The sequence below is a fragment of the Bradyrhizobium sp. SZCCHNGR1005 genome (assembly GCF_032489995.1).
GTDB lineage: Bacteria > Pseudomonadota > Alphaproteobacteria > Rhizobiales > Xanthobacteraceae > Bradyrhizobium.
In genome coordinates, this window is record NZ_JAUEZC010000002.1 from 115,344 (window position 1) to 230,686 (window position 115,343).

Annotated in this window: 95 protein-coding genes and 2 tRNA genes (1 of these 97 only partly in view); 44 read left to right on the plus strand and 53 right to left on the minus strand. The window is 63.8% G+C overall.

Annotated elements, in window-relative coordinates; translation table 11 throughout:
* The first annotated feature begins 88 nt into the window (after nt 1–88).
* The 4 genes from QXZ85_RS06735 (at nt 89) to QXZ85_RS06750 (ending at nt 4,750) form a co-directional block, all read left to right on the plus strand.
* Nucleotides 89–253, plus strand: coding sequence for a DUF3309 family protein (locus QXZ85_RS06735; RefSeq protein WP_315702622.1), 165 nt, complete (start codon nt 89–91; stop codon nt 251–253).
* A gap of 255 nt (nt 254–508) precedes the next feature.
* A complete protein-coding gene (locus QXZ85_RS06740; protein ID WP_316173807.1) occupies nt 509–1,138 on the plus strand; it encodes an exopolysaccharide biosynthesis protein in 630 nt (209 codons plus the stop codon).
* 209 nt (nt 1,139–1,347) lie between these two features.
* Nucleotides 1,348–2,619, plus strand: coding sequence for an efflux RND transporter periplasmic adaptor subunit (locus QXZ85_RS06745; protein ID WP_316173809.1), 1,272 nt, complete (start codon nt 1,348–1,350; stop codon nt 2,617–2,619).
* A gap of 58 nt (nt 2,620–2,677) precedes the next feature.
* Nucleotides 2,678–4,750: an ABC transporter permease gene (locus tag QXZ85_RS06750; protein WP_315702620.1), complete on the plus strand. Its 2,073-nt coding sequence runs from the start codon at nt 2,678–2,680 to the stop codon at nt 4,748–4,750.
* Between the two features lie 172 nt (nt 4,751–4,922).
* Here QXZ85_RS06750 and groL read toward each other — a convergent pair whose 3' ends face one another.
* Together groL and QXZ85_RS06760 are read right to left on the minus strand one after the other, a co-directional pair.
* On the minus strand, nt 4,923–6,563 hold the full coding sequence (gene groL, locus QXZ85_RS06755) for a chaperonin GroEL (protein ID WP_315702619.1): 1,641 nt from the start codon (nt 6,561–6,563) through the stop codon (nt 4,923–4,925).
* A 198-nt stretch (nt 6,564–6,761) separates the two neighbouring features.
* Nucleotides 6,762–7,025 (minus strand): hypothetical protein, encoded by a 264-nt coding sequence (locus QXZ85_RS06760; RefSeq protein ID WP_315702618.1) that lies wholly within the window; start codon nt 7,023–7,025, stop codon nt 6,762–6,764.
* 274 nt (nt 7,026–7,299) lie between these two features.
* Here QXZ85_RS06760 and QXZ85_RS33730 point away from each other — a divergent pair, with 274 nt between their 5' ends.
* The 4 genes from QXZ85_RS33730 (at nt 7,300) to QXZ85_RS06785 (ending at nt 11,391) form a co-directional block, all read left to right on the plus strand.
* Complete coding sequence (locus QXZ85_RS33730; protein WP_409998246.1) at nt 7,300–7,728, plus strand: hypothetical protein; 429 nt, start codon at nt 7,300–7,302, stop codon at nt 7,726–7,728.
* Between the two features lie 946 nt (nt 7,729–8,674).
* Complete coding sequence (gene otsA, locus QXZ85_RS06775) at nt 8,675–10,039, plus strand: alpha,alpha-trehalose-phosphate synthase (UDP-forming) (RefSeq protein WP_315762470.1); 1,365 nt, start codon at nt 8,675–8,677, stop codon at nt 10,037–10,039.
* 443 nt (nt 10,040–10,482) lie between these two features.
* Nucleotides 10,483–11,001: an Hsp20/alpha crystallin family protein gene (locus QXZ85_RS06780; RefSeq protein ID WP_315702615.1), complete on the plus strand. Its 519-nt coding sequence runs from the start codon at nt 10,483–10,485 to the stop codon at nt 10,999–11,001.
* Nucleotides 11,002–11,166: 165 nt separating this feature from the next.
* A complete protein-coding gene (locus tag QXZ85_RS06785; protein WP_315702614.1) occupies nt 11,167–11,391 on the plus strand; it encodes a hypothetical protein in 225 nt (74 codons plus the stop codon).
* Between the two features lie 94 nt (nt 11,392–11,485).
* Here QXZ85_RS06785 and QXZ85_RS06790 read toward each other — a convergent pair whose 3' ends face one another.
* Nucleotides 11,486–11,710, minus strand: coding sequence for a hypothetical protein (locus tag QXZ85_RS06790; RefSeq protein ID WP_315702613.1), 225 nt, complete (start codon nt 11,708–11,710; stop codon nt 11,486–11,488).
* A gap of 291 nt (nt 11,711–12,001) precedes the next feature.
* Nucleotides 12,002–14,656, minus strand: a complete 2,655-nt coding sequence (gene mgtA, locus QXZ85_RS06795) for a magnesium-translocating P-type ATPase (protein WP_409977705.1) — start codon at nt 14,654–14,656, stop codon at nt 12,002–12,004.
* 467 nt (nt 14,657–15,123) lie between these two features.
* Between mgtA and QXZ85_RS06800 the strand changes: the two genes are divergently transcribed.
* The gene (locus tag QXZ85_RS06800; RefSeq protein WP_315702611.1) at nt 15,124–15,819 is read left to right on the plus strand and encodes a VIT family protein; all 696 of its coding nucleotides are present in this window, start codon (nt 15,124–15,126) and stop codon (nt 15,817–15,819) included.
* A 267-nt stretch (nt 15,820–16,086) separates the two neighbouring features.
* On the opposite strand, the gene QXZ85_RS06805 is transcribed toward QXZ85_RS06800, so the two are convergent.
* Nucleotides 16,087–16,176 (minus strand) — tRNA-Ser (locus QXZ85_RS06805).
* A gap of 201 nt (nt 16,177–16,377) precedes the next feature.
* Between QXZ85_RS06805 and QXZ85_RS06810 the strand changes: the two genes are divergently transcribed.
* A complete protein-coding gene (locus QXZ85_RS06810) occupies nt 16,378–16,725 on the plus strand; it encodes a hypothetical protein (protein ID WP_315702610.1) in 348 nt (115 codons plus the stop codon).
* A gap of 102 nt (nt 16,726–16,827) precedes the next feature.
* Here the strand turns inward: QXZ85_RS06810 and QXZ85_RS06815 are convergent, their stop codons facing one another.
* The 4 genes from QXZ85_RS06815 to QXZ85_RS06830 all read right to left on the minus strand — a co-directional run bounded on the left by QXZ85_RS06815 (nt 16,828) and on the right by QXZ85_RS06830 (nt 23,483).
* Nucleotides 16,828–18,288: a trehalose-6-phosphate synthase gene (locus tag QXZ85_RS06815; RefSeq protein WP_315702609.1), complete on the minus strand. Its 1,461-nt coding sequence runs from the start codon at nt 18,286–18,288 to the stop codon at nt 16,828–16,830.
* A 433-nt stretch (nt 18,289–18,721) separates the two neighbouring features.
* Complete coding sequence (gene otsB / locus QXZ85_RS06820) at nt 18,722–19,546, minus strand: trehalose-phosphatase (protein WP_315744140.1); 825 nt, start codon at nt 19,544–19,546, stop codon at nt 18,722–18,724.
* Nucleotide 19,547: 1 nt separating this feature from the next.
* Entirely contained in the window at nt 19,548–21,074 is a 1,527-nt protein-coding gene (locus tag QXZ85_RS06825; RefSeq protein WP_316173812.1) for an MFS transporter, read from the minus strand.
* Nucleotides 21,075–21,443: 369 nt separating this feature from the next.
* A complete protein-coding gene (locus QXZ85_RS06830) occupies nt 21,444–23,483 on the minus strand; it encodes a HAMP domain-containing methyl-accepting chemotaxis protein (RefSeq protein WP_315744138.1) in 2,040 nt (679 codons plus the stop codon).
* Between the two features lie 289 nt (nt 23,484–23,772).
* Between QXZ85_RS06830 and QXZ85_RS06835 the strand changes: the two genes are divergently transcribed.
* From QXZ85_RS06835 to QXZ85_RS06860, 6 genes are all read left to right on the plus strand, one after another.
* Entirely contained in the window at nt 23,773–24,258 is a 486-nt protein-coding gene (locus QXZ85_RS06835) for a (2Fe-2S)-binding protein (RefSeq protein WP_315744136.1), read from the plus strand.
* Between the two features lie 82 nt (nt 24,259–24,340).
* A complete protein-coding gene (locus tag QXZ85_RS06840) occupies nt 24,341–26,686 on the plus strand; it encodes a xanthine dehydrogenase family protein molybdopterin-binding subunit (protein ID WP_315769390.1) in 2,346 nt (781 codons plus the stop codon).
* 19 nt (nt 26,687–26,705) lie between these two features.
* Nucleotides 26,706–27,509, plus strand: a complete 804-nt coding sequence (locus QXZ85_RS06845; protein ID WP_315769392.1) for a xanthine dehydrogenase family protein subunit M — start codon at nt 26,706–26,708, stop codon at nt 27,507–27,509.
* Between the two features lie 294 nt (nt 27,510–27,803).
* Nucleotides 27,804–28,916 carry a CaiB/BaiF CoA-transferase family protein gene (locus QXZ85_RS06850; RefSeq protein ID WP_315769394.1) on the plus strand — a complete coding sequence of 371 codons (1,113 nt, stop codon included), beginning with the start codon at nt 27,804–27,806 and terminating at the stop codon, nt 28,914–28,916.
* A gap of 304 nt (nt 28,917–29,220) precedes the next feature.
* Nucleotides 29,221–30,954 carry an ABC transporter permease subunit gene (locus QXZ85_RS06855; RefSeq protein WP_315769396.1) on the plus strand — a complete coding sequence of 578 codons (1,734 nt, stop codon included), beginning with the start codon at nt 29,221–29,223 and terminating at the stop codon, nt 30,952–30,954.
* 14 nt (nt 30,955–30,968) lie between these two features.
* Nucleotides 30,969–32,279, plus strand: a complete 1,311-nt coding sequence (locus QXZ85_RS06860; RefSeq protein ID WP_315702600.1) for a nitrate/sulfonate/bicarbonate ABC transporter ATP-binding protein — start codon at nt 30,969–30,971, stop codon at nt 32,277–32,279.
* A gap of 11 nt (nt 32,280–32,290) precedes the next feature.
* Here the strand turns inward: QXZ85_RS06860 and QXZ85_RS06865 are convergent, their stop codons facing one another.
* The 6 genes from QXZ85_RS06865 to QXZ85_RS06890 all read right to left on the minus strand — a co-directional run bounded on the left by QXZ85_RS06865 (nt 32,291) and on the right by QXZ85_RS06890 (nt 38,434).
* Nucleotides 32,291–32,608, minus strand: a complete 318-nt coding sequence (locus QXZ85_RS06865) for a cupredoxin family copper-binding protein (RefSeq protein ID WP_315769398.1) — start codon at nt 32,606–32,608, stop codon at nt 32,291–32,293.
* A gap of 9 nt (nt 32,609–32,617) precedes the next feature.
* On the minus strand, nt 32,618–33,139 hold the full coding sequence (locus tag QXZ85_RS06870; RefSeq protein ID WP_315702598.1) for a DUF4142 domain-containing protein: 522 nt from the start codon (nt 33,137–33,139) through the stop codon (nt 32,618–32,620).
* Nucleotides 33,140–33,235: 96 nt separating this feature from the next.
* Nucleotides 33,236–33,934 (minus strand): RNA polymerase sigma factor, encoded by a 699-nt coding sequence (locus tag QXZ85_RS06875; RefSeq protein WP_315769400.1) that lies wholly within the window; start codon nt 33,932–33,934, stop codon nt 33,236–33,238.
* Between the two features lie 87 nt (nt 33,935–34,021).
* Nucleotides 34,022–35,647: an FMN-binding glutamate synthase family protein gene (locus tag QXZ85_RS06880; RefSeq protein WP_315702596.1), complete on the minus strand. Its 1,626-nt coding sequence runs from the start codon at nt 35,645–35,647 to the stop codon at nt 34,022–34,024.
* A gap of 256 nt (nt 35,648–35,903) precedes the next feature.
* Complete coding sequence (locus QXZ85_RS06885; protein ID WP_315728166.1) at nt 35,904–37,472, minus strand: acyl-CoA synthetase; 1,569 nt, start codon at nt 37,470–37,472, stop codon at nt 35,904–35,906.
* Nucleotides 37,473–37,660: 188 nt separating this feature from the next.
* Entirely contained in the window at nt 37,661–38,434 is a 774-nt protein-coding gene (locus QXZ85_RS06890) for a ferredoxin--NADP reductase (RefSeq protein WP_315702594.1), read from the minus strand.
* A gap of 285 nt (nt 38,435–38,719) precedes the next feature.
* On the opposite strand from QXZ85_RS06890, the gene QXZ85_RS06895 reads away from it, so the two are divergent.
* The 4 genes from QXZ85_RS06895 to QXZ85_RS06910 all read left to right on the plus strand — a co-directional run bounded on the left by QXZ85_RS06895 (nt 38,720) and on the right by QXZ85_RS06910 (nt 43,663).
* The gene (locus QXZ85_RS06895) at nt 38,720–39,661 is read left to right on the plus strand and encodes a RimK-like protein (protein ID WP_315764544.1); all 942 of its coding nucleotides are present in this window, start codon (nt 38,720–38,722) and stop codon (nt 39,659–39,661) included.
* Between the two features lie 145 nt (nt 39,662–39,806).
* Complete coding sequence (locus QXZ85_RS06900; RefSeq protein WP_315764547.1) at nt 39,807–40,808, plus strand: NADP-dependent oxidoreductase; 1,002 nt, start codon at nt 39,807–39,809, stop codon at nt 40,806–40,808.
* A 105-nt stretch (nt 40,809–40,913) separates the two neighbouring features.
* Nucleotides 40,914–42,053: an FAD-dependent monooxygenase gene (locus QXZ85_RS06905; RefSeq protein ID WP_315744124.1), complete on the plus strand. Its 1,140-nt coding sequence runs from the start codon at nt 40,914–40,916 to the stop codon at nt 42,051–42,053.
* Nucleotides 42,050–43,663, plus strand: a complete 1,614-nt coding sequence (locus QXZ85_RS06910) for a benzoate-CoA ligase family protein (RefSeq protein WP_315728160.1) — start codon at nt 42,050–42,052, stop codon at nt 43,661–43,663. The genes QXZ85_RS06905 and QXZ85_RS06910 overlap by 4 nt, the downstream gene beginning before the upstream one ends.
* A 290-nt stretch (nt 43,664–43,953) precedes the next feature.
* On the opposite strand, the gene QXZ85_RS06915 is transcribed toward QXZ85_RS06910, so the two are convergent.
* Together QXZ85_RS06915 and maiA are read right to left on the minus strand one after the other, a co-directional pair.
* Nucleotides 43,954–44,463: a MarR family transcriptional regulator gene (locus QXZ85_RS06915; protein ID WP_315702589.1), complete on the minus strand. Its 510-nt coding sequence runs from the start codon at nt 44,461–44,463 to the stop codon at nt 43,954–43,956.
* Nucleotides 44,453–45,085 carry a maleylacetoacetate isomerase gene (maiA, locus tag QXZ85_RS06920; protein WP_316173819.1) on the minus strand — a complete coding sequence of 211 codons (633 nt, stop codon included), beginning with the start codon at nt 45,083–45,085 and terminating at the stop codon, nt 44,453–44,455. Before maiA ends, QXZ85_RS06915 begins: the two co-directional genes overlap by 11 nt.
* Nucleotides 45,086–45,182: 97 nt before the next feature.
* Here maiA and gtdA point away from each other — a divergent pair, with 97 nt between their 5' ends.
* Nucleotides 45,183–46,220, plus strand: a complete 1,038-nt coding sequence (gtdA, locus tag QXZ85_RS06925) for a gentisate 1,2-dioxygenase (protein ID WP_315702587.1) — start codon at nt 45,183–45,185, stop codon at nt 46,218–46,220.
* Between the two features lie 75 nt (nt 46,221–46,295).
* Here the strand turns inward: gtdA and QXZ85_RS06930 are convergent, their stop codons facing one another.
* The 11 genes from QXZ85_RS06930 to QXZ85_RS06980 all read right to left on the minus strand — a co-directional run bounded on the left by QXZ85_RS06930 (nt 46,296) and on the right by QXZ85_RS06980 (nt 61,030).
* Nucleotides 46,296–47,129, minus strand: coding sequence for an ABC transporter permease (locus QXZ85_RS06930; protein ID WP_315744117.1), 834 nt, complete (start codon nt 47,127–47,129; stop codon nt 46,296–46,298).
* Nucleotides 47,122–47,895, minus strand: coding sequence for an ABC transporter ATP-binding protein (locus tag QXZ85_RS06935; protein WP_315764550.1), 774 nt, complete (start codon nt 47,893–47,895; stop codon nt 47,122–47,124). Before QXZ85_RS06935 ends, QXZ85_RS06930 begins: the two co-directional genes overlap by 8 nt.
* A gap of 44 nt (nt 47,896–47,939) precedes the next feature.
* Nucleotides 47,940–48,944: an ABC transporter substrate-binding protein gene (locus tag QXZ85_RS06940; RefSeq protein ID WP_315744116.1), complete on the minus strand. Its 1,005-nt coding sequence runs from the start codon at nt 48,942–48,944 to the stop codon at nt 47,940–47,942.
* A 32-nt stretch (nt 48,945–48,976) separates the two neighbouring features.
* Nucleotides 48,977–50,341 carry an FAD-dependent oxidoreductase gene (locus QXZ85_RS06945; protein WP_315764556.1) on the minus strand — a complete coding sequence of 455 codons (1,365 nt, stop codon included), beginning with the start codon at nt 50,339–50,341 and terminating at the stop codon, nt 48,977–48,979.
* A 117-nt stretch (nt 50,342–50,458) separates the two neighbouring features.
* Nucleotides 50,459–52,474, minus strand: coding sequence for a HAMP domain-containing methyl-accepting chemotaxis protein (locus QXZ85_RS06950; RefSeq protein WP_316173823.1), 2,016 nt, complete (start codon nt 52,472–52,474; stop codon nt 50,459–50,461).
* 33 nt (nt 52,475–52,507) lie between these two features.
* Complete coding sequence (locus tag QXZ85_RS06955; RefSeq protein ID WP_315702581.1) at nt 52,508–53,452, minus strand: TRAP transporter substrate-binding protein; 945 nt, start codon at nt 53,450–53,452, stop codon at nt 52,508–52,510.
* A 228-nt stretch (nt 53,453–53,680) separates the two neighbouring features.
* Nucleotides 53,681–55,714: a HAMP domain-containing methyl-accepting chemotaxis protein gene (locus tag QXZ85_RS06960; protein ID WP_315702580.1), complete on the minus strand. Its 2,034-nt coding sequence runs from the start codon at nt 55,712–55,714 to the stop codon at nt 53,681–53,683.
* 13 nt (nt 55,715–55,727) lie between these two features.
* Nucleotides 55,728–56,717, minus strand: coding sequence for a TRAP transporter substrate-binding protein (locus QXZ85_RS06965; RefSeq protein ID WP_315806747.1), 990 nt, complete (start codon nt 56,715–56,717; stop codon nt 55,728–55,730).
* A gap of 213 nt (nt 56,718–56,930) precedes the next feature.
* A complete protein-coding gene (bioB, locus tag QXZ85_RS06970) occupies nt 56,931–57,911 on the minus strand; it encodes a biotin synthase BioB (RefSeq protein WP_315702578.1) in 981 nt (326 codons plus the stop codon).
* Nucleotides 57,912–57,988: 77 nt separating this feature from the next.
* Nucleotides 57,989–58,675, minus strand: a complete 687-nt coding sequence (locus tag QXZ85_RS06975) for an alpha/beta family hydrolase (protein WP_316173825.1) — start codon at nt 58,673–58,675, stop codon at nt 57,989–57,991.
* Between the two features lie 39 nt (nt 58,676–58,714).
* Nucleotides 58,715–61,030: a Tex family protein gene (locus tag QXZ85_RS06980; RefSeq protein ID WP_315763320.1), complete on the minus strand. Its 2,316-nt coding sequence runs from the start codon at nt 61,028–61,030 to the stop codon at nt 58,715–58,717.
* A 197-nt stretch (nt 61,031–61,227) separates the two neighbouring features.
* On the opposite strand from QXZ85_RS06980, the gene QXZ85_RS06985 reads away from it, so the two are divergent.
* Entirely contained in the window at nt 61,228–63,288 is a 2,061-nt protein-coding gene (locus QXZ85_RS06985; RefSeq protein WP_315763317.1) for an ATP-dependent helicase, read from the plus strand.
* Nucleotides 63,289–63,412: 124 nt separating this feature from the next.
* On the plus strand, nt 63,413–64,450 hold the full coding sequence (locus QXZ85_RS06990) for an LLM class flavin-dependent oxidoreductase (RefSeq protein WP_315702574.1): 1,038 nt from the start codon (nt 63,413–63,415) through the stop codon (nt 64,448–64,450).
* Here the strand turns inward: QXZ85_RS06990 and QXZ85_RS06995 are convergent.
* A complete protein-coding gene (locus QXZ85_RS06995; protein ID WP_315769315.1) occupies nt 64,399–66,552 on the minus strand; it encodes a tetratricopeptide repeat protein in 2,154 nt (717 codons plus the stop codon). The two genes, QXZ85_RS06990 and QXZ85_RS06995, sit on opposite strands and share 52 nt — an antisense overlap.
* A gap of 191 nt (nt 66,553–66,743) precedes the next feature.
* Here QXZ85_RS06995 and QXZ85_RS07000 point away from each other — a divergent pair, with 191 nt between their 5' ends.
* Nucleotides 66,744–67,349, plus strand: a complete 606-nt coding sequence (locus QXZ85_RS07000; RefSeq protein ID WP_315702572.1) for a TetR/AcrR family transcriptional regulator — start codon at nt 66,744–66,746, stop codon at nt 67,347–67,349.
* Nucleotides 67,350–67,352: 3 nt separating this feature from the next.
* On the opposite strand, the gene QXZ85_RS07005 is transcribed toward QXZ85_RS07000, so the two are convergent.
* Nucleotides 67,353–68,306: a fatty acid desaturase gene (locus QXZ85_RS07005; RefSeq protein WP_315763309.1), complete on the minus strand. Its 954-nt coding sequence runs from the start codon at nt 68,304–68,306 to the stop codon at nt 67,353–67,355.
* Between the two features lie 20 nt (nt 68,307–68,326).
* Nucleotides 68,327–69,358 carry an alpha/beta fold hydrolase gene (locus tag QXZ85_RS07010; RefSeq protein WP_316173829.1) on the minus strand — a complete coding sequence of 344 codons (1,032 nt, stop codon included), beginning with the start codon at nt 69,356–69,358 and terminating at the stop codon, nt 68,327–68,329.
* 274 nt (nt 69,359–69,632) lie between these two features.
* On the opposite strand from QXZ85_RS07010, the gene QXZ85_RS07015 reads away from it, so the two are divergent.
* Nucleotides 69,633–71,351, plus strand: coding sequence for a jacalin-like lectin (locus QXZ85_RS07015; RefSeq protein ID WP_316173831.1), 1,719 nt, complete (start codon nt 69,633–69,635; stop codon nt 71,349–71,351).
* Nucleotides 71,352–71,822: 471 nt separating this feature from the next.
* Entirely contained in the window at nt 71,823–72,569 is a 747-nt protein-coding gene (locus QXZ85_RS07020; protein ID WP_316173833.1) for a TIGR02391 family protein, read from the plus strand.
* Nucleotides 72,570–72,667: 98 nt separating this feature from the next.
* Here QXZ85_RS07020 and QXZ85_RS07025 read toward each other — a convergent pair whose 3' ends face one another.
* The 3 genes from QXZ85_RS07025 to QXZ85_RS07035 form a co-directional block, all read right to left on the minus strand.
* Nucleotides 72,668–73,426: a hypothetical protein gene (locus QXZ85_RS07025; RefSeq protein WP_316173835.1), complete on the minus strand. Its 759-nt coding sequence runs from the start codon at nt 73,424–73,426 to the stop codon at nt 72,668–72,670.
* 244 nt (nt 73,427–73,670) lie between these two features.
* Nucleotides 73,671–73,747 (minus strand) — tRNA-Arg (locus tag QXZ85_RS07030).
* 115 nt (nt 73,748–73,862) lie between these two features.
* Nucleotides 73,863–74,900 (minus strand): alpha/beta hydrolase, encoded by a 1,038-nt coding sequence (locus QXZ85_RS07035; RefSeq protein WP_315702568.1) that lies wholly within the window; start codon nt 74,898–74,900, stop codon nt 73,863–73,865.
* A 331-nt stretch (nt 74,901–75,231) separates the two neighbouring features.
* On the opposite strand from QXZ85_RS07035, the gene QXZ85_RS07040 reads away from it, so the two are divergent.
* The 3 genes from QXZ85_RS07040 to QXZ85_RS07050 are packed head-to-tail and all read left to right on the plus strand — an operon-like array spanning nt 75,232 to nt 77,727.
* Entirely contained in the window at nt 75,232–76,155 is a 924-nt protein-coding gene (locus QXZ85_RS07040; RefSeq protein WP_315702567.1) for a fused MFS/spermidine synthase, read from the plus strand.
* Nucleotides 76,152–76,769, plus strand: coding sequence for a fused MFS/spermidine synthase (locus tag QXZ85_RS07045; RefSeq protein WP_315702566.1), 618 nt, complete (start codon nt 76,152–76,154; stop codon nt 76,767–76,769). Before QXZ85_RS07040 ends, QXZ85_RS07045 begins: the two co-directional genes overlap by 4 nt.
* 22 nt (nt 76,770–76,791) lie before the next feature.
* Entirely contained in the window at nt 76,792–77,727 is a 936-nt protein-coding gene (locus QXZ85_RS07050) for a M28 family peptidase (protein ID WP_315744586.1), read from the plus strand.
* Nucleotides 77,728–77,766: 39 nt separating this feature from the next.
* On the opposite strand, the gene QXZ85_RS07055 is transcribed toward QXZ85_RS07050, so the two are convergent.
* Complete coding sequence (locus QXZ85_RS07055; RefSeq protein ID WP_315702564.1) at nt 77,767–79,896, minus strand: NAD(P)/FAD-dependent oxidoreductase; 2,130 nt, start codon at nt 79,894–79,896, stop codon at nt 77,767–77,769.
* A gap of 407 nt (nt 79,897–80,303) precedes the next feature.
* Between QXZ85_RS07055 and QXZ85_RS07060 the strand changes: the two genes are divergently transcribed.
* A complete protein-coding gene (locus QXZ85_RS07060) occupies nt 80,304–80,903 on the plus strand; it encodes a hypothetical protein (RefSeq protein WP_315702563.1) in 600 nt (199 codons plus the stop codon).
* 34 nt (nt 80,904–80,937) lie between these two features.
* On the opposite strand, the gene QXZ85_RS07065 is transcribed toward QXZ85_RS07060, so the two are convergent.
* Nucleotides 80,938–81,177: a hypothetical protein gene (locus QXZ85_RS07065; RefSeq protein ID WP_315702562.1), complete on the minus strand. Its 240-nt coding sequence runs from the start codon at nt 81,175–81,177 to the stop codon at nt 80,938–80,940.
* A 200-nt stretch (nt 81,178–81,377) separates the two neighbouring features.
* Between QXZ85_RS07065 and QXZ85_RS07070 the strand changes: the two genes are divergently transcribed.
* Nucleotides 81,378–81,941, plus strand: a complete 564-nt coding sequence (locus QXZ85_RS07070) for a YidB family protein (RefSeq protein ID WP_315702561.1) — start codon at nt 81,378–81,380, stop codon at nt 81,939–81,941.
* A 38-nt stretch (nt 81,942–81,979) separates the two neighbouring features.
* Nucleotides 81,980–82,246, plus strand: coding sequence for a GlsB/YeaQ/YmgE family stress response membrane protein (locus tag QXZ85_RS07075; protein WP_315702560.1), 267 nt, complete (start codon nt 81,980–81,982; stop codon nt 82,244–82,246).
* Nucleotides 82,247–82,386: 140 nt separating this feature from the next.
* On the opposite strand, the gene QXZ85_RS07080 is transcribed toward QXZ85_RS07075, so the two are convergent.
* The gene (locus tag QXZ85_RS07080) at nt 82,387–83,169 is read right to left on the minus strand and encodes an SDR family oxidoreductase (protein WP_315702559.1); all 783 of its coding nucleotides are present in this window, start codon (nt 83,167–83,169) and stop codon (nt 82,387–82,389) included.
* 208 nt (nt 83,170–83,377) lie between these two features.
* On the opposite strand from QXZ85_RS07080, the gene QXZ85_RS07085 reads away from it, so the two are divergent.
* The 3 genes from QXZ85_RS07085 (at nt 83,378) to QXZ85_RS07095 (ending at nt 86,569) form a co-directional block, all read left to right on the plus strand.
* A complete protein-coding gene (locus tag QXZ85_RS07085; RefSeq protein WP_315702558.1) occupies nt 83,378–84,442 on the plus strand; it encodes an acyl-CoA dehydrogenase family protein in 1,065 nt (354 codons plus the stop codon).
* A 27-nt stretch (nt 84,443–84,469) separates the two neighbouring features.
* A complete protein-coding gene (locus QXZ85_RS07090) occupies nt 84,470–85,627 on the plus strand; it encodes an acyl-CoA dehydrogenase family protein (protein WP_315769321.1) in 1,158 nt (385 codons plus the stop codon).
* A 135-nt stretch (nt 85,628–85,762) separates the two neighbouring features.
* Nucleotides 85,763–86,569: an enoyl-CoA hydratase/isomerase family protein gene (locus tag QXZ85_RS07095; RefSeq protein ID WP_315702556.1), complete on the plus strand. Its 807-nt coding sequence runs from the start codon at nt 85,763–85,765 to the stop codon at nt 86,567–86,569.
* Nucleotides 86,570–86,605: 36 nt separating this feature from the next.
* Here QXZ85_RS07095 and QXZ85_RS07100 read toward each other — a convergent pair whose 3' ends face one another.
* The 11 genes from QXZ85_RS07100 to cobS form a co-directional block, all read right to left on the minus strand.
* On the minus strand, nt 86,606–88,216 hold the full coding sequence (locus tag QXZ85_RS07100; protein ID WP_315764571.1) for an ABC transporter ATP-binding protein: 1,611 nt from the start codon (nt 88,214–88,216) through the stop codon (nt 86,606–86,608).
* A 210-nt stretch (nt 88,217–88,426) separates the two neighbouring features.
* Nucleotides 88,427–89,266, minus strand: coding sequence for an ABC transporter permease (locus QXZ85_RS07105; protein WP_315702554.1), 840 nt, complete (start codon nt 89,264–89,266; stop codon nt 88,427–88,429).
* Entirely contained in the window at nt 89,263–90,234 is a 972-nt protein-coding gene (locus tag QXZ85_RS07110; RefSeq protein WP_315702553.1) for an ABC transporter permease, read from the minus strand. The genes QXZ85_RS07105 and QXZ85_RS07110 overlap by 4 nt, the downstream gene beginning before the upstream one ends.
* Nucleotides 90,235–90,315: 81 nt before the next feature.
* Complete coding sequence (locus tag QXZ85_RS07115; protein WP_315769360.1) at nt 90,316–91,881, minus strand: ABC transporter substrate-binding protein; 1,566 nt, start codon at nt 91,879–91,881, stop codon at nt 90,316–90,318.
* 353 nt (nt 91,882–92,234) lie between these two features.
* Complete coding sequence (locus tag QXZ85_RS07120; RefSeq protein WP_315702552.1) at nt 92,235–92,678, minus strand: hypothetical protein; 444 nt, start codon at nt 92,676–92,678, stop codon at nt 92,235–92,237.
* Between the two features lie 69 nt (nt 92,679–92,747).
* Nucleotides 92,748–93,848 carry an LLM class flavin-dependent oxidoreductase gene (locus QXZ85_RS07125; RefSeq protein ID WP_315769323.1) on the minus strand — a complete coding sequence of 367 codons (1,101 nt, stop codon included), beginning with the start codon at nt 93,846–93,848 and terminating at the stop codon, nt 92,748–92,750.
* A gap of 181 nt (nt 93,849–94,029) precedes the next feature.
* Nucleotides 94,030–96,000, minus strand: a complete 1,971-nt coding sequence (locus tag QXZ85_RS07130) for an RDD family protein (protein ID WP_315769324.1) — start codon at nt 95,998–96,000, stop codon at nt 94,030–94,032.
* A gap of 167 nt (nt 96,001–96,167) precedes the next feature.
* Complete coding sequence (locus QXZ85_RS07135) at nt 96,168–97,280, minus strand: NADH:flavin oxidoreductase/NADH oxidase (RefSeq protein WP_315744581.1); 1,113 nt, start codon at nt 97,278–97,280, stop codon at nt 96,168–96,170.
* Between the two features lie 126 nt (nt 97,281–97,406).
* Nucleotides 97,407–98,483, minus strand: a complete 1,077-nt coding sequence (locus QXZ85_RS07140; RefSeq protein WP_316173839.1) for an esterase-like activity of phytase family protein — start codon at nt 98,481–98,483, stop codon at nt 97,407–97,409.
* A 75-nt stretch (nt 98,484–98,558) separates the two neighbouring features.
* Entirely contained in the window at nt 98,559–100,460 is a 1,902-nt protein-coding gene (cobT, locus tag QXZ85_RS07145) for a cobaltochelatase subunit CobT (RefSeq protein WP_409977465.1), read from the minus strand.
* A 163-nt stretch (nt 100,461–100,623) separates the two neighbouring features.
* Nucleotides 100,624–101,622 carry a cobaltochelatase subunit CobS gene (gene cobS / locus QXZ85_RS07150; protein WP_315702547.1) on the minus strand — a complete coding sequence of 333 codons (999 nt, stop codon included), beginning with the start codon at nt 101,620–101,622 and terminating at the stop codon, nt 100,624–100,626.
* Between the two features lie 285 nt (nt 101,623–101,907).
* On the opposite strand from cobS, the gene QXZ85_RS07155 reads away from it, so the two are divergent.
* Nucleotides 101,908–102,564: a DedA family protein gene (locus QXZ85_RS07155; RefSeq protein ID WP_315702546.1), complete on the plus strand. Its 657-nt coding sequence runs from the start codon at nt 101,908–101,910 to the stop codon at nt 102,562–102,564.
* Nucleotides 102,565–102,576: 12 nt separating this feature from the next.
* On the opposite strand, the gene QXZ85_RS07160 is transcribed toward QXZ85_RS07155, so the two are convergent.
* The gene (locus QXZ85_RS07160; protein ID WP_315702545.1) at nt 102,577–103,800 is read right to left on the minus strand and encodes a citrate synthase family protein; all 1,224 of its coding nucleotides are present in this window, start codon (nt 103,798–103,800) and stop codon (nt 102,577–102,579) included.
* A gap of 87 nt (nt 103,801–103,887) precedes the next feature.
* On the opposite strand from QXZ85_RS07160, the gene QXZ85_RS07165 reads away from it, so the two are divergent.
* Nucleotides 103,888–104,991 (plus strand): citrate synthase/methylcitrate synthase, encoded by a 1,104-nt coding sequence (locus QXZ85_RS07165; protein ID WP_315702544.1) that lies wholly within the window; start codon nt 103,888–103,890, stop codon nt 104,989–104,991.
* 69 nt (nt 104,992–105,060) lie between these two features.
* Here QXZ85_RS07165 and QXZ85_RS07170 read toward each other — a convergent pair whose 3' ends face one another.
* Entirely contained in the window at nt 105,061–105,705 is a 645-nt protein-coding gene (locus tag QXZ85_RS07170; RefSeq protein ID WP_315702543.1) for a J domain-containing protein, read from the minus strand.
* Between the two features lie 109 nt (nt 105,706–105,814).
* Here QXZ85_RS07170 and QXZ85_RS07175 point away from each other — a divergent pair, with 109 nt between their 5' ends.
* Nucleotides 105,815–106,084, plus strand: coding sequence for a BolA family protein (locus QXZ85_RS07175; RefSeq protein WP_315763284.1), 270 nt, complete (start codon nt 105,815–105,817; stop codon nt 106,082–106,084).
* A gap of 136 nt (nt 106,085–106,220) precedes the next feature.
* On the opposite strand, the gene QXZ85_RS07180 is transcribed toward QXZ85_RS07175, so the two are convergent.
* The 3 genes from QXZ85_RS07180 to QXZ85_RS07190 form a co-directional block, all read right to left on the minus strand.
* A complete protein-coding gene (locus tag QXZ85_RS07180; protein WP_315702541.1) occupies nt 106,221–107,525 on the minus strand; it encodes an HlyC/CorC family transporter in 1,305 nt (434 codons plus the stop codon).
* Nucleotides 107,526–107,590: 65 nt separating this feature from the next.
* Nucleotides 107,591–108,739: a 3-dehydroquinate synthase gene (gene aroB, locus QXZ85_RS07185; protein ID WP_315702540.1), complete on the minus strand. Its 1,149-nt coding sequence runs from the start codon at nt 108,737–108,739 to the stop codon at nt 107,591–107,593.
* Nucleotides 108,736–109,416, minus strand: a complete 681-nt coding sequence (locus tag QXZ85_RS07190) for a shikimate kinase (protein WP_315702539.1) — start codon at nt 109,414–109,416, stop codon at nt 108,736–108,738. Before QXZ85_RS07190 ends, aroB begins: the two co-directional genes overlap by 4 nt.
* A gap of 151 nt (nt 109,417–109,567) precedes the next feature.
* Here QXZ85_RS07190 and QXZ85_RS07195 point away from each other — a divergent pair, with 151 nt between their 5' ends.
* The 6 genes from QXZ85_RS07195 to QXZ85_RS07220 all read left to right on the plus strand — a co-directional run.
* Complete coding sequence (locus QXZ85_RS07195; RefSeq protein WP_315703159.1) at nt 109,568–109,714, plus strand: histidine kinase; 147 nt, start codon at nt 109,568–109,570, stop codon at nt 109,712–109,714.
* A gap of 173 nt (nt 109,715–109,887) precedes the next feature.
* Entirely contained in the window at nt 109,888–110,844 is a 957-nt protein-coding gene (xerD, locus tag QXZ85_RS07200; RefSeq protein ID WP_316173841.1) for a site-specific tyrosine recombinase XerD, read from the plus strand.
* Between the two features lie 219 nt (nt 110,845–111,063).
* Nucleotides 111,064–112,026: an acetyl-CoA carboxylase carboxyltransferase subunit alpha gene (locus tag QXZ85_RS07205; RefSeq protein WP_316173843.1), complete on the plus strand. Its 963-nt coding sequence runs from the start codon at nt 111,064–111,066 to the stop codon at nt 112,024–112,026.
* A 303-nt stretch (nt 112,027–112,329) separates the two neighbouring features.
* Nucleotides 112,330–113,787 (plus strand): murein L,D-transpeptidase family protein, encoded by a 1,458-nt coding sequence (locus QXZ85_RS07210; RefSeq protein ID WP_315702536.1) that lies wholly within the window; start codon nt 112,330–112,332, stop codon nt 113,785–113,787.
* Nucleotides 113,788–114,692: 905 nt separating this feature from the next.
* Nucleotides 114,693–115,157, plus strand: a complete 465-nt coding sequence (locus tag QXZ85_RS07215; RefSeq protein WP_315702535.1) for an Rrf2 family transcriptional regulator — start codon at nt 114,693–114,695, stop codon at nt 115,155–115,157.
* A protein-coding gene (locus tag QXZ85_RS07220) for a class I SAM-dependent methyltransferase (protein ID WP_316173845.1) crosses the window boundary here: on the plus strand, nt 115,147–115,343 show its 5' end (the start). Its footprint extends 565 nt past the window's final position; only the first 197 of its 762 coding nucleotides appear in the window; its start codon is at nt 115,147–115,149; its stop codon lies off the right edge, out of view. The genes QXZ85_RS07215 and QXZ85_RS07220 overlap by 11 nt, the downstream gene beginning before the upstream one ends.

Consider the following 115,343-nt stretch of genomic DNA (forward strand, 5'->3'; position numbering starts at 1 on the left):
GCGACAGTCGTCGCCGGAAGCTCGAAAGCACTAAGCTCGATCCACCGAAAGTTCCTATATCACCAAGACCCAGCAAAGGAATCAGACAATGTCGATCGGACTTATCCTCATCATTATCCTCATCATTTTCCTGCTTGGGGGCTTCAGCGGCCGATTTGGCGGCTACGGTTACGGCTACGGCCACGGCGGCATGGGTGTCATCGGGATCATCCTGGTTATCCTTGTCGTATTGCTGCTGCTGGGCCGGCTCTGATCCCGTCGCGGCCGACTGCGTCGACCAGACACGCCGTCCCAAAAGGTCCTATCACCAGCGTGCCGGATCCCCGACCCGGCACGCTGTCGTGGCCTTCCAGTTTGCAATTACTTCGTGTGAGGGCTCGGCGTAGAGCGCTGATTTGATTTTCTGAGCAGCCGCGAGCTGCGAGCACGGCATTCTCGCCGTGGCATCGCTAATCGGCCAAAAGGGAGCCGCTCGAAGAGATAGCCGTTCGATCAACTGGAGATCCGGATGCGCCATCCGAAGCCGACACCAGCCGCGGATGAAGAGGTGTTTGCGCCGGCGTCGGTCCTGCTGCAGCGGCTGTACGACGAGGCGCCGACAGATCACTTTACTTTGGGCTGGCTGATGGGCCGCCTGCACGAGCGCTCCTTCGGCCTCATCATGCTGCTGCTCGCTGTGGTCGCCATCACGCCGGGCGTCTCGATCGTAGCCGGCCTGCTACTTATGATTCCCGCGCTCCAGATGATCGCGGGCCAGGACATGCCGGTGTTCCCACGCCGCATCGCCGTCCGTCCGTTACCGACTCGGCACCTTGCCGCTCTGGTGCAGCGAGCTGTGCCCGTGCTGAGGTATCTCGAGAAACTCATCCATCCGCGCTGGCCGACTCCGTTCGATGCGACCAAGCGTGTCGTTGGCGCCGTTGTCGTGCTGCTGAACATCACCCTGGTCTTCACTCCGGTGCCTCTGAGCAACGTCGTGCCCGCCCTCGTCATCGCGCTGATCGCGCTGACCTATCTCGAAGAAGATGGGCTCCTGCTCTCGATAGCGCTGCTGGTCGGCGTCGTCGTGGTGGCGGTCGAGTTGGCGGCTGTCTGGGAGACCATCCTCGGTGCGAAATGGATCTTCGGCCTGTGGTAAATCACGGGGACGACCGGCTAAGGGGGCGGAGCTATGCCCTTCCCAATACCCAGCAACGGAAAGGTGCGTCCCGCAGCGGCGACCGGAGGCAGCAGAAGCGCGGCCCCGGGCAGGCTCCGAACCGAATAGCTTGATCCCAATCAACAATTCGGCCCCGTGGCAGCCTATGGTGGCAACAGCTCTAATCCGACGCCTGGAGCCGAAGCGAAATGAACACGCAGCGCGGCACTGGTGCTGCGGCCGAAAGCAGGGAAGCTCTGCCCTATGTACCGCTTCCATCGGCTGGACGCGCGGTCAGCGAGCCGGCCGTACAGCCGCGATTTGCGACGCGGCGCTGGGTTCTCGTCGGGGTCGTAACGCTGCTTCTCGCGACATCCTTGGGCATCTGGTGGTCGTTCAGCGGCAACGCTACGGTTGGTTACGAGACGGCGCCTGTCACCATCGGCAACGTTGCACGCGACATCAACGCCACGGGCTCGGTCAACCCGGAATTGACGATCATTGTCGGAACCTACGTATCCGGCGTCATCCAGGAATTGACCTGCGATTACAATACAGAGGTCAAGCGAGGACAGACCTGCGCCAAGATCGATCCACGCCCTTATCAGAGCGTCGTCGATCAAGCGAAGGCCAGTCTCGCCATTGCAAAAGCGCAGCTGGAAAAGGACAAGGCATCGCTCACCTATGCCAAGGCCAACGTCGGGCGCCTCGCCATTCTCGTCAAGACAAGGGCCGCGTCGGAGGACGCCTACGACAATGCGAGGAACGTGTACGATCAGGCTCTGGCGCAAATCACATTCGACGAAGCCACCATCCAGCAGCGCCAGGCCGTGCTCGACGCGGCACAGGTCAATCTCGACTACACCAACATCATCTCGCCAGTCGATGGCACGGTCGTTTCGCGCGCCGTCACCATGGGACAGACCGTCGCAGCAAGTTTCCAGACTCCCACCTTGTTCCTGATCGCGACCGACCTCACCAGGATGCAGGTGGACGCCAATGTCAGCGAAAGCGATATTGGCGGCATCAAGAACGGCGACAAGGCGACGTTCACCGTCGACGCATATCCCAAACGGTTGTTCGACGGAACCGTAACTCAGGTCCGCCAATCCCCGCAAACCGTGCAGAATGTCATCACGTACGATGTCGTCGTCAGCGTCAACAATCCTGATCTGGCGCTCAAGCCGGGCCTGACGGCGGCGACGCGGATCATCGTCGATCAGCGGAGCAACGTACTCCGTGTTCCGAACCAGGCATTACGCTATGTCCCGACCGGCACAGTCCTTGGCGACACGAAGCAAGCGCGCGTTTGGGTGCTCCGGGACGGATCGCCGGTGCCGGTGCCGGTTACGGTCGGGCTCGACGACGACGAGTTCACGGAGATCGTGCACGGCGACCTGAAAGTCGAAGACAGGGTGATTGTCGCGGACCAGCGGAATTCGGCGAAAGCGCGCTCCCGCGTGCCACCACCACGACTCTAGTTGCAACAGCCGCAACGATTGAAGGCACATGGCGGAGCCGGTCATCAGGATTGAAGGGGTGTCGCGGACATATCATGTCGGCGACATAGATGTTCGCGCGCTTTCGGGCGTAAGCCTGACTGTCGAACGCGGCGAGTTCATCGCCATCATGGGCGCGTCCGGATCGGGCAAGTCGACGCTGATGTCGATCCTTGGATGCCTCGACCGGCCTACGGGCGGTCATTACTGGTTCGACGGCATCGACGTCGCACAGCTTGCGGAACCGGATCTTGCCGGCCTTCGCAGCGAGCGGCTTGGGTTCGTATTCCAGAGCTTCAATCTCTTGCCACGCACCAGCGCCATCGACAATGTCGCCTTGCCGCTCTTGTATGCGATGTCGGGCCAGAGCCATGCGCGCGCACGCTTCGAGCGGGCTCGCGCAGTTCTGGACAAGCTTGGGCTGCGCGATCGGGAACGCAACACGCCAGGCCAGCTGTCAGGCGGCCAGCAGCAGCGGGTTGCAATCGCCCGGGCCCTCATCAATCAGCCGAGCCTGCTGCTGGCGGACGAGCCGACCGGCAATCTCGATACACGCAACTCCAACGAGATTATGCAGACGCTCAGCTCGCTCAACCGCGAACAGGGCGTCACCATCATCGTGGTGACCCACGAGCCTGATGTCGCGGCCTTTGCGGATCGCGTGCTGACCATGCGCGACGGCCAGATCATCTCGGATGTGAAGAAGACGGAGCTCGCCAAGGCACCCGAGCCGGCGGGAGAGGCCGCGGGCAAATTGGTCCAGTTCAGAGAACCGCCGATCTATGTTGGAATGTCGGGCGCGTCATGGCCCTTTGCCTGGATGGTGATGACGGCGGCCGCCGAGGCGATCTGGCGCAACAAAATGCGTTCAGCGCTGACGATGCTCGGGGTCTTCATCGGCGTCGCCGCATTGATCGTCATGGTGTCGGTCGGCCAGGGAGCGAACGAGGCGGTCCGAAAAGAGATCGCAAGGCTCGGGACCAACCTCGTGGTTATCCTGCCGGGCGCCGCCACGAGCGGGGGTGCTCGGGGCGGCTCCGGAAGCGCTTCGACACTTACCGTTGCCGACGTGCGAGCAATCCGACAGGAAGCGCCTGCTGCCGGGGCTGTAAGCTATCTCATCCGCCAGTCGGGGCTGATCCGCTTTGCGAACCAGAACTGGACCACCGGCATCCAGGGCGTGAGCCCCAATTATCCTCCGATGACGAACTGGCAGATCGCCGCAGGGCGGGCAATCACTCCGGAGGATGAGCGAAGCTCGGCGCTGGTTGCGGTCCTCGGCGAGACCGTGCGCCGGCAACTCTTCGGCACCTTTCAGAACCCGATTGGCGCCATGGTGCAGGTGAAAGGTGTGTCGTTGCGGGTGGTCGGAATTCTCGACTCCAAGGGACAGACATCCTTTGGACAGGACCAGGACGATCTAATCATGGTTCCGTTCACGACGGCCGAGCGCAAGATTATCGGCGTTGCGTCGCCAAGCCAGCAGCAAACCGCGATCAACTGGATTTATCCGACGCCGCCGAATCCGTACGGGCTTCAACCGCGCATGACCGGGTTCGTAAATCAGATTTACGTGCAGGCGTTGGATCCGACCGGCGTCAAGGCGGCGATCGACCAGGCCACTGAAATCCTGGCGCGGCGTCACCACATCAGGCCAGGCACCATCAACGATTTTTCCGTGAGAAACCTCAGTCAGATCGCAGAGACCGCCGAAGGCAGCAGCCGCATCATGGCGCTGCTCCTGGCCGCGGTGGCGTCCATCTCGCTTGTGGTCGGCGGCATCGGCATCATGAATATCCTGCTGGTCTCGGTGACGGAACGAACGCGGGAGATCGGACTACGGATGGCGATTGGCGCCCGAAGATTGCACGTCCTGCTGCAGTTCCTTGCCGAGGCGATCTTCATCAGCGTCAGCGGCGGCATCGTGGGAATTGTCATCGGCGCGGCGTTGTCCGTCGCCATCTCCGCCCTCACGGGCTGGCCGGCGCCGATATCTCTGGCCGCGATTGCCGGCGGGTTCCTGTTCTCGGCAGCCGTTGGCATATTCTTCGGCTACTACCCCGCGCGAAAGGCCGCTCGGCTCGATCCTATCGAAGCGCTGCGCTACGAGTAGGCCGCTCAACTTTGACGCAACCTTCGTAAGACGGGATCCGCTTGAGCCGCTTACCCGCGCGGAAACGACGAGAGTTCATCACGCGTCCCAGCGTTCGCCTTTTTTGCCGGCTCCTGCAAAAAAGACCCGGCATTTCTGCGGGCCTTCTTGTTGAGCGTTAAACGGGTTGGACTTAAAAATCCATACCACCCATGCCGCCGCCTTGAGGCATCGCGGCTCCACCGGCGTTCTTCTTCGGCAGCTCGGCGACCATCGCTTCGGTCGTGATCAGCAGAGCCGCAACAGAAGCCGCGTTCTGAATCGCCACACGAACGACCTTGGTCGGGTCGATGATGCCCTTGGTGACGAGGTTGCCGTACTCGCCGGACTGGGAATCAAAGCCGTAGCCGTACTGGTCCTTCTCCAGGACCTTGCCGACGATGACGGAGCCATCCTCGCCCGCGTTGATCGCGATCTGGCGCGCCGGATAGGATAGCGCCTTGCGCACGATCTCGACGCCGGTCTTCTGGTCATCGTTCTTGGTGCGAAGTCCCTTGAGATGCTCGGAAGCACGCAGCAGGGCGACGCCGCCGCCCGGCAGGATGCCTTCCTCAACGGCCGCGCGGGTTGCATGCATCGCGTCGTCAACGCGATCCTTGCGCTCCTTCACCTCGACCTCGGTCGCGCCGCCGACGCGGATCACCGCGACGCCGCCCGCGAGCTTGGCCAGACGCTCCTGCAACTTCTCACGGTCGTAGTCCGAGGTGGTCTCCTCGATCTGCGCCTTGATCTGCTGAACGCGCGCCTCGATGTCGGCCTTCTTGCCGCCGCCGCTGACGATGGTGGTGTTCTCCTTGTCGATCATCACCTTCTTGGCGCGGCCAAGCATGTTCAGCGTCACGTTTTCGAGCTTGATGCCGAGATCTTCCGAGATCGCCTGGCCGCCGGTCAGGATCGCGATGTCCTGCAGCATGGCCTTGCGGCGATCGCCGAAGCCCGGAGCCTTGACGGCCGCGACCTTCAGACCGCCGCGTAGGCGGTTGACGACCAGGGTGGCCAGCGCCTCGCCCTCGACGTCCTCGGCGACGATCACGAGCGGCTTGCCGCTCTGGACCACGGCCTCGAGCAGCGGCAGCAGTTCGTTCAGCGACGACAGCTTCTTCTCGTTGATCAGGATGTAGGCATCGTCCATCTCGACGCGCATCTTGTCGGCGTTGGTGACGAAGTAGGGCGAGATGTAGCCGCGGTCGAACTGCATCCCTTCGACGATCTCGAGTTCGGTCTCGAGCGATTTGGCTTCCTCGACGGTGATGACACCCTCGTTGCCGACCTTCTTCATGGCGTCGGCGAGGAACTTACCGATCTCAGCGTCGCCATTGGCCGAGATGGTGCCGACCTGGGCGATCTCCTCATTCGAGGTGACCTTCTTGGAGTTCTTCACGAGATCGGCCACCACGGCTTCCACCGCGAGGTCGATGCCTCGCTTCAGGTCCATCGGGTTCATGCCGGCGGCAACCGCCTTGGCGCCCTCGCGCACGATCGCAGCGGCGAGCACGGTCGCCGTGGTGGTGCCGTCGCCGGCTGCATCCGCCGACTTGGAGGCAACTTCCCGCACCATCTGGGCGCCCATGTTCTCGAACTTGTCGTCGAGCTCGATCTCCTTGGCGACGGTGACGCCGTCCTTGGTGATGCGGGGAGCGCCGAACGACTTGTCGAGGACGACGTTGCGGCCCTTCGGACCGAGCGTGACTTTGACCGCATTGTTGAGAATTTCGACACCGCGCAACAGCCTGTCGCGCGCATCGACGCCGAACTTGACTTCCTTGGCCGACATAATGATCTCCGTTTTCAACCGTAAAATCCGAAAGACCGCGCGACTTAGCCAGCTCCCTAGGCACGTGATTTCAACTTGCGCGCCTTATCCTTCTTCGAGATGCCGGCTGCTTAGGATAAGGAAAACAGGCAGACCGGCGCTTAGGCGACCTTCTTCTTGGCGACGGGCAGCTCAGCGGAGCTTGTCGAGATCGAGTGGTCACTCACGAGCTGCGTCAATGCGCTGAGCGTCAGCCAAATCGGCCGGGCTGATCGAAATCATCTCCATCGTTGAAGTTCGCGGCGGCGCCGCCGGCACCATGATCATAGTGGCAACCCGGCGAAACGACGCGAACGACAATCCTTCGATCATCTCCTCATCGGTGATGATCTCGTAGGTACCCGGAGGCAGGAGGCGGTCGATTCCCTTGATCCGAAAGGGATGTTTGAAGGTTACTACTTCGCGTCGGGAGCGCATGGTCATGACCGGCTATCCTTCAGAAACAGCCTTGCATCGGCGCTATCGTGAAGCAATCCGTTTACCGTGCTCTTTGTGCCCAGCTTGGCTATCCCTTTATCAGGAGATGGCTGCGAAGTCACCAAATTCAGGGCAATCGCGGATTTGTTGTCGATGCCGGCGCACGAGATGCTTGCTAGCGCCAAATGGAGAAATGCGAACTGGCGATCGGCGAGCGCCGCGACTGTGGAAGACGAAATGTTATCTCGCAAATCTACCAGTAGAGATAGACCTGTGGCGGTTGGCTGCAACCGTCAAGGCGAGATGGATCTGCGGGCAAGCACGTCTCCAGTTGAAAGAGAAATTGGGTCTCGATCCCTTCAAGGGACTGTCCTGGCACGGGACTGTCCTGGCACGGTCTTCGCCGTCACGCTGTTATGACGATCATTGCTTGCACCTTCTTGCAGCACTGCCGTGTTGCCAAGACGGGGCGGAAAAGCGCATCGACAGCCCCCCCTCGAGCCGCAGCCTGCCGGTGCGGCCCGCCGCCATCGCGCGCTCATTCTTCGGCTATCAGGTTCGCGATACCCATACTGCAGAAGACGGGTCAGCAAAAAGCAACGGCGTGAACAACTCTGCCAAGCTCGTGTTAGCGCGAGGCACCTTTATGATCGTGCAGGAAACGGGCGATCTGCGTCTTCAACACGGCGGCATCACGCGATTTGCCTGAGGCCGCGTGCTCAAAAAGTCTGCGCTGGACATCAGTAGGCAGATCATTCCATTCGCTGACAAGGGCAGTACCCAGACATTCCAGGACTCTGCGCTCCACGTCCCGCAACTCGCCGGCTTCATAGGGTAACGGCCACGCCACCTCCTGCGCTCCGCCTTCCTCGTCCCAACGGTCGAGCGCGGTTGCCATTGCTTCCCCTGACGTTGGCCTTCGACCTTTTTTGACCATTCTATATAATCGCACATATCGGTATTAAGCGCCATACGCTCGATCGCGGGTCGATCCGAGGCCCGATCGTTCCAGTACGAGAATGCCGCGGCCGCGGAACTCGGTAGTTCGCCGGTCGGCTATTGCAACGCGGCGTAAAGGCTCAAGGCTCATAATGGATGTAATCGTTACACCTGCAAAAGGAGACACGGTTTGGCAGCTGACGGACCTGCTCGGCCGCTCGATGGGCCGCATCACGACAAGCGCTCCCGGTCAGTTCATGATCCATCCGGAGGGCCACGCTTTGGAAACTATGGCCGGCATACAGCAAGGGCCGCACGCCTCGCTCGATGCCGCACTGGCTGAGATCGAAAGGCACACCCGGGGCCCCTGCCGTCGAAATCCTGGTGAAGAAGATCCGTCTTAGACGGCGCCTAACAATCCAGCTTGGTCGGCAGAGTATCCTATACTTACTGCGAGAAGATCTATATGTCTTACAGGTAACGCCTTGATCTTGCCGCTCAATATCCATGCGTTCCGTCCGACCTCAAGCACCCGGATTGCCTGATGACGGGCCCTTCGGTTCCAATAGAGGGACGTGCGGATATTCGCGTGAGGACCGAGGCGAATATGGGCTCCGGCGGATGTCACCGCTCGATCATTTGCGTTGCCGTGTTCGCCGAGATCCTTTGGCGACGGCTCGGCTCGACGCAACCATGACAGTGCGGAGGGAACCGGCTTGAGCCGCTTGGTCATCGTCTCCAACCGTGTCGCCTTGCCGGGAGAAGGTGCGCAGCGCAGCGGCGGGCTCGTGACCGGCCTCGTCGACGCTCTGCATCAGGCTGGAGGCTTATGGTTTGGGTGGAGTGGCAAGCTAGGAGAAACAACGAAAGAGCCGAACGTTTTTGAGACCGAGGGGGTGACGTACGCCACCGTCGATCTTACCCGCGCGGACCATGACGGCTACTACAGCGGCTTCTCCAACGCGGCGCTGTGGCCCTTATTCCACTATCGGCTTGACCTCATGAACTTTACCCGCCGGGACTTGGCCGCCTATCGGCGGGTGAATGCCCTGCTCGCCGATATCCTCGCACCCTTGCTCAGGCCGAGTGACCTCATCTGGGTTCATGACTACCACCTGATCCCCATGGCCGAGGAGCTTCGCCGCGCCGGGGCCACACAGCGGATCGGGTTTTTCTTGCATACGCCGTTTCCGTCCTTGGGCGTGTTGGCGGCCCTTCCCCACTATGGCGACCTGCTGAAATCACTGTGCGCTTACGATCTCGTCGGCTTCCAGACGGTGGAGGATTTGACCGCCTTCCATGACGCCATTGTTCGCTGCGCAGGAGGCAAGGTTTCGTCCGATGGCCGCGTTCAGGCTTTCGATCGCGTTCTCCGCGCCGGCGCGTTCCCGATTGGCATCGATACCGAAGCCATCGCCGAAATGGCCAGCCGCGCTGCGAAATCCCGCACGGCACACCGGCTGCAGGAGAGTCTCCGGGGACGCCAGCTCATCATCGGGGTGGACCGGCTCGACTACAGTAAGGGACTGGAACACCGGTTCAAAGCATTCGCCGGGTTTCTCGACGCCTATCCCGAGTACCGCAACCACGTCCGATTCCTGCAGATCGCCACCGCGACACGCAGCGACGTTCCTGAATACCGTGAGCTGCGGCAGAGGCTCGGTGCGCTGGCGGGCGACGTGGCCGGTCGCTTCGCGGAACTCGATTGGGCACCGATCCAGTATTTGAACAGGAGCTTTTCCCAGCGCTCGCTCGCTGGCTTCTTTCGGCTCAGCCGCGTTGGTCTTGTCACTCCATTGCGCGACGGAATGAACCTGGTTGCCAAGGAGTACGTCGCTGCACAGGACCCTGACGACCCCGGCGTGCTCATTCTCTCGCCCTTCGCGGGCGCCGCCTATGAACTCGACACTGCCGTGATCGCCAACCCGTACGACCCCGACGCCGTCGCCGAAGCATTGCAGACAGCGCTGGGGATGCCACTTGAGGAGCGGCGTGAGCGTTGGGGAGCCATGATGGCGGTACTGCGCCGCAATAGCATTACGGCGTGGCGCGAGAGTTTCCTGGGGGCACTCGGCCGCTAACTCCGATGCCATTCGACAGGAAAGGGGCATCTGTGTAGCGGCCGCGACCGGTCTGCTTCGAGCATCGTATTCCTTCTCGTAGCGTCTATCAGGCGCGCGATTTTCTCTCCTGCTCTATCGTCAAGCTTGTCAATCGTCGCCCCTCCGCGACCGCTCTTGGCGAGATTGGGATCGGCAACCGTTACGGTTGAATATGCGCGGCGTCTGCGCTCAATCGTCACAAACAATGCGCTCGGCCCACCAGCTTTCGGCGAGCGATGCAAGCTCATCGAGCATGCTCGCTCCTTAGGTCAGCCTCGCTGACATGCTCTCTGCGCTTGCGGCTTCGGCATCGTGACCGGCGTTCCGCCTTCAAATAACTCAGCCATTTCTTGCGCTACATCAACGCCGGCGCGATCGCGTAGAGCACCATTTTCGCGTTCTTCAATCAGTGGAGAGAGCAGATGAGCGTTCCGAGATTGTGGACCACCAGCCAGGAGCCTGCATTCGCCCCCTTCCGGGCCATGCGGCGTGAGGTAGAAAACGCCCTTCGCGCTTTCGATCAGGGTTCGTCCTCTCCCAGTATTGGGGCAGGCGCGCCGCCAATCAATGTGGCTGAAACCAAGGATGCGTTCGAAGTGACCGCCGAACTTCCCGGCGTGGACGAGAAAGATATCAAGGTCAGCCTGGACGGCAACCAGCTGGTCATCTCCGGCGAGAAGAAGGCGGAGAGCATGAGGGATGAAAAGGACTGGCATGTCGAGGAGCGCAGCTACGGTTCCTTCTATCGATCGATGTCTCTGCCTTTCGAGCCGGAAGAGGGAGCCGTCGAAGCTCATTTCGACAAGGGCGTGCTGCATCTCGCTATCAAGAAGCCAGCCAAAGCCGTGAAGACCACCAAGACGATCGACATCAAGACAGGCGCTCCACCGAGCGCGAGTCCAGTATCGAATAAGGCCGCTGCGCCGGGCAAGGCTGCCTAGTCCTGCACCGCAGTCGTAACAAGCCGGAGATCCGAACCGAGAAAGCCGGTTGCGGTCTCCGGGCTTTGTGATCCCACTTTCCTGCCGTGACGAGATGTCGCCGCCGATGAACTGTCGCCCCGAAAGAGCCGCCCGTTACGGTTCTGCGATACGATGAGGGTTCCGATGAAGAAGCCAGTTCACTCAGTTGACGAACCTGAGCAGAAAGTACGACGTGCCGACAGGCCGCCGACGGAAGGATTCGTGGTCATTGTCGACGGGCACTTCAAGTCGGAGTTTGGCACAGTCGAAGCTGCGGAATCATCGGCCCGCAAACTTAAATCGAGCTATCCGATGCTCAAGATCGAGATTTATGACACCGTCACGAAGGCCAGAACCTTATTGGACTAAGATACCCAACTGTCGCACCGTTCTGATCGGGAGCGGCAAGTGGCTTAGAAAATAGTTGTATTCCCTCTGCGAGACCGGCTGCAGCTGTGAGGCGTCACGTCAGGCTTTGCTTCTCCCTAACAATTTCCGCCAACAGCTTGTGTACTCGCTCATCGTGAAATGCGATTCCGAAAAGAGCCAGAACAACTTGACCGGGCGGAAGCTCCTCATCGCCCCTTGCCTGGCGGATGAACATTTCCATTTCACCATTCTCGCGAACGACGATAGCCGCGTCGTTGGCGCGGAGATCAATGCGGGTTGGCCGCTTTAGTCCGAACATTTTCAACTCCTGTTGCGCTTTCGCGAGATAACACAACTCACAATTCGTGGAAAGAATACCGGAGAAGTCACTCCTGATTGATCCCCGGCCGGGCCTACACCCAGTCAACGCAAACACGCTCCTAGCGGGCGACTCCGTGGCGATATCGATGCTTTCGAAAGAGAGGCTTCATGATGGGGAGGATTGAACCGCGCCAACTTACGGGTTCACCGGATGGGTTGCATATCGTCCGGCAACGTCTTTCGCGAGGCGGGCGAAGGGTGCGTCTTGAGATTACGAAGCCAGCCGAATTCAACTCAACCCGAACCGTCGAACGAACCACGTCTTCACGACGTGCGTCAGGATGACATAGCTTGGAAGAATAAGCCCGAGCGCGATCCAGTAGGTCGGTGGTAGCGGGACGAAACCCAAAAAGCTTGCAAGCCAGGAGTATGGGAGAGCGACCCCAATGACGGCAATGATCAGTGTTGTCGTAATGAGCGCCGTGCTGGCTCGACTCTGGAAAAACGGAATCTTGGCCGTGCGAATAATGTGGATGATCAAGGTCTGCGTAAGCAGGGATTCGACGAACCAGCCCGTCTGGAACAATGCCGGGTTATTCCACGCATTGAAGACGTAGAGCATCGTAAAATAAGTGACATAATCGAAGATCGAGCTGATCGGACCGATGAACAGCACGAACTTCGTGATGTTGCCGATGTCCCATCGCCGCGGCACCGCCACAAATTCCGGATCGACGTTGTCCGTTGGGATCGCGGTCTGCGAAACGTCGTAAAGCAGGTTGTTGGTAAGCACCTGAATCGCCGTCATCGGCAGAAACGACAGGAAGATACTGGCTCCTAGCACGCTGAACATATTACCAAAATTTGAGCTCGCCCCCATCTTGATATACTTGGTAATGTTGCCGAACACCTTACGTCCCTCGATGACGCCGTCGCCGAGCACCGCCAGGCTCTTCTCGAGCAATATGATATCCGCGGATTCCTTGGCGATGTCGACGGCGCTGTCGACGGATATGCCGACGTCTGCAGTCTTCAGCGCAGGCCCATCGTTGATGCCGTCCCCCAGGAAGCCGACGACGTGCCCCTTGCGGTGAAGTGCATCGATGATGGCGGCCTTCTGCGACGGCGACACCTTGGCGAACACCGTCGTGGTCTCCGCCAGGTTCGCCAACTCTTCCGGCGACAGCGCCGACATCTCGCTGCCGAGAACGATCCGGTCCACGGAAAGACCAACATCATGACAGATCTTGCGCGTGACGATGTCGTTGTCCCCTGTCAGGATCTTCACTTGCACACCGCCAGCCTGTAGCGCAGCAATTGCGGGGGCGCATGTCTCCTTCGGAGGGTCAAGGAATGCGATGTAACCGAGCAAGGTGAGATCGGCCTCATCAGCGACAGAGTACGCCGCCTGAGTTGCCGGCATCTCCTTGGTGGCGACGGCGATGACCCGAAATCCGTCCGCGTTGAGCTTTGCAGTCGTTTCTTTCGCGGAGGCCAGATGGCTCTCATCGAGGAGGCCGGTCTCGTCGCCAATCACGTAGTGCCTGCAAACCGCGACGACTTCTTCGACGGCACCTTTACAGATAAGGACATGAACCCCGTCGTCGCGCCCAAGAACGACGGACATCCTCCGCCTCTCGAAGTCGAATGGTATTTCGTCGATTTCGCGGAACCGCTCCCGAACCTTTAGGCCACCTTCGAGATCGCCGTGCTTCAGGACCGCGACGTCGAGCAGATTCTTGAGGCCGGATTGGTAATAACTATTCAGATAGGCGTACTCAAGCACGCTGTCCGAATCGGCGCCCCTGATATCAAGATGACGCTTGAGGATAATCAGGTCCTGAGTGAGTGTGCCGGTCTTGTCCGTGCACAAGACGTCCATGGCCCCGAAATTCTGGATTGCATTGAGACGCTTAACAATGACCTTCTTTCGGGACATTGCCATCGCACCCTTTGCCAGATTGACCGTCACGATCATCGGCAGCATTTCAGGCGTTAGACCTACCGCTACGGCGACCGCAAACAACAGCGCTTCGAGCCAATTGCCCTTGGTCACGCCATTGATCACAAAGACAAGCGGCGCCATCACGAGAATGAACCCCAGCATCAACCAGGTAAATCGACTGATGCCCTTGTCGAAGCTTGTCAGCTCCCGCGTCTCGGCGATTGCCTTTGCTACGATGCCGAAAGCAGTTCGCGGGCCGGTCAGCACCACGACGCCGCAGCCGATTCCGCTGACCACAGCGCTACCCATAAAGCAGATATTGGGGAGATCAAATGGCGTCTCAGCCGTGCCTTCATGAGCCGCCGCAAATTTCTCAAGCGGCATCGCCTCGCCAGTGAGGGTCGATTGGTTGATGAAGAGATCCTTGGCCGAAATCAGCCTGAGGTCGGCGGGGATCATGTCGCCAGCAGACAGCAGAACGATGTCGCCAGGCACAAGTTGATCGATCGGAACATCGACGTGGTCAGCACTCCCCTGTCGGCGCACAGAAGTGGTTATCGACACCATCTTCTGTAATTCGTCGGCAGCATTGTTCGACCGATACTCTTGAAGGAAGCCTAGGGCGATGCTCAGGACAACCATGATAGCGATCATCACCGCTGCATGCTGATCGCCGAGGAAATAGGACGCCGTCGCCAACGATAACAGAAGGATATTCAACGGATTGATCGAGCGCACAGCAAGCTCGCCGAGAACCGTATGACGCGCTTGTCGAGCGATCCGATTGAGCCCGACCGCGCGGAGCTGCTCCTCGACCTGGCCAGGCGCGAGGCCCGCCGTCGTGCTGGACAACCGCTGCAAGGCCTCGTCGGGCGAAAGACGAGCGACTTCGGCCAGAGCTTTTCCGCTCTGGGCAGATCCTTCGGGCGTGCTCGACGGCGACGGCACAGGGACCAAGGCAGTCGCAATCGCTATGGGATCCCGCTCGTTCAAGAACATATCTCCTGCACCGAAGGGATCCGCTTGGACCAATGAAAGGATCTGCTCGGGCGAGTACGCGCATTCTCCCGAGTGCATCGGACCAATGTTCGCTACGACAAGAAGCGACTAATTACGAAGGATATCGGCTGACGATGAGTGAACTTTGATGAGGATCAAAGGCTTCTCGTTCCGCACATCGAAGGCGGCTGCCGCGTCTGGATATTCTTCAAGAAGCCGCAAACGTTTGCCACCGCGCCGTCGGAACAATCAAGAACCGGGTGAGCCGCGCTCACTCCCGGCTTTCGCAACTCTTGCGGCTCGGCAACACCCCGCTTCAGCACACCGATCAGTAGCGGGACGAGCGGTGCGTGCTTGATCCTTATCAACATGAACATGTACTGTGATGCCAATCATTTTGTGCAACTATCGGCACCCGCGCGAAATGGACGCCAAATACCTTCTGCTCGTCTTCCGGGAGCGACATAATGAGCCGCCTGCACTTGGAGAGTCACGCCGTCGAACGCATTGGCTGGCTCAGAGCCGCGGTTCTCGGCGCGAACGATGGAATCATCTCAACGGCCAGTTTGGTGTTGGGCGTCGCATCGGCCGCTGCTTCGCGAAGCGACATACTGCTGACGGGGATCGCCGGCCTGGTCGCCGGCGCGATGTCGATGGCCGCCGGCGAATACGTATCGGTGAGTTCGCAATTGGATACGGAGCACGCCGACATCGCGCGGGAAACCCGGGAGCTTTCGACCGATCAAGCCTTCGAGATGGAGGAACTCGCGCAGATTTACGTCTCGCGCGGACTCGAGATCGATCTTGCGCGGGAAGTTGCGAAGCAGTTGATGGCAAAAGATGCGCTGGGCGCGCATGCGCGGGACGAACTCGGGATTTCGGCGATCACGACGGCGCGCCCCATTCAGGCCGCGCTTGCCTCCGCCAGCACGTTTTCGGTGGGGGCCGCGGCGCCTCTGCTCCTGGTCACGGCCTCGCCAGTGAACGCACTCATTCCCGTCGTTTCGGTGGGCTCGCTGATGTTCCTTGCGGTTCTTGGTGCTATCGGTGCAAAGGCCGGTGGCGCAGGTTTGCTCAAACCGACGCTGCGGGTGACGTTCTGGGGCGCATTTGCAATGGGTCTAACCGCTGGTATCGGCGCAATGTTTGGCAAGGCCATCTGATCGGCCCACATCGACCGAGCGGCTATTGGATAGCTCCGGCTGCCAGCACTCTGATCGCGCAGGTTGTTCGATTCGCTCGCCGCAATAGCCAATTCTGCGACACGCACGGAGTTCGACCTGGACCAACCAACGATTCTATGCGGGCCATCTCGTTGGCGCGAAGGGCAAGCTCGGCTCCCGACCGAATTTCAGAATGTCACACTCGGCTCCCGACACGTCCAGCCCGGGGACCGAAAAGCGAAATTTGCAATATTTTTCAATGTCAGATGGCGGAGAGAGTGGGATTCGAACCCACGGTACGGTTTCCCGCACACACGCTTTCCAAGCGTGCGCCTTAAGCCACTCGGCCATCTCTCCGGGCGCCCTCTCTTGGCGGGGCGCACGGCCTTTTGCAAGCCATCAAGCGGGTCTGCCGGCAAAAAATTCGGCAAACCTTTGGTGAATCGAGCCATTCCGGGGGCAGCGCCCGAGGGCGGAGGCGATTTCAAAGGGGGGATGAACCCCGAATCGGCCCGGCGAGACCATTGATGACGCCCCCTCACGCCCGGAGATCAACGGATGACCACTGCCCACCCGTTCCGCCCCCTCACCTTGGCCGTGCTGCTGCTGAGCCTGTCGGCCGGGCTGACCACAGCCCGCGCCGACCAATGCACCCGGCAGGGGGTGGACGTGACCTGCAACGATGGCCGCAAAGGCATCTGGCAGGGCGACGCCATCCTGTGGCCGGACGGCACCCACTCCCGGCTGAAAGGGCACGACAGCGTCATCGTCGGCAACAAGGCGTCGGTGGTGGTCGGGCCGGGCGTGTTCGTCGGCCAGGGCAAGGGCATGGTGCCGATGGAAAACCCGAGCGCGCCGAACAAGCTGCGCTGCGCCGTGCTGGACGGCGTGTCGTACTGCAATTGACTGCCATCGAGCGAAAGACGATGGAGCCTCATGGTTCTCCCGGCGATGCGAAGCATCGTCCGGAGGCGGCGCGTCCGCGCCTGCTCGCCATGACAGTCCAACTCAGTGATAGCGCGCGCCCGAGGACGACGCCCGCCGCGCCCAGAAACCGGGCGGCGTGGCCGGCAGCGGCTCGATCTCGGCCTGCTCGACATCGGTGGCCTGCAGCGCACCGAGAAAATCCGCGAGCCATTGCTGGATCGAGTGCCGATGCAGCTTCGTCATCATCGCTTCGTAGCGCGCACAGCGCTCGGCGAGCGGCATTGCGAGCGCCTTTGCGATGGTCCGCGCCATGTCGTCGATGTCGTGCGGATTGACCAGGAGCGCGGCGTCGAGCTCATTGGCGGCGCCGGCGAACTGCGACAGCACCAGCACGCCCGGGTCGTTCGGGCTTTGCGCCGCGACATATTCCTTGGCGACCAGGTTCATGCCGTCATAGAGCGGCGTCACGACGCCGACCCGGGCCGTGCGATACAGCCCCGCCAGCACGCTCTGGCCATAGCCCTTGTTGAGATAGCGGATCGGGGTCCAGTCGACCTCGCCATGGCGGCCATTGACCTCGCTGACGAGTCGCGCGACTTCGTTCTGCAGCTGGCCGTAGGCCTCGATCGATTCGCGCGAGGGCGTCGCGATCTGCAACAGCGACACCGAGCGCAACAGGTTCGGATGCAGGCTCCACATCCGATCGAATGCGCCGATGCGGTTGACGAGGCCCTTGGAATAATCGAGCCGATCGACGCCGATCGCCAGCTTCTCGCCCTGCAGGCTGCGGCGCAACCGCGAGACATCCGGGTGCGACACCGCCTTGGCGGCGGCCTGCGCGAATTTGTCGGCATCGATGCCGATCGGGAACACGGCGAGGCGCGTCCGGCCATGGCGTGACTGCACCACGCCGCTCTTCACCTTCAGGCCGAGATGTGAGCGGATGCAGGCGATGAAATTCTCGCAATCGTCTTGGGTCTGGAACCCGATCAGGTCATAAGCGAGCATCGCCTCCAGCAGCTCGGCATGGTGCGGCACGCCGTCGACGACGCTGCGCGCCGGCCACGGCGTGTGCAGGAAGAAGCCGATCGGGCTCTTCACGCCGAGCACGCGCAGCTCGGCGCCGAGCGACAGGAAGTGATAGTCCTGGATCCAGAACGCGGTATCGGGCTTATGGAAGCGCAGCAGGGAGCGCGCGACGAAGGCGTTGACCTCGCGATAGGACTCGTAATCGTCGTGGGACACGCGGATCAGGTCGCTGCGCGAATGCAGCGCCGGCCATAGCGCGGAATTGGCGAAGCCTTCGTAATAGCCGGCATAATGTGCGGCGGGCAGATCCAGTAGAGCCAACGCGCCCGCGCCCAGCGGCTCGATCTCCACAATCGGTTCCAATTGCGCCCCGTCGCGCACGCGTCCCGAAGAACCGACCCAGATAGCACCGGATTTCTCGACTACCGGCAGCAACGCTGCTGCCAGTCCGCCAGTCATCGGCTCGTTGGCTTTGCCACGTGCCACCCGATTCGAAACCACGACGAGGTTCACAGGTCCCCTCCTGTTGTCCACGGTCCAGTGCGGCGAAATGAAGTTCCGATCTGTCCACGTCGGCAAGTCAATGGAACTCCATAGTCAAGGCTGCACCAGATCCTTGGTCTGCCAGTGCCATTCACGTCCGAAGTCCGCAAACGGGCATAGCGCGATGGTCATGCGAGCCTCGGAAGCGTAGCCTTGGTTAACAGACGTTCATCAATATGGTTCCTCGACACCCTTTCAACCAAATGAAACCAAATTCAGGCGGTGGCGGGGTGTTATCGAAGCAGAGGCAAATTCAAGAGCGATTCAAAGCAATTGAAAGTCGGTCGCGTGTTCGCCGCAGAATCTGCACAGCTCCCGATGGAACCGGCGCAGGATTCCACACCGGGCTCCCGCTGCGCTCCTCACTCTTCTAATAAGATCAGCACCGACCGCCAGCCGACGTCTAGGAATCGCGACGTGCCAGTTCACCCAGGAACGTCCGGACATCATGCGGCGTGCCGAATTCACCATGGACGCCGCGCGCCGGGCGACCGACCGAGAACGACAGGCCATCGAAGTCCGGCATGATTGCGAACACGGTCTCGTCGGTGACGTCGTCGCCGATGAATAACGGCCTGCGACCCTTGAACGGCGAATGCGTCATCAGTTCGCGCACGCCGCTCGCCTTGGTGAAGCCGGCATGCTTGATCTCGCAGACGCATTTGCCCGGCAGGATCTCGATCGGCGCCTCCGGCAGATCGGCACGTATCTGAGATACGGACTCATAGATCGCCTGCTCTGCCTGCGGCGCCAGCCGATAATGCAGCGCCAGTGAATAACCCTTGTCTTCGAGCAGAATGCCGGGGCTGAGCTTGGCGATCGCGGCGAGGCGCCGCTTCAGCTCCTTGTCCAGCGGCGGCGCCTGCACCGCATCAGCCTCGCTGTCGATCGCAAGCCGCATCTCGGCGCCGTGACCGCCGACCGCCGGAAAGACCTGCGGGGCGAAGATCAGATCGATATCGTTCAACGAGCGGCCGCTGACCAGCGCGAGCGCGCCCGCCGTGCGCCGATGCAGCGTGTTCAAGGTCTCCGCAAGGCCCGGCGGCACCCAGACCTCGCGCGGCGTCGCGGCGAGGTCGAGCAGCGTGCCGTCGATATCGAGCAGGATCGCGATGTCGTCGAACCGCGGCACCAGGCTGGTCGGGGTTGATCGGGCCGTGTCGGCTGGCTTGCCAGGATCGTCTTGCAATGGCAGCTCCGGGAAATCGGTGGTGTCAGCCATGATCATATCATTCCATGACGGCCAGCGGGCGCGCCACGCTTTCCAGCGATTTCCGCTCCGCCGCCACCGCATAACGGAAGGCGACGGCCGCGGCGACCACCATCAACACAGCGCCGAACAGATAGCCGCCGAACACGGCGATGCGCGAGCCGGAATCGAGCAGCGCGCCGAACAGCGCCGGCCCCGCCACGCCGCCGATCCCGGTGCCGACGGCATAGAAGAAGGCGATCGCAAGCGCGCGCACTTCCAGCGGGAAGTTTTCCGAGACGGTGAGATAGGCCGCGCTCGCGGCCGGCGACGCAAAGAAGAAGATCACCATCCAGGCCGCGGTCTGGGTCTGCGCACTCAAGGCGCCGATCGAGAACAGATAGCCGGTCAGGGCGAGCAGGATGCCGGAGACACCATAGGTGAATGTGATCATGGTACGGCGGCCGAGCGTGTCGAAAAGCCGGCCGAGCAGCAGCGGCCCGAGCACATTGCCGGCCGCAAACGGCAGGATGTACCAGCCGACGCGATCCGGCTCGATGCCATAGAAGTCGGTCAGCACCAGCGCGAAGGTGAAGAAGATCGCGTTGTAGAAGAAGGCCTGCGCCACCATCAATGTCAGCCCGACCAGCGCGCGCTGGCGATAGGCCACGAACAGGGTGCGCGCGACTTCGCCGAGCGGCGTGTGGCCGCGCATGCGCAGCTTCATGTTCGGCAGCTCCTTCGCGCGCTGCTCGCGATTATGACCGGTGACGTCGCGCTCGATCTCGACGACGATCCTGCGCGCCTCGTCGGGATGGCCGTGGATCATCAGCCAGCGCGGGCTCTCCGGAATCCACATCCGCATCACCAATACGATCAGGCCGAGACAGGCGCCGGTGCCATAGGCCATCCGCCAGCCGAGATCGGGGCCGGTGATCGCCGGGTCGAGCAGCACGATGGCGCTGCCGGCGCCGATCGCGGCGCCGAGCCAGAAGCTGCCGTTGATCAGAAGGTCGGTCCAGCCGCGATAGTGCGCCGGCACCAGTTCCTGAATCGTCGAATTGATCGCGGTGTATTCGCCGCCGATGCCGGCGCCGGTGAGGAAACGAAACAGCGCATAGCTCGCCACGCTCCAGGACAGCGCGGTGGCCGCGGTTGCCGTGAGATAGAGCGCGAGCGTGATGAAGAACAGTTTGCGGCGGCCGATGCGGTCTGTGAGCCAACCGAAGCCGAGCGCGCCGAGCACGGCGCCGGCGAGATAGGCGCTGTTGGCAAGGCCGACGTCGAGATTGGAGAAGTGCAGGCTCGGGCTCGCCTTCAACGCCCCGGACAGCGCGCCCGCCAGCGTCACCTCCAGCCCGTCGAGCACCCAGGTGATGCCGAGCGCGAGCACGACGCGGGTATGGAAGCCGCTCCAGCGGAGATCGTCGAGCCGGGCCGGAATGTTGGTGACGATGACGCGGCCGTCATCGCCGGGCTGCACAGTTGCGGATTCGGCTGCAGATGTCCCGGATTGCGGCACAGCGGCGGCGCCATCATCGGGTGCAAATGCGTGCCGAAGAGCCATGCGGGACCATGCGAGAGCGCGGAAGCCGACCGTTCGGAGACGATGAACGGTAACGGTGAAGCAAATGCGGCAGCGCGCCGCCATGCTCCAACGCGGTGCTCGGGGACGGGTTCCAGCAGACAGGAGACGAGAAACGATCCCTGCGCATTCGCATGCAGCGGGGCCATGTTCGCAGATCACTTGTTTGAAGGCCCGCCAGCGGCCGCACGAACCGTGTCGTCCCGGCGAAAGGCAGGATCCGTGCTGCGGAATTCATCGAGGGAGCGCGGTGGCTGATGGCTTACATCGAAACCATTGCCTGGGCCATGGATCCCCGCTTTCGCGGGGATGATAGCGTGTGTGCGGCGAGCAACGTGGCAGTCAGCAGCGCTACGCCGCTCGGATATTCGCCATGAAGCGGTTGAGCTCCTCGCGCAGCCGCGCGCTTTGCGACGACAGCGATTTCGCCGAGAGCAGCACTTCTTCCGAGGCTGAACCGGTCTCGGTGGCGCCGCGATTGACCTCTGTGATATCGGCGGCCGCTTCACGCGTGCCGGCAGCGACGCCCTGCACATTGCGCGCGATCTCCTGGGTCGCCGTGCCCTGCTGCTCGACCGCGCTCGCGATGGACGAGGCGATGGTCGAGATCTGGCCGATAGTGCCGCCGATCTGCTTGATCGCGGCGACCGATTCCTTGGTCGCCTCCTGCATACCGGAAATGTGGTTCGAGATCTCGTCGGTGGCCCGCGCGGTCTGGCTGGCGAGCGACTTCACCTCGGAGGCGACCACGGCAAAGCCGCGCCCGGCATCGCCCGCCCGCGCCGCTTCGATGGTGGCATTGAGCGCGAGCAGATTGGTCTGCTCGGCGATCGCCGTGATCAGCTTGACCACGTCGCCGATCTCCTGGGCAGCCGTCGACAGCTTGCCGATGCGACCATCGGTCTCCTCGGCCTGCGCCACCGCCGATTCGGCGATGCGGTTGGATTCGCGCACCTGGCGCCCGATCTCCGCCACGGAGGTCGAGAGTTCCTCGGTCGCGGTCGCGACGGATTCGATGCCGCCGGTGGCTTGCTCCGAGCTGCCGGCGACACGGCCGGCGAGATTTTGCGTGGTCTCCGCGGTACGGGTCAGGGTGGCCGCAGCGGATTCAAGCTGATGGGCCGATTCCGAGACATTGGCGACGATCGAACCGACCGCGGTCTCGAACTCGTCGGCAAAGCGGATCAGTTCGGCGCGGCGTGCCGCACCGGCCGCCTTGTTCTGTGCATCCTGGCTCGCGGCATCGCGCTCGGCCTTGGCGATGGCCTGCACCTTGAACTCTTCGACCGCCGCCGCCATCTCGCCGATCTCGTCAGTGCGCCCGAGCCCGGGAAGCCTGACGTCGAAATTGCCGGAGGCGAGTTCGCGCATCGCCTTGCACATCGTGATCATCGGCCGCGAAATGCCGTTGCCGAGCATCAAGGCCAGGGCGGCGCAGAGCGCCAGGCCGCCGATCGCGAGCATCGCGATCAGCCGCTCGATGTCCGAAATCGTCGCGTTGGTGGCGGTCTCGATGCGCTCCTGGTCCGCCGTCAGGTCGGAGCGCAGCCCATTCGACAGTTTGAGGATCGTGACCGCGGCCTCGCCCATCTCCTTCTCGCGCTTCGCGAGCGCCTTGACGTTCTCCGCCAGCTTGGCAAAGCTGGTCCGGTACTGCTTCAGGAGCTCGCCGAGCTCGGTCACGCGCTGGGATATCTTTTCGTCGTTGGCATAGATCGTGACCAGCGAGTTCTCCAGGAAGCGGATGCGCGCGATCGCCCCATCCGCCGCACGCGGCTCGGATTTGGGGGTGAACGTACCGACCAGCGTCGAGGCGGTCAGGTACTGGCCGGTCAGGTCCTTGGCAGTGGTCTGGATGCTCGGAAGGCCCGCCAGCGCCGCGGTATCGGCAAGATCGTCGAACTTGTAGCGGATCTTGTTGCCCGTGACCGTCAATTGCTCGGTCGATATCCGCTTGTTCTCGCGTGTCAGGGTGACGATGTCGGCAAAGATCTTGCTGAAGACCTGAAACTCACTTTGCAGTTGCGAAAGCTGCGCGCGCCGCTCCGGCGCCGTCGTCGCCGCCGCCGATTTCGCCACGGCCGCCTGCAGCCGCTCCTGTGCCGCCATCGCCGCGCTCTCATCGTCCGGGCTGCCGGTCAGCGCGTAATAGCGGGCGAGCGCCTGATAGGAGACCAGCTCCCGGTCGATGATGCGCGCCGCATCCGCTTCCGCGACGCTGGCGCGATACGCAGCAACGGCCGAGGCAACCCGCTCGAACCCGAAATAGGCGAAGCCGAGGCTGGCCGCCGAGATCACCAGAACCAGGGCAAATCCGACAATGATCTTACCGCGGAAGCGAAGGGTCAGAAAACTTCCAGGCCGCTGCCCTGTCGCCGAACGCGCAGACATTCTCCAACCCCCAATTCCACCCGTCGCAAATAGCGGCCACGCCGGGCGGACGGCCCAGCCGCGATCAAAACTACGTCACAATGGATAAGGGCCGGTAAATTTGCGGAGGCTACATACAAGGTATGCCGCCAGATCCGGCTTGCCTCAGGCATAGGCAGGTAGAGCGCCTCCCGTCTCGTACTGCTCGACGCAAGACGCCGCGATGACATCCGGGACAAAAATTCGAGTTGCAAAGTGACGAGGCGCTGTTTCTAATTGGAATAAGTAAAAATCAAGCGGGAGGATCAACGTGTCGACAGTCAAACTGACGGTGAACGGCAAGCAGGTTGCGGTGGAGGTCGAGGACCGCACGCTGCTGGTCCAGCTGTTGCGCGAGAACCTAAACCTGACCGGGACCCATGTCGGCTGCGACACCAGCCAATGCGGCGCCTGTGTCGTCCATATCGACGGCCGCGCAGTGAAATCCTGCACGGTTCTGGCCGGCCAGGCCGCCGGCTGCAACGTGACCACCATCGAAGGCATCGCCAAGGGCGACGAACTGCATCCGATGCAGGCCGCCTTCCGCGACAATCACGGCTTACAATGCGGCTATTGCACGCCGGGCATGATCATGTCGGCCATCGATATTGTGCACCGCCATGGCGGCGAACTCGACGAGGCGACCGTGCGCGAGGAGCTCGAAGGCAACATCTGCCGCTGCACCGGCTATCACAACATCGTCAAAGCCGTGCTCGACGCAGCGGGCCGCATGAAGATGGCTCAGGCCGCCGAATAGGCGGGGCCACCCCACGACATCAACACTGCCGCTCTCGATGGGGAAGCGGTGGAATAACGAACTCCGGCAGGGAGAGGATCGCATGGGCATTGAAGGCATTGGCGCCAGCGTTGTGCGCAAGGAAGACAAGCGTTTCATCACCGGCAAGGGCCGCTACGTCGACGATATCAAGCTGCTGGGCATGACCTATGCCCATTTCGTCCGCAGCCCGCATGCGCATGCCAAGGTCAGGAGCATCGACATCTCCGCAGCCGAGGCGATGCCGGGCGTGGTCGCGGTGCTGACGGGCCGGCAGCTTGTCGACGACAAGATCGGCAACCTGATCTGTGGCTGGGCCGTTACTTCCAAGGACGGCTCGCCGATGAAGATGGGTGCGTGGCCGGCGATGGCGCCGGAGACCGTGCGCTTCGTCGGCCAGGCGGTGGCGGTCGTGATCGCCGAAAGCAAGAACCTCGCACGCGATGCCGCCGAGGCCGTCGTCGTCGATTACGAGGAGCTGCCGGCGGTGCCGGACATGCCCTCCGCCTTGAAGCCGGGCGCACCGCAGCTGCATCCGGAAGCGCCGGGCAATGTGGTCTACGACTGGTCGATCGGCGACGAGGCCGCCGTCAACGCCGCCTTCGCGAAGGCCGCCAATGTCGTCAAGCTCGAGCTCACCAACAACCGCTTGGCGCCGAACGCGATGGAGCCGCGCGCGGCAATCGCCGATTATGACGCCGCCGAAGAACACTTCACGCTCTACACGACCTCGCAGAACCCGCATGTCGCCCGCCTCGTGCTGTCGGCGTTCTACAACGTCGCGCCCGAACACAAGCTGCGGGTGATCGCCCCGGACGTGGGCGGCGGCTTCGGCTCGAAGATCTTCATCTATCCCGAAGAGATCGTGACGCTGTGGGCGTCCAAGAAGGTCAACCGTCCGGTCAAATGGACCGGCGACCGCAGCGAGGCGTTCCTCACCGACGCGCATGGCCGCGACCACATCTCCACCGCCGAAATGGCGTTCGACGCAGACAACAAGGTCCTGGGGCTTCGGGTCAAGACCCACGCCAATTTCGGCGCCTATATGTCGCTGTTCTCCTCCTCGGTGCCGACCTATCTCTACGCCACCCTGCTGTCGGGCCAGTACAACATCCCGGCGATCTATGCCGAGGTGATGGGCGTCTACACCAACACCACGCCCGTCGATGCCTATAGAGGTGCGGGCCGCCCGGAAGCCAGCTATCTGCTGGAGCGCATGATGGAGACGGCCGCACGGCAGCTGAAGGTCGATCCGGCCGAACTCCGGCGCAAGAACTTCATCACGCAGTTCCCGCACCAGACCCCGGTGATCATGGCCTATGACACCGGCGACTTTAATGCCTCGCTCGACGCGGCACTGAAGGCGATCGACTATGCCGGCTTCCCCGCGCGCAAGGCGCAGGCGCAAGCCCAGGGCAAGCTGCGCGGCATCGGCTTCTCCTGCTACATCGAAGCCTGCGGCATCGCGCCCTCGAAGGCAGTCGGCAGCCTCGGTGCCGGCGTCGGCCTGTGGGAATCCGCCGAGATCCGCGTCAACCCCGTCGGCACCATCGAGGTCCTCACCGGAAGCCACAGCCATGGCCAGGGCCACGAGACCACGTTCTGCCAGCTCGTCGCCGACCGGCTCGGCATACCGATCAGCCAAGTGCAGATCGTCCATGGCGACACTGACAAGGTGCAGTTCGGCATGGGCACCTACGGCTCGCGCTCTGCGGCCGTCGGCCTCACCGCGATCCTGAAGGCGATGGAGAAGGTCGAAGCCAAGGCCAAGAAGATCGCGGCGCATCAACTCGAGGCGAGCGAAGGCGACATCGTGATCGAGAACGGCGAGTTCAAGGTCGCGGGCACCGACAAAGCGATGGCGCTGCCGATGGTCGCTCTCGCCGCCTATACCGCGCACAACCTGCCCGACGGTATGGAGCCCGGACTGAAGGAGAGCGCCTTCTACGATCCGACCAACTTCACCTTCCCGGCCGGGTCCTATGTCTGCGAGCTCGAGGTTGATCCGAAGACCGGCAAGACCTCGTTCGTCAACTTCGTCGCGGCAGACGATTTCGGGCGGCTCATCAACCCGATGATCGTCGAAGGCCAGGTCCATGGCGGCCTCGTCCAAGGCATCGGCCAAGCCCTGCTCGAGCACGCGGTCTATGACGGCAATGGCCAGCCGGTCACGGCATCGTTCATGGACTACGCGATGCCGCGAGCCGACGACGTGCCCTCGTTCAAGCTGAGCCACACCACCACGCTCTGCCCGGGCAATCCGCTCGGCGTGAAGGGCTGCGGCGAGGCCGGCGCGATCGGGGCCTCGGCGGCAGTGATCAATGCCATCACGGATGCGATCAGCAACAACAAGCTCGAAATGCCGGCAACCCCGGACCGCGTCTGGCACGCGATCCACGGCAACGCCTGAAGACGACGGAGGAGCAACTATGTATCAGACCACTTATCATCGCCCCTCTTCGATCGACGAAGCAGTCGCCCTAGTGTCTTCCAAGGGCAGCGAAGCGAAGTTCTTGGCCGGCGGGCACACGCTGCTTCCTGTGATGAAGCAGCGTCTTGCCGCCCCGTCCGACGTCATCGACATCGGCAAGATCAAAGAGTTGATCGGCATCGAGGCCTCTGCCGACACGCTGACGGTCAAGGCGGCGACGCCGCATTATGACGTCGCAACCTCCGACACGGCGCAGAAAGCGATCGCGGCACTCGCTTATCTGGCTTCGCTGATCGGCGATCCTGCCGTGCGCCACCGCGGCACCATCGGCGGCTCGCTCGCCAACAACGACCCGGCGGCGGACTACCCGGCGGCCGTGCTCTCGCTCGGCGCTACCGTGAAGACGAACAAGCGGTCGATCGCGGCCGACGACTTCTTCCAGGGACTGTTCACGACCGCGCTGGAGGACGGCGAGATCATCACCGAGGTCTCGTTCCCTATCCCCGAGAAGGCCGGCTATGCCAAGCTGCGTCATCCGGCGTCGCGCTTCGCGCTCACCGGCGTCTTCGTTACCAGGACCAAGGGCGGCGATGTGCGGGTGGCCGCGACCGGCGCTTCGCAGAGCGGCGTGATGCGCGTTGCCGCGATCGAAGCCGCACTCAAGGCGAACTGGTCCCCGTCGGCGCTCGACGGTGTCACCGTCTCTCCCGACGGCCTCCTGAGCGATATCCATGGCTCGGCCGATTACCGCGCCAACCTGGTGAAGGTGATGGCGCAGCGCACCGTGCAGGCTGCGGGCTGAGGTTGCGGCGCGGCTGATTCCGCGTCACGGCACACGACATTCCATGCGGCGCGCAGCGATGCGCGCCGTTTTGCTTTGCGGGATACAGCGCGCCTGCCTTGGTGCTTGCCTTGGTTGCACTCACGCGGGACAATCGGACATCAGGAAACGCCACGTCGCGCGTGACGACGCTTGATCGAGACAGACAGCCACCACGCACTTGCAGCCTCCCGCAACGGTGAGGGGTGTAACTCGCCGCTGCCGCTTTCGTCCGATCCGCCGCCTCACGCGCTGAGACACTGCAGGAAACACAACGTGCTCGACACGACCGCACCGCAGACATCAGTTCGCGCCACCGGCCCGCTCGCCGGATATCGCATCGTCGAGTTCGCCGGCATCGGCCCCGGACCCTTCGCCTGCATGATGCTGGCCGACATGGGTGCCGATGTCGTCACGCTCGATCGCGTCGGCGCGCGCAAGGCCATGAAGTCGGTCGCCGGTCGCGGACGCAGGGTCGTCGAGATCGATCTGAAGGACAAGGCGGCGGTCGCCCAGGTGCTGGACCTGCTCGCCGGCGCCGACGCGCTGATCGAAGGTTTTCGTCCCGGCGTCATGGAGCGGCTGGGCTTAGGTCCAGACGTCGTCCTCGCACGCAACCCCAAACTGGTCTATGGCCGCATGACCGGCTGGGGCCAGGAGGGCCCGCTGGCGCAGGCCGCCGGCCACGACATCAACTACATCTCCATCACCGGCGCACTGGCCGCGATCGGCCCCAAGGAGCGGCCGGTGCCGCCGCTCAACCTGGTCGGCGATTTCGGCGGCGGCGCGCTCTATCTCGTGGTCGGCGTGCTCGCCGCCCTGCTCGAGGCCTCGAAGTCCGGCAAGGGCCAGGTGGTCGATGCCGCGATGTGCGATGGCGCGGCCTCGCTGATGTCGATGTTCTTCGACCTCACCGCAATGGGTCGCTGGACCGAAGGCCGCGAGCGCAACTTCCTCGACGGCGGGGCGCATTTCTACGGCGTTTACGAATGCGCCTGCGGCAACTTCATCTCGATCGGCTCGATCGAGCCGCAGTTCTATGCGCTGCTCCGCCAGCACGCGGAATTGTCCGACGCCTGCTATGATGCCCAGATGGACCCGAACGCTTGGCCGGACCTGCGCGAGAGGCTCGTCGCCATCTTCAAGAGCAAGACGCGCGACGAATGGTGCCAGATCATGGAAGGTACCGATATCTGCTTCGCCCCGGTGCTGACCATGTCGGAAGCGCCCAAGCATGCCCACATGGCGGCGCGCGGCGTGTTCGTCGACCGCCACGGCATCACCCAGCCCGCGCCTGCCCCGCGCTTTTCGCGCACCCGGTCCACCATCCGCGAACCCGAGGTGGCCGACATCGGGGCGGTGGTGAACGCGTGGCGGGAGGAACGGTGATTCGGCATTTCCGACCTGTCGGCGACCGACGCTAGATCAATATTCCGATGTCGTCCCGGCCCGGCGCGCCTTCGCGCGCGGAGGCGGGACGACACCTCTCAACTCGGCTTTCATCGCGCCAAGACCGGCAGACTCGGCATCACCGCTCGCCCAGCCCACCCCCGATAACAACCCATCACAAATCCCGCCTACCATGGCGGTCCGGATGACTGCCGAATCGGCCCGCTTGAACCGACCCGCGATAGTGTGGGAAGGAGGCGTCGCTGCGGCGCACAAGCACGACCGGCGGGACGAGACACGCGCGATGATACTTCAAGACATCAATACAACCGTGTTGCGAGAGGCGGTGCGGCCCAATATCTGGGACATCGTCGCGTTGATCATCGTGATCGGCGCCATGGTCCTGATCGTCTATGGCGGCGAACAGACCACGCTGCCGCTGTCCGCGCTGGACACCGCGCCGGTGTCGCTCGATCCATCGCACCTGCCGCTCTATGCGCTGCGGACCACGCTGCGCATGCTGTTCGCGATGCTGTGCTCGCTGATCTTCACCTTCGTCTACGCCGCGCTCGCCGCCAAGAGCCGGCGCGCCGAGATGGTGCTGATCCCGCTGCTGGACATCCTGCAGTCGGTGCCGATCCTGGGCTTTCTCACCTTCACGGTCGTGTTCTTCATGAACCTGTTCCCGGGCAAGGTGCTTGGGGCCGAGGCCGCTTGCGTGTTCGCGATCTTCACCAGCCAGGCCTGGAACATGACCTTCAGCATGTACCAGTCGATGCGCAACGAGCCGAAGGACCTGGACGAGGCCACGCGCAGTTTCCACCTGTCCGCCTGGCAGCGCTTCTGGCGCCTCGACGTGCCATTCGCGATGCCGGGCCTGATCTGGAATGCGATGATGTCGATGTCCGGCGGCTGGTTCTTCGTGGTGGCCTCCGAAGCCATCACGGTCGGCAACACCACGGTGACCCTGCCCGGCATCGGCTCCTATGTCGCGCTCGCGATCGCGCAGAAGAACCTCGTCGCGATCGGCTACGCGATCCTGACCATGCTCTTGGTCATCATTGCCTATGATCAGCTGCTGTTCCGGCCCATCGTGGCCTGGGCCGACAAGTTCCGCTTCGAGCAAACGGCCTCAGGCAATCCGCCGACCTCGTGGATGCTCGATCTTTTCCGGCGCACGCGCGCGTTGCGCGCGCTGACGATCCCCTTCGCCGCCGTGAACCGGTCGTTTTCCAATCTGCGGATCAACTGGCCGACGACCTTCAATGCGACGGTTCGCACCAGTCAGCCGTCGCGGCTGATCGACGCGCTGTGGCTCGCCGTGATCGTGATCGGCTGCGGCTATGCCGGCTGGAAAACCTATGCCTATCTCTCGGCAACGCTGGCCCTTGCGGATGTCGCCATATCAATCGGCTACGGCCTGATCACCCTGCTCCGCGTGGTGGTGCTGATCGCGCTGGCCTCGCTGATCTGGGTACCGGTCGGCGTCTGGATCGGGCTCCGGCCCAAACTCGCCGAACGCATGCAGCCTCTGGCGCAGTTCCTGGCGGCGTTTCCGGCCAACCTCGCTTTTCCGGTGGTGGTGGTGCTGATCGTGCGCCTCAAGCTCGATGCCAGTGTCTGGCTGAGCCCGCTGATGATCTTAGGCACTCAGTGGTACATCCTGTTCAATGTGATCGCGGGCGCCAGCGCCTTCCCGACCGATCTGCGCGAAGCCGCGTCCAGCTTTCACCTCGGCGGTTGGCGCTGGTGGACGAAGGTCATCCTGCCCGGCATCTTCCCCTATTACATCACCGGCGCCGTCACCGCGTCCGGCGGCTCCTGGAACGCCTCGATCGTGGCGGAGGTCGCAAGCTGGGGCGACACCCATCTGACGGCAACGGGGCTCGGCGCCTATATCGCGACCGCGACCGAACAGGGCGACTTCCCGCGCGTCGTGCTCGGCATCGCCGTGATGTGCATCCTGGTGACCTTGTTCAACCGGCTCTTGTGGCGGCCGCTCTACGCGTTCGGCGAGCGCCGGCTGCGCCTTGGCTGAGGAGGAGGACTCTCATGCGCGACCAGATCAACCAGGCTTCGCTGATCGACATCAAGAGTGTCAGCCGACTGTTTCCCAAAGGCAGCGGCGAGGATCTCGTCGTGCTGGAGAAGGTCGACCTGACCATTCGCGCCGGTGAGATCGTCGGCCTGCTGGGCCGCTCCGGCTCGGGCAAGTCGACGCTGTTGCGGATCATCGCGGGCCTGGTCTCGCCGTCCTCGGGCGAAGTCAAATGCCGCGGCGAGACCATCTCAGGGCCTCCCAATGGGGTCGCCATGGTGTTCCAGTCGTTCGCGCTGTTCCCCTGGCTCACGGTGCTGCAGAACGTCGAACTCGGACTCGAGGCCCTCGGTATCGACAGCGCCGAACGGCGCAAGCGCGCGCTCGCCGCGATCGACCTCATCGGTCTCGACGGTTTCGAATCGGCATACCCCAAGGAATTGTCCGGCGGCATGCGCCAGCGCGTCGGCTTCGCCCGCGCACTGGTCGTGCATCCCGACCTCTTGCTGATGGACGAGCCGTTCTCCGCGCTCGACGTGCTGACCGCCGAGACGCTGCGCACCGACCTCGTGGACCTCTGGACCGACGGAAGGCTGCCGATCAAATCGGTCTTGATGGTGACGCACAACATCGAGGAAGCGGTGCTGATGTGCGACCGCATCCTCGTCTTCTCCTCGAATCCCGGCCGTGTCGCCGCCGAGTTCAAGGTCGATCTGCCCCATCCGCGCAACCGCCTCGATGCCGCCTTCCGCCAGCTGGTCGACAGTCTCTATGCCCGTATGACGCAGCGGCCGGAGCCGAAAGCGCCAACCATCGACGGCGCGCCGGGTGCGGGCGTCGGCATGGTGCTCAGCCACGTAGGGTCGAACTCGATCTCGGGTCTGATCGAGGCGCTCGCGGGCGAGCCCTATAATGGCCACGCCGACCTGCCGGTGCTGGCCGGGCATCTGCAGCTCGAGGTCGACGAGATCTTTCCGCTCGCCGAAGCGCTGCAGCTGTTGCGCTTCGCCCAGCTCAGCGAAGGCGACCTGACGCTGACCGAAGCCGGCAAGCGCTTCGCGCATCTGGAGACCGACGAGCGCAAGAAGCTGTTCGCCCAGCATCTGACCGAGAACGTCCCGCTGATCGGCCTGATCCGGCGCGTGCTCGACGACCGGCCGTCACACACAGCGCCGGCCGCACGCTTCCGCGTCGAGCTTGAGGACTACATGTCCGAGCACTATGCCGACGAGACGTTGGAGACGATCATCTCCTGGGGACGTTATGCCGAGCTGTTCGCCTATGACGAGCAGTCCGAAGCGTTCAGCCTGGAGAACCCGCACTGAGGCCGACAACATCAGCGATCGATTTTCAGAGTCGCCTTCATGTTGGGATGATAGCGACAATAGTAATCCACCGTCCCTGCCTTCTTCAGCAGCAGGCTCCCCGTCTTGTTCGGCGGCAGGACGACGTCGAAGTCGCCGTTGCGCGCCGTGGCGGTATGGACCAGCGCATCCTTGTTGATCCATTCAATGGTGTCGCCGACCTTGGCCGAGGCCATGGCCGGCGATATCTCGAGATTCTGCATCGAGATCTGGATGGTGGCCGCGCGCGCCGGAACGCTCGCGGCCGCCAGCATGAGCGCGCTCGACAGGGCAAGTCGTCCTATCCGCATGGCACCGTCCTACTTCAGATCGGCTTCGACATGCTCGGCATGCTGCTCGTGGCCTTGAAAGATCTTCAGGCCGGTCTGCAATAGGCTCTTCAGCTCGGCATTGCTGGCGGAGGGAATCAGCTGGGTTTCAAGCGCGTTGTTCACGGTCTTGTGGAAGGCGACTTCGTTGGCGATATACGCCTTGTCGAAATTCGCGCCCTTAAGCTTGGCGAGCTCGCTGCGTTTTTCGCCGGCCTGCTTGGACAGCGTGCGGCTGGTGTCGTTGTCTTCCGGGGTGACCTTCAGCTTTTTCACGAGGTCCAGCGCCTGCTTGTTGACGGCTTCGTGGTCGCGCACCATGCCTTCCGCGAACTCCTTCACCTCCTTGTTGCTGGACTTGTCCAAGGCTTGCTTCGCAGCTTTGATGTCGATCTCGCCTGCGGTGTACGCGATATGGGCGATCTGCGGATCGGTGAGCTTGGCGCCTTGCGAGAGCGCCGCGATACTCGACAGGCAGATCACGACGGCCGCCGCGCCGATACGGTTGAACATGGCTTCAATCTCCTGTAGCGCCGGACCTCGCGGCCGGCGGTAAATGGTTGCACAGGGATTGGATGAAGAACCGAGGCCGACGTTCCCGAAAAAGAATCAGATCGGAAAGCCGAGCCGTTTGAGCACCGCGTCGGTCAGCTTCTCGCAGCGCCGGCCGGCAAACGGAAAGGCGTCGAGGACGACGGGACCGATCTCCTTCTCGACGTTGTGCCGCAACAGCGAGCGGGCGCGGTGCAGGCGCGTCTTGACGGTCTCGGGCTTCAGCTCCAGCAGTGCGGCAGTCTCCTCGATGCTCATCTCCTCGATCACGCGGGCAATGAAGACCAGACGAAACGGCTGCGGCAACTCATCGATGGCGCGTTCGACGACGCCCTGGATCTGGCGCTGTGCCATGGATTTTTCCGGATCGTTCGATGCGGCGGGAAAGGGAATGATCTCGGCCTCAGGGGTGCGTTCCGCGGGCCTTTCCAGTTGCACGGTGGGCCGGCGCCCGCGCAGCCGCCCCATCGCTTCGTTCATGGCAATGCGTGTGAGCCAGGTCGAGAGGCTGGAATCGCCGCGAAAGCTCTCCAGATACGTGAGCGCCCGGACATAGGTCTCCTGCACCACGTCCTCAGCTTCGGTATCGTTGCGCAGGATGCCGCGGGCGATCCGGAACAGGCGACGGTTGTTCGCCAGCAGGATGGCTCGGATGGCCGTCTCGTCGCGCGCCCTTGCCCGCCGGATCAGCTCATCCTCGCCGCCCGGCGCAGCGGATGGGGTCGTGGCCGTCGTCCAAGGCGTTGTCCAAGCCATTGTCGCTCACCCAAATTGAGGAACTCGTAACTTAGATGCAAGCCGGGCCCGGAAGTTCCCGAAAAAGGATGGCGCCGGCAACGCCTCTCACGATGCCGGCGCAAACGTATCCGCACGGGCCATCCGCCAGGCATCGCGATAACGCTGGTCTTCGGTGCCCCCGAGCAATTCACCCGGCTGCAATGCCGGATAGAGTTGTGCAAACGAGGAGACCTCAGTGGTCGAGGTCCGCTGCGAGAAGTGGATCGGCCGCAGGTCTTGCGGATGTTCGAGGCCGGCGGCAGCCAGCAGCTCGGCCAGCGCATGCAACGTCGCGTGGTGATAGTTGTAGACGCGCTCCAGCTTGTGCGGCACCACCAGCGCGCGGCTGCGGGTCGGATCCTGCGTGGCCACGCCGGTCGGGCAACGATCGGTGTGGCAGCTCAAGGACTGGATGCAGCCGAGCGCGAACATGAAACCGCGTGCGGAATTGCACCAGTCGGCACCGATCGACATCGCGCGCGCCATGTCGAAAGCGGTCGCAACCTTGCCGGAGGCGCCGATCTTGATGCGGTCGCGGATGTTGAGACCCACCAGCGCGTTATGGACGAAGTTGACGCCCTCGCGCATCGGCATGCCCAGATGGTCCATGAATTCGAGCGGCGCCGCACCGGTGCCGCCTTCATTGCCGTCGACTACGATGAAATCGGGATAGATGCCGGTCTCCAGCATCGCCTTGCAGATCGCCAGGAACTCCCAGGTATGACCGATGCAGAGCTTGAAGCCGGCCGGCTTGCCGCCGGACAGTTTTCGCATCTCGCCGATGAACTGCATCATGCCGATGGGCGTGGAGAAAGCGCGATGCGCTGGCGGGGAGATGCAATCCTCCCCCATCGCGACGCCGCGGATCTTGGAAATCTCCTCCGAAACCTTTGCCGCCGGCAGCACGCCACCATGACCGGGCTTGGCGCCCTGGCTGATCTTGAGCTCGACCATCTTGATCTGGTCCAGGCCGGCGACCCGCGCGAAGGCTTCCGGGTCGAACGCGCCGTCGCGACGGCGGCAGCCGAAATAGCCGGAGCCGATCTCCCAGATGATGTCGCCGCCCATCTCGGCGTGATAGGGGCTGAAGCCGCCCTCGCCCGTGTCATGGGCGAAGCCGCCCTTCTTGGCGCCACCGTTCAGCGCGCGCACCGCATTCGGGCTGAGCGCGCCGAAGCTCATCGCCGAGATGTTGAAGACAGACGCCGAATAGGGCTTGGTGCAATCCGGGCCGCCGATCTGAATCCGGAACTTCTCTTCCGCATGCGGCTTCGGCGCGACCGAATGGTGCAGCCATTCATAACCTTCGCGATAGACGTCCTCCTGGGTCCCGAACGGCCGCTTGTCGAGCGCCATCTTGGCGCGTTGATAGACCACGGCGCGGGTGTCGCGTGAGAACGGCATGCCGTCCTTCTCGCTCTCGAAGAAATACTGCCGCATCTCCGGGCGGATTTCCTCGAGCAGGAAACGCATATGGGCGGAGATCGGATAGTTGCGCAGCACTGCGTGGCTCCGCTGCACGAGATCGTGGATGCCGAGCAGGGTGAGCGCGCCGAAGATCAGGAGCGGAAGCAGGACCAGATCGAAGATCTTGCGATCGTAGAGCCCGAGCGCCAGCAGCAGCGCCGTGACCACCACGCAGATCGTCAGGACGATGAAGCGGGGCGAGAGCGGGAGCAGCAAGGTTTCCATGAAATCCCTCGGGGCCAATGTCGTCGGCAGGCGTCGGCGATGTCGCTTCTACGGGATGTAGCGGAGCAACGTTACCAAAGGACTAGGCTGGCCGGCAGCCTGTACCGACAGCGTGCCCGCAAGATTACGAGTTCCCGCAGCAATCATCTATCGCCCAACCGGCTAGTCTTTCGACTTAGCTGTTGCGGCGCAACGCCTCCAGTCACGACCTCCCGCCGCGTCTGTCGTCCTGATCACCTTCCGGTGAGCGGTGAGCTCATGGGCTTTCGGCAAACAGATCGGCATGCATTTCGCGCAATTGGCGCTTCAACAGCTTGCCGCTGGGGTTCTTCGGCAGCGCATCGACGAACACGACGCGCTTCGGGGTCTTGAACGACGCGAGCCGGCCCGAGACCTGCTTGAGGATGTCCTCCTCGGTCGGCCTGCAGCCGGACTTGGCCACGACCACCGCCACCACCGCCTCGACCCAGCGCGGATGCGGCAGGCCGACCACGGCGACCTCCGAAACCTCGGGGATCAGATACAGCGCCTCCTCGACCTCGCGACTCGCGACATTCTCGCCGCCGGTCTTGATCATGTCCTTCTTGCGGTCGACAATGGTGACGTAGCCTTCGTCGTCGATGGTGGCGAGATCGCCGGAGTGGAACCAGCCACCGGAGAAAGCTGCCGCGGTGCGCTCGTCATCGTGGAAATAGCCGAGCATCAGATGCGGCGAGCGATGCACGACCTCGCCGACCACCCCGGGGGGCACGTCATTCATCTGATCGTCGACCACCCGAGTCTCGACATTGAGCACGGCGCGCCCGCAGGAGCCGGGCTTGCGCAGCTGATCCTCTGGCCCGAGCATGGTGGCGAGCGGCGCGATCTCGGTCTGGCCGTAGAGATTCCACAGCCGCACGTCGGGCAGCCGCTGCGCGAGCTCGCGCAACACCTCGACCGGCATGATGGAGGCGCCGTAATAGCCCTTGCGCAACGACGACAGATCGGTGGTCTCGAACAGCGGCGAGCGCAGGATCGAAATCCACACCGTCGGCGGCGCGAAAAACGAGGTGATGCGATATTTCGCCATCAGCGGCAGCAGATTGTCCGGGGTCGGAAATGCGGTGATGATGTTGGTGCCGCCGACATAGATGGCCGGGCCGAAGAACACGTCGAGCTGCGCGCAGTGATAGAGCGGCAAGGCGTGCAGCGTGACGTCGTCGGCCGCGATGCCAGCGTCGACCACGCAGGAAACATACTGCCAGATCACGGCATCATGAGTCAGCATCGCGCCCTTGGGCAGCGACTCGGTGCCGGAGGTGTAGACGATCTGCGCGAGATCGCTCCCGTTGAGCTCGACATCCGGCACAGGGGCGGCAGATGCCGCGAGCGCGGCGAAATCGATCATGTCCGCCTGGCGCTCGCTTGGGCCTTCCGACGGCAGCCAGATCAACTGTTCGACCGCCGGCGCCAAATCCCTGGCAGCGCGCGCCAACGGCGCGAAGCCGCTATCGGTCGCAAGCAGGCGTGCGCCGGCATGCTTGAGGATGTAGGCGACTTCCTCCGGCTTGAGCATGAAGTTGATGGGGACCAGCACGGCACCGAGCCGAGCCAACGCAAAGCGCAGCGCGGCAAAAGCATGCGAGTTGCGGGCGAGGATGGCAATGCGTTCGCCCTTGCCGATGCCGCCTTCGGCGAGGCCAGCCGCGAGACGGTCGACGATGGCGTTGAATTCGGAATAGCTCCAGCTGACATCGCCGCAGATGACGGCCGTCTTCTGTGGCGTGCGCGCCGCGCTGCGCCGCAGGAGATCGCCGAGCGTTTGCCGCCGTATGATGGAATTCATGCATGTCCCCTGTCATCACGGGGGACGGCCGCGCGAGGCGCGATCAAATCCCCTCCCTGCTGCGCCGGGCCTTCGTGGGCCCGGTCCTTGCGGCTGAACCTCGCACAGCCGCTTCAAAACCTGCAAGGGAGGATATTGGCAGGAAAGGCGGCGCCCCGATTGCGTCGAGGCGCCGGTAAGCTGACGTATCAGCGCTCGACGAACGCCTTCTCGATCACGAAATGGCCGGGCGTGTTGCCGCTGCCTTCGACGAAGCCGCCGGACTCGAACATGCCCTTCAGCTCCTCCAGCATCGCCGGACTGCCGCACATCATGATGCGGTCCGTTTCGATGTTCAGCGGCGGCTGGCCGATATCCTTGAACAGCTGCTCGGAGGTGATCAGGTCGGTGATGCGGCCGCGATTGCGGAACGGCTCGCGGGTGACGGTCGGATAATACTGCAGCTTCTCCTCGAGCAGCGGCCCGAACAGTTCGTCCTCGCGCAGCTTGGCCACGACGGTCTCGCCATAGGCGAGCTCGGCGACTTGGCGGCAGCCATGCACCAGCACGATGTTGTCGAAGCGGTCGTAGACGTCCGGATCCTTGATCAGGCTGGCGAAGGGCGCAAGGCCGGTGCCGGTCGACAGGAGCAGCAGCCGGCTACCGGGCAAGAGATTGTCGGTGATCAGCGTGCCCGTCGCCTTGCGGCCGACCAGGATGGTGTCGCCTTCCTTGATCTTTTGCAGGCGGGAGGTCAGCGGACCGTCCTGGACCTTGATGCTGAAGAATTCGAGCTCTTCCTCGTGGTTGGCGCTGGCCATGCTGTAGGCGCGGAGCAGCGGCCTGCCCTCGACCTCGAGGCCAATCATCGCGAACTGGCCGTTCTGGAAGCGGAAACCGGAATCGCGGGTGGCTCGGAAGGAGAACAGGGTGTCCGTCCAGTGCTGGACGGAAAGAACTTTCTCTCGATAGAACGCGCTCATGATGTTTGTTTCTTCACGCAGGCTGATGTTGGAAGAAATGGGCTGCGCCGCAAAATGACTGCAACCCTCTGTAACTGCTGCAGATTTGTCGTCGCCTGATGTACACAAAACCGGCCGGAAATCAACCCGCTGCAATGCACAATCGATAGCCGGCAAATGCATGCCGGCCTATGCTCCCCAGCGGCTCCGGAGATTCATTCGTACACAAACGATCTTCGCAATTTACTTGTTGAAGCCCGATCTTCCCAGCACTTAAATTCCGCATCCTTGGCCAATCCTTGAGCAATGCTTAACCGCCCCCGGATCCTGATCGACGCTGTCAGGCGTTACTGCGCCGAGCACGGGATTGCGCTCGACATCCGGGCGGAGGGCTGGCTGCTCGTGCTCCATCGCGCCGGCCGGCGGAACCTGATCTTCGGCTACGACCTTGGCCTGAACAGTGCGGTGGCGCACCGATTGGCCAGCGACAAGGCGGCAACCGCGGACCTACTTAGCCTGTCCGGCCTGCCCGCGGTGCCTCATGCGTTCTTCATCGCACCAGCATTCGACGGGGACGCCGGGACTCCGTGGCGTTCGATGCTGGACTTGCTCGAAGCGCATCCCGCCGGGCTTGTCGTGAAACCCAACGAGGGCACGTCGGGACGCTTTGTGACGCACGTCCTGCGGCGGGACCAGCTGGTGGATGCCGTGACTGGCCTGTTTGCGGCCAACACGAACGTCGCGATCTCGCCCTTTCTCGACATCGAGGACGAGGTGCGCGTGGTGCAGCTCGATGGCTCGCCACTCCTGGTCTACCGCAAAGAGCGGCCAAGCGTGGTCGGCGACGGCGAACGAACGCTACTGGAGCTTGCGCTCGCGACGGTCGCGCCTTCAAAGGGGAAGGGGACGCTCGCGCGCTTGCGGGACGACTTCAGCGCGACCGCGCTTGCGGCCATCGTGCCGGCCGGCGAGCCGCGGCTGCTCAATTGGCGGCACAATCTCGAGGCGGGCGCCAAGCCTGTGCTCCTCGATGGCGACCCGGCGCGCGAGGCCTGTGTGATGCTGGCAGCGCAGGCCGCACAGGTGATCGGCATCCGCTTCGCCTCGATCGACGTGGTATATGCAGAAGGCCGCTGGCAGGTGCTGGAGATCAATTCCGGCGTGATGATGGAAGCCCTCGGCAGGCGATATCCCGACGCGGTCTATGCGGCGTATCGCACTGCGCTGGATAAGGTGTTTGCGAGCTGACGACGACCGATCGCGCGCTGTCCAACGGCCACTTCCGGAGGGTTTGCCAGTGCCTCCCCAATATGGGATGAGGCCTTAAACAACAGCGGCGCACGCGTTCTCAAAGACATCAAGTTGCGGCGCCGGAGCGCAGGGAGCGAAGCTTATGAGCAACACGACCAATCGCCAGATCCTTCTGGTCGAAAAGCCGAGCGGCAAACTCGGCCCTGAGCATTTCCGCTTGGTCGAGGGCGCAATACCAGAGCCGAAGGACGGCGAGGCTTTGCTCCGCGTGCGCTACATCTCGCTCGATGCCGCCAACCGCGCCTGGATGCAGGGCGCGACCTATCGGTCCGCAGTGGAGGCGAACAGCGTCATGGCGGGCGGCGCGGTCGCCGAAGTTATCGCGTCCAAGGCGCCCGGCCTTGCTGCCGGCGACATCGTATTCGGCGACACCGGTTGGCAGGATTATGCAGTCGTATCAGCGAAGCACCTCGTCAAACTGCCGAAGATCGAGCCGCTGACCCATCTGCTCAGCGTCTACGGCATCGCCGGCCTGACCGCCTATTTCGGCCTGCTGGAGATCGGCAGGCCGAAGGCCGGAGACACCGTGGTGGTCTCCGCCGCCGCCGGCTCGGTGGGTTCGATCGTCGGGCAGATCGCCAAGATCAAGGGCTGCCGCGTGATCGGCATTGCCGGCGGCAAGGACAAATGCAGTTGGCTGACATCCGAGCTCGGCTTCGATGCTGCGGTCGACTACAAAGAGGGCGCTGTGTTCAAGGCGCTGAAGGCGGCGGCACCTGACGGCGTCGACGTCTATTTCGACAATGTCGGCGGCGATATTCTCGAAGCCTGCCTGCCGCTGATGAAGAATTGCGGCCGGATCGCCTGCTGTGGGGCCGTCTCGCAATATGACCAGGCTCCCTCGGCGCACGGCCCGCGCGGCGTGCCCGGGCTGATCGTGGTGAAGCGGCTGGTGATGCAGGGCTTCATCGTGACGGACTTCATGGACCGCCGCGACCAGGCGATCGCCGACCTGCAGAGCTGGGTGGCCTCGGGCCGGCTGAAGGTGCAGGAAGACGTCATCGACGGACTGGAGAACACGCCGAAAGCGCTGATCGGCCTGTTGGCCGGCGAGAACCGCGGCAAGCGCATGGTCCGGGTCTAACTCGCCTCTCTCCTCCCCGATCGCAAATTCCGCTGGCGCGTTCCGCGCCGGCGGATTAGTCTCACCCAAAATAAACAGTATACTGTCAATTGGGAGGAGAGGCGCGTGCGTATTGCCGTGCTCGGCGGTGGCCCTGGCGGGCTCTATTTCGCTTATCTGTGGAAGAAGCGTCATCCGGACGCCGAGGTCGATCTGTTCGAGCAGAACCCGGCGGATGCGACCTGGGGCTTCGGCGTGGTGTTCTCGGAACAGGCGCTCGAATTCCTGCGCGCCGACGATCCGGACACCGTGGACGCGATCGCGCCGCGCATGGAGAGCTGGCGCAACATCACGCTGAATTTGCGCGGGCAAAGCGTCGAGATCGACGGCGTCGGCTTCTCCGCGATCGGCCGGCTGGACCTGCTCCGACTGCTGCAGGCGCGCGCGGAAAGCGTCGGCGTTGCCCCGCGCTACGGCACCCAGCTGCAGTCCTTGGATCAGCTGGCAGGCTACGACCTGATCGTCGCCGCCGACGGGCTGAACTCGCTGGCACGCCGGACCTACGAAGGCGATTTCGGCTTCTCGATCTCCCATTCCAGCAACAAGTTCGCCTGGTACGGCACCAGCAAGACCTTCCCGACACTGTCGCAGACTTTCGTCGCAACCAAGCGCGGCTTCTTCAACGCTCATCACTACCGCTATTCGCCCGAGATGAGCACGTTCCTGGTCGAATGCGACCGGGCGACATGGCAGGCCTATGGCTTCGCCGAGATGTCGATCGAGGACTCGAAGGCGATCTGCGAAGAGGTCTTCGCTGCCACGCTGGACGGCCATCCCCTGGTCTCGAACCGCTCGGTGTGGCGCAACTTTCCCTGGGTCTGGAACGAGCATTGGTGGCATCGCAATGTCGTGCTGATCGGCGATGCCTTGCACACGGCGCATTTCTCGATCGGTTCCGGCACACGGCTGGCGATCGAGGACGCGATCGCATTGCTCAAAGCGCTGGAGGCCGAACGGCGCATCCAGGACGGGCTGGCGCGCTACCAAGCGGAACGGCAGCCGATCGTGAAGAAGCTGGTGGCGGCGGCGCGCACCAGCGCCGATTGGTATGAGAAATTCCCCGGGCATATGAAACTCGATCTGCTGGATTTCGCCTACAGTTACATCACCCGCTCGGGCCGGATCGACGACGCACGTCTGCGTGCAATGTCGCCGCAGTTCATGGCGCGCTATGAGGGATCGCGCGGCAAGGGAGGACGATCATGAGCAACGAGATCGTCGATCAGGTCCCTTGCGACAGCTCGGGCGCGCGCGAGATCGGTTTCGCGATCCCTTCGCGCTACAACGCCAGCCGCATCCTGTTCGACAACCTCAGGAAGGGACGCGGCGACCATCCGGCGCTGATCGGCCCCGCAGGTTCGCGCAGCTATGCGGAGCTCTGCGCGGAGGCCTGCCGCTGGGGCAACGGCTTTGCCTCGCTCGGGCTGGCGCGCGGCGATCGCATCCTGTTGTTTCTTGACGACACGCCGGCCTATCCAGCCGCGTTCTTCGGCGCGGTGCGCGCCGGCTTCGTGCCGCTGCTGATCAACACGCTGACGCCGCCGGATCTGTTGCAGTTTTATCTTGCCGATTCCGGCGCGAAGGTCGCCGTCGCCGATGCGAAATTCGCGGCGCGGTTCGACGCCCAAGCCTGCGCGAATACGAGCCTGCGCACGCTCGTCGTGGTCAATGGCGAGGTCGGTCGCAACGCAGCGCCGGAGGCGTTGAGCGCCGCGCATTGGCTGGCCGGCTTCCCGGTCGAACTCGCCGAGGCCGAGACCGACCGCAACGAGATGGCGTTCTGGATGTATTCGTCCGGCTCGACCGGACGGCCCAAGGGAATCGTCCATCTGCAGCACGACATGGCCTATAGCGATCAGGCCTTTGCGAAGAATGTGCTGCGACTCAAGCCCGACGACATCTGCTTCTCGGTGCCGAAGATCTTCTTCGCCTATGGCTTCGGCAATTCCATCACCTTCCCGTTCTCGGCGGGGGCGACGACGTTGCTGCTGCCGGGCCAGCCGAAGCCGGCGGCGATCTTCGAGGCGATCGGGCGTTTTCGCCCGACCGTATTCTTCGGCCTGCCGACGCTCTACACCGCACTGACCAAAGCCGATGGCGCAAGAGCCACCGACTTCTCCCCGCTACGCATGGCGATCTCCGCCGCGGAGGTGCTGTCGGCCGAGGTCTTCGATGGCTGGAAGGAGCTGACGGGGCTCGAGATCATCGAGGGGCTCGGTTCGACCGAAGTGCTGCACATCTACCTTTCCAATCGCGAGGACCGCAAGAAGCTCGGCGCAGCGGGCTTGCGTGTGCCGGGTTATGAGATCGCGCTGCGCGACAGCGACGGCCGCGAGGTCGGCACCGGTGAGGAAGGCATTCTGTGGGTGCGCGGCGATTCCAATACCCCGCTCTATTGGAATCGTCCGGACAAGACAACGGAGACCATCCGCGAGGAGGGGTGGATTTACACCGGCGACCGCTTCACGCGCGACGCGGACGGTTTTCATTTCTTCCGCGGCCGCGCCGATGACCTGGTCAAGATCTCCGGCCAATGGGTCTATCCGCTCGAGGTCGAATTATGCCTGATCGAGCACCCCGAGGTGCGCGAGTGCGCCGTGTTCGCGCATGAGCTGCCGGACCGCCGCATGAGCCTGAAGGCCGTGGTGGTGATCAACGGGGCAAACTACGACGAACGGGAGACGACCAAGCGGCTACAGGATCATGTGAAGGCAACGCTGTTACCCTACAAATATCCGCGCGAGATCGTGTTCGTCGATGAGCTGCCGAAGACCGGAACCGGCAAGATCGATCGCCAGGCGGTGATGCGGATGTGAGCCTAGAGCATGATCCGGAAAAGGGGGGAACCGGCTTTCCCTCGCGACAAACGCCATAGGCGTTTGCGCGGAGATCATGCTCAATCAAAAAGATGAGCTCACGATGCGCTTCCTTCTAATCGCATCATGATCTCGGACGTCGCCGTACACTCGCCCGTCATTGCGAGCGAAGCGAAGCAATCCAGAATTACGCCAAAACTCTAGATTGCTTCGTCGCTTCGCTCCTCGCAATGACGGATTCATCGAGCTCTTTTGTGGGACCCAGACGAAAGCGAGCAGGCGTATCTCTCTCAACCCGCCTTTCCCAACCGCTCCAACGCGTCCTCGGCGCGCAGCGGCACGCGCGAGGCCTCGTTGTTGAGATCGACGAGTTGCGACAGCAGCGCCAGCAGGGTCTTGCGGTCGGCCGGCTTGAGCGGCGCCAGCATGCGCGCCTGCGCGCGGTTCACCGATGACATGACGTTGCGCAACAGCGCTGCGCCGGCCTTCGTGATGGCGAGCAGCTTGACCCGCTTGTCCCCGGGCGACGCCTCGCGCGCGATATAATCCTTCGCTTCCAGCCGCTCGATCACGCTGCCCAGCGTGGACCGATCGAAGGCGATCACGGCCGACAGCCTGGTGGCATCGATGCCGGGATGGGTCTGGATCGCGACCAGCGCGGCATACTGCACCGGCGTGAGGTCGAACGCCCTGCATTCCTCCATGAAGATCGAGACCGCGATCTGCTGCATGCGCCGAAACAGATAACCCGGCTTGCCGTAGACCGCGTCCATCGTGATGTCAGGCGGCTTACTCGGCATCGCGCTGGCGCTCCGGGGCGGTATCGGCGAAGGCCGGCTGCGCCTTTGCCGCGGCCTCCGCCTGCAACAGCCGCGGGAAAGCGGCGACATCGACGCCGAAACGCCGGGCGTTGCCGAGCTGGGGCACGAGGCAGAGATCGGCCAGCGTCGGCGCAACACCAAAACAGAACGGTCCCGGCTCGTGCTTGATCAAGGCTTCGCAGGCGGCGAGCCCTTCGCGATTGACCCAGCCGGCCCAGGCCGTGACCTTATCCTCGGGCAGGCCGAGCTCACGCAGCCGCGCCAGCACCTTCAGGTTCTGCACCGGATGCGTGTCGCAGGCGAGCACCTGCGCGAAGGCCCGCACCCTGGCACGGGTGAGCGGATCCTTCGGCAACAGCGGCGGCACGGGATGGGTCTCGTCGAGCCATTCGATGATGGCCAGCGACTGGATCAGCACGGCGCCGCCGTCGCCTTCCAGCGTCGGGACGAAGCCTTGCGGGTTGAGCTTCAGATAATCAGGCGCGCGTTGTTCGCCCTTGCGAAGGTGATGCGGCAGATGCTCGGCGGTGAGCCCTTTGAGGTTCAGCGCGATCCTGACCCGATAGGACGCACTGCTGCGGAAATAGCCGTGCAGCTTCATCGTGATCCTCCCTTGAACGCTGTCATTATGCCCGCAATTGACGCTCGTGAAATCGTCAGTATACTGTCAATCAACAACAAGGTCACGGGAGGCGCTCATGGCAGCCATTTCGACGCCCGAACGCGAGGCGTTCTACAAGAAGATCGACGGCCAGAACCTCACCGCATTGTGGACCGTGATGAGCGACCTCATCACGCCGGAACCGAAGAGCGGGTGCCGTCCGCATCTGTGGCAGTTTGCAGCCATCCGCGACTACATGGTGGAGGCCGGCCGGCTGATCACGGCGAAGGAGGCCGAGCGGCGCGTGCTGATCCTGGAGAATCCGGGCCTGCGCGGTCAATCCAAGGTCACCACCTCGCTCTATGCTGGAATCCAGATGGTGATCCCCGGCGACATCGCGCCGGCGCATCGGCACAGCCAATCAGCGCTGCGCTTCGTGCTCGAAGGCAAAGGCGCTTTCACCACGGTCGACGGCGAGCGCACCCTGATGCAGCCCGGCGATTTCGTCATTACGCCGTCGATGACTTGGCACGATCACGGCAACGAGACCTCCGAGCCGATGTTCTGGCTCGATGGGCTCGACATCCCGCTGGTGCAGTTCCTGGACGCCTCCTTTGCGGAAGGATCGAAGGAGGATCAGCAGAAGGTCGCCCGTCCCAGCGGCGACAGCTTCGCCCGCTACGGCCACAATCTGCTGCCGGTCGATGCCAAGGCGAGATCCAGGACCTCGCCGATCTTCAGCTATCCCTATTCCTACACCCGCGAGGCCCTGGAACAGGCCAAGCGGCGCGACGAATGGGACGCCTGCCACGGGCTGAAGCTGAAATTCTCCAACCCCGAGACCGGCGATTTCGCGATGCCGACCATCGGCACCTTCATTCAGCTGTTGCCGAAGGGCTTCAAGACGGCGCGCTATCGGTCAACAGATGCGACCGTGTTCACGGCGGTCGAAGGCCGGGGTCGCACGCGGATCGGCGAGCAGACATTCGAGTGGGGCCCGCGCGATCTATTCGTGGTGCCGAGCTGGCAGTGGGTCACACACGAGGCCGACGAAGACGCGGTGCTGTTCTCGTTCTCGGACCGGCCGGTGCAGCAGAAGCTCGACCTGTTCCGGGAAGACCGGGGGAATGCTTGAACGCATTCTGCTTCGTCATGGCCGGGCTTGACCCGGGCATGACGACCTTTTAGTTGGCCGCAGCGCTCTCCTCAACTATCGCCAATGCAGCAGTCGGGCCTCCAGCAGGCTGATCAGCTTTCCGACCGCGAGCCCGAACACAGATAGAACGACGATGCCGGCCATCAGCTGATCGGTCTGCATCAGATTGCCGGCCTGCAGCACGAAGGTGCCGATACCTGTGTCGGCGCCAATCATCTCGGCAGAGACCACCAGCATCAGTGCGACCGAGGCGGTGATACGAAAGCCGGCCAGGATCGATGGCAGTGCGCCGGGCCAGATCACGCGGCGCACGATGGTGGCAAACGGCACGTCGAAGCTCTGCGCCATCCGGATCAGGTTGCGCGGCACCGCATCGACGCCGCTATAGACCGAGATGGTGGTGGAGAAGAACACGCCGAGCGCGATGGTCGCAATCTTCGGCGCTTCGCCGATGCCGAGCCACAAGATGAGCAGCGGCAGCACCGCGATCTTCGGGATCGGAAACAGCGCCGAGACGAAGGTGATGCCGACGCTGCGCGCGATGCGCGACAGACCGATCGCGAAACCGACGACGATGCCTGAGACGGTGCCGAGCGCCCAGCCGACACCGATCCGAAACAGCGACACCGAAACATGCTGCCAGAGCGCACCGGAGATCGCGAGTTGGTAAAGTGCGCGGGCGATCGCCAAGGGCGTCGGCAGGAACAACGGATTGACCAGCGCGAGGCTACCAGCTGCCTGCCACAACGCGAGCACGGTTGCGAGCGCGATCCAGCCGGCGGAGCGGCTGGTTGCCGGGGTGAAGCCCGCGCCGCGAAAGCGGATCGACCGCAGCGCGCCGGTCGCCTGACCTGAAGCGGGCTCGGAGCTCTCAGCACGGTCAAGCATGCTGGACCTCGCGCTCGGCATCGATCGCCTCGGCACGGATCAGAGACCACAAATCATTCTGCAAACGCAGCAGGCGTTCGCGCAAGCCGACGTCGCCACGCTCGGCACGGGTCATCGGAACAGTGACGACCTCGCGGATGCGGCCGGGACGCCGCGAGAGCACGACGATGCGGTCGGCGAGACGCACCGCTTCCTCCAGATTATGCGTGACATAGATCGCGCCCATGCCGCCGTCCGCCAGCAGGCCGACGAAGTCCTCCAGCAACAATTCGCGTGTCTGCGAATCCAGCGCCGATAACGGCTCGTCCATCAGCAGCATCGCAGGCTTGACCGCCAGCGCCCGCGCGATGCCGACGCGCTGGCACATGCCGCCGGACAGCTGCTTCGGATAGGCGCCGCGGAAGTCGGACAGCCCGGTGCGGCGAAGCGCATCATCGACCGCAGCAAGGCGCTGCTGCGTCGAGAGCTCGGTGTGCAGAAGCGGAAACGCGACGTTGTCCTCCACCGTGCTCCAGGGCAATAGCGCGAAATCCTGGAACACGAAAGTCAGCGGATTGAGACTGTCCCGCGGCGGCGCACCGCGCAACATGGCCTGTCCTTCGCTCGGCTGCAGCAGGCCGCCGAGGATCGACAGCAGCGTGCTCTTGCCGCAACCGGATGGCCCGACGATCGCCACCACCTCGCCGGCGGAGACTGTGAACGAGACGCCATCGAGCACGTCGAGCGTGTCGAAGCGATGACTGATATGGTCGGCGATCAGGTCCATTGCGGTCTCTCGGATTCAGGGGCGCAGGAGGCCCGGGCGCCCTTCTAATCCGGCTTCACGTAATCCTTGGCGATGATGCTCTCGGCATCATAGCCCTTGTCGGCGAAACCTTGCGCCTGCAGCCATTTGATCTGGTTGTCGACATTCTTCACGTCGAGTTTGCCGTCGGGATCGATATAGGCGCAATTGCCGGCCACCTGCTCGACCGGCAGATTGGTATATTTGCCGATGATCTCGAGCAGTGGCCTGGTCTTGTCGTCAATCACGGCTACCCCGTCCTTGATCGAGACAAGAATCACATCGTGATATTCACGATCCGCGCGCTCGAGAGCACCGAGCAAACGAGTGACCACCGTCTTGTCGGCCAGCGCCTTCGGGGATGCGAATACGGCGCCCAGTTGCCACGGTGTTTCGTCACCCACCCAGCCCAGCAGCTTGGCGCCGCCGTCATCCATCAGCTTGCGCGCGGTCGAGACCGGCAGCAGCGCTGCATCCACCGTCTCGCCTTTCAGTGCGGCCGCCACGTTTGACAGCGACTGCAAGGGCACGATCTTCACGTCCGACAGCTTGAACCCATCCTTTTCGGCGAGCAGGCCGAGCGAGTAGTGAAAGCTCGAGCCCACCTGCGTGACCGCAATGCGCTTGCCGGCCAGATCCTTCGGCGTCTTGAGGCCGGACGCGTAGGCCTTGTTGCTGGCGAAGTAACCGATCAGCGGATAACCCGGCTTCTCCCGGCTCATCCCCCCGATCACCTTCAATGTGCCTTTGCCGGCGAGATTGTAGAGCCCGGCGGTGAAGGCAGTGATGCCGAAATCGACATCGCCCGTGGCGGTCGCAACCGCAATCGGCTGCGCCGCATCGAAGAACTTCAACTCGACGTCGAGCCCGGCCTCGCGGAAATAGCCCTTGTCCTGGGCGATGAACACCGGCGCGGAGGATGACAGCCGCAGCACGCCGATCTTCACCTTCGCCGGTTCATCGGCGCGCGCGAGCGCCATGCTGGCCAGGGCAAGAAGCGCGGCCAACAAAGGCTTGGCATGCTGGATCATACGTCTCCTCCGGATCTAGAGCTGTTGCGCGTCTAAAGGCCCGTCGGGACCTGCTGATGCCGCCCGATAAAGGCCCCCCGCTGTGTCAGCTCCAGTTGGAGCGTGTCAATCGAGATCTCACGGGGCCGGGTCTTGGCGGCAAGCGATTGCGCCGCGGCGGCGCCAGCGGCTTCCCCCATCGCAAAACAAGCGCCGGAGACGCGCGCCGCCGACTGGCCCTCATGTGTCATCGATGCACAGCGACCCGCGACCAGAAGGTTATCGATGCCTTCGGGAACCAGCATGCGGTAGGGCAGCTCGTTGTACCCGCGCGATTGGGGGATCGGTGGAAACTTAAAGATCACATCGCCGGCGACGTGGGCCTCGATCGGCCAACCGTTGACGCCGATGGAATCGGAGAAGGACGCGCAACCGAGCACATCCTCTCCGGTCAGGCAGTAACCGCCGGTGACGCGCCGGGTCTCGCGGATGCCGAGCTGGGGCGGCAGATCGACGATGTAAGCCTGTTCGAAGCCGGGCACCGTGCGCAGGAACTCGAAGGCCTCGACGGCCTGTCGCCGGCCCACGATCTCACCCTGAGTGAGATCATCGGCCACGATGCCGCTGATCGCGCTGCCATCCGCGCGTGCCAGCTGAGTGAAGTTCACCCGCCATTCGACCGGCGATCGTTGTGGCCGAACAATTGCCGCCTTGCGCGGGAATTTGTGCGTACCTGCAGCCTCGGCAGCTGCCATCAGCCGCGGGATGGTCTGCCACGCCTCGCCCGCCCGCGCCGGATCGATGCCATTGAGGCGAAACATCATCGAGGGGTAGAGCATGTGCCCCTCGCCGTCGCCGACTTCGAACGGCGCGCCGGCCCAGGCCGCGAGGTCGCCGTCGCCGGAACAATCGATGAAGATGTTCGCGCGCACGGCCTGCCGTCCGGACTTGGTCTCAATCGCAAGCGCCGCGATGTTGCGCGCGTCGTCCATGACGACGCCGGCCCCGAGTGCATGGAACAGGATGTCGACCTTATGCGCCGCTAGCAGGTCGTCGGCGGCGATCTTGTAGGCGGCGGTGTCATAGGCCTGTGCGAGGATCTTGCCGAGCACCAGGTGCGGCGCGTTCAATCCGCCGAGACGATCGATGCGCGCGAGCAGCTCGGTCGCGACACCTTGCACGACGCGATGCATCTCGCCATGGACATTGGCATGCAGCCCGCAGAAATTGGTCACGCCCGCCGCGGTGCCCATGCCGCCGAGAAAGCCGTACCGCTCGATCAGCAGCGTGCGCCGTCCTGCGCGGGCGGCAGCAACCGACGCCGCAATCCCGGCCGGGCCACCGCCGAGCACTGCAACTTCGTACTCGCCATAAACCGGGATTCGACGGGCGGGCTCTTCAATGACCTTGGACGACAAGCTGGCGTTTCCCCGGATGCAGGCCCGCATCATGCATCGTCGAGACCGGTTTGACCACCCGCGCGAACGGAGCTCACGCGGGTTTCAGTTACGGACGCAATTTGGCGATCCTACCGCTCAGGCCGCCGAGCGGATAGTCTTGAGGAAATCGGCGACGTTGCTCTTCAGCGAGACCGCCTGCTGCTGCAGCGCCGCGGCCGCTGCAAGCGCAGCTTCGGCGCCGGCGTCGGTCTCGCCGGCCACCGCACGGACATCGACAATCTCGCGGCTCACCGCGGCGGTGCCGCTTGCGGCCTCCTCGACATTGCGCGCGATCTCGCCGGTCGCCGCCCCCTGCTGTTCGACCGCCGAGGCGATCGCGTTGGAGATTTCCGCCATCTCGCGCACCGTGGATTCGAACTGCGTGATCGCGCTCACCGTCTCATCCGTCGCGTCCTGGATCGTGGCGATCTGGCTTGCGATCTGCTCGGTCGCCTGCGCGGTCTGCGAGGCCAGGTTCTTCACCTCGCTCGCCACGATCGCAAAGCCCTTGCCGGCATCGCCGGCGCGCGCCGCTTCGATGGTCGCATTCAATGCCAGCAGATTGGTCTGGCTGGCGATCGCCTGGATCAGCTGAATGATATTGCCGATCTTCTCCGCCGCACTCGACAGCCCGTTCACCAGTTCGGAGGTGCGCTGGGTTTCCTGCGTGGCGCGGTTGGAGACCGCGACCGAGCGTTGCACCTGGCTCGAGATCTCGCGGATCGAAGCGGCGAGCTCCTGAGTGGCGGAGGCCACCGTCTGCACGTTGACCGAGGCCTGCTCGGCGCGGTTGGCGACGGCTTCGGCGAGTCCACGGCCGCGCTCGGCGACCCGCGCCAGATCGCTGGCGCTGCTCCCCATCTGGTCGGCGCGGCCGCCGACGCCGGTGATAACACCCTGCATGCCCTGCTCGAAGCGGCTGGCGAGCTCGGCCATCATCCTGTTCCGGTCAGCCTCGGCCGCTTCGCGTTGCGCGGCGGCCTCCTGCTCCATACGGCGAACCGCCAGCGCATTGTCGCGGAACACTTCGACCGCACGGGCCATGCGACCGATCTCATCGCGCTGCTCGCCGCCGGGAATCGGCTGCTCCAATTCGCCTGCAGCCAGCGACTGCATGCGGTCGGTCATGCCGCGGATCGGACCCGAGACGCTGCCACCGATCAGCCAGGCCAGCACGCAGCCCAGCACGAGCGCCACGGCCGCGGTCATGATCACTGTCTGGCGGGTGTCGCCGACCGCGACCGCGGTCTTGTCGCCCTGTTCGGCGCGCATGGCGCCGAGCCTTTGGTTGATGCGATGGACCTGCTCCTCGATTGCCGTGCTGGCATTGACGAGCTCTGCCTGCTTGCTGCGGAGGTCCGAAGCTGCCTTGACGACTTCGTCCAGCGCCGCCGCGTCCGCCGTAAGCTCAGCCTTCAATGCCGCAACCAGCATCTTCAGCTTGGCCTCGCTGGTCGGAGCGATTTCGGTCTCGGTCGCGGCAACGACGGCCTGCGCGTTGGCCAATGTGTTCTTGGCATCGATGGCATCGGCATTGGCGAGCGTCGTTCCAAAGCGCATCGCCGAAACGCGCACGCCGTCCACCGCGGCGGCAATCCGTAGCGGCTGGAACAAGCGCTGGGTATCAGTCCGATTGGCGAGCGCAACCTGAATGCCCGCGGCATCGAGCCCGGCGGTCGCGCCGTGAGCGTCGGTCTTGGTGGTCGCCGCGCGCAGCCGGTCGACTGCGTCAGCCGCGGCGGAGAACGCCGACCGGTAGATGTTCAATGCAGCACGAACCTGGCCAAGCCCCTCCGCGATCGCACCCAGCTTGCCGTAGCGTTGCTCGACCTGATCGGCGAGCTGGCTGACATTCTCAATCGCCTTGGTCGCCGCGTCCTTGTCGCCGACGTTCCAGGTGCGGATGAACTTCTCCACGGCACCGTTGGCACTCAACAGTGCGGCCCGCACCTGCGACATCGCGGCATCGCCTGCGGCACTGGTCACGAGTTCGTTGACGGTGCCGCCGATATGCTCGACCTGGACCACGGCGAAGCCTGCGAGCAGCACGAGAAAGCTCAGGACCAGCGCGAAGCCGCCGAAGATGCGCGGGCGGATACCGATCAAAGACATGATGGAAGAGGTTTTCATGATACTGCCGTGCACTTAGCGGGTGGACCGGATGGCGGCGATCAGCTCCTTGCCGAACCGCTTCTCGAATTCGGGATCGAGCGGCTTGACCGCATCGACGAAAGCCTGGCGGTCGATCTTGTCGACGACCTCCATTCCCGCGGCACGCAACTCCTGCAGCTTGGCGCCGTCGACCTGAGCCTGCCAGGTTGCCTCGGCGCCGGCCTTGGCTGCCGCGATCATCGCTTCCTGCTCGGCCGGCTCGAGCTGTTCGAACATCGCGCGATTGGCGACGAAGGCCACCGGCGCGAAGAAGTGGCCGGACATGGTCAGATATTTCTGGACCTCGAAGAAGCGGCTCGTGGCGATGGTGGTCAGCGGGTTCTCCTCGCCGTCGAGCCGGCCGTCCTTCAGCGCGGTATAGACCAGCGGGAAATCCATCGGGACCGCTTCGGCGCCGAGCGCCTTGAAGGCCATCTTGTAGGTCTCGTTGGGGATCACCCGGATCTTGAGACCCTTGATGTCTTCAGGGGTGCGAATCGGGCGCTTGGAATTGGTGAGATTGCGGAATCCCTGCTTGCCGAGCGCGAGCAGCACCAACCCCTTGTCGGCGAACTTGGCGGCGATCTGCGCGCCGATCGGGCCCTGCATCACCGCCTTGGCATGAGCCTCGTCGCGGAACAGAAATGGAATATCGAACACGCTTAGCTCGGGCACGACGGCGCTGACGACGCCACCGGTCAGGACGGCCGCGTCGAGGGCGCCCGAACGCGTCGCGGACAGGATGATGGGCTCGCCGCCAAGTGCGTTGCCGGAGCGCGCATCCACGATGAAGCGGTGGCTTGCCGCAAGCTTCTCACGAAACTCCGCAGGCCCCGCCGCCACCGAGATCATCCGCGGGGCGGATACGCCCTGATGTGGCGCAAGCAGCGCAGCCCCCATGATGCCGGCGATCCAAAATTCTCGAAACGTCTTGCCCATAGCCCCACCGTTACGTTCAGCCCATGCGAACGGATAGCAAGGAATGGTAGGAAAGGTATTAAGGGCGGGTATGTGCGCGCGCGAGAGGGGATGCTTGCGGCACGCATGGCGAGCGCGCGCTCACAATGCGGAGCTGCCGCAACGGGCATGCCTAACGATGAGAGGCCCGCGCGAACCAACGCGCGGGCCTCTCGTCGCCAGACGCCGAAAACTGGAACTCAGGCGCAGCTACGCCGCCGAGCGGATGGTCTTGAGGAAATCGGCGACGTTGCTCTTCAGCGAGACCGCCTGCTGCTGCAGCGCCGCGGCCGCTGCAAGCGCAGCTTCGGCGCCGGCGTCGGTCTCGCCGGCCACCGCACGGACATCGACAATCTCGCGGCTCACCGCGGCGGTGCCGCTTGCGGCCTCCTCGACATTGCGCGCGATCTCGCCGGTCGCCGCCCCCTGCTGTTCGACCGCCGAGGCGATCGCGTTGGAGATTTCCGCCATCTCGCGCACCGTGGATTCGAACTGCGTGATCGCGCTCACCGTCTCATCCGTCGCGTCCTGGATCGTGGCGATCTGGCTTGCGATCTGCTCGGTCGCCTGCGCGGTCTGCGAGGCCAGGTTCTTCACCTCGCTCGCCACGATCGCAAAGCCCTTGCCGGCATCGCCGGCGCGCGCCGCTTCGATGGTCGCATTCAACGCCAGCAGGTTGGTCTGGCTGGCGATCGCCTGGATCAGCTGGATGATATTGCCGATCTTCTCCGCCGCGCTGGACAGACCATTCACCAGCTCGGAGGTGCGCTGGGTTTCCTGCGTAGCGCGGTTGGAGACCGCGACCGAGCGCTGCACCTGGCTCGAGATCTCGCGGATCGAGGCGGCGAGTTCCTGAGTGGCGGACGCGACCGTCTGCACGTTGACCGAGGCCTGCTCGGCGCGGTTGGCGACGGCTTCGGCGAGCCCACGGCCACGCTCGGCGACCCGCGCCAGATCGCTGGCGCTGCTCCCCATTTGATCGGCGCGGCCGCCGACGCCGGTGATAACACCCTGCATGCCCTGCTCGAAGCGGCTGGCGAGTTCGGCCATCATCCTGGTCCGGTCAGCCTCGGCCGCTTCGCGTTGCGCGGCGGCCTCCTGCTCCATGCGGCGAACCGCCAGCGCATTGTCGCGGAACACTTCGACTGCCCGGGCCATGCGGCCGATCTCGTCGCGCTGCTCGCCGCCGGGAATCGGCTGCTCCAATTCGCCTGCAGCCAGCGACTGCATGCGGTCGGTCATGCCGCGGATCGGACCTGAGACGCTGCCACCGATCAGCCAGGCCAGCATCGCGCCCACGACAAGCGCGGCGGCGGCGGTATAGATCACGGTCGTCCACGTATCCTGGACAGAGGCGGCGGTTCTGTCGCCCTGCTCCGCACGCACGACGCCAAGCCTCTGATTGATGCGATCCACCTGCCCGTCGATCGCCAGCGAAGCCTTGGAGAGATCGGCCTGCTTGGCGCGCAGATCGGCGGCGACCTTGATCACCTCCTCAAGCGCGGCGGCATCAGCAGTCAGCGCGGCCTTCAAGGCGGTCACCAGCGACTTCAGTTTGGCCTCGGCGGTCGGAGCAAGCTCGGCCTCCGCATCTCCCAGTGCGGCCTGGGCGTAGCTCAAAGTCAGCTTGGCATCGTCGGCATCGCCTGTCGCCAGCGTAGCTGCATAGCGCATCACCGCGATCCGGACCGTATCGACGGTGCCGGCGAGGCGCATCGAATTGATCAGGCGTTCCGAATCGGTGCTGTTGGCAAGCGCGACCTGGATGCCACCGGCAACGAGGCCGGCGGTGGCGCCCTGGACGTCCGTCTTGGTGGTCGCCGCCCGCAGCCGATCGACAGCGTCAGCTGCAGCGGCGAATGACGACCGATACGATTCCAGCGCGCTCCGGACCGGACCAACGCCGTCAGCGATGTCCTTGAGCTTGCCGAATCTCTGATCAACTTGGTCCACAAGCCGACCGACATTGTCGATCGCTTTGGTCGCGATGTCCTTATCCCCGAGGTTCCAGGTGCGGATGAACTTCTCCACCGCACTGTTTGCACCGAGCAGCGCGGCGCGAACCTGCGACATCGCCGCGTCGCCGTCGGCACTGGTCACCAGTTCGTTGACGGTGCCGCCGATGTGCTCGACCTGGACGACAGCGAAGCCTGCCAGCACGACGAGGAAACTGAGAACCAGCGCGAAGCCACCGAAGATCCGGGGGCGGATGCCGATCGCGGACAGCAAGGACGAGAGTTTCATGGGATGACCGGACCTATTGTGTAGAGCGGATGGCGGCAATCAGCTCCTTGCCGAACCGCTTTTCGAACTCCGGCTCGAGGGGCTTGACTGCGTTGGCAAAGGCTTGGCGATCGACCTTCTCGATGATCTCCATCCCCTCCTTGCGAAGCTCAGCGAGCTTCTCTGCATCCATCTGCGATTGCCAAGTTGCCTCCGCGCCGGCTTTGGCGGCGGCGATCAGGGCCTGCTGATCGGCGGCGTCGAGTTGTTCGAACATCGCGCGATTGGCGACAAAGGCGATCGGCGCGAAGAAATGGCCGGTCAGGGTCAGGTACTTCTGGACCTCGCTGAAGCGGCTCGAGGCAATCGTCGGCACCGGATTCTCCTGACCGTCGAGCCGGCCGTCCTTCAGCGCGGCATAAACCAGCGGAAAGTCCATCGGCTTCACGTCAGCGCCGAGCGCCTGAAACGTCATCTTGTAGGTCTCGTTCGGGATCACCCGGATCTTCAGCCCCTTGATGTCGTCGGGGGTTCGCACCGGCCGCTTCGAGTTGGTCAGATTGCGGAAGCCCTGCTTGCCGAGCGCCAGCAGCACGAGCCCCTTGTCGGCGAATTTGGCGGCGATCTGCGCACCGACCGGGCCTTGCATCACCGCCTTGGCATGCGCCTCGTCCCGGAAAAGGAACGGAATATCGAAGACGCTGAGTTCGGGAACGACAGCGCTGACAATGGCTCCCGACAGCACCGCAACATCGGCGGCACCCGAGCGCGTCGCGGTCAGAATGGTGGCCTCGCTGCCGAGCGCATTACCGGCGCGTTCGTCGACGACGAAGTGCTTGCCGGGCATAGCCGTGAGCTTCTGGCGAAAAACGTCCGCGCCGATCTGCTGCGGATTTTGCACTTGCGAATTGAAGACCACGGAGATCAGGCGGGGGGACGCCGAAGCCGCATTGACCGAAGCCAGCGCCGCTGCTGCGGTTATAAGCGCTCCTCCGATGAGATATCCTCGTAACCGTCTGCGCATGTCGCACCGCTCATCTTGATGATTGGTACCGACGTAACAGACATTTATGGTTAAGGTCTTAAGGACAACGGACCGCCGCGCCCGAACCGATGCTCGGGGCGACTTCCGCCCTCGCTCCCTAACTAATTACCGTAGCTGACAACAAACGCCTCGATGCACCTCTGCTGCGCAGGACAGCATCCCGAGGAAACTTCTGCGCAGCACAACAAGCGCTCAGAGCGGCTGCAGACCGAGCCGGTCGAACAGGTTGCGATCCTTGGCGGCCTCGGGATTGCCAGCTGTCAGCAGCGTGTCGCCAACAAAGATCGAGTTGGCCCCGGCAAAGAAGCAAAGCGCCTGCATCTCATCAGTCATCGCCGAGCGTCCGGCGGACAGCCGCACGAAGGAGGCCGGCATCATGATGCGGGCCAGGGCGATGACGCGAACGAACGCCAGCGGATCGACGCGCTTGGCCTCCGCGAGCGGCGTGCCGGCAATCGGGATCAGCATGTTGATCGGCACGCTCTCCGGCGGCTCGGGAAGATTGGCGAGCGTGATCAGCATATCGACGCGATCCGCCTCGCTCTCGCCGAGGCCCAAGATGCCGCCAGAACAGATTTTCATGCCGGACTGTCGGACCTGATCCAGCGTCTCCAGCCGATCGGCGAATGTACGTGTCGAAATGACGTTCGGATAATGGGCTTCCGACGTGTCGATGTTGTGGTTGTAGTAGTCGAGGCCGGCCGCGCTCAGGCGCTCGGCCTGTTCGCGATCGAGCATGCCGAGCGTCATGCAGGTCTCGAGCCCGAGCGCCTTCACGCCGCTGATGATGTCGACCAGCGCATCCATGTCCCGCGGCTTCGGGTTGCGCCAGGCGGCGCCCATGCAATAGCGGCTGGCACCGCCCTCTTTCGCCTTGCGCGCCTCGGCGACGATATCGTCGACGTCCATCAGCTTCGAGGCCGGCAAGCCGGTTGCGTGATGCGAGGACTGGCTGCAATAGCCGCAATCTTCGGGGCAGCCGCCGGTCTTGATGTTGAGCAGCTTCGATAGCTGCACGCGATTGGGATCGAAATGCTGGCGGTGGATCGATTGCGCCTGGAACAAGAGATCGTTGAAAGGCAATCGGTAGATGACCAGGGCCTTCTCTCGGGTCCATGCCTGCGGCGGCACTGTTTCCGTCCCGACGGCCGCCTGATCCTGCACGCTCAACATCGCACGCTCCATTCCAACACTTGCGCGGGTTGCCTTAGCCGAGAGCGCCCCTTCCTGCCAGTGGAATGATCGTGAGATCAGCCATGCCGCGCCTCCAGCGCGCCGGCCCAAGACACGAATGTGTCGAGTATTTCGTCCATGACGGCGCGGTCGTTGCGTCCCGAACGCGCCGGCACGTGGAAGGAGTGGTCGGCGTGATCGACCAGATGCAGGCTCGCGCGCGCGCCGAGACGCGCGACCACCGGCTGCAGCAGATCCAACTCGGCGAGCTTGTCGCGCATTCCCTGAAGGAACAGCATCGGAAGCGCGACGTCATCGAGGTGGTCGGCACGTTCGGTCGATGGCTTGCCGGCCGGATGCAAAGGAAAGCCGAAGAAGGCGAGGCCCTTCACGCCCGGTAGCGGCGCCTTGGCTTGCGCCTGCGAGGTCATGCGCGCGCCGAACGACTTTCCGCCGGCAATCAGCAGCAGGCCGGGACAGCGCATGGCCGCTTCGGCAACCGCTGCACGCACGGCCGCATGAGCCAGCGCAGGCGGGTCAGGTCGCTTGCTACCCTTTTCCATGTAGGGAAATTGATGGCGCAACGTCGCGATCCCGCGGGCGCCGAGGCCTTGCGCGACGTCAGTCATGAAGGAATGCGTCATGCCGGCGCCCGCGCCATGGGCGAAGACGAAGCAGGCGCGCACCTTCGGTGGGCGGTCAAGCAGCGCGGAGACCGAAACGATCTCCGCGACGTGGATGACAAACTGTTCAGAAGCGGTCATGGCAATGCCTTATAGCATCTCCATCCGCGCCGGACGAACTCACGCGCCCTTGCGGCGCTCCGCGGCCTTGGCCATCGCTGCCGCAAAGGCGCCGCCACCGGAGGGCTTTTCCTCGCGCTGGCGCATCGCGGACGCCGGCGGCCGTGCGCTGCCGGACTTGCGCTCACCCTTGGCGGGCAGCGGGTCTGATAGCCGCAGGGTCAGCGAGATGCGGTTGCGCGGCACGTCGACGTCCAGCACCTTCACTTTCACGACCTGGCCCGGCCGCACCACCTCGCGCGGATCGTTGACCCGCTTCTCCGCCATGGCGGAGATGTGGATCAGGCCGTCCTGATGCACGCCGATATCGGCAAAGGCGCCGAAGGCGGCGACGTTGGTGATCGTCGCTTCGAGGATCATGCCGGGCTTCAGATCTGTGATCTTCTCGACGCCTTCCTGGAAGGTCGCGGTCTTGAATTCGGGACGCGGGTCGCGGCCCGGCTTCTCCAATTCACGGATGATGTCGGTGACGGTCGGCACGCCGAAACGCTCGTCGGCGAATTTGGCCGGATTGAGCGTCTTCAGCGCCTTGGTCTCTCCGATCAGCGCCTTGATGTCGCTCTTGGTCGCTTCCAGGATCTTCTTCACCACCGGATAGGATTCCGGGTGCACGCCCGAAGCATCCAGCGGATTCTCGCCGTCGCGGATGCGCAGAAAGCCTGCGCACTGCTCGAATGCCTTCGGACCCAGCCGCGGCACTTCCTTCAACTTGTCACGGCTCGGGAACGGACCGTTGGCGTCGCGATGCGCGACGATGTTCTGCGCGAGGCTTTCGCCGATGCCCGACACCCGCGCGAGCAGCGGCGCGGAGGCCGTGTTGAGATCGACGCCGACCGCGTTCACGCAGTCTTCCACGGTGGCGTCGAGCGCGCGCGCGAGCTCATACTGGTTGAGGTCGTGCTGATACTGGCCGACGCCGATCGAGGCCGGCGGCACCTTGACGAGTTCCCCGAGCGGATCCTGCAGGCGGCGGGCGATCGACACCGCGCCGCGGATCGAGACGTCGAGATCGGGGAATTCCTTGGCGGCAAATTCGGAGGCCGAATAGACCGACGCGCCGGCCTCGGAAACGACGGCCTTGGTCAGCTTCAGGTCCGGCTTCAGCTTCATGAGATCGTTGACCAGCTTCTCGGTCTCGCGCGAGGCGGTGCCGTTGCCGATCGCGACCAGTTCGATGCGGTGCTTCACGCAGAGCTGCGCGAGCGTCAGCATGCTCTCGTTCCACTGCCGCTGCGGCTCGTGCGGATAGATCGTGGTGTAATCGACAAACTTGCCGGTGCGATCGATGACAGCGACCTTGACGCCGGTGCGGAAGCCCGGATCGAGGCCGATGGTGGCGCGGCCACCGGCGGGGGCGGCAAGCAGCAGATCGCGCAGATTGGCCGCGAACACGCGCACGGCTTCCTTCTCCGCCTCCTGCCACAGCCGCATCCGGATATCGAGCGCCAGCGAGGTCTTGATGCGGGTGCGCCAGGCCCAGCGCACGGAATCGGAAAGGAACTGATCGGCAGGACGGCCCTGGCGCGAGATGCCGAAGGTGACCGCGATGCGGTTCTCGTAAAGCGACGGATCGGTCGAATCCTCCGGCTCGCCATCGCCGAAATCGAGCTGCAGCACCTCTTCCTTCTCGCCGCGCAGCATGGCCAGGATGCGGTGCGAAGGCAGCTTGGCATAGGGCTCTGCGAACTCGAAGTAATCGGCGAATTTGGCGCCGACGGTCTTCTTGCCGTGGCGCACCGTCGACTTGATCTGGCCGCGCCCCCACATCTCTTCGCGCAGCGAGCCGACGAGATCGGCGTGCTCGGCAAAGCGTTCGACCAGGATCGCGCGCGCGCCTTCCAGCGCCGCCTTGACGTCCTTGACCGGGTTTTCGCCATCCTTGGTGATGAAGGCCTTGGCCTCGACCTGCGGATCCTTCATGGGATCACCGATCAGCATGTCGGCGAGCGGCTCCAGCCCGGCCTCCTTGGCGATCTGCGCCTTGGTGCGGCGCTTCTCCTTGAACGGCAGATAGATGTCTTCCAGACGCGCCTTGGTATCGGCGGTCGCCAGCGCCAGCTCGATCTCCGGCGTCATCTTGCCTTGCGACTTGATGCTCTCGATGATGGCGGTGCGGCGTGCGTCCATCTCGCGCAAGTAACGAAGCCGCTCTTCCAGAGTGCGCAGCTGCGTGTCGTCCAGCATCCCCGTCGCTTCCTTGCGGTAGCGCGCGATGAACGGGACGGTCGCGCCTCCGTCGAGGAGGTCGATCGCGGCCTGGACCTGTGCGTCGCGCACGGCGAGTTCGGCGGCAATGATGGACGCAAAATTCGGCACGGCAGTTCTTCCGAGATTCGTGACGGGCCTGATTGGATAGGAGTCGCCGCGCGCCAGCGCAAGCGGCTCTCGCGCAGTCTGTGGGCAACCGTGGCAAAAAAGCGCGATTGCGAATCACGCGGAGCTGCGCCTAGCGGCGGCATTTCGTTGCAACGCCGCCAGGAATAGCCGATTCTGCCGCTATCAAGGGGCGATTCGTGCTGGCTCAAGCGGCAACATATCTCGACGATCTCAATCCGGAGCAGCGTCGCGCCGTCGAGCACGGCGGTGAAGGCGCATGTCCCGGTCGTCCGCTCCTGATCATCGCCGGCGCGGGCTCCGGCAAGACCAACACCCTGGCCCACCGCGTCGCGCACCTGCTGGTCAACGGCGCCGACCCCCGCCGAATTCTGTTGATGACGTTCTCGCGCCGCGCTGCCGCCGAGATGAGTCGCAGGGTCGAACGTATCGCGCGCAAGGTGCTGGGCGGCAATGCCGAGGCGATCACCGCAAGCTTGACTTGGGCCGGCACGTTCCATGGCATCGGCGCGCGGCTCTTACGCGAATACACCGAGCGGATCGGATTGGACCCTGCTTTCACGATCCACGATCGTGAGGATTCCGCCGACCTAATGAATCTGGCGCGCCATGAGCGCGGGCTCTCCAACACGCAGCGCCGCTTTCCGACCAAGGGCACGTGCCTTGCGATCTATTCGCGGTGCGTCAATGCCGACATGGCGATCGAGGAGGCCTTGGCCCGGCATTTCCCCTGGTGCGCGGAATGGGCCGGCGAGCTGAAGGAGCTGTTCGCCGCCTATGTCGAGGCGAAGCAGGGACAGAACGTGCTCGACTACGACGATCTGCTGCTCTACTGGGCGCAGATGATGGCTGATAGCGCGATCGCCGAAGAGCTCGGCGGCCGCTTCGACCACGTGCTGGTCGACGAATATCAGGACACCAACCGGCTGCAGTCGCAGATCCTGCTGGCGCTGAAGCCGGACGGCGCAGGCCTCACCGTCGTCGGCGACGATGCACAGTCGATCTATGCCTTCCGCGCCGCGACCGTGCGCAACATCCTGGACTTTCCGGATCAGTTCAGCCCGCGCGCCGAGATCGTCACGCTCGATCGCAACTATCGCTCGACGCAAGCCATCCTCTCGGCAGCCAACGGCGTCATCGGCCTGGCACGCGAACGTTTCACCAAGAACCTGTGGACCGACCGGCCGTCCTCGCGCAAGCCGCTCCTCGTGACGATCCGCGACGAGGCCGATCAGGCCCGCTATGTCGTCGAACAGGTGCTGGCCAGACGCGAGGAAGGGCTCGCCCTGAAGAGCCAAGCGGTGCTGTTCCGCACCTCCTCGCATAGCGGCCCGCTGGAGGTCGAGCTCGTCAGGCGCAACATCCCGTTCGTGAAATTCGGCGGCTTGAAGTTCCTCGACGCCGCCCACGTCAAGGACGTGCTGGCATTCCTGCGCTTCGTCGAAAATCCGCGCGATCGGATCGCCGGCTTTCGCATCCTGCACCTGATCCCTGGCGTCGGGCCAGCATCCGCGCAGCGCGTGCTCGATGGCGTTGCGGAGGCGTCGGATCCGGTCGCGGCGCTTTGCCGGCAGTCGGCACCGGCACGCGCCGGCGATGATTGGATCGCATTCATCCGCACCGCAGAGCAGTTGAGATGTTCCGAGTGGCCGGCCGACATCGAACGCATCAGACTGTGGTACCAACCGCACCTGGAACGCGTGCACGACGATGCCGAGGTGCGGACCGCCGACCTGCTGCAGCTCGAACAGATCGCGAGCGGCTATGCATCACGCGAGCGCTTCCTGACCGAGCTGACGCTCGATCCGCCGGATGCGACCTCCGACCAGGCCGGCGTGCCGCATCTGGATGAGGACTATCTGATCCTGTCCACTATCCACTCGGCCAAGGGCATGGAGTGGAATTCGGTGCATGTGCTGAACGTGGTCGATGGCTGCATGCCATCCGATCTCGGCGCCGGCACCAGCGCCGAACTGGAAGAAGAGCGCCGGCTGCTGTATGTCGCGATGACCCGGGCCAAGGACGACCTACATCTGCTGGTACCGCAGCGCTTCTTCGTCCACGGACAGCCGGTGCGGGGCGACCGCCATGTCTATGCTTCGCGCAGCCGCTTCATCCCAGAAGGGCTGGTGCCGCTGTTCGAGCGCGCGAGCTGGCCGCGGGTGCAGCCCTCAGCCTATGCCGCAAGCCAAGGCCCGCGCATCGACATCGGGGCTCGCATGCGCGAGCGCTGGCGCTAGACCGAAACGGTGCGTTTCGCGACACGCCCTTTCCGCGAGCCCGCCGAGCACCTAGATGGCCGGCAGCACCGGGAGCGGCTCTCATGCGATGAGCGCAGACCGCGCCGGAATTGGAAAGCACCCGATGACCACACAGGTTGAATTTGGACTGGATACGTTCGGCGACGTGACGCGCGGCAACGACGGAAGTCCGTTGCCGCATGCGCAGGTGATCCGCGACGTCGTCGAGGAAGCCGTGCTCGCCGACCAGCTCGGCATCGACTTCATCGGGCTCGGCGAACATCATCGCGGCGATTTCGCAATCTCCGCACCCGAGGTGGCACTGGCTGCGATCGCCTCACGCACGCACCGCATCCGCCTCGGCTCCTCCGTCACGGTCTTGAGCTCGGACGATCCGATCCGCGTATTCCAGCGTTTTGCCACGCTGGACGCGGTCTCCAACGGCCGCGCCGAAGTCATCCTGGGGCGCGGCTCCTTCACCGAATCCTTCCCGCTGTTCGGCTTCGATCTGAAGGACTACAACGAGCTGTTCGAGGAGAAGCTCGACCTGTTCGCTACGCTGCTTGCCCAGCAGCCTTTCACCTGGGAAGGAAAGCTGCGGCCGCCGCTGCGGAATCAGCTTGTCTATCCGCCGGTCGAACACGGTCGGTTGAAAACCTGGATCGGTGTCGGCGGCAGTCCCGAGTCGGTGGTCCGCGCCGCGCATTATGAGCTGCCGCTGATGCTGGCAATCATCGGCGGTGATCCCAAGCGCTTTGCGCCTTATGTCGAGCTTTATCAGCGCGCGCTGAGAGAATTCGGCCGCGAGGCCAAGCCGATCGGCGTGCATTCGCCCGGCTATGTCGCCGAGACGGATGCGCAGGCGCGGGAGGAGCTGTGGCCCGACTACAAGACCATGCGCGATCGCATCGGCAGGGAGCGCGGCTGGCCGCCGATGGGCCGCGACGAGTTCGTGAACGAAGCCGATCACGGCTCGCTCTATGTCGGATCGCCCGAGACGGTGGCCCGCAAGATCGCCGCCACCGTGAAGGCGCTTGGGCTGTCGCGGTTCCAGCTGAAATATTCGGCCGGACCGCTGCCGCACGATAAACTGATGCGCAGCATCGAGCTCTATGGTCGCAAGGTGGTGCCGCTGGTGAAGGAGCTGCTCGCGGCCGATTGATTCCGCATGGCCTGCGGCCAGATCAATTCGCGCTGGCCGGCGGCAACGCGGGCAAGCTCCGTTGCAGCGCGCGCAAGCACGCCATCCCAGGCGCGCGGCTGCTCCTGACGGAACAGCCGCATGGTCGGATACCACGGGCTGTCCTCTCGCTCGCGCAGCCAGCGCCAATCGAGCGCGTATGGCAGCAGTATCCAGACCGGGCGCCCCATCGCTCCGGCGAGATGCGCGACCGAGGTGTCGACCGAGATCACGAGGTCGAGTGCGGAGATCGCGGCGGCGGTATCGGAGAAATCGCCGAGCGCCGGTGCAAGGTCGACGATCGCATCGCCGAGTTGCGCCAGCACCGGCGCATCGGCCGGTCGCGGCTCCTTCTGCAAGCTGAACAGTTGAATGCCAGGAGTGACCAGGTGCGGCAAGACCGCCTCGACCGCGAGCGAACGCTGACTGTCGCCCTTGTGCCTGGGATTGCCGGCCCAGACCACGCCGACCTTCAACAAAGACGTTTTGCCGAGCTCCGCGCGCCAGGCCGCGACTTTCACCGGATCGGCGTGCAGATAGGGGATGTCGGCCGGAATGGTCTGAAGCGTCGTGCCGAAGATGCGCGGCAGATCCATCAGTGGCAGCTGCAGATCGAAGCGCGGCAGCGGTTCCCCGCGGGCGACGACAGTGACGCCCGGTACCGCGCGGAGGAGTGATGCGATCGCGGGCTGCACCTGCAGCACGATGGAGCCGCCCTTCGCAGCCACCATCGGCAGATAGCGCACGAACTGGAGGGCATCGCCGATGCCGTAATCGGCGAACAGGAGCAGCGTGCGACCGTCGAGCGGATCGCCCTGCCACTCCGGCGCGTCGAAGCTCGGCATGCCCTCGGACAGGCTCTTGCACTTGCGGCCCCATTGATGCTCGGCGAACCCGTTCTTCAGGTCGCCGCACATCAAGAGGAAATGCGCATGATTGTAGCGGGTCAGCGCGTTGTCCGGCGCCAGCGCGACGGCCTGATGCGACACCGCGAGCGCCTCGTCGATGTCGCCGGCGTTGCGCAGCGCAACGGCAAGATTGGCGTAGCCCTTGGCGTAGGAGGAATCCGCGGCAACCGCGCGCCGATGCGCAGCGACCGCTGGGTCGACATTGCCTCGCATTTCGTGGATGATGCCGAGATTGGTATGCGCCGGCGCATGATCGGGCTCGAGCGCCAGGGCGCGTTCGCAGGCCATGACGGCTTCGTCGAGGCGGCCAAGGCCGCAAAGACAGGCGCCGAGATTGCTGAGCACGACGACATCAGTCGGATCAAGGCGCGCCGCTTCAGCGTAGGCTTCGATCGCCTGCTCGGGACGCCCGGCGTCATGGAGAGCATGACCCAGCAGCCTTAACGAAGCGACATCGTCAGGAGCAAGCGCGGTGGCGCGGCGGAACTGACTGATCGCGTCCTCATACCGGCCTTGCTTGAACAGCACCGCTGCGAGAGCGATGCGCAAACGGGCGTCGTTCGGCTCGCGTCCCAGTCCGTCCAGATAGGCCGCAACCGCTTCGCCGAACTTGTCCTGATCGGCGAGAACGCCGCCGAGTGCGACCCAGGCGCCGGGATAGGCAGGATCGCTGCCGAGAACGGCACGGTAGGTCTGCTCGGCGTCGGCGTATTTCTGCTGGCCAGTCAACGCGACCGCGAGATTGAAGCGCAAGCGTGTCATGTCCGGAGCAAGCGTCAAGGCATGGCGATAAGCGGCTTCGGCCTCCGCGAACCGCGACAGCTTGACCAACGCGGTGCCGAGCTTGGCATGGACACCGGCATCCTGCGGCCGCAAGGCAGCGGCGCGCGCGAAGGCGGCGACCGCCCCTTCATGTTCCCCCTTCACCGCCAATGCATCGCCCAGCGTATGAAGCGCCGGCACGTGGTCGGGAGCGAGATCGAACACGCGGCCAAGCAGCGCGGCGCCCTCCGTCATTCGCCCGGCGGCAAAGGCAATGACAGCGGACAGATGCAGCGCCGGCAGATATTCCGGCTGCTCGGTGAGGATGTCCTTGCACAGCACGTCAGCCGGCGCCGGGCGGCCTGCATTGTAGTGCTCCGCCGCCTGCATCAACATCCGATCGACCGCACCCATGAAGCCCCCCGCTCGTCCCGCACTCCGTTGCAAGCTTTAACGGGCCGTCGCGGCATTTCAGGCAAACAGGAATGCCTGTAGCACCAAGCGCGCTGTAGAGACTATGTTAAGCCCCTGTTGAGAGATGATGCTTGCGCGAGGCATGCGGCCACCGGCCCGCACGCACGCCAACGGGGCTGACCATTTTGCCGATGCGGAAGAAGGATACGGCTGACAATCCCGGGGCGACGAGCCGGCGCGGTCGCCCCCGCTCGGCCGAGGCCGCAGCCGCGATCCTCGAGAGCGCCTATGCGCTGATGGCAGATGCCGGTCTTTCCGCGGCGACGATCGATGCAATCGCCCGCCGCTCCAATGTCTCGAAGATGACGATCTACAAATGGTGGCCGTCGCGAGAAGCACTGCTGGTCGATGCGTTCCTCAACCGCGCCGCGCAGACCTTGCCATTGACTGGCCCGGGCGATGCCGGCGCGCGGCTTCGGCGCCATGCGGCAGCCTATGCAGGCGCGCTACGCGGCGAGTTCGGCCGCGTGCAGCTCGCGGTGATATCCGAATGCATCGCCAATACCGGATCGGCGGAACTGTTCTTTGAACGCTACCTGCGGCATCGCCGCGACCCCCTCGTTGCGATCATCGCCGAGGGACAGGCGGACGGCAGCATCACAGCCGAGGCCGAGCCCGCCGATCTCTATGACGCGCTCTATGGCGGGCTGTTCTATCGTTACGTGTTCGGGATCGAACCGCTGTCGCCCGCCGCGGCGCGACGGCTGGTCGACGCCGTGCTCCAGCCGCAGCCGTGAGCCTCAGCGGTCGATCGGAGCGAAGCGCGCGCGAAACCAGCTCCAGGTCTCGCGCGTGACCGCAACATAGCCGCGGCCGCGGTAGACGATTTCGCCATCCACGATCCGGTTCAGCTTCGGCAACGCGTGGAACGGCACCGAGGGATAGGCGTGGTGCTCGACGTGGTAGGGCATGTTCCAGGCAAACCAGTGGACGAACGCCGTCGTGTATGTCGTGCGCGTGTTCTCGAAGGCACTTCGCGTGGTCTCGCAACCCGTGTGCTCGGCATAGAGATAGGGCCGCAGGATCAACTGCCCGAGCAGGACCGGCAGAATCCAGACCCAGAGCAGCGATGCGGTGTGGAGCGCGAGCGACGCGATCAGCAGCAGCGCGTAGCCGGCGACATAGCAACGCGCCTCGCGCACGATCAGGGCGCGCTTGTTCTCAGGCACCCAGGGAACAGTCACGTTCCCAATCAGCGCATGGCGCCACATGAGCCGAACACGGGTTGCGAGCTGCCGCAGGCCCGAATAAGCGATCGCGAGCTGGGTCTCGTTGCTCGGCTTCGGCCCGACGATCAGCTCCGGATCCTTGTCCGGATCCTGGGTGTGGCGATGATGCTCCCAGTGGAAGAGACAATAATATTCATAAGGCAGCGCGATCACGAAGGCCGACACGTAGCCGACGAGGATATTGAGCGCGCGGCTGCGGAACGCTGTCTTATGGGCGGTCTCGTGCACGGCCATGAACAGGAAGGCGACGAAGAAGCCTTGGACGAACATCAGCGGCAGCGCCCAGATAACGCCGAAGCGCGAGGAGGCCAGCCAGATCAGCGCGCCCGTCGCAGCGATCGCAGCATAATGTCCGAACGTACGGAGCGCGCCATGCAGATCGGATCGCGCCGATAGCTCCCGGAGCATTGCCGGCGTCAGCGGCTTCGGCCGATCCGGCCCGTCCATCGCGTGTGCCACACTCATGAGATCCCCGATGCTTCTTTTCAGCTCTGCAAGAGGCGCGAGACCGCCGCGTTGATGAAGGCGCGATCGGCCGGAATCCGGATCGGATTGCCGGCGCGATGGCCGTGGATCGAAGGGATCGGACACAGTTCGGCAGAGCGGGCATTGACCAGCTTGCCCAATTCGGCCTCGTTGTCGCGCCAATCGAAATAGCGGTCGGTCTGGCCCGGCATCAGCAGCATGCGGGCGCGGATCGCACCAAGCGCCCGGTCGAGATCGCCGTCGAAGGCCGCACAGCGGCTGATATCCCCGTTGTGCCAGGTGGCGATCTGCGCCAGCAGATTATTGCCGTCCCGATGCGCGAAGGCGGTGTCCCAACTGGCGGCCAGATAATCCTCCAGTGAGACAAAGCCGGATTCGCGCCAGATCTCCTGACGATAGAATTCGTACGACATCGCCCAGCCGGCATAGGCCCGTCCCATGGCGCGCAGGCCCGCGGCCGGCCGCTCGATGAAGCGGCCGTTCTTGAAGGCTGGATCGGCGGTTAGCGCCCCCCTCACACCTTCCAGAAACACCTGATTGTAGGGCGAGCAGCGCGCGCTGCCGCAAACGATCGCGGCACGCTCCACCATGTCGGGATGGCAAGCGGCCCAGTGATAGGCCTGCATGCCGCCCATCGACCAACCGTACACGAGCGCTATCCGCGCGATCCCGAACTGTTCGACCAGCAGGCGGCGCTGCACTGCAACCGCATCGTGATAGGTGATCAAGGGAAACGGCGCGCCTGCGAGCAGGTCTTGCGAATTGGACGGCGAGGACGACAGCCCGTTGCCGAACAGGTTCGGGATGACGACGAAATAACGCTCCGGATCGAGCGCGCCGCCCGCCTCGATCAGCCATTCGGTGTCGTAATGCTGCGCGCCGAACGAGGTGGGATAGACGATGACGTTGTCCTTGGCGGCGTTGAGGGCGCCATAGGTCTTATAGGCCAGGCGCAACGACCGGAACACGGCGCCGGACTGCAGGGTCACGTCGCCGGCCTCGAAGACCTGATAGTCGCTGCCGTCAGCCATGCCTCGACCCCACGATATCGCTTTTGCCGCGCGCACCACTTCAATAAGTGGACTTATCGTACACTATAAGAAGGGACTGTCATGCCCAAATTCGGTTCAGCTCTGGTGAGGCGATAGGCGCCCGGACCGCATCGACGACGGCAGACAAATACTCCTTAAGATTGAAGTAGGCATTTCTTCTACCTCAAAGACAAAACGTCTTGGAAGCGTCATCGGGCTGATAAATCGCGCAAGCTAATTCGCAAGCTCTCCACCACACCTTTGAGGGGGCTTAATGATGAAGTTGCACCATCTTGCGTACGCAATCGCCTTTGGTGGCGCGTTGCTGTCCGGACAATCCCACGCCGGCGGCGGATCGTTCAATACGCTGTCGTACAATATCGCGGGCATTCCGTTTGAATATTCCGGAGCCAACGCCACACTGCACACGCCGATCATCAGCTGCTACGTCAAGCCGTTCGCGATCGTCAACGTGCAGGAGGACTTCAACTGGCACGCCGATCTCTACAACGATTGCGACAATCACCTGTACCGGACGCCGACCTCCGGCGGCATCGGCTTCGGCGACGGTCTCAACACGCTGTCCAATTTTCCGTTCGACGACCTCGATCGCGTGACCTGGACCAACCGGGCCGATGCGGACGCGCTGACACCGAAAGGCTTCACCATGGTTCGCGCGCGCCTCGCCGAGGGGACCTATCTCGACGTGTACAATCTGCACGGCCAGTCCGGCACCTCCTCGACGGATCTCGCCGACAGCGTATCGGACGTGAACCAGATGCTCGGCTATATCGAATCCAACTCGGCCGGCAACGCGATCATGGTGCTGGGCGACACCAACACCCGTTACACCCGCGTCGGGCAAAACATGTGGGAATTCCTGCATCACGGCTTCAGCGATGCCTGGATCCAGGACATCCGCAACGGCAGCGTGCCGGCGGTTGGCGGCGGCGATCTGGTGTGCGGCTCTTCCGAGACGGCACGGCCGGACTGCGAGATCACCGACAAGGTGCTGTGGCGCAGCAACGGCTTCTTGAATCTGCAGGCGCCGACCTATGTCGACCATCAGGATGCCGTGGACAGCTCCGGCACGCAGCTCTCGGACCACCATCCGATCGAAGTCGACTGGACCTATACGACGGCGGCCAGTCTCATGCTGAGCGACCAGTTCGGCGGCCCGCATGGCACGAGCTATAACGACAGCTCGGCGCTGCCGCCGACCCCGGTCGTCAAGCAGCTGACGATCCAGACCGGGAACCGGGTCGATCACGTCGAGATCGCGCTCTCGAACGGCTACGTGTTCTCGCATGGCGGCACGGGCGGCACCGCACAGACGCTGCCCCTGGGCAGCGGCGAAGTGCTGAGCTCGGTCAATCTCTGCATCGACCAGTATCAGGGTCATACCCGCGTCTTCTCCATCAACTTCGCCACCAGCGCAGGGCGACATCTGTCGGGCGGCACGACGACCTCGAACTGCACCACCTACGCAGCACCCGCCGGCTGGCAGATCACCGGCTTCCATGGGCGTTCAGGCGACGGCGTAGACAAGCTCGGCGTGGTCTATGCGCCGGTCAGCAGCGGCACGGCCCCGGCCCGCCAGGCACTGCGCCTTGTCAACCGCAGCTCGTCGCTGTGCATGGACGTCAGTGGCGGCACCATCGCCGACGGCACCGCGGTGATCCAATGGTCGTGCAATGGCGGCGTCAACCAGACCTGGAGCTATGACGACCAGACCGGCATGATCCGCAGCATGGCCGACCCGCATTATTGTCTCGACAATGGCGGCACCTATGGCGACGGTGCCCAGCTCATCATCTGGACCTGCACCGGCAACAACAACCAACGCTTCAAGTACGACAGTTCCGCCGGCACGATCGCGGTCCGCAGCTATCCCACGGAGGTGATCGGCATGAACGGCACGTCGCTCGGCAACCAGCTCGTGACCGCGACCTCCTCCGGCGCGCCCAGCCAAGCCTGGACGCTCACGCAGTGATGTGAGCGCAACGGCGGCGCCGCAACCGAGATCGGTTGCGGCGTCTACGAGCCGTGCATGCTTGGGTTCAAATATCCAAAAGACGGCGGCGACCCGGAAATCGTCAACCTCACAGACGAACCGGCAATTGTCGCAGCGGGCACAAAATCTCAAAATACTAGTCCAAGCCCAATTAAGACAAAGACCGTCGTCGCCGCCGAGACGACGAAAGCAGGCTCTACGATGTCCATGGTAGCCCCCAAGGCGCATCGAAAACTACGTATACTAATTCGCATGCTTGCCTGGGTCGAATGTCAAGCAATAATCCAAGCTGTCGGGAAACTTACCGGGTTTAGGTGTTAACCGAGAGCAGAAGGATTGATACTCTGACCCTGCTCGTCAGGCTGGTCGAGGCGCGGCTCAAGATGGAAAAACCGCGAGCATCCGGTTATAGATCGGGCGTGTGCCCGATCTGATGCTGAAGGCGGCTGAATGAGCGAAACGCTGCTAACACTATTCCCGACCGCCGATGATCTTCTCGCCATGCCGCCCGACGATCTGGCACCGATCCTGCTGAAACTCGCGGCGGGCTCCGGTCGGATGTTTTGGCCAGATGCCGTGTCGGAGATCAAACAAGGCACCGGAATGGCTACGTCGATTGAGTTCGCCTATCCATACCACAAGAAGCCTCGGATAGATGTGCTCTTGGGTGAGACGTGGGAGCTACTGCGCCGGGAGGGGCTTATCATGCCCGCGCCAGACCAAAATGGTCGAAACGGCTACATGGTCTTGACCAAAGAGGGCGTGGCCATTTCCTCGAAAGAGGACTTCGCCCGCTTCCGCGCCGCGCGTGCCTTTCCCAAATCGCTGCTGCATCCTGCAATCGCTGACAAGGTTTATTCGTCTCTGATGCGCGGCGAACTTGACGAGGCTGTGTTTGCGGCTTTCAAGGCGGTCGAGGTAGCGGTTCGAGAGGCAGGCAAATACAGCAACACGGACATCGGCATGCCGCTCATGCGGAAGGCTTTCGACGCCAAGGGCGGCCCACTGACCGACCTGAGCCAGACCGAAGCCGAGAGGGAGGCGCTGGCTCACCTGTTTGCTGGGGCAATCGGCTCCTACAAAAATCCGCACTCGCATCGCACGGTCGCTCTTACGGACCCACGGGAGGCACAGCAGCAGGTGATGCTGGCAACGCACCTGCTGAGCATTATTGAGGCGCGTCGAAAGAATCCGTGATTCAAGCACCCACGCAACCGGTAGGCTTGCCGAACCGGCGTTCGTAATCCTGGGTGCCGATCAGGATATCCTTCATTTTCGACCTTTGCCCGCTCCGCCTATGGCGGCACGGCCATGCCCTGCTTGGCCAGCCAGTTTTCGTACAAGCCATTCAGTGCATCGGCATTCCAAAAGCGCCCGATGATCGTAAGGCTGGTCAGGTCCAAATCGCCCCACATTGGTGGTAGGCTTTTTCGTCCTAATATCGTGTCGGTCGCGATCTCGCGCTGATAACCCGCGCACAGATCGGCGGCTTGTAATGGCATGGTGGTCTTGTCGCTGCGGAAGATCGGATAACCGCCGAGCATTGGTCGGATATCGTCTGGTGCGCTCCGCACCAGCGATTTCCAAGATTCGGTCACCGCATCCATTTGGTCGGGTTGGCTATCGAAGATGAACTCGACGGGTTCGATCCTGCCCGTGCGTGCAAGTGCCTGCGAAACCCCGGCCACAACCCCGAAGAAACTAAAGAAATATGGATGCCGGATGACCTTGTCAGGGTTCTTGCCAAAGACCTTTTGATAGAGGTCGTGCGGCATCGCCGATGCGACGCCGACGGGCTTGTGGTCCCGCAGAATCCGCATCAACAATCGAACGCGCTCGTCTCTGGATCGCTCGCTCCACCCGGCGAACTCGCCCGAGAGCGTTCTGGCTTCGCTGTATTTGAAATAGGCCAGCCGAGGGCTCATATCGAGCGCCTGCTTCCATTCGTCAGAAAACAGTGCCCATTGCCTTTCATCATGCAGCCATCCGCCCAACACCGACACGGGCGATTGGCCCATCTGGCTGTCGTCAATGTAGACCTTGTTGCGCATCATCGGATGGTTCGGAGCGGCTCAGCGAATCGACCGTATGGATTATAGTTGGTCCTTGGTGGCACGGCAGTTCCGATGCGTGCCCGACCAACAGTCTTGCTAGGACGACTGTCGTCCTCGGTTCTTCAGCCCGACCTTCTGCCACTAGTCCAACGTCATCAGGGGTTTTGTTACCCCGCTGATTACCCCTAGCCGATTTCGCCGAAAACCTTAGCAGGGCCCCGATGGCCTAAGGTATTGATGTTGTTGGCGATCCCGGCATGACTCGAACATGCGACCTACGGTTTAGGAAACCGCCGCTCTATCCAGCTGAGCTACGGGACCGGATCCGGCACGACGTGCAGGAGCTTCGCGGGCTTCATAGCAGACCGAAGCCAGGACCGGAAGCCTCCACCTCTCCTCCCTCCGGGCGAGGACAGGGCTGATTCTGTCGGCCTCCTCAATGGCCCGCACGATCCGCGGAGCACCCCGGCAAATCGAACAGTGCCTGCAACCCGCACGCCGACGTCAGCATCTTGTCGCCATCGTGGCCGACGCCCTCGACGTCCCACAAAAGATGGTTCGGCGTGTCATGATCGCGCGCCGCCATTGCCGCAGCATAGGCATGTCCGCGCGCATAGCGGTAGGGCCCTTGCGCTTCCGCCATGCAGCTTCGGTCGAGCGCCGGATGGTTTGGATTGGTGTCGCGGGTCCCGAGCAGATAGATCACCCGACGCGAAACATAACGGCGTTCGAGCTCGGCCGGCGGCGGGTCGGCGAGGTACTGGGGCCGCACCTGCATGCCATATTTCCAATTGTCATAGCCGGAACATGATGCGGCAATCGCGGGCTCTGGCCGTCCGGGAGAGAAATAGGCGTAGGAAGACGGATTGGCGACGACGTAACGCACCGCGACGTGTTCGGCGGTGAGCGGCGCCTCGCCCCGCCCGGCGATCGCGTAACGCTGGACCACCTGGCCGCCGCCGGAATGGCCGGCGAGCACGACATCGGTCAGCTTCGGAAACAGCCGGCGGTCCGCCAGCCGCGCCAGAATGGCGTCGATCGCCTCGAATGAACTGACCGGGCTCGGCCCGGTCGCGGCATCGCCGCTTTCCCATCCCTCGAAGGTCCAGCGCAACGTGTCCGGCGGCAGCTGATGCGCCTCGACATCGACCTCGCTGAGGAATTGCGGGACGATCATGATCGTCGCCTGGCCGGCGGCCCCGGCGGCGGCCTGCGCCGTTCTGGCCGATCGGTAATAGACATCGGCGTTGCGCAGCCTCCCATGCAGGATGACCACTGCACGTGTGATGTCAGGCAGCGGCCGGGACCAGTCCGCAGAGACGTAGAGTGGCAAAATGCCACGATTGCCCACCGCCATCTGCGAATCCGCGATTACCTTCACCGGTCTCCGGTTCGGCGCCACCTCATCCTCGGCAACGGCCTGGCGGCTCAGAATCACAAGAAACAGGAGCAGAGCCCAACCCAACCTGGCCATTTCAGCATTCTCCATCGGCGGACCGCTTGAGATGCCTAAAGCGCCTCGATCGAGTCAACTGGAAGCCGGGCGGACCGCCGGGAACTGACCACTGCGCGGCCAGTTATCGGGCGCCAGCCCGATCACAGCGGCGTTGGACGACCGCGGTTTCACTATCCGAGCCGATGCCGATGGTTTAAGAGGACGGCGCCGGCAGCGGAACCGGGCGCATGCCCCAAACCCCGCCGGTCGTGCCCGCGCCCGGCCCCAATGGACAACCGTCCTGGAGGTCCGGTCCTGCCTGTCACCGGCACGCCGTCTGATCGTTCAGCCGAGGGAAACAGACAAGTCGATGCTCATCCGGTCGGTCATTTTCGGCGCGCTCGCAAGCGTCTTGTTCACTGCAGCCAGCCAGGCGCAGGACACCCGCCATCTCCTGGAATCCAAGGAGTCGCTCTACAACAACATCTATGTGTATGAGCAGCCACCCTATCGCAGCATGACCTTCGGCCATAACCGCCGGATCTACACGGAAAGCGTCTACAACACCCAGGACGAAAAAGATCTGCCGGTCGACTATACGCGCTTCATGACGGCGAGCCTGATGTACGCGAAGGACGTGCATTCGATCCTCGAGATCGGCTTTGGCGGCGGCCGCACCGCCTGGTACCTGCACCGCTTCCTGCCCGACGTGCCGGTGACATCGGTCGAACTCGACCCCACCGTGCTCGAACTCGCCAAGAAGTATTTTGGCATCAAGGAGGAGCCCAATTTCCACGTCGCCAATCGCGACGGCCGGCTGTTCCTGCAGGAATCCAAGGATCGCTACGACGTCATCCTGATCGACGCCTATCGCGGCCCGTTCGTGCCGTTCCATCTGCTGACCAAGGAATTCTATCAGCTCGTCAAGGATCATCTCGCCGACGGCGGCGTGGTCGCGCAGAACATCGAGCCCACGACCATGCTGTTCGATTCAGCGATCAAGACGATCAACACCGTGTTTCCTCAGCTCGACTTCTACCGGGCCGATGGCAACATCGTCACGGTCGCCTATCTGGGCGACGAGCGTAAGGCGGAGGACCTCGCCGCGCTCGCCCAGGAGCGCGACAAGGCCTATGGCCTGCGCTATCGCCTGCAGGACATGCTGGCCGAACGCCGCCGCATCGATGTCAACGGCGGCGATGTGATCGCGGCCGATGCCAAGGTGTTGAGCGACGACTTCGCGCCGGTCGAGAATTTGAAGAGCATCGAGCGTCACAACAGGAAGCTGCCGTGACCGCTGCTCTCTCTCGCACAGGTCTGCTTGCCATCTACATTTGCGCCTTCATCGTCGGCGGCGTGCTGATGGGCTTCGAGATGCTCGGCAGCCGCTATCTGTTTCCCTATTTCGGCGGCGGCATCGGCACCTGGGCGAGCCTGATTTCCACCGTGCTCTGCGCGCTTGCGATCGGATATTTTGCGGGCAGCGCCATTGTCGACCGCCATCCCTCGCCCCGGACGATCGGCATCATGATCCTGGTTGCCGCGGCCTATCTGGCGCTGGTACCGGCCTCGGCCGATCCGGTGATGGCCGATATCCTGGACCGGATCGGCGACGGGCCGACCGCCACGCTGCTCGCCTCCACCGCGCTGCTGCTGCTTCCCTTGACCTTGCTCGGCACCTTCTCGCCGATTGCGGTGAGCCTTCTGACCCGATCGGCCGACGAGGCCGGCCGCGTCGCCGGGCTGGTCTACGGTGTATCCACCATCGGCAATGTCGTCGGGACGCTATTCACCACATTCACGCTGATCCCTTCGATCGGCTCGCGCGCGATCACTTACCTGTTTGCACTGGCGCTCGCGGTCTGCGCCGGCATTCTCTTCATCCCGTTCGGGAAGAAGGGATCATAGAGTTGGTCTGTTGAGGTCACGGATGTTTGGTCTTTTTCGGCGCCTGGCGGTTGCAGCCGCCGTCCTCTGCGTTGCCCATCCAGCCGGCGCCGTAGAGGCGCAGACCGAGTTGTGGGACGGGCAGCGCGCGCTGACCCATATCGCCGATCTGCTGCGCTTCACGCCACGATCGATGGGAGCGCCAGGCCATCAACAGACCATCGATTACATCAAGGCGGCGATGGCCAAGAGCGCGACCGACGCGGTGCTGACCCAGAACTTCACGGTGAAGGACGACGACGGCAAGCCGCTCCACCTGACCAACATCGTCGCCCGCTTCCAGGTGCAGAATCCGCGACGCATCATCGTCGCCACGCATTACGACAGCATCGTGAAAGCCTATCGGGACGCCAAGACGCCGGACGCACCGATGCCGGGCGCCAACAATTCGGCCTCGGCTGTGGCGCTGCTGCTGGAGACCGCGCGCGTGCTGTCGCTGTCGTCGAAGCCGGACATCGGCATCGACATGATCTTCTTCGATGGCGAGGAAGGACCAAAATCGCTCGGCGCGGGTGACCCGACCTGGCACCCACTGGGCTCCCCCTATTTCGTCGCGCATCTGAAGGACTATTATCCGAACCGCAGGCCGGAGAAGGTCGTCGATTTCGACATGGTCTGCGACAAGGATCTCGCGCTCAAGCCCGATCCCTCCTCGCTCGCATCGGCGCGGCCGGAGGTGCAGAAATTCTGGACCATCGGCCGGACGCTAGCTCCGTCAGCATTTCCGCTCGAACCGACCGCCTATCCGATCAGCGATGATCACACCGCGTTCCAGGAGGCTGGTATCCCGAGCTTCCTGGTGATCGATTTCGATTACGAGCCCTATTTCAACACCACGCAGGACACGATCGAGCAATGCTCGGCGGCGAGCCTGCAGACGGTCGGCCGCACGCTGCTGCAATATCTCTACACCCCGTAGGCTTCTGCGCTGTCGGCGCGCAGCGTATCCGATCTACTTCTATGCCAGCGCCGGCTCCGGCGCTGGCATTCGTCGGGCCGCCTCGGCGGGTTTGCGCGCCAACAGCCCCGACACCAGGGCCTCGGCCGCCTCGGCACCCGAGATGACGACAGCCTCAACGCCCGCACCTGCATTGCCGCCGCCGGCAATGACGAGATTGCGCAGGGGCGATTTCGCGCCTTTCAGCCGCCCCGCACCCGATGCCCCGTAGATCGCGCCCGTGCTGGACCAGTCGTAGCGCGCATAGGTCACGGGGCTGGCATCGGTCCGATAGACGATGTGCTGCGATAGGCCGGGTATAACGGTCTCTGCCGCCGCGATCATCCTGTCCCCGAGCGCCTGCTTGCGCGCCGCATAGTCGCCCGAGCGCCGCCATTCCTTCCAATCGTCCCCGCCCTGATCCGGAAACCAGGTCTCGGCCTCTTGGTTGGACATCAGGCTGATCAAGGTCATCGTCGCGTGCCCTTCTGGCGCCGCAGACGGATCGAGCTTGGACATCACGGCAATCCCGACGTCCATCGGCGAATCGAGATGGGTCGCGGGCGCGATATCCGGCACGAGGTCGAGGCCGAGATGCACGCTGAAGGCGGAATTCGCCGGCTCGGCCGCTGCGATACGCGCGCGAAAATCTCGAGGCAATGCGTCAGGCGGGAGGAGGTCCAGGAAAGCGTGGCGGAGGTCGGCATTCGATACCACGGCGTGCGCGCGAATGATCCTGCCGTCGCCAAGCACCACACCTGTCGCACAGCCCTGCTCGACCACGATGCGACGCACCGGCGACTTCAGATGGACTTCACCTCCGCGCGATTCGATCGCCTCGACCAGCACATCGGCGAAGCGGCCGGAGCCGCCGAGCGGATAAAAGCCACCCTTGAAATAATAGCCGAAGATCGGGACCATCTGCGCGCAGCTCAGCCGCTCGCTCCCGTCGCCGAGATAGCCCGACAACGCGTAGAGATAGCGAACCGCCTGCGGATCCGTCACATGCGCCGCGACCAGTTCGTCGAATGGCCGGTCCATCCAGCGAAAGGCTTGCGGATGCCTCTTGGGAAAGGCGAGCATGTCCTCGAGCCGCTCCGGCATGCCGGGGATACCCGAGCGCTCGTCCCCGGTCGAATACATGTCCTCGAAGATCGCGTGGATGGTATCGAACAGCTGCGTCAGTCCCGCGGCACTATCGGGGAACATCTCGCATAGCAGCCGTACATAGTCGCGCCAGTCCTGCGGCACGTCGATCCGCTGGCCGGCCAGGCGATAGGAATGCATGACGCGCTTCCATTGCAGGCGATCGGCAACGCCAAGCCGCCGCAGGACGCTGTCGACAGGGCCGCCCTTCCACACGCCGGAAAAGTCGTGCGGACCGGCATCAAAGCGATACAGCACTGACTTATGATCGTGACGTGCCTTGCGCAGATAGGTGTGGCAGAAACCGCCTGCCACGACGTGATGCTCGAACACGCTGACCTTGAGGCCGGCATCCGCGAGCAGCGCTGCCGCCGTTAGCCCGCCGATGCCGGCACCGACCACGGCGACATCGCAATCATGGTCTGCCACACCGGCAAAGGCTGGCGCCGGCCAACGAAATTCTTCACGCGAGGCGCGGGCGCGCGACAAGAGAGCGCGGATGACAAGCTGCGGTCCGAAGATCGAGAACAGTGCGCCGCCGACCACGATCAATGTCGTGATCCATGGCGCGACAGCGGCAAAGCGGCACCAGGCGAGTCCGGCAAACAGCACGCCCCAGAGCCCGCTTATTATGGCATTGACCAGCTGGAATTCCGGCGTGGAGGCGTTCTCGGAGTAGGCCGCACGCGAGTAGTCGGCAGTCCAGGGGTGGCCGAGCACGAGGGAGCCGAGGCTGATCGCGGCAAGGCCTGCGAAAGACAGCCACAGCGCGTTCGCCGCCATCATATCTGGCGCGACGTCGACACCGATCGCCATCAGCACGAACAGAGCAAGACCGCCGAGCTCCAGTACGATGAGTTCGCCGCGGAACGCACGCCACAGGTTGAATGCCAGCGAGAGCGTCAATCCGACCCAAGCTGCCCAGTCGACATGATGGGCCCCGAGCAGCCCCCAGAACGCGGCGAAGGGAAGCAGCGCGAGCTTGATGGCTAGGAAGGTCTTCATCACAGCCTCCGACCGGCCAGATTGGCAGCAGCGGATCATCTTTCCAATGTCAAGATAATCCTAAAAGGAGGCGCGCCGTCTGTCAATTGGATCTTTACACCGTAAAAATTGGACGCAAGCGCAACCTGCGGATGAAAGCAAAGCGAGCACGTGATGCTCTAAATGACTTTTCCGCCACATCAAGGAGCCAAATTCGGCTCATTGCGCGAAAAAAGCGGGCCCAATGTGTCGTCTTCATCACAACGACAGAATGGGCTGCAAAGAAAGCCACGAAAAGCGCAGCATTGCGGTGACACATCGCCGCAAATTGGCGACAATTCGCCGTCATTTCACGGCGAAAGCGCAAAGGAAAGTCGTTCGTGTTTGCATCTCGCGTACCAGTCCTGCTCGTCCTTACTGCGTGCAGCTTGGCAGCTCTGCGGTGTGAACCTGCACACGCGCAGTGGTGGAGCCGGGCCCCAGCCGATTTTGAAGAGTGCGCGGATCTCGCCGAACAGTCCCCGTCCAAGGAAGAGAAGACGGCAGCGCTCGCCCAATGCAATGCCAAGTTCGCGGGCCGTCGCAAGCCGGGCGGCGGCTACACTTATTACGACTTCATGCAGAACCGCATCTTCGATATTGCAGGTCCCAATCCAACGCCAGAAGAGCAGAAATATATCGACCAGCAATATTCGCTCTATCTGGAGAAACGCGGTCGCGACAACGTCGCGACCGCCTTCATGACGCGGCCGCAGCCGCAGAACCTGCAGCAGGCCTCGCTACGCGATGTTCCGGTGCGGGCTGCGATCGAACCCGAGCGCGTGCCGCTTCCGATCCAGCGACCGAGTAGGCCGCCGAGCGCCGACGCCCGCGCGCGGGTCAAGGTCGTGCCCTGCGTCAAGGAGCCTGGAAAGGATTCACTCTCCTGCAGCTTTCAAATGCTGTCGGAGAAGCTGAGCGACCTGAAGCGGTTCCTCACGGGCCAAACCCCGCCCCCCGCCCCTGCATCCAAGGCGAAGAAGGGCTGAGCCGAACTGCCGCGCAGCTTTCGGCCGGCCGCTTTCAGTGCGCGGCGCGATCGTGATGATGATGGCGATGCCGGCGCATGTGGTCGCGGTGCGGATATGGCACCGAGGTCATTTCCGCCGGCGCTCCTGCGCGCTGCGCCGCTCTCTGCTCCTGCAGCCGCGCGTCATAGCCAGGTGACGGCACCACCGTCGGCGGGGCCGCATCGGCGGACGTCGAGCCAAGGGCTGCGATCAGGCCGGCGGCAACGCAGGCAAAAGTCGTGACGAGGCGCATTCTCATCTCCTCCCGCACGCCATCAGGCGCTTCTCCTCGAATTGAGATTCGCATCGGGTCATTTCAAGAGCTGCCGGCGCCATTGCGATCGACAAAGATGCGCAAATCTCACGCGCGCACCACGCGCGCCGTAGTGAGCGGCTTGTAACCTTAGCCACCGATCACTACCCTGATCACCGGGGCACGTAGGGAGGCATGGTATGGGCTTACTCGACATCCTCAACGGCATGCAGAACGGACCGAACGGGCCGTCACATCCGAGCACGCAGAAGAATGGCGGCATGTCGCCGCTGACCATGGCGATCCTTGCGCTGCTGGCCTGGAAAGCGGTGAAGCATTTTTCACCGGGCACGCAGCCGAACGCTACGCCAGCCCCCGTCCCGCCGCAGCCGGCGCCGCAAGGCAGCCCCGCGGGCGGAGGTCTCGGCAACATTCTGGCCGGCGGGCTCGGCGGCCTGCTCGCAGGCGGCGCGGCCGGGAGCATCCTGTCCGGCGGACTCGGCGATCTCCTGAAGCAGCTCCAGCAGAGCGGCCAAGGCCAAGCGGCCAATAGCTGGGTCGGCAGGGGACAGAATCAGCCGATATCGCCGAACGATCTCGCCAATGCGCTGGGGGCCGATCAACTCGACCAACTCAGCGCCCAGAGCGGCTTGCCGCGTGATGAACTGCTGAACGGGCTTAGCCAGTATCTGCCCCAGGTGGTCGATCATTTGACGCCGGATGGGCGGTTGCCAAGCGAGCAGGAGCTGTCGGGACGGATTTAACGGGCCGATCGAAGCGGCTCCAGAGAGGACGTTGGCCCATGCTGCACATCATCATCGTCGGATTCGTCGCCGGCATCATTGCGCGGCTTCTCTCGCCTGGCCCGAACAATCCATCCGGCTTCATCGTCACCACCGTGCTCGGCATTCTCGGCGCCTTCCTCGCCACCGCCGTCGGACAAGCGATCGGGCATTACGGTCCTGAGCAAGGCGCCGGCTTCATCACGGCCGCGATCGGCGCCGTGGTCGTTCTGTTCATCTGGAACAGGCTGGTCGCAAGCGGCACGATCCGGGACTTCAATCGCTAGTTACCGCTGTCGTCACTACGAGCCAACGGGTCCGCGCGGACGCGCAGCCCGATGACGAGCTCCACGAAGCAATCCAGTCTCAAGAAGCAAGTCTGGATTGCTTCGGAGCTGACGCTCCTAGCGATCACGGAGGGAAGCAATCAGGCGATGAGATGCATGCCGGCATCCATGCGCACGACCTCGCCGGTCATGTGGGCCGATGCGGGGCTGGCCAGGAATGCGACCAGCTGGGCGATGTCCTCCGCCGTCGATGCCGCCTTGAGCGGGACACGCGCCACCACGGCATCGCGCACCTGCTTCGCCCCGTCTTCGCCGCGGCCCTTGGTGAACCAGGGCGTATCGATATAACCGGGGCAAACCGTATTGACGCGAATGAACGGCGCGAGCGCACGGGCCAGCGACAAGGTCATGGTGTTGAGCGCGCCTTTGCTTGCCGCATAGGCGATCGACGAACCGGTACCGCTGATGCCGGCAACCGATGAGACGTTGACCACCGCGGATGCGCGCCCCGATCCTTTCGCAGCAGCTTCCAACAACGGCCGCGCGGCACGAACCATTTGATAGGGTCCGATGGTGTTGACCGCATAGATGCGTTGGAAATCTTCGGCCGACAGACCATCGAGCTGGTCATGCGCCACGTGCTTGGTCGTCCCGGCATTGTTGACCAGCGCGTCGAGCTTACCCCATGGCGCAGCCGCCGCGACGATCTTCTTGCAGTCATCGTCTCGCGAAACGTCGCCCTGGACCACCACCACCTCGACGCCTTCCTTACGGCAGAGATCGGCGGTTGCTTCCGCCTCGCTCTTGCTGTTGGAATAGTTCACGACAATCCGTGCGCCCGCCTTCGCCAGAAGCAGCGCGGTCGCCGCTCCCAATCCCGATGCCGAGCCCGTGACGACCGCGCACAGACCATCTTTCGCCATGACGAATTCTTCCTTTTGTTTGAGTGGTCCTTCTTAGCCAAGTTCGCGGGGGCTGCAAACTCCACCAATCTCCGCCGGATGGAATGCCACCATGCTGTGACCGAGGAGCGCCCTGCGGCCGCGATGCTTGCCACGGCGCGGCGTTTTCCTCATCATGCCCAGCAAATAAACGGCGGCGCAACACGTGCCGCAAAAGCCGAGGAACGCTGTGGCGGAGAGCGACAACATCGTCGTCGGGACGGCCGAGAGGATTTTCGCCGATCTCGCCGATGCGCAGACCATCAATCACGACAAGGACGGCCGCTGGCAGGCGCCGCTCTGGCAGGCCCTGAGTGAGGCTGGCCTTCCGCTTGCGTGGGTGCCTGAGGATCTCGGCGGTGCCGGCGTCGACCTCGCCGATGGTTTTGGCGTGTTGGCCGCCGCCGGGCGCTTTGCGATTCCGCTGCCGCTCGCGGAAACCATGCTTGCCGGCTGGCTGCTTGCCGAGGCCAAAATTGCCTCGCCGGAAGGCGAGATGACGGTGGCGCCGGCGCGCCCTCAGGACACCGTCGTGCTGGATTGCGATGGCCGCCTGACAGGCCGCTGCCGCGGCGTGCCATCTGCGAAAGCCGCCAAGCATGTTGCCGTGCTCGCGGCTGGTCAGGATGGCCCCTCGATCGCGCTGGTCGAGACGGCGAAGCTGCGGATTCAGGGCGGACTGAACCTCGCCTTCGACGGCAGCGACACTGTGGTCTTCGACAATGTCGAGCCTCTCACGCTCGTGCCTGCTCCGGACGGATTCGATCAGACATCGCTGATGCTGATGGGGAGCGTGGTGCGAAGCCTTCAGATCGCGGGCGCGTTGGAGCAGCTGCTCGAGATCAGCGTCAAGTACGCCGGCGAGCGGGTCGCATTCGAGAAGCCGATCGCGAAATTCCAGGCGGTGCAGCACAATCTGGCGAAGCTCGCCGGCGAGTCCGCGGCGGCGCTGGCGGCGGCAACCTCGGCGGCCGATGCGCTGGCCCATGCCACGGGCTTTGACGATGCGGTTTTTCTCGAAGCGGCCGCGGCGAAAATCCGCTGTGGCGAAGCCGCGGAAAAGGGCGCAGCGATCGCGCATCAGGTCCACGGCGCCATCGGCTTCACCACCGAACACATCCTGCATCGCTTCTCGTTGCGCGCACTGGCCTGGCGCGACGATTTCGGATCGGAGAGCTATTGGGCGGTCGAGCTCGGCAAGCGCATCGCGGCGCGCGGCGCCGACGAACTGTGGCCGCTGGTCGCCTCGCGCTGACCGTTCGAAACGAAAGAGGACCGTTCAATGACCGCACTTCGTTTCGATCCGATCCGTCTGCCGAGCGAATGCGAGGAGCTGCGCAAAGAGGTGCGCGCGTTTCTCGCCGAGGAAATTGCCACTGGGACCTTCAATCCGTTCCAGCCGCTGCGTGAGGATGCCGATGCACGCGAGTTCTCGCGGCGGGTTGGCGCCCGCGGCTGGATCGGCATGACCTGGCCGAAAAAATATGGCGGCCACGAACGCTCTTTCCTGGAGCGTTACGTCGTGACCGAGGAGATGCGCGTCGCCAACGCTCCGGTGCGCCGCTTCTTCGTTGCCGATCGCCAGAGCGGCCCGATCCTGCTTCGCTACGCGCCCGAGCACGTCAAATTGGATATCCTGCCGCGCATCTGCCGCGGCGAATTGTGTTTTGCGATCGGCATGAGCGAGCCGAATTCAGGCTCCGACCTGTTCGCGGCCAAGACGCGCGCGACCAAGACCGACGGTGGATGGCTCATTAACGGCGCGAAGATCTGGACCACCTCGGCGCACATGGCCGACTATATGATCGCGATCTTCCGGACCTCAGCTCCGACCAAGGAGAACCGGCGTCACGGCCTGACCCAGTTTTTGGTCGACATGAAGACGCCGGGCATCCAGGTGAACCCGATCGGCCAGATCACGGGCCAGAAGGAGTTCAACGAGGTCGTCTTCACCGATGCCTTCGTGCCCGACGATTACCAGCTCGGCGAGATCGACGGCGCGTGGAAGCAGGCGACATCCGAGCTCGCTTATGAGCGATCCGGCCCCGAGCGGTTCCTGGAGACGTACTACGTGCTCACCGAGTTGGTGCGTGCTGTCGGCAGCGATCCCGATACGCGCAGCGCCGAGGGCATCGGCCGGCTGGTCGCGCAACTGCACACGATGCGGCGGATGTCGGTGTCGGTCGCCGGCATGCTGCAGGCCGGCAAGGAGCCGGTGGTCGAAGCCTCGATCATCAAGGACATCGGCACGGTATGGGAGCAACAATTGCCGCACCGGGTGCGCGAGCTAGCAGCCTTCGTCGATGACGACGCCGGCAATCGCGAGACGCTGGAGAGCCAGCTCTCCTTTGCGATTCGTACCGCGCCCAAGCTGACGATCCAGGGAGGCACCACGGAAGTGCTGCGCGGCATCATCGCGCGCGGACTGGGCCTGCGGTGACGGCGGGCGAGGGTCGCGCTGCGATCTGGTAGTTGCAGGCGATAGGCGAGCGGCTGGCTCGGCCCGACCTCTCCCACAAGGGGAGAGGGGTGCATCGACCGTGTGGAATTGGTTCAGATTGATTGGAGACACGACATGACCACCTTCACTGACATCGGCGTCGAGATTCATGGCCATGTCGGCCTGATCGAAATCCGGCGACCGCCGCTCAACTTCTTCGACATTTCGCTGATCAACCAGATCGCGGATGCACTCGACGAATTCGATCGCAACATCGAGATCCGCGCCTCGGTGCTCGCCGCGCAAGGCAAGGCGTTCTGCGCCGGCGCCAACTTCAACGATCCGGCACGGCAGGCGCAGGAGGCCGGCGACAGCAAGGGCGACCCGGCCGACAGCTTGGGACAGATCAATCACCTCTATATGCAGGCGGTGCGGATCTTCCGCTGCAAGAAGCCGATCGTGGCTGCCGTGCATGGCGCGGCGATCGGCGGCGGCCTCGGTCTTGCGGTGTCCGCCGATTTCCGCGTCACTTGCCCCGAAGCGCGGTTCTCGGCCAACTTCACCAAGCTCGGTTTTCATCCCGGTTTCGGGCTGACGGTCACGCTGCCCGAGCTGATCGGCAAGAACAATGCGGAATTGATGTTCTACACCAGCCGCCGCGTCACCGGCGAGCAGGCATATCAATGGGGCCTTGCCAATGAATGCGTGCCGCAGGGCGAGGTGCGGCCGGCGGCGATGAAACTCGCAGCGGAGATCGCCGAATGCGCGCCGCTCGGCCTGCTCTCGACCCGCGCCACCTTGCGCGCCGGCCTCGCCGACCGGGTGATGGCAGCAACCACCCACGAGCTCGCCCAGCAGACGCGGCTGCGCGCCACCGAAGACTTCAAGGAAGGGGTCAAGGCGACCGAAGAACGGCGCGCCGCAAACTTCAAGGGACGGTGATCCTGCGGCCGCAGGCGAGACGCTCGCGCGCGCCGCTCACGCGGCGGCGTGTTTGCGACCCGGCACCGCTGCCAGCAGCTCGCGCGTATAGGGATGCTCCGGATTCGCGAACAGCGCGGCAGTCGGCTTCAATTCGACGATCGCGCCCTTCTGCATCACCGCGATACGGTCGCAGATCTGGGCAGCGACGCGCAAATCGTGCGTGATGAACAGCATCGAGAGTCCAAGCCGTACCTTCAGATCCTCGAGCAGCTTCAAGACTTGAGCCTGCACCGAGACGTCGAGCGCGGACACCGCTTCGTCGGCGACGATGATCTCCGGCTCGAGCGCGAGCGCGCGGGCAATGCCGATGCGCTGACGCTGACCGCCGGAGAATTCGTGCGGATAGCGCTCGATCGCGCCGGCGTCGAGCCCGACCATGCCGAGCAGCTCCTGTGCCCGCCGCAGCGCTGACACCAGCGGCGTACCGCGTGCGACCATGCCGTCGGCGATGATGCGGCCGACCGTGCGGCGCGGATTGAGCGAAGCGAACGGATCCTGAAAGATCATCTGGATGCGATGGCGCTGTTCGCGCAACGCGCCGCCTTCGAGCGCCGTGAGGTCGGTATCGCCGATCCGCACCGTGCCCCGATCCGCGTCAATGAGGCGCATCACCAGCCGTGCCACCGACGACTTGCCGGAACCGGACTCGCCGACGAGCCCGAGCGTCTCGCCCTTGTGGATCGTGAAGTTGACCTCATTGGCTGCGCGGGTCTGCCGTTTCGGGCTGAACCAGCCGGTCGGCGTCACATAGGTCTTGTCCAGCCCGATGACGTCGACCGCCTTGGGCGCAGCTTCCAGTGAGGCGCGCGGCGGCGGGTCGAACGAGGGCACGGCGGCGAGAAGCGCGCGGGTGTAGTCGGCCTGCGGATCGGCGAAAACGTCGCCTGCCGTGCCCTCCTCCACCACCTTGCCATGACGCAGCACCACGACCTGATCGGCAATGTCGGCGACGACGCCGAAATCATGGGTGATGAACATCACCGCCATGTTGTGGCTCCGCTGCAGGTTGCGGATCAGCTTCAGGATCTGCGCCTGCGTCGTGACATCGAGCGCGGTGGTCGGCTCGTCGGCGATCAGCACGGCGGGCTCGAGCGCAAGCGCCATCGCGATCATCGCGCGCTGACGCTGGCCGCCGGAGAGCTGATGCGGATAGGCGCGGATGATGCTTTCCGGATCGGGCAGGCCGACCTCGCGGACCAGCGCCAGCGCTTTCGCGCGGCGCTCCTTCGGCTTCAGCAGACCATGCGCTTCGAACACCTCCGTGAGCTGGTCGCCGATCCGCATCAACGGGTTGAGCGCGGTCATCGGCTCCTGAAACACCATGGCGATGCGGCGGCCGCGCAGATCGCGCCAGCCGTCGTCATCCACCTGCAGAAGATCGCGGCCTTCGAACAGGATCTCGCCGCTATCGACCTGCACGGTGTCCGGCAAGAGGCCCATCAGCGCATGGGCGCACATCGATTTGCCCGAGCCGGATTCGCCGACCACGCAGACGATCTTGCCGGCTTCGAGGTTGAACGAGACGCCGTCGACAGCGTGTGCACGCTCGGCGCCCTTCGGCAGGGCGATGCGCAGATTTTTGATCGAAACAACGGGATCGGTCATCGGATCACTGTCTCGTCGCTGTAGGCCACATCTGCGAGCCGCGGACGCGGTTCACCTCTCCCCTGTGGGGGGGGGGTCGCGGGCGACAGCCCGCAGGTGAGGGGGCGCGGCTCCATCGAGGGACCGTGATCCCTCACCCCCAACCCTCTCTCCAAGGGAGAGGGAGCCGACCATCATTGTTGCAGCAGCCGGGCTCACAGACGCCATCGCTCACCTCCCCTCGCGCGACAGGCGCGGGTTGAGCGCATCGTTCAAACCTTCGCCGATCAGATTGAGGCCGAGCACGGACAGCAGGATCGCAAGGCCCGGAAACACCGTGATCCACCAGGCCTGACGGATCACGGTGCGGCCTGCGCCGACCATGTAGCCCCAGGAGATCAGGTTGGGATCACCGAGGCCGAGAAAGGAGAGCGAGGATTCCAGCAGGATCGCGGTCGCAACCATCAGCGAGGCCAGCACGATCACCGGCGACAGCGCATTCGGCAGGATCTCGCGCCAGATGATCCAGCTGCTGCTTTGCCCGGTGACGACGGCGGCCTGGACGTATTCGCGGGTGCGCAGAGACAGCACCTCACCGCGGACGAGGCGAGCGACCGGCGGCCAGCTGACGATGCCGATCGAGATCACGATGGAATAGATCGAAGGCTGCAGGATCGCGACCAGCACGATGGCGAGCGCGAAACTCGGGACGGTCTGGAAAAATTCGGTGAAGCGCATCAGCGCGTCGTCAATCCGCCCGCCGAAATAGCCGGCGACAGCCCCGAGCGGAACGCCCACCACGAGCGCGACCAGCGTCGAGACCAGCCCGACAAGGAGCGAGACGCGCGCACCGAAGATGAGGCCGGCAAGCACGTCGCGCCCGAGCGCGTCGGTGCCAAGCGGCACGGCCGGCGCCGTGAACGGCGGCAGGAACGGCCGCTGCACCATGCGCCAAGGCGAGTTCGGGACATAGATAGGACCAACCACTGCGACAAAGATCGCTAGCGCCAGGATGACGAGGCCGATCACTCCGCTTGGGCTCCGCAGCATGGTTTTCCAGAACTGGGTCATGCTGCGAACTCGATGCGCGGATCGACCAGGCGGTAGACGAGGTCGGTGACGAGATTGAAGATCAGGACCATGGCCGAGCAGACCACGAACACGCCGAGTAGCAGATTGTAGTCACGCTGGATCAGGGCGTCGTACATCAGCCGGCCGATGCCGGGCCAGGCGAACACCGTCTCCGTCAGCACCGCGCCGCCGACCAATGTGCCGGCGTGCACGCCGGCCAGCGTCACGACCGGCAGAAGCGCGTTGCGCAGCACGTGACGGCGCTGGATCACGCTGTCGCGCAGCCCCTTGGCGCGCGCGGTCTTGACGAAATCGAGCCGCCTGACCTCGAGCATCGAGGCGCGGGTCATGCGGGTATAGGTCGCCATGAAGAACAGGCCGAGCGTCGCCGCTGGCATGACGAGATGAGCGCCGACGTCGAACGCGTGGCGGAGGCCGGTGTAGTTGGCGCCGACGGTTTCGTAGCCGAAGCTCGGCAGCCAATCGACCCAGACCGAGAACACAAGGATCGCAATCAACGCGATCCAGAACAGGGGCGTGGCATAGAAGATCAGCGCGAGCACGGTGATCGCGGTGTCCATGAAAGTGCCGGCAAAGCCCGCGGCGAGCACGCCGAACAGAATGCCGAAGGCGAGCGAGATCAGAAAGGCGGTGAGCGTCAACAGCAAAGTCGCCGGCAACCGCTCCAGAATCAGCTGCGCCACCGGTGCCTGCTGGCGGAACGAAAAGCCCAGGTCGAAGCTGGCGATGCCCTTGACATAGATCAGAAGTTGTTCAGGCAGCGGCCGGTCGAGCCCGAATTTCTGCCGCAGCTGGTCGACGAACACCTTGTCCGAGGCGCCGGCTTCGCCCGCCATGACGACGGCGGGATCGCCGGGCGCAAGGCGGATCAGGAAGAAGTTCAACACGACGATCGCGAGCAGGACGATAACGCCCTTCACGAATCTTTGGACGATGAAGGAGAGCATATGAAGCCCGTGATGATCAGCTCGAAATACGGATGGCGCGGCATCGCGCGAAGCTCGGACCTCGCACGCCGCATAGCCGCCTTACTTGTCGAGCCAGGCGTCGCGGAAACCATCGTTGACACCGATGCCGGTGGTGATGAGGTTCTTCACCTTGCACTTGGTGATGGTCGGGAACTGCAGCTCGAGCAGCCAGGCGACCGGCACGTCCTCGACCAGGATCTTCTGCACCTTGTCGTAGATCTCCTTGCGCTTGGAGTCCGGTGTCGCCACTGCACCGTCAGCGAACAGCTGGTCGACCTCGGGATTGGAATAGCCCTCGACGTTGTTGAACAGCTGACCCTTGGCAATCGCGCTGGTCAGATAGTTGCGGGAGACGCCGAGCGCGGGATCGCCATACTGGTAGAGATAGGTGAAGGCGATATCGTAGTCCCAGTCCATGATCTTCTGATTACCGCCGGGAACGTCGGTCGCGACGGTCTCGATGTTCATGCCGACGTCCTGCAGGTTCTGCTTAACGGCCTCGCCCCAGCGCTGCCAGGTTTCGCCATAAGCGAGCGGCAACATGCGGAGCTTCTCGCCCTTGTAGCCGGCCTCCTTCAGGAGCGCCTTGGCCTTGGCCGGGTCGTAATCATATTTCGGCACATCGCCCGTATAGAACTTGATGGTCGAGGCGGATGGGCCGGTCGCGACGTTGCCGAGCCCGTTCCAGATCACGTCCTTGGCGAAGTTGCGGTCGATCGCATACATGATCGCCTGCCTCACCTTCTTGTTGGCGAGGATCGGGTTGCGCTGGTTCAGCCACAGCCAGGAGAGCGGGCTGAAGAATTCCCAGCCGGCGCCGGTCATGCAGGCGCCCGGCAGCTTGGACACCCGCTGCACATCGAAATTCTCGATCGAGCCACCCGGCAACACATCGACCTTGCCGGTTTCGAACGCCACCGCGCGCGCCGCGGCATCCGGAATGATCTGCCAGTAGATCTCGTCGAGATAGGGCTTGCCCTTCTCATGGTAGTTCGGATTCTTGACGAAGTGAATGAACGAGCCCTTCCGCCATTCCTTGAACATGAAGGGGCCGGTCCCGACAGGGGCATTGTTGTATGGGTTGGTGTTCCAGTCGGTGCCTTCGTAGAGATGCTTCGGCACCATCGGCATCGAGCCGACCTCGAAAATGCCGAGGAACGGACCGAACGGCTGCTTCAGCGTAAAGACGACGGTGAGATCGTCGGGCGCCTCGACCTTCTCGACGACAGAGAGATTGTTGCGGGCGCGCGCGTGGGTCTTCTTCAGCATCTCGATCGAGAACAGCACGTCCGCCGAGGTGAAGGGTTTGCCGTCATGCCAGGTCACGCCCGGCTTGAGCTTGAACGTGTAGATCTTGGCGTCCGGGCTGATCGTCCAGCTTTCCGCAAGCTCCGGCAACGGCTCGAGCTTGGGGCTGTAGCGGAGCAGGCCTTCGAAGATGTTGCCAGAGACCATCTGGGTCGGTCCATTCTGGACCATCGCCAACATCAGGCCCGGCGGCTCGGGCTGGATCACGGCGTTGATCACTCCACCGAGCTTGGGCTCGTCGGCCCGGGCCTGAATTGGCAAGGTCGCCGCGGATAATCCGCAGCCCAGAACAACACCTAACAATACCCGCTTCAACATCATGCGACCTTCCAAACGTCCCAATCGGCCGCTATGCATTCCGCGCGCCAAGCGCACGAATGTAGCCGCCTCCCGATGTGCAATTGTTCGCAAGGCGCGCCGGCCGTTGGAGCGCCAGCTGGCTTTGCGTGTTGATCGAGCTTGGAATCGCGAAGCCGACGCGTTGGAAGCACGGCGCGGCCAGGGTCCGAATGCAGTCCAGAAGCACCCTGGCTCCGGTCAAGCTCGTGCAAGAAGGCTCACACGGCTCGAATGAGCGCGGCAAGATGAAAGTCGCGACAACGATCGCCCAAAAAATAAACAGCGCAAATAGGATTCGTGAACACCCTCAGCGGGCACTGCGGATGGAGCTGTTACCTCGACGAGATCACTGATCGGCGCTCCCGCGCGATCGTGCCCGCCACCATCTGCATCACCACGCCTGTCATCCAGCCGGCCATGATCAGCCACGTCCAGCCGATATGAGGGGTCTCGCGCAGGATGATAATGGCAACCGCGAAGAACGCGGTGAGTGTCGCGAGGAAGGTACCGACTGCACTGAGGAACTCCGGCGCGTCGATCTTTCTCGCCGCCGGCGTGCCTTCCTCGTGCGGATGGAATGGCCGGGGCGGCGTATCGATACCGAGATAGAACCCGAAGCCCCCGCACAGCATCATCAGAAGCAGGAAGCCTTGCGTCGTCAGCCATGGAACGCTGGAGCCGACATGGGCCCCCACGAACAAGCCGCAGGCCGCGCCGGCCAGGGCGAGGCCCGAGCGTTCCAGGATGTGGGCAATTTTCCGGACACGAATCCGCATGAGCTAGTCCCCCGCCCGATACGGACCGGCGCCGAGAGGCGCCGGTCCCACTTCGAAAATTCGCTGAGCCTAGGCAGCCTGGTTCAGGCCGGCATTGAGATGGCGCAAATGCGGCAGCACCTCGTGCTTCAAGAGCTCGAGCGAGTGCCGCCAGGCTTCCGGTTTATGCTTGTAGTCGAAGCCGAACACGAGCAGCGTTCCGAAGCCGCCGACCTCGCGCCAGATCTGTTCGATCTTCTCGGTGACGGTCGCCGGCGAGCCGATGATCCAGTTGCGCCGCGCGCAATAGTCCACAGTAACATCGGTATCGGGTACGTCAGGCGCGTGCTTCAAATAGTCCTTGAAGCCGAAATGGCCGAGCAACGGCAGGAAGTACTCGCTCATCATCCGGCCCATCATGTCGCCGGTCGAAAGCCGCCAAGCCTCCTCGTCGGTATCCGCCACGAACACCTCGCGCACCAGCCGCCAGTCGCTCCGCTGGGGTTTGCGGCCGGTCTTTGCCGCGCCCGCCTCGACCGAATCCCAATGCGACGAGACATAGGCCGGGTTGAGATTGAGGCTCATCGGAATGAAGCCGCGCTCGCCGGCGAGCTTCAAGGTGTCGGAGTTCTTCGACAGGCCGGCAACGCCGATCGGCGGGTGCGGCGCCTGTACCGGCTTGATGTGGGGTTTGAGGAAGTCGAACATCACCTCGGGCTTGGTCACCGTCCAGTATTTGCCCTTGTGCGTGAACGGTGCCGGCTCGGTCCAGAGCCTCAAGATGATTTCCAGTGCCTCGCGGGTCATCTCGCGGTTCTGCCCGCTCATGCCGTCGACATTGAACATCGCCCAGTCGCTCGGCAGGCCCGATGCAGCGACGCCGAAATTGAGTCGGCCGTCGGAAAGATGGTCGAGCATCGCAACCCGATTGGCGAGCTCGGCAGGGTGATGATAGGGCAGCAGGAAGCCACCCGGACCCAGCCGGATGTTCTTGGTCTCGCGAAAGGCCTGCGCCAAAATCAGATCGGGTGCGGGATGCGGTTCCCAGGGTGCCGTGTGATGCTCGCCGATCCAGGCTTCCTGATAGCCGAGCTCGTCGAGCCAGCGCAGCACCTGCAGGTCCCACTCCTGGCCCTCCTTCAATCCGCACTCCGGCGGATGCGAAGGCATTGTGAAATATCCGATTTCCATAGCGCTTTCCTCTCGCGTTTTGTTGCGGCGCATCTTCGCGGATGCGCTCATCGTCACGCGAGACGAAACACGACCAAGCGAGCCGGCATCGCCGCACGTGGTCTGCGAAGTCTAGCACGTCGCAGCACGCCGACAACCGTCGGCTGTGCCGCAGGCGAGCAAGCAGCAGCGGAGCTCGCGGCTATTTAAGGCCCGTGGTCGGCGACGGGAAGCCACTGGGAGATTTTGACGATTGGAGTCGCTGCACGAGATCCCGCGGCAAGGAAATCGTGGCTCCTCCCGGCGAAACGGGGCCTGCCGGCAGCTCACGATTCGGGGCAGCTGCTGCATCCACCGCAATGGCCCGAACTTTATTAGCCGGCGCAGCCGCGGCAGTTGCGTTGGCAGACACGACCCGGGTCGCGACATGCTCTCTGAGCAGCTCGCCATTATCAGGAAACCACATCGAGCTCGGCTCCGCCGTGTTGGCGCGTTCGGCAAAGGCGAGGCTCAATCCCAACTTCTGCAGCCGTTCCTTCTCGATCGCGACGGTCCGACTGCGCTCGGCAGCGGTGATTCCGCGATAGGACGGCTGGTGGAAGCCCAGCCGCGCATCCGACAGGATGACGCGGTCCTTGCCACCTAAGAAGACAATGGTGCAGGCTGACAAACATTGCTTCTCGACCAGGGTGGACAATCCGCGCGCCTTGATGAGGTCGGACATTGTCTGCGCCTCGCGGATACGGCCACCGATGGAGTCGAGCCGCACCGTCTTGACATCCGGCATCGCGTTCAAGAAACCTTCCAGCTCCTTGGCCACGCCGAACTTGATGCCACCGGTGAATTCCAGCATCTCGCCGGAGCCGAGGACCCTGAACTGATGCGGGCCGAGCGAGTTGTCGCCACCCACGATTTCGGCGATACCTGCGATCTGCGGCAAGCCTTGCGTAAAGAACTGCCAAAGCGCGCTCGCAACGCCGAGCGTCACCATGATCTTCGCGATGCCGCCCCATGGGCCATTGCCGACGCTGCGATAGCGCGTTCCCGACCGCCAGATGCCGACGGTCTGCCAAAGCGTGAGCAACAAGATGCAGAGCCATATTGCGCAGATCAGGATGAGCGCCGGCAGCGGTTGTGCATCGAGCCGCTCCTGAACGACCAGCGCAGTGGCGACCGCGATCGCCAGGGTCGCAATCACCCCAAGCAGCATCCCGTTGACCCAGTACGACACGGGCAAGGACAGCTCACCGTGCCAGTGACGGGCGAGATAACTCCGCTGCACGTGCGCCAGCGCGGCCGGGAGCGGAGGTGGTAACGCGGCAAGATGCGGCTCATCGCCCGCGGCCGCCCTAACCGCAGCTCCGGCCCGCTCGGCATCGGCGGCCTCCGCCGCAGGCTGCGCCGACCCGGCACTCGCCGGCGTCCGATCAAGGCAATAGACCGCAGTGGCCGCAAAGCGGTCGTACCAGGTATCCGTTCGGACGTAGACTTGGCGCCACGCGGCAAGGCCGACAATCAGCAGCGGACAATACGATGCGAGCGTCAGGCCGAGGAGCAGAGATGCAGGCAGCGCGACGATGTCCAGGAATGATAGCGCGATCGGCCAGATCAGCGCTGGACTCGCGATCAGGAGCAGCAGGCCGTAACGCCGCCTGACCGCGGCATTCCTCGCCGCGCTGCCATCGGCGCTCGCGAGACGGATACGACAGATCCTTCGGCCGGGCGTGCCGGCGCGAATGTCGAACATGGCGCGCAAGGCCAGCAACAGCGGCAACAGGAAAATCCCGAGCGACAGTCCCTTGATCGGAGTGCCGCCCGCATCGAGCATGCTGTCGATGTGGATGTCCTTGGTGAACGGACCCGTCTGCGTGACCTGCGCGAGCCGCAGCATGCGAGCGGACGGCAGACCGAACACGCTATGTGTGCAGTCGACGATCGTGTTGGGCTTGAGATCGGCAGGCACGACGACCCCCGACGGGATGACCTCAAGCTTTCTGCAGCTGATGGCATAAACGCCGTCAGCGAATTGAACGCGGCCATTGGTCAGCGGAAACAGGACCAGGGCGCAGACCTGCAGAACGATTGCAATGGCCATGATGTCGATCAGCAGCGCACCCAGCCGGCGCCAGATGCCGGCGCGCTTAAACTTGCTGCTGAGACCCTGCCCCGTCACGAAACCGCTCGGCGAACATCGCTGGCAATGCCCACCGCACGCGGTAGACCATACGCATGCTGCCTGGAATTGATTGCGGTGGCAAGCGTTCACAGCCTGATCGTGCGCGGACGGTTAAAGCTTCACCCCCGCATGTGTCACGCCACGGCGGCTCTGGAAGCATGCGTTCAGCGCGCCCCAAAGGTCGTCCTGCCGAACAGCTCCTTGTGCGTGGACGGCTGGGAGCGCCAATATTGCGGCGGCGCGGAGACCTGACCGCCGAGTTCGGCGGCGGCATGCCAGCCCCAGCGCGGGTCGTAGAGCATGCCACGCGCGAGCGCGACCATGTGGGCCTTGCCGGAAGCAACAATCTCCTCGGCCTGTTGCGGTTGCGTGATCAGGCCGACTGCAATGGTCGGAAGCTCCGTCGCCTGCTTCACCGCCTGCGCGAACGGCACCTGATAGCTTGGACCGAGCGCAATCTTCTGCAGCGGCGATACGCCCCCTGAGGAGACATCGATCCAATCGACACCGCGGCGCTTCAGCTCCTGCGCAAACACGATGGTCTGCGCCAGGTCCCACCCGCCCTCGACCCAGTCGGTCGCGGAGACGCGCATGCCGACCGGCTTGTGCGCCGGAAAGACCGCACGCACCGCCTCGAACACCTCGAGCGGAAAGCGCATGCGGTTGTCGAGGCTGCCGCCATATTGATCGGTGCGTTGGTTCGACAACGGCGACAAGAACTGATGCAGGAGATAGCCGTGCGCACCATGCAGCTCGAGTGCATCGATGCCGAGCCGGTCGGCACGTCGTGCCGCATCGACGAAGGCAGCGCTGACGCGTGCGAGGCCTGCCGAATCGAGCGCCAGCGGCGCGGCTTCGCCTTCCTTGTGCGGAATCGCCGACGGTGCGACCGTCTGCCAGCCACCTTGCGAGAACGGGATCTGCTGGCCGCCTTCCCACGGCCGATAACTCGATCCTTTGCGGCCGGCATGGGCAAGCTGCATCGCCACTGCGGTCTTGGAATGTTTGCGGACCGAAGCGAGGATCGGCTTCAGTGCGGACTCGGTGTCGTCATCCCACAGGCCGAGGCAGCCGGGCGTGATCCGCCCGATCGGCTCGACATGCGTCGCCTCGATGCAGAACATCGAGGCCCCCGAGAGCGCCAGCATGTTGATGTGAGTGAAATGCCAATCGTTGGCCGCACCATCGTCGGCGGAATATTGGCACATCGGCGAGACCATGATGCGGTTGGCAAGTTCGAGGCCGCGCAGCTTGATCGGGGAAAACAGAGCGCTCATGCGGGAGGGTTCCGGGCTTGGGAAGGATCATCGTAAGCTAATAGCCGCGATCGCGAACACCAGCCCTCCCTTTGCCGAGGCGCACGCGGTGCCTCGATGCCACGGCTCGAACCCGGTGGCGGGCGATCATTCCACCAGCGTGAACTGCAGTAGCAGCGTGCGCTGAATCATCGAGAAATTATCATCGGATATCAGGGTCAGCACCGTGTCGCCCTCGGGCGTGACGTGAGCGTCGATGCCTTCCATGTTGTCGATCTCCTGGCCCAGATCGGCGGCGAAGATCGTGGGGCCGTCCATCAGCCCACCGGGCGCGATGTCCGCGAGCCGAAGTCGGCGGATCCGGATGCCGACGCCGGAGACCAGCGAGAACTTGCGCTCCAGCACCAACAGATCGCCTGAACGCAACAACACGGCGTCGCTGATGTCGAAATCCTCGGTGCGCCGGACACTGAATTGCCCAGGGGTCGGGCCACCGATCAGGAACGAGATCAGATTGCCGTCCGCATCCAAGCCGCGCTCCGAGAGGGCGATCAAGGTCCCGGCGAGCGGCTGGCCTTTCGGCACGAACACGAGCGCCTCGAGTCCCTTGTTGTTTGGGAGTCGTTTCGCGGCAGGCGGCAGCGGCACGATCTCGCCGCGCGCACCGGTGAAACCCTTGGAGAAGTCGTAGCGCAGCACCTGGTTGACGCGCTCGAGCCCGACGTAAACCTGATCGCCGTCCATCGCAATAGACTCGGAATCGTACCAGCCGCGATCGAGGATCGGCCGCCCGTCGGGTCCGAGCAGCGGTGCAGCTTCGACGTCGGCCAGTCCCGCCATATCTCGGCCCGAATACATGATGCGACCGGTGAACCAATTTCCCTGGTCGCTGAGCGCGATGAAGCGCTCGCCCTTCGGATCGAGCCGAAGGCCGGACAGGCCGCCGAAGCCGGGAAACGATGAGGTCAACACCAGACCGCTGCGATATTCGAGTGAGCCGAAGCGCAGGCGGGAACGATCCCTCAAGTCGAAGGACGGCAGCGGCCGCGCCCTGACCTCGATTGCAACCGGGCTGCTGACGGAATGCTCGCCGCGGACAGCGCGATTGGCCGCGGGCCTCGCACCGAGCTGGGCGCGGGCCCATTCGGGAGCTGCGACAGCGGCAGCGCCCATGACGGCGAGCGTCAGGAAGCGACGCCGACCGAACACCGCATCTGGCGACATGGTTGACAGGACCCCTCTCGCCCCTCCTCCGTCAAAGGAAGAGGAAGCGCCAGCGCATGGCGCCGTCTCACACGGTTACGAATGCAGCCGCCGCTTTTGATGGGTGGCAGGCTGCGGCGCAGCGTGGGTCTCGGTGAACAGCTCCGCGAGCTTTTCGGTGATCGCTCCGCCGAGTTCCTCGGCATCGACGATCGTGACCGCGCGGCGGTAATACCGCGTCACGTCGTGGCCGATACCGATCGCAATCAGTTCGACCGGAGAGCGGGTCTCGATCTCCTCGATGATGTGACGCAGGTGCCGTTCCAGGTAATTGCCGGGATTGACCGAGAGCGTGGAATCGTCGACCGGCGCACCGTCTGAGATCATCATCAGGATCTTGCGCTGCTCGGTACGAGCGAGCAGGCGCTTATGCGCCCAGTCGAGCGCTTCACCGTCGATATTCTCCTTCAACAGGCCCTCGCGCATCATCAGGCCGAGATTCTTGCGGGCCCGCCGCCATGGCGCGTCCGCCGCCTTGTAGATGATGTGACGAAGATCGTTCAGCCGGCCCGGGTTGGCCGGCTTGCCCGCGGCAAGCCAGGCCTCGCGCGATTGCCCACCCTTCCAGGCGCGCGTCGTGAAGCCGAGAATCTCCACCTTCACGCCGCAGCGCTCCAGCGTGCGCGCCAGGATGTCGGCGCAGGTCGCCGCCACCGTGATGGGACGGCCTCGCATCGAGCCGGAATTGTCGAGCAGCAGCGTCACCACGGTGTCGCGGAATGTCGCCTCCTTCTCGCGCATGAAGGACAGCGGCTGATAGGGATCGATGACGACGCGCGACAGCCGGGCTGGATCAAGGATGCCCTCTTCGAGATCGAACTCCCAGGCGCGGTTCTGCTGCGCCATGAGCCTGCGCTGCAGCCGGTTCGCGAGCCTGGCGACGATGCCCTGCAGGTGGGCGAGCTGCTTGTCGAGATAGGAGCGCAGCCGTTCCAATTCGTCATGGTCGCAGAGATCCTCGGCGGCGACGACCTCGTCGAACTTCGGCGCGAAGGCGTGATATTCCGGACCGCGCGGCTCGTTGGCGCCACCGCGGTTCGGCCGCGTCGCCTCGCCCGGCGTCTCGTCGTCGCCGAGTTCGCCGTCATCGAGCGTGTCGCTGGCCGAGGCTTGTGCGGCCTCCATCGCGCTTTCCGACATCTCATCCGATGTGGTCTGCGCCTGATCGGCACTCATCTCCTGCGCAGCGTCGGAATCGGGCGAGCCCTCCGCACCGGATTGCTCGTTGTCGCCGTCGCGGTTGTCGTCCTGATCCTCGTCTTCGTCGGAATCGGCATTGCGCTCGTCGCCGAGATCGAGCGCCGACAGGAGATCGTGGACCATATCGCCGAATTTCGCCTGATCCTCGGTGACACGGCTCAATTCATCGAGACGGGAGCCGATCTTGTCCTCGAGAATCGGGCGCCACAGATCGACCAGCTTGCGTGCGGCCGCCGGCGGCGCCAGGCCGGTCAGCCGCTCGCGCACGAGCATGGCGAGCGCATCCGACAGCGGCGCATCGGCGCGATCGGTGATCTCGTCATATTTGCCGCGGTGGAAATGGTCGTCGAGCATTGCGGTGAGGTTCTTCGCCACGCCCGCCATGCGGCGGGCGCCGATCGCCTCGACGCGCGCCTGCTCGACCGCCTCGAAGACGCCGCGCGCCTGCGGATTAGCCGGGATCAGCTTGCGGTGGACCTTCGGATCGTGACAGGCGAGCTTCAGTGCGATGGAATCCGCATGTCCACGCACGATCGCAGCATCGCGCTTGGTCATCTTGCGCGCGGGCTCCGGCAACCGCGCCTTGCCCGGCGCGAGGCCCGGACGTTCGGCAGCAAAGGAGACTTCGAGCTCCGGGGTTTTCGCGATCGCCCGCAGGCAGCCCGTCACGGAGCGCTTGAATGGCTCGGTCGGCGCTTCCTTGCCCTGATTGCGGAATTTGCTGTTGGATGTGCTCATCGCTGCTCAGCTCGTCGTCCCCACGAAAGCGGGGACCCATAACCACCAGCGGCTATTACCGTCAGAGAAAGCAGCCGCGTGGTTCGATTGAAAGAGTCCGCGGTATGGGTCCCGGGTCGCGCTTCGCTCGCCCGGGACGACACCTGTTTAGCTCAGCACTTGTTCAGCTCAGCGCCACGTTGACCGCGGACTCCGGCAGCTCTGCATTGAAGCAGCGCTGATAGAACTCCGCCACCAGTGGCCGCTCGAGCTCGTCGCATTTGTTGAGGAAGGTGACACGGAAGGCGAAGCCGATATCGCCGAAGATCTCGGAATTCTCCGCCCAAGTGATCACCGTGCGCGGGCTCATCACCGTGGACAGATCGCCATTGGCGAAGGCGTTGCGGGTCAGGTCGGCAAGCCGGACCATCTTGTTGACGATGTCACGACCCTGCTGGTTCCGGTAGTGCCGTGCCTTGGCCAGCACGATCTCCACCTCCTCGTCATGGGCGAGGTAGTTGAGCGTGGTAACGATCGACCAGCGGTCCATCTGGCCCTGGTTGATCTGCTGCGTGCCGTGATAGAGACCGGAGGTGTCGCCAAGGCCGATCGTGTTCGCTGTCGCGAACAGCCGGAACGCCGGGTGCGGCTTGATCACCTTGTTCTGGTCGAGCAGGGTCAGCCGACCCGAGACCTCGAGCACGCGCTGGATCACGAACATCACGTCCGGACGGCCGGCGTCATACTCGTCGAACACCAGAGCCACATTGTGCTGCAGTGCCCAGGGCAGGATGCCGTCGCGGAATTCGGTGACCTGCTTGCCGTCCTTGATGACGATCGCGTCCTTGCCGACCAGGTCGATACGGCTGATATGGCTGTCCAGATTGACGCGCACGCACGGCCAGTTCAGCCGCGCCGCCACCTGCTCGATATGGGTCGATTTACCGGTGCCATGATAGCCCGTCACCATGACGCGGCGGTTCTTGGCGAAGCCGGCCAGGATGGCAAGCGTGGTGGCGCGATCAAACCGATAATCGGCATCAACTTCTGGGACATGCGGATCGGTTTGGGAAAAGGCCGGCACCTCAAGGTCGCTGTCGATCCCGAACACTTGGCGGACCGACACCTTCATGTCGGGCAATCCGGTGATCTCCTGCGCATTGGTCGTAGCGGCGGTCGTCATTCGTCCTCCGAGGTCCCGGGCGTTTTCCGAAACCAGATGTGTCTGTGGCTGCGGTTGGTGGGCTTCGCGACAGCCTAGCAGAGAGCGATGGCGGGCAGAAGCCTAAGGGTTAATCAAAGTTCCGTTGGGATATCATCAAGATAGGCATGGGACGCGATTTTTGAAAGGCTGCCCTGCGTGCCGTCGCCATCTTTTTGCCCTGCGTCCGGCGCTGCGGCGCGGCATGGCACTTTTGCCGTTGGTTCCTAGTTATGAGACATCATCGTCTGCCTGCTCGGGATTTGTGTGGCCCACCTGCTTGACCCTCTCATCGGCTTCGTCTCGGATCATTCCGGATTGGCCTATCTCACCATCTTCCTGGCTGCCCTTTTGGAAGCGGTACCGATCGCGGGCTCCGTCGTCCCCGGTACGACCATCATCCTCGCCTTGAGCGCGCTGATTGCGGGCGGGGAGTTAAAGCTGGAATGGGTGCTGACGGCGGCGATCCTCGGCGCTTTGCTGGGTGATGGCTCGGCGTTCTGGGTCGGCCACCGCAGCCAGCGCGAGATCCTCACGGCTTGGCCGCTCTCGAACTATCCCCGCCTGGTGGCGCAGAGCGAGGCCTTTTTCCATCGGTTCGGCACGTTGGCGATCTTCTTCGCCCGGTTCGTCGCCCCAATCCGCGCCGTCGTGCCGATCACGGCCGGCGCACTCGACGTGCGGCCGCTGCGCTTCTATGCCGTGAACGTCCCGGCCATCGTGCTCTGGGCCTGCGCGCATGTGCTGCCGGGCGTGTTCGCCGTCCAGCTTTTGCATCGCTATGGCGGCATCCCGCATCACAGCCATATCGCCAAGCACACCTGGATCCTGGCGGTGGTCGCCGGCAGCATTCTGGTCTGGCTGGTGCTTCGCCTGTTGCGCAAGCGCCGCGAAGGCCAGGTGATGGCTCAAGCGAGCGAGTAGCGTGGTAACCCGTCACAGCGACTCCAGAATGGCGCCGCGCCCGGGAAACGGCCCGACGTAGCGGGCGCGCGGCCGGATCAGGCGGCCGTGCTGAAGCTGTTCGCAGGCATGCGCAATCCAGCCCACGGCGCGGGCCATCGCGAACAACGCAAGCTCGCTGCCCGCAGGCAGCCGCAGACTGTGCACCAGCACGGCCAAGGCATAATCGATATTGACGAATTCCCCGGTCGCCTCCGCGATCCGCTCCGGCACCTCGCGCGTGAATTTGCGCGGTGCGCCGGCGCGATTGAGCGCGTCCAAAAGGGCGACCGCGCGGGGATCGCCGCGTTTGTAGATGCCGTGCCCAAATCCGGCGAAGCGCTCGCCGAGCGCGACCCGCTCCCGGATCAGAGGTGCGACATCCCGATCGATCAATGTCTTGACGAGCTGCGAGGCCAGAACGCCGGCGCCGCCATGCTTGGGGCCTTTCAGCGCAGCCAAGCCGGCAATCACGGCATCATACAGGCTCAATCCCGTGGATGCCGCGCAACGCACAGTGAAGGTCGAAGCGTTGAGCTCATGGTCGGCGAGCAGCACCAATCCGCGACGGATCAGGTCGGGCGCGTGTTTGTGCTCCGGCGCCCATACCTTTGCGATTTGCTGATGGAGAAGCTCCGTGGATGGCGTCGCGTCAAGCATGGTGGCGACCAGAAGCCGGACGATGCGCGCGCCGACCAAGGCCCGGCCTTCGGCTGCACGATTGAAGGCTCCGGGATCGGCGCTGGTCGCCAAGGCCAGGACTGCGATCGCTCGGTCCAGCGGTGCGGCGCGGTGTGCTGCGGCAGCGATGGCGCTCATGTCCTCAGAAACCACCGGGCGGTTATCCGCGGTGAACGGATCGATCGCGGTCACGTCCCACAACAACGTCGCTGCGTGCTCCAACGTGTCCTTTTCGGCCAGCTCGACGCAGTTGACCCCACGATAGATCGGGCCGGCCGCGGTGATGGTGGACACTGCCGAGTCCAACACGGGCAGCTCGGCATCGAAGCTGCGGAAGCCCTTGGGCTCCGGGGCTGGTGCCCGGCGCTCCTTCAGCGAGCGAACATCGTCGGCCCGGTAGCGATGGCTCCGCGAATCCGGCGACGGCTCGGAGCGAATGAGGCCCCGGCTGACATAGGCGTAGAGGGTCGCCGGCGAGATCGCCAATTCCGCGGCAGCCTCGCGCGCGGAGAGATACAGACCGGGTGAATTTTTCATATTGATTATCTTAATCAAGATTGATCAATCCGTCGAGTCGACCGACTTTCTTCCTGATGCGCCATTCCACCGGAAGGAGATACCGCCATGAACATTCAGCTCGGCAAGACCCCCATCGGCCTGGACGGCATTCCAGCGGCCGAGACCGCGTTGAGCCACGTCGACGGCGAGCAGGGCGAGTTGATCATCGCCGGGGAGCACGTCGCCGATCTGGCGGCGCATGCCAGCTTTGAAGATGTGACCGCACGGCTGTGGAGCGCAGCCAACGGACGCGCCTTCGATACGGCTGAGGTCCGCCGCCAGCTCGGCGTGGCCCGTGAACGCGCGTTCGCTCGGACGCCCGAGTTGCTGGCCGCATCTCGGGGCATGAGCATCGTCGACAGCTTTCGCGCGGCGGTCGCGGCGCTGCGTGCCGAAGACGGGCTGGAGCACGAGGCCACCATCGTGGGCGCCTGCTCCGTCATTGCCGGCGCATTGGTTCAGCGCGCGAACGGTGCGGCACCGATCGCGCCGGATCGAGCGGCCAGCCATGCCGCTGACACGTTGCGCATGCTACGGGGGCGCGCCCCCGAGCCGCGCGAGATCGCCGGGCTCGATACGTATCTCGTGACCGTCTGCGACCACGGCATGAACGCCTCGACCTTCGCTGCGCGGGTGGTGGCTTCGACGCAGGCCGACCTGTTCGCTGCGGTCACCGCCGGTTACTGCGCGCTGACCGGACCACTTCATGGCGGCGCGCCTGAGCCGGTGCTCGAAATGCTCAACGCCATCGGAATGCGGGAGCGCATCAAGCCGTGGGTGGATGCGGCCCTCGCACGCGGCGAGCGGCTGATGGGGTTCGGCCATCGCATCTACCGGGTGCGCGATCCGCGCGCGGACGTCTTGAAAGCAGCGATCGAGCGGCTCGCCTGCGCCGGCGCAGACCTTCCCTTCGCCAGCGAGGTCGAAGCTTATATCCGGGAGGCGCTGCGGCGAAAGAATCCCAACCGCGTGCTGGACACCAATGTCGAGTTCTTCACCGCGATTCTGCTCGATGCGCTGAAGATTCCGCGGCAGGCGTTCACGCCGATCTTCGCAGTGGCTCGCGTCGCCGGCTGGACGGCACATGCCCGCGAGCAGCAGCGTACCGGACGACTGATCCGGCCGAGCTCGGCCTATATCGGACCAAGGCCGGATGCGACGAATGCGTGAGTGGAGCTGACAATCCCTGAACTTGCGCGCGTCCCCGCAATGGGCGCGCGCGTTCCCGGCGGCGGCGGATCAGGCCCGCACCACCGTCTTCAAATAATTGTAGGCCTTGATGATCTCGATCAGGCGATCCTCGGTCGAGCGATCGCCACCATTGGCATCGGGATGATGCTGCTTGACCAGCGCCTTGTACTTGGCCTTGACGTCATCGAGCGTCGCATCCGGACCGAGCCCCATCACCTGCAGCGCCTTGCGCTCGGCATTGAAGATCTTGCGGGCCTCCGGCTTCTGCGCGGCCTGCGGCCCGGGTCGCCAACTCGCGCGACCGTTGATCTCGGCAAACACGCTGAACGGATCGGCCGCATCGCCGAGGTCGCCCTCGACACTGCCGGTGCCGCGCTTGCCAGCGGTGTTGGCGCCCATCTTCCAGGTCGGGCGATGGCCGGTCAGCGCATCCTTCTGATAGCGCGCCACGGCCTCCGCATTCATGCCCGAGAAGAAATTGTAGGACTGGTTGTACTCGCGCACGTGATCGAGGCAGAACTGCCAATATTCGCGCGCATTCTCCCGCCCCTTGGGCGCGCGATGCGTGCCCCTGTTCAGGCAGTCCGGCCACTGGCAACCCGCGGCCTCCTCGCGCACCTGCGGCTGCTTCGCCGCCTGCTTCCTGGGCTTGATGCGGATGGAGTCGAAGAATTTGGATGAATCGATCGGCATGACGGACTTTGACTACGCAACGCGACAAGCTTCAAGTCTTGACATTGCGAATACCTCGGAGGGGGTCGGCGGATTGACGAAAATTAATTTGATGCGTATTGGCTGAACCATGAGCACGCGAGAGGCTATCACCAACAAGTTGCGCGAAGCTTTCTCGCCAGAAAGCCTCGAAGTTCAGGACGAGTCACACCTGCATGAGGGTCACGCCGGCCACGCGCCGGGCGGCGGAACGCATTTCAGAGTGTATATTGTGTCGCAGGCCTTTGCCGGCAAGAGCCGGATCGAGCGTCACCGCCTGATCAACGCCACATTGGCTGCGGAACTAGCGAGCTCGGTGCACGCGCTCGCGCTGCATGCCAAGGCCCCCGGCGAAGCCTGAGTATCGCACAAAAGCCCGTTCGCGTATATCTACATCTTCCGTAGATGTTCTTTGAACGTCTACGCGACGTCAGCGCGAATCCGCATGCAACGACAACACGCAGACTGACCTTACCTCAATTTCCCCGGCACGCGGATCAGAACGCCGTGCCGGCGCGCCGAGGTCTTGCTTCTTCCAGCTCTCCGCGCGGCACCGGCACGATCCTAAGTGCCGTGATGCGGTTGCGCTCCCGCCGCAGCACACGGAAGCGAAAGCCATGGAAGGTGAAACTCTGGCCGCGCTCCGGAATCGAACGGGCTTCGTGGATCACGAGACCCGCCACCGTGGTCGCCTCCTCATCGGGCAAGTCCCAATCCATCGCACGATTGAGGTCGCGGATCGGCACCGAGCCGTCGACCACGACCGAGCCATCCGGCTGAACGCGAACACCGGCAACCTGCACGTCCTGCTCGTCGGAGATGTCGCCGACGATTTCCTCCAGAATATCCTCCAGCGTGACGATGCCTTCGACTTCGCCATACTCGTCGACGACGAGGGCGAAATGAGTCTTGCGGCGGCGGAACGCCTTGAGCTGCTCGGACACCGAGCGCATCTCCGGAACGAACCACGGCGGCAGCGCCAGCGATGCGACGTCGATGCGCGACACATCACCTTCGGAGGAACGGATCGCGCGCAACAGATCCTTCGCATGCAGCACGCCGATGATGTTTTCCGGCGTGCCGCGCCAGAGCGGGATGCGGGTATATTCCGATGCCAGCACCTCGCGCACCGACTCTTCCGGCGGCAGGTCCGCGTTGACCATCACCATCTCGGTGCGATGGACCATGACGTCGGAAACCTGCAATTCGCGCAGGTCGAGCAGGCCGCCAAACATATCGCGGTCCTGCTTCTCGACCTTGCCCTCGTGGTGCAAGAGATCGACGGCGCCGCGCAAGCGCTCGGTCGGCGACAGGATGGGCTGGTTGGCACCGACCTTGAAGCCGATCAGCCGCATCAATACACGGACCACCGCTTCGATCACCGAGAGCAGCGGCCCGAGCACAAAGACCGTCGTTCGCATCGGCCGCGCGACCGCAAGCGAGACCCGGTCCGGCGCATTGATCGCAATCGTCTTCGGCAAAACCTCGGCGAAGATCACCACCAGCGCCGTCATCACACCGGTGGCATAGAGCACACCGACTTCGCCGAACCATGCCGTGAATAGTCCGGTCGCCAGCGCGGACGCACCGATATTGGCGATGTTGTTGCCGAGCAGCAGCGCGCCGATCAAGCGCTCACGCATCTCGAACAGACTTGAGACGACGTCGGCATCGCGATTGCCCTGTTTCGACAGCCGCAACATGCTGGCGCGGGAGGCGCCGGTCAGGGCGGTCTCGCTGAGCGCAAAGAATGCGGAAGCCGCAAGCAGGACGATGACGATCGAAAGTGTGATCCAGTCCATGACGCTGATATCGCTTTGCATATGGGCTGCCGTTTCGCTGCCGCTGCTCAACACGGCCGGGACCGTCAGCCGCGGCGCTGAAGCTTGGCCTGCAAGAAGTCGCGGACCCTCGACGGATCGACATCCTTGGCGATCACGGCCCGGCCGATCGCCTCCAGCAGAATGAACGTGAGCTTGCCGCGCTTGACCTTCTTGTCCTGGGCCATCAAGGCCAACAGGCTGTCGGCATCGCCGATCCCTTCCTGGGCGAAGCCGGCGATATCCTGCAGATGGGTCGGCAGGCCGACCGCAGCAAGGTGATGCACCATGCGCTCGACGTCCGCGGCAGCCAGCATTCCCAATTCGGCGGAGAATTGCGCCGCCAGCACCATGCCGACCGCAACGCCCTCGCCATGGAACAGGCGGTCCGAAAAGCCGGTAGCCGCTTCGAGGGCGTGGCCGAAGGTGTGGCCGAGATTGAGCAGCGCGCGGTCGCCGGTCTCGCGCTCGTCGCGGGCGACGATCGCGGCCTTGGCGCGGCAGGAGGTGGCGACGGCGTGCTCGCGCGCGGGCCCGCCGTTGACGATGTCGGCGTGATTGGCCTCGAGCCAGGTGAAGAAGCCCTCGTCGCCGAGCAGGCCATATTTGGCGACCTCGGCATAGCCGGCACGGAACTGCCGCGCCGAGAGCGTATCGAGCACCGCCGTATCGGCGATCACCAGCACCGGCTGATGGAAGGCGCCGAGCAGATTCTTGCCCTGCGGCGAGTTGATGCCAGTCTTGCCACCGACGGAGGAATCCACCTGCGCCAGCAGCGAGGTCGGAACCTGGACGAAATCGACACCGCGCCGCAGGACCGCGGCCGCAAAGCCGGCGAGATCGCCGACCACACCGCCGCCGAGCGCGACGACGAGATCGTTGCGCTCGATCCTGGCCGCGATCAGCGCCTCGCTGACCTTCTCCAATCCGGCATAGGTCTTCGACCCCTCGCCCTCGTCGACCACGATCCGCGTGGTCGGAATGCCGGCCCGCGCCAGCGCGGCCTCCGTCGGCTCCAGCCAGTGGCCGGCGACGGTGCGGTCGGTCACGATCGCGGTGCGGACGCCCGGTCGCAATGCCGCGATCCGTTCGCCGAGCGAGGCCAGGACCCCGCGGCCGATGATGATGTCATAGGCGCGCTCGCCGAGCGCGACATCGACCGTGATGGGATCGCAGGCCTTCACCGGGGCGGTCATCGCAGCCCACCGATGGCTTGCGTCACGTCGGCCGGCGCGGTGTCGGCCTCGGCAATCCCAGCCTCCGTCCGGCCATTGGCGGCCGCTGCGGATAGGCCGCAGAGCCGGGCGTAGAGGGCGTCGATGCACTCCTCGACGATCTTGTCGTGCGGAACATCGCGCGACCAGATGGTCAGGTCCGCGCGCTCGTAGACCGGCTCACGTTCGGTCAGGAGACGGGTGACGGTGCCGGCGGGATCGGCGGTCTGCAACAGCGGCCGGTCGGCCCGGCGCTTGACGCGGCGCATGATCACGTCCGCATCGGCCTTGAGCCAGATCGAAATCGCCTTGTCCCGGATGCGCCCGCGGGTCTCTTCGCGCATGAAGGAGCCGCCGCCGGTGGCGAGCACCGCCGGACCGCTGTCGAGCAGGCGCGCGATCACCCGCGCCTCGCCGTCGCGGAAATGCGTCTCGCCATGGGCGTCGAAAATCTCCGGTATGGTCATGCCGGCCGCAGCCTCGATCTCGTTGTCGGCGTCGACGAAGGGCAGTTTCAGCCGCGCCGCCAGCCGCCGCCCGACCGTCGACTTGCCCGCCCCCATCATGCCGACCAGCACGACGAGCCGCTTGCCGAGCGCCGCGACGATGGCGGCCTCGGGAGCGATCTGGCTGGCGGCTGGTTGAGGCGTGTCGATCATCAATTCGGCTATTAACCCACCGGCTTGCTGCATTCAAAGGCACCTGTTCCAGGCAGCTATACTCCGTGGACGCCCCGCCTTGCCAGACAGACTTGCAAGCCGGGAGCGAACATGGTGGATGTCCGAGGTCGTTCGCTGCCTGCCGGCCAAGATGCCTAGCCTGTTCCGATTCCTCACCGTGGTCGCCGTGATCGTCGGCGTCGTGTATGGCGCGATCTTCGCGCTGGCGAACTTCGTCACTCCCAAGCCACGGGAGATGACGGTGACCATCCCGCCGGACAAGTTCCAGAAAAAATAGATCGGCCGCGGCGAGGCTGGCTGAAAAACCACACCAATTTGATTAAGTTTTTTGCGGTTGTCTTTTGGAGGATTGGCGCCGCGATATCGGCCAACTTCGCTTCCAGGCCTCGGCCATCGAAATGAAGTTCCTGCGGCGCAGCGATTCGAACTTCGACCGGACGCGGATAGCACATGCGGGCCAAGGCCTCGAACGCCAAGCTCATCACCCTGTTCCTGGACATGCTGGCCGCGGAACAGGGCGCGGGCGAGAACACGCTCGACGCCTATCGCCGCGACCTCACCGATCTCGCCACCTTCCTCAGCCGCAAAGCCAACAGCTTCGCGAGCGCCGACACCCAGGCGCTGCGGGACTACCTCGCCGACCTCGACACCAGGGGGTTCAAATCCTCCAGCGTGGCGCGAAGGCTGTCGGCGACGCGGCATCTGTTCCGCTTCCTGCTCAACGAGCGCATCCGAACCGACGATCCCGCAGCCATCCTGGCCGGGCCCAAGCGCGGGCGGCCGCTGCCGAAGGTGCTGTCGATCAGCGATGTCGACCGCATGCTGACCCGCGCCAAGGAGCTCACCCTGGTAGTGGACGCCTCGCCGACGCAGCGGCTGCGGGCGATGCGCCTCCATTGCCTGCTCGAAGTGCTCTACGCCACGGGCTTGCGCGTCTCCGAGTTGGTCACGCTGCCGCGCACCGCGGCGCGTCACGACGCACGGATGATCGTGGTGCGCGGCAAGGGCAACAAGGAGCGGCTGGTGCCGCTCAACCAGGCCTCGCGGCAGGCGATGGCGGATTATCTCGCCGCGATGGATGCACTGAAGCCTGAGAAAAAGGCCAGCGTCGCCGCTTCGAAATGGCTGTTCCCCTCCTTCGGCGAGAGCGGTCACCTGACCCGGCAGCATTTTGCCCGCGACCTCAAGGAGCTCGCGGTGGCCGCTGGCCTGCCCGCCCGGCTGGTCTCGCCGCACGTGCTGCGCCATGCCTTCGCCAGCCACCTCCTGCACAACGGCGCCGACCTGCGCATCGTGCAGACCCTGCTGGGCCATACCGATATCTCCACCACCCAGATCTACACCCACGTGGTGGAGGAGCGGCTGAAGAGCCTGGTGCGCGACCTGCACCCCCTGGCTGAGAAATAGGCCCGCGGGCACACCGCCTCGAAACCAAATCCGGTGGCGTAATGCCCCGGCCGCTTGACTTCGCGCCCGTCTGCCCCGAAAGAGCGCCATCCTGCCCGCATTCCCGGCCCGAGGCCGGGTGGCGGCGCACCAATCGCATGCTAAGCTCCTGAAGTCATTTGCCTTCAGGTCCACACGCCGAACCGATTTCGCCTTCCAGCGCCTTCCTTCAGCTCCTCCATGCCGGACCCCATGCGCAGTTATCTCGATTTCGAAAAGCCTGTTGCCGAGCTCGATTCCAAGCTCGACGAGCTGCGCGCGATGGCCGCCTCCGGCACCGACATCGGCGAGGAAGTGGCGCGGATCGAGGAGAAGGCCGGCCAGGCGCTGGCCGAGCTCTATGCCAATTTGACGCCTTGGCAGAAGACGCTGGTGGCGCGGCACCCGCAGCGGCCACATTTCACCGATTTCGTCAGCGGGCTGATCACCGAATTCACCCCGCTCGCCGGCGATCGCAAATTCGGCGAGGACGCCGCCCTGCTCGGCGGCTTCGGCCGTTTCCGTGGCGAGCCGATCTGCGTCATGGGCCAGGAGAAGGGCGCAACCACCGAATCCCGCCTGAAGCACAATTTCGGCATGGCCCGCCCCGAAGGCTATCGCAAGGCGGTCAGGCTGATGGAGATGGCCGAGCGCTTCGGCCTGCCCGTGCTGTCGCTGGTCGATTCCGCCGGCGCCTATCCCGGCATCGGCGCCGAGGAGCGCGGCCAGGCGGAAGCCATCGCCCGCTCCACCGACGCCTGCCTGGCGCTGGGCGTCCCCAATGTCGCGATCATCACCGGCGAAGGCATGTCCGGCGGCGCCATCGCGCTGACCACGGCCAATCGCGTGCTGATGCTGGAGCACGCGATCTACAGCGTGATCTCGCCGGAGGCGGCCTCCTCGATCCTGTGGCGCGATGGCACCAAGGCCCAGGAAGCCGCCAACAGCATGAAGATCACGGCCCAGGACATGCTCCGCTTCGGCGTGGTCGATTCCATCCTGAAGGAGCCAGTCGGCGGCGCCCATCGCGATCCCGCCGCCATGATCGCAGCCACAGGCGAAGCGATCGCCCAGGCATTCGAGGAGCTGAAGGGCCTCGACGCCGATGCCGTCCGCAAGCAGCGCCGGCAGAAATTCCTCGAGATCGGCCGCAAGCTCGGCTGAGGCGCCGTGGCCGGCCGTCCTGCGCGCCTCGGCGCTCGCGAATTTGTGAGTGAACGCAGCCCCTTGGTCGCATTTCGGCCTGGACGCGGGTATTTCCTGTTTAGACATTGTTGACCACACTGGCCGCGTGGCAGGACAGGGTGGGGGGAGCGGGTTGCGACCCCCAGGCTCAAAGGTTACAATTTTAATTACTGGTTCGAGGCATGACGCATGGCTTGATCGGCATTCCTTCTCTGCCGCTCCGGCCTTGGAAGTGAGACGAGTGGGGTTTTGCGACATGCCGTCGTGGCGGGGAGCTTTGCATTGATCAACCGCGCATTTGTCCGGGTCCTGCTGACCTCGGCGGCGCTGGCCACGAGTGCGCTCTTGGCCGGCTGCAACAGCGACCAGGTGTCGCTTGCCCAGAATGCCAAGGCCAACCAGCCGGTGCCGCCCAAGCTCGTCGCCGCGATGGGCGAGAAGAACATGGATCTGCAGTCGCCGATCCTGATCCGCCTGTTCAAGCAGGAGGCCGAGCTCGAGGTCTGGAAGCAGGATCGCTCCGGCAAGTTCGGGTTGCTGAAGAGCTATCCGATCTGCCGCTGGTCGGGCGATCTCGGGCCCAAGGTGCGCGAAGGCGATCGCCAGGCGCCGGAAGGCTTCTATTCGATCTCGCCGGCGCAGATGAATCCGCAATCGGCCTATTACCTCTCCTTCAACACCGGCTATCCCAACGCCTACGACAAATCGCTCGGCCATACCGGCTCGGAGCTGATGGTTCATGGCGACTGCTCCTCGCGCGGCTGCTACGCGATGACCGACGAGCAGATCGCCGAGATCTATTCGCTGGGACGGGAATCCTTCTTCGGCGGCCAGCGCGCCTTCCAGTTCCAGGCCTATCCGTTCCGGATGACGGCGGTGAACATGGCCAAGCACCGCAACAATCCGAACATGCCGTTCTGGCGCATGATCAAGGAAGGCTACGACCATTTCGAGGTCACGCGCCAGGAGCCGAAGGTCGACTTCTGCGAACACAAATACGTCTTCGATGCCGAGAAGCCGCCCGGTGCGACGCGCGATCCGGTGTTCGACGCCTCGGCGAAATGCCCGGCCTATGTGGTGCCCGACGAGATCGCGAACGCCGTGCGTGAGAAGGAGCAGGCGGACGAGGCGGAATTCGCAAAGCTGATCGCCAAGGGCACGCCGGTTGCCAAGCTCAACACCGGTATCGACGGCGGCATGAACAGCGTGTTCGCCTCGCGCGTCCCAGGCGCCTCGACCGGCCTGTCGGAGCCCGGTGAAGCGCCGGGCCTGTCGCTCACCCAGTTCTCGCCGCTGCCGGGCACGATCCCCGGTCACGTCAATCCGCCGCGCGCGCCGAGCGCCGACGAGATTGCGACAGCGGCCGCGCCTGAGCCGGCCTCGGTCGGCTCGACCACGCCGCGCGTCGCCGCGGTCAGCGCCCCGGAGAAGGCAAGCCTGATCTCCAACCTGCGCAAGATCAGTTCGAGCGGCGCGATCGCGGCCAACGCCGCGGCTGTGACCTCCAAGCCTGTGGAGAGCAAGCCGGCGCCGAAGGCCGTGGCGGCGAAGTCCGCCGAGGCGAAACCGAACGTGATCAGGCAGGCCGCGGCGCGCCCGCCGTTCAAGCCGTCGGCGACGACCGAGGCCGCAAGCGCCGCCGCGCCCGCACCGGCGCCGCAGCAGACTGCACTGGTGGCAGGCTCGGCGCCGATCATGTCGACGAACTCGTTCGACAGCCGCTTCTCGGCGGTGAAGTAGCTCGGCTTCCCGCCAGACATTTCTTGATTCGATTGTCGAACAGTTCAAGCCTATCGTCCTTGGAATGGACCGGAGGGCGGCAGTCTTCCAGAGATGCGCTGATCCCGCCGGCTGCCTCGGCATCATTGCGGAGCGCGCCGCGCCCAAGCAAGCCGGGAGCCGCGCGACGGTTCTGCATCGTTTCGTTGCTTCGCTCCTGGCGATGACGACGGCATAGGCTCGCGTTCTCGCGGCGCGTTTTGCGTCCGAGCTATCCATCCATTCACCCTCACTTGATAGAGGGCACAGGGAAGGCCAGGAGCTTGCCGCCCCCATGGCCCGCCTGCGAAAAAAATGCAGGCGGCAGGTACCACAGGTTTGGCCAAGACATCCCGGCCTTCCCTGCGCGACGGTTTTAACGGCTGCTTCGCGTTCTCCCCGGTGCGCCGGGCTTTCTGGCCACCGTCATCAGCGTGATGCGCAGCATCATCGCCAATTTGACACCAGCGTCGGGGTGCCAGGACCGCGCGACTTGACCGTGCGTATCGGATCGTTCGTCCGCGTGAACTTCACTTGGGCATGATCGTTTTCGGATCATGCCGTCACGCTGCAACCCGACACGCCCATCGCATCCCGCGCCCAACGCTCGTGACGATCGCGAGGCGCCCCTCTCATCGAAGCGCGGGACGCAGAGATAGAACCATGGATTTCTGAAAAAGCGAAGATCAATATTTTTCGAGATCCGACTTGACCACCCAAACCAGCTTGATCGGGCGGGCAAAATTAGTTCTTCGGCGCAAGCGGCTTGGCCCCGACGTTTGGTTCGCCACCGCCGCGTCAGCATGTCCAAACTGCGCGACGGCTGCCGCATGGGCGCTTTCCTACCGCGATTGACGGACCGTAAATCATGTAATATCAAAAGTTACATGAGACCCAACAGCCAGCTGTCCGGCGTGCTGCATGTGCTGCTTCACATGGCGGAGCTCGACGGCCCGGCCACGTCGGAGACGCTCGCGCTGATGATGCAGACCAATCCCGTGGTGATCCGACGGATCATGGCGGGCTTGCGGGACCACGGTTATGTGCACTCCGAGAAAGGCCATGGTGGCGGATGGACGCTCGCCTGCGATCTCACCGCGGTCACCTTGCGCGACATCTACGACTCGCTCGGTCGTCCGTCGCTGTTCGCCCTCGGCAACCGGACCGAAAGCCCGGACTGCCTGGTCGAACAGGCCGTGAATGCGGCGCTCGACACCGCCTTCCATGATGCGGAGGCCTTGTTGCTATCTCGTCTCGGCGACGTGACGCTCGCCAGCTTGAGCGCCGATTTCCACCACCGCTTGGTCCAACGCAAGCGGTCGCGCAAAGGACAGGTCTGCGATGCCGGCTGACAGCACCGATGGCGCACAGTCATTTCTGCGCGCGTTTTCCGATCCGGAGATCGTCGCGCGCTACACCGACGGACCGCGCCGCTTCGTGCCCGGTCTCGACGGACTTCATCGGATGGCCTCCATCCTCCTCGCCGAGCGGGCGCCTGCACATGCGAAAGTGCTCATACTGGGAGCCGGCGGCGGCCT

What these genes read in the sequence shown, in the direction of transcription:
- QXZ85_RS06735 (WP_315702622.1), top strand. Translation starts at nt 89, where the DNA reads ATGTCGATCGGACTTATCCTCATCATTATCCTCATCATTTTCCTGCTT.
- QXZ85_RS06740 (WP_316173807.1), top strand. Translation starts at nt 509, where the DNA reads ATGCGCCATCCGAAGCCGACACCAGCCGCGGATGAAGAGGTGTTTGCG.
- QXZ85_RS06745 (WP_316173809.1), top strand. Translation starts at nt 1,348, where the DNA reads ATGAACACGCAGCGCGGCACTGGTGCTGCGGCCGAAAGCAGGGAAGCT.
- groL (WP_315702619.1), bottom strand. Translation starts at nt 6,563, where the DNA reads ATGTCGGCCAAGGAAGTCAAGTTCGGCGTCGATGCGCGCGACAGGCTG.
- QXZ85_RS06760 (WP_315702618.1), bottom strand. Translation starts at nt 7,025, where the DNA reads ATGACCATGCGCTCCCGACGCGAAGTAGTAACCTTCAAACATCCCTTT.
- QXZ85_RS06780 (WP_315702615.1), top strand. Translation starts at nt 10,483, where the DNA reads ATGAGCGTTCCGAGATTGTGGACCACCAGCCAGGAGCCTGCATTCGCC.
- QXZ85_RS06785 (WP_315702614.1), top strand. Translation starts at nt 11,167, where the DNA reads ATGAAGAAGCCAGTTCACTCAGTTGACGAACCTGAGCAGAAAGTACGA.
- QXZ85_RS06790 (WP_315702613.1), bottom strand. Translation starts at nt 11,710, where the DNA reads ATGTTCGGACTAAAGCGGCCAACCCGCATTGATCTCCGCGCCAACGAC.
- mgtA (WP_409977705.1), bottom strand. Translation starts at nt 14,656, where the DNA reads ATGTTCTTGAACGAGCGGGATCCCATAGCGATTGCGACTGCCTTGGTC.
- QXZ85_RS06800 (WP_315702611.1), top strand. Translation starts at nt 15,124, where the DNA reads ATGAGCCGCCTGCACTTGGAGAGTCACGCCGTCGAACGCATTGGCTGG.
- QXZ85_RS06810 (WP_315702610.1), top strand. Translation starts at nt 16,378, where the DNA reads ATGACCACTGCCCACCCGTTCCGCCCCCTCACCTTGGCCGTGCTGCTG.
- otsB (WP_315744140.1), bottom strand. Translation starts at nt 19,546, where the DNA reads ATGATCATGGCTGACACCACCGATTTCCCGGAGCTGCCATTGCAAGAC.
- QXZ85_RS06825 (WP_316173812.1), bottom strand. Translation starts at nt 21,074, where the DNA reads ATGGCTCTTCGGCACGCATTTGCACCCGATGATGGCGCCGCCGCTGTG.
- QXZ85_RS06830 (WP_315744138.1), bottom strand. Translation starts at nt 23,483, where the DNA reads ATGTCTGCGCGTTCGGCGACAGGGCAGCGGCCTGGAAGTTTTCTGACC.
- QXZ85_RS06840 (WP_315769390.1), top strand. Translation starts at nt 24,341, where the DNA reads ATGGGCATTGAAGGCATTGGCGCCAGCGTTGTGCGCAAGGAAGACAAG.
- QXZ85_RS06845 (WP_315769392.1), top strand. Translation starts at nt 26,706, where the DNA reads ATGTATCAGACCACTTATCATCGCCCCTCTTCGATCGACGAAGCAGTC.
- QXZ85_RS06855 (WP_315769396.1), top strand. Translation starts at nt 29,221, where the DNA reads ATGATACTTCAAGACATCAATACAACCGTGTTGCGAGAGGCGGTGCGG.
- QXZ85_RS06860 (WP_315702600.1), top strand. Translation starts at nt 30,969, where the DNA reads ATGCGCGACCAGATCAACCAGGCTTCGCTGATCGACATCAAGAGTGTC.
- QXZ85_RS06865 (WP_315769398.1), bottom strand. Translation starts at nt 32,608, where the DNA reads ATGCGGATAGGACGACTTGCCCTGTCGAGCGCGCTCATGCTGGCGGCC.
- QXZ85_RS06870 (WP_315702598.1), bottom strand. Translation starts at nt 33,139, where the DNA reads ATGTTCAACCGTATCGGCGCGGCGGCCGTCGTGATCTGCCTGTCGAGT.
- QXZ85_RS06875 (WP_315769400.1), bottom strand. Translation starts at nt 33,934, where the DNA reads ATGGCTTGGACAACGCCTTGGACGACGGCCACGACCCCATCCGCTGCG.
- QXZ85_RS06880 (WP_315702596.1), bottom strand. Translation starts at nt 35,647, where the DNA reads ATGGAAACCTTGCTGCTCCCGCTCTCGCCCCGCTTCATCGTCCTGACG.
- QXZ85_RS06885 (WP_315728166.1), bottom strand. Translation starts at nt 37,472, where the DNA reads ATGAATTCCATCATACGGCGGCAAACGCTCGGCGATCTCCTGCGGCGC.
- QXZ85_RS06890 (WP_315702594.1), bottom strand. Translation starts at nt 38,434, where the DNA reads ATGAGCGCGTTCTATCGAGAGAAAGTTCTTTCCGTCCAGCACTGGACG.
- QXZ85_RS06895 (WP_315764544.1), top strand. Translation starts at nt 38,720, where the DNA reads ATGCTTAACCGCCCCCGGATCCTGATCGACGCTGTCAGGCGTTACTGC.
- QXZ85_RS06900 (WP_315764547.1), top strand. Translation starts at nt 39,807, where the DNA reads ATGAGCAACACGACCAATCGCCAGATCCTTCTGGTCGAAAAGCCGAGC.
- QXZ85_RS06910 (WP_315728160.1), top strand. Translation starts at nt 42,050, where the DNA reads ATGAGCAACGAGATCGTCGATCAGGTCCCTTGCGACAGCTCGGGCGCG.
- QXZ85_RS06915 (WP_315702589.1), bottom strand. Translation starts at nt 44,463, where the DNA reads ATGCCGAGTAAGCCGCCTGACATCACGATGGACGCGGTCTACGGCAAG.
- maiA (WP_316173819.1), bottom strand. Translation starts at nt 45,085, where the DNA reads ATGAAGCTGCACGGCTATTTCCGCAGCAGTGCGTCCTATCGGGTCAGG.
- gtdA (WP_315702587.1), top strand. Translation starts at nt 45,183, where the DNA reads ATGGCAGCCATTTCGACGCCCGAACGCGAGGCGTTCTACAAGAAGATC.
- QXZ85_RS06930 (WP_315744117.1), bottom strand. Translation starts at nt 47,129, where the DNA reads ATGCTTGACCGTGCTGAGAGCTCCGAGCCCGCTTCAGGTCAGGCGACC.
- QXZ85_RS06935 (WP_315764550.1), bottom strand. Translation starts at nt 47,895, where the DNA reads ATGGACCTGATCGCCGACCATATCAGTCATCGCTTCGACACGCTCGAC.
- QXZ85_RS06940 (WP_315744116.1), bottom strand. Translation starts at nt 48,944, where the DNA reads ATGATCCAGCATGCCAAGCCTTTGTTGGCCGCGCTTCTTGCCCTGGCC.
- QXZ85_RS06950 (WP_316173823.1), bottom strand. Translation starts at nt 52,474, where the DNA reads ATGTCTTTGATCGGTATCCGCCCGCGCATCTTCGGCGGCTTCGCGCTG.
- QXZ85_RS06955 (WP_315702581.1), bottom strand. Translation starts at nt 53,452, where the DNA reads ATGGGCAAGACGTTTCGAGAATTTTGGATCGCCGGCATCATGGGGGCT.
- QXZ85_RS06960 (WP_315702580.1), bottom strand. Translation starts at nt 55,714, where the DNA reads ATGAAACTCTCGTCCTTGCTGTCCGCGATCGGCATCCGCCCCCGGATC.
- QXZ85_RS06965 (WP_315806747.1), bottom strand. Translation starts at nt 56,717, where the DNA reads ATGCGCAGACGGTTACGAGGATATCTCATCGGAGGAGCGCTTATAACC.
- bioB (WP_315702578.1), bottom strand. Translation starts at nt 57,911, where the DNA reads ATGTTGAGCGTGCAGGATCAGGCGGCCGTCGGGACGGAAACAGTGCCG.
- QXZ85_RS06975 (WP_316173825.1), bottom strand. Translation starts at nt 58,675, where the DNA reads ATGACCGCTTCTGAACAGTTTGTCATCCACGTCGCGGAGATCGTTTCG.
- QXZ85_RS06990 (WP_315702574.1), top strand. Translation starts at nt 63,413, where the DNA reads ATGACCACACAGGTTGAATTTGGACTGGATACGTTCGGCGACGTGACG.
- QXZ85_RS06995 (WP_315769315.1), bottom strand. Translation starts at nt 66,552, where the DNA reads ATGGGTGCGGTCGATCGGATGTTGATGCAGGCGGCGGAGCACTACAAT.
- QXZ85_RS07000 (WP_315702572.1), top strand. Translation starts at nt 66,744, where the DNA reads ATGCGGAAGAAGGATACGGCTGACAATCCCGGGGCGACGAGCCGGCGC.
- QXZ85_RS07005 (WP_315763309.1), bottom strand. Translation starts at nt 68,306, where the DNA reads ATGAGTGTGGCACACGCGATGGACGGGCCGGATCGGCCGAAGCCGCTG.
- QXZ85_RS07010 (WP_316173829.1), bottom strand. Translation starts at nt 69,358, where the DNA reads ATGGCTGACGGCAGCGACTATCAGGTCTTCGAGGCCGGCGACGTGACC.
- QXZ85_RS07015 (WP_316173831.1), top strand. Translation starts at nt 69,633, where the DNA reads ATGATGAAGTTGCACCATCTTGCGTACGCAATCGCCTTTGGTGGCGCG.
- QXZ85_RS07020 (WP_316173833.1), top strand. Translation starts at nt 71,823, where the DNA reads ATGAGCGAAACGCTGCTAACACTATTCCCGACCGCCGATGATCTTCTC.
- QXZ85_RS07025 (WP_316173835.1), bottom strand. Translation starts at nt 73,426, where the DNA reads ATGATGCGCAACAAGGTCTACATTGACGACAGCCAGATGGGCCAATCG.
- QXZ85_RS07035 (WP_315702568.1), bottom strand. Translation starts at nt 74,900, where the DNA reads ATGGCCAGGTTGGGTTGGGCTCTGCTCCTGTTTCTTGTGATTCTGAGC.
- QXZ85_RS07040 (WP_315702567.1), top strand. Translation starts at nt 75,232, where the DNA reads ATGCTCATCCGGTCGGTCATTTTCGGCGCGCTCGCAAGCGTCTTGTTC.
- QXZ85_RS07050 (WP_315744586.1), top strand. Translation starts at nt 76,792, where the DNA reads ATGTTTGGTCTTTTTCGGCGCCTGGCGGTTGCAGCCGCCGTCCTCTGC.
- QXZ85_RS07055 (WP_315702564.1), bottom strand. Translation starts at nt 79,896, where the DNA reads ATGAAGACCTTCCTAGCCATCAAGCTCGCGCTGCTTCCCTTCGCCGCG.
- QXZ85_RS07065 (WP_315702562.1), bottom strand. Translation starts at nt 81,177, where the DNA reads ATGCGCCTCGTCACGACTTTTGCCTGCGTTGCCGCCGGCCTGATCGCA.
- QXZ85_RS07070 (WP_315702561.1), top strand. Translation starts at nt 81,378, where the DNA reads ATGGGCTTACTCGACATCCTCAACGGCATGCAGAACGGACCGAACGGG.
- QXZ85_RS07075 (WP_315702560.1), top strand. Translation starts at nt 81,980, where the DNA reads ATGCTGCACATCATCATCGTCGGATTCGTCGCCGGCATCATTGCGCGG.
- QXZ85_RS07080 (WP_315702559.1), bottom strand. Translation starts at nt 83,169, where the DNA reads ATGGCGAAAGATGGTCTGTGCGCGGTCGTCACGGGCTCGGCATCGGGA.
- QXZ85_RS07090 (WP_315769321.1), top strand. Translation starts at nt 84,470, where the DNA reads ATGACCGCACTTCGTTTCGATCCGATCCGTCTGCCGAGCGAATGCGAG.
- QXZ85_RS07095 (WP_315702556.1), top strand. Translation starts at nt 85,763, where the DNA reads ATGACCACCTTCACTGACATCGGCGTCGAGATTCATGGCCATGTCGGC.
- QXZ85_RS07100 (WP_315764571.1), bottom strand. Translation starts at nt 88,216, where the DNA reads ATGACCGATCCCGTTGTTTCGATCAAAAATCTGCGCATCGCCCTGCCG.
- QXZ85_RS07105 (WP_315702554.1), bottom strand. Translation starts at nt 89,266, where the DNA reads ATGACCCAGTTCTGGAAAACCATGCTGCGGAGCCCAAGCGGAGTGATC.
- QXZ85_RS07110 (WP_315702553.1), bottom strand. Translation starts at nt 90,234, where the DNA reads ATGCTCTCCTTCATCGTCCAAAGATTCGTGAAGGGCGTTATCGTCCTG.
- QXZ85_RS07115 (WP_315769360.1), bottom strand. Translation starts at nt 91,881, where the DNA reads ATGTTGAAGCGGGTATTGTTAGGTGTTGTTCTGGGCTGCGGATTATCC.
- QXZ85_RS07120 (WP_315702552.1), bottom strand. Translation starts at nt 92,678, where the DNA reads ATGCGGATTCGTGTCCGGAAAATTGCCCACATCCTGGAACGCTCGGGC.
- QXZ85_RS07125 (WP_315769323.1), bottom strand. Translation starts at nt 93,848, where the DNA reads ATGGAAATCGGATATTTCACAATGCCTTCGCATCCGCCGGAGTGCGGA.
- QXZ85_RS07135 (WP_315744581.1), bottom strand. Translation starts at nt 97,280, where the DNA reads ATGAGCGCTCTGTTTTCCCCGATCAAGCTGCGCGGCCTCGAACTTGCC.
- QXZ85_RS07140 (WP_316173839.1), bottom strand. Translation starts at nt 98,483, where the DNA reads ATGTCGCCAGATGCGGTGTTCGGTCGGCGTCGCTTCCTGACGCTCGCC.
- cobT (WP_409977465.1), bottom strand. Translation starts at nt 100,460, where the DNA reads ATGAGCACATCCAACAGCAAATTCCGCAATCAGGGCAAGGAAGCGCCG.
- cobS (WP_315702547.1), bottom strand. Translation starts at nt 101,622, where the DNA reads ATGACGACCGCCGCTACGACCAATGCGCAGGAGATCACCGGATTGCCC.
- QXZ85_RS07160 (WP_315702545.1), bottom strand. Translation starts at nt 103,800, where the DNA reads ATGAAAAATTCACCCGGTCTGTATCTCTCCGCGCGCGAGGCTGCCGCG.
- QXZ85_RS07165 (WP_315702544.1), top strand. Translation starts at nt 103,888, where the DNA reads ATGAACATTCAGCTCGGCAAGACCCCCATCGGCCTGGACGGCATTCCA.
- QXZ85_RS07170 (WP_315702543.1), bottom strand. Translation starts at nt 105,705, where the DNA reads ATGCCGATCGATTCATCCAAATTCTTCGACTCCATCCGCATCAAGCCC.
- QXZ85_RS07175 (WP_315763284.1), top strand. Translation starts at nt 105,815, where the DNA reads ATGAGCACGCGAGAGGCTATCACCAACAAGTTGCGCGAAGCTTTCTCG.
- QXZ85_RS07180 (WP_315702541.1), bottom strand. Translation starts at nt 107,525, where the DNA reads ATGGACTGGATCACACTTTCGATCGTCATCGTCCTGCTTGCGGCTTCC.
- aroB (WP_315702540.1), bottom strand. Translation starts at nt 108,739, where the DNA reads ATGACCGCCCCGGTGAAGGCCTGCGATCCCATCACGGTCGATGTCGCG.
- QXZ85_RS07190 (WP_315702539.1), bottom strand. Translation starts at nt 109,416, where the DNA reads ATGATCGACACGCCTCAACCAGCCGCCAGCCAGATCGCTCCCGAGGCC.
- QXZ85_RS07195 (WP_315703159.1), top strand. Translation starts at nt 109,568, where the DNA reads ATGCCTAGCCTGTTCCGATTCCTCACCGTGGTCGCCGTGATCGTCGGC.
- xerD (WP_316173841.1), top strand. Translation starts at nt 109,888, where the DNA reads ATGCGGGCCAAGGCCTCGAACGCCAAGCTCATCACCCTGTTCCTGGAC.
- QXZ85_RS07205 (WP_316173843.1), top strand. Translation starts at nt 111,064, where the DNA reads ATGCCGGACCCCATGCGCAGTTATCTCGATTTCGAAAAGCCTGTTGCC.
- QXZ85_RS07215 (WP_315702535.1), top strand. Translation starts at nt 114,693, where the DNA reads ATGAGACCCAACAGCCAGCTGTCCGGCGTGCTGCATGTGCTGCTTCAC.